General features: G+C 59.9%; 103 protein-coding genes and 1 riboswitch (2 of these 104 cut by a window edge). Of the genes, 51 read left to right on the forward strand and 52 right to left on the reverse strand.

Features of this window, described 5'->3' with window-relative positions; genetic code table 11:
- The 9 genes from H7698_RS07680 to H7698_RS07720 all read right to left on the reverse strand — a co-directional run.
- A protein-coding gene (locus H7698_RS07680; RefSeq protein ID WP_162439361.1) for a DUF3392 domain-containing protein crosses the window boundary here: on the reverse strand, positions 1-275 show its 5' portion. The gene continues 49 nt to the left of window position 1, outside the view; only the first 275 of its 324 coding nucleotides appear in the window; it begins with the start codon at positions 273-275; the stop codon falls past the left edge of the window.
- Between the two features lie 22 nt (positions 276-297).
- Entirely contained in the window at positions 298-1,503 is a 1,206-nt protein-coding gene (gene hemW / locus H7698_RS07685) for a radical SAM family heme chaperone HemW (RefSeq protein ID WP_235992758.1), read from the reverse strand.
- Positions 1,500-2,096, reverse strand: a complete 597-nt coding sequence (gene rdgB / locus H7698_RS07690) for an RdgB/HAM1 family non-canonical purine NTP pyrophosphatase (RefSeq protein WP_162439360.1) — start codon at positions 2,094-2,096, stop codon at positions 1,500-1,502. The genes hemW and rdgB overlap by 4 nt, the downstream gene beginning before the upstream one ends.
- Positions 2,093-2,527, reverse strand: a complete 435-nt coding sequence (locus tag H7698_RS07695) for a DUF4426 domain-containing protein (RefSeq protein ID WP_194691027.1) — start codon at positions 2,525-2,527, stop codon at positions 2,093-2,095. Before H7698_RS07695 ends, rdgB begins: the two co-directional genes overlap by 4 nt.
- A gap of 26 nt (positions 2,528-2,553) precedes the next feature.
- The gene (gene metW, locus H7698_RS07700; protein ID WP_045059822.1) at positions 2,554-3,174 is read right to left on the reverse strand and encodes a methionine biosynthesis protein MetW; all 621 of its coding nucleotides are present in this window, start codon (positions 3,172-3,174) and stop codon (positions 2,554-2,556) included.
- Between the two features lie 7 nt (positions 3,175-3,181).
- Positions 3,182-4,321, reverse strand: a complete 1,140-nt coding sequence (gene metX, locus H7698_RS07705; protein WP_162439358.1) for a homoserine O-succinyltransferase MetX — start codon at positions 4,319-4,321, stop codon at positions 3,182-3,184.
- Between the two features lie 231 nt (positions 4,322-4,552).
- On the reverse strand, positions 4,553-5,143 hold the full coding sequence (locus H7698_RS07710) for a YggT family protein (RefSeq protein ID WP_162439357.1): 591 nt from the start codon (positions 5,141-5,143) through the stop codon (positions 4,553-4,555).
- A gap of 10 nt (positions 5,144-5,153) precedes the next feature.
- The gene (proC, locus tag H7698_RS07715; protein ID WP_194691028.1) at positions 5,154-5,972 is read right to left on the reverse strand and encodes a pyrroline-5-carboxylate reductase; all 819 of its coding nucleotides are present in this window, start codon (positions 5,970-5,972) and stop codon (positions 5,154-5,156) included.
- A 24-nt stretch (positions 5,973-5,996) separates the two neighbouring features.
- The gene (locus H7698_RS07720) at positions 5,997-6,704 is read right to left on the reverse strand and encodes a YggS family pyridoxal phosphate-dependent enzyme (RefSeq protein WP_194691029.1); all 708 of its coding nucleotides are present in this window, start codon (positions 6,702-6,704) and stop codon (positions 5,997-5,999) included.
- A gap of 56 nt (positions 6,705-6,760) precedes the next feature.
- On the opposite strand from H7698_RS07720, the gene H7698_RS07725 reads away from it, so the two are divergent.
- Positions 6,761-7,795: a type IV pilus twitching motility protein PilT gene (locus H7698_RS07725; RefSeq protein ID WP_162439354.1), complete on the forward strand. Its 1,035-nt coding sequence runs from the start codon at positions 6,761-6,763 to the stop codon at positions 7,793-7,795.
- Between the two features lie 65 nt (positions 7,796-7,860).
- On the opposite strand, the gene H7698_RS07730 is transcribed toward H7698_RS07725, so the two are convergent.
- Positions 7,861-8,478 (reverse strand): C40 family peptidase, encoded by a 618-nt coding sequence (locus tag H7698_RS07730; RefSeq protein ID WP_162439353.1) that lies wholly within the window; start codon positions 8,476-8,478, stop codon positions 7,861-7,863.
- Between the two features lie 249 nt (positions 8,479-8,727).
- Here H7698_RS07730 and H7698_RS07735 point away from each other — a divergent pair, with 249 nt between their 5' ends.
- On the forward strand, positions 8,728-9,159 hold the full coding sequence (locus tag H7698_RS07735) for an NINE protein (RefSeq protein WP_150798559.1): 432 nt from the start codon (positions 8,728-8,730) through the stop codon (positions 9,157-9,159).
- Between the two features lie 92 nt (positions 9,160-9,251).
- Here the strand turns inward: H7698_RS07735 and H7698_RS07740 are convergent, their stop codons facing one another.
- The 7 genes from H7698_RS07740 to gshB form a co-directional block, all read right to left on the reverse strand.
- Complete coding sequence (locus tag H7698_RS07740; protein WP_194691030.1) at positions 9,252-10,523, reverse strand: dihydroorotase; 1,272 nt, start codon at positions 10,521-10,523, stop codon at positions 9,252-9,254.
- Positions 10,520-11,539 (reverse strand): aspartate carbamoyltransferase catalytic subunit, encoded by a 1,020-nt coding sequence (locus H7698_RS07745; RefSeq protein WP_162439351.1) that lies wholly within the window; start codon positions 11,537-11,539, stop codon positions 10,520-10,522. Before H7698_RS07745 ends, H7698_RS07740 begins: the two co-directional genes overlap by 4 nt.
- 26 nt (positions 11,540-11,565) lie before the next feature.
- Positions 11,566-12,072 (reverse strand): bifunctional pyr operon transcriptional regulator/uracil phosphoribosyltransferase PyrR, encoded by a 507-nt coding sequence (gene pyrR / locus H7698_RS07750; protein WP_194691031.1) that lies wholly within the window; start codon positions 12,070-12,072, stop codon positions 11,566-11,568.
- Between the two features lie 98 nt (positions 12,073-12,170).
- A complete protein-coding gene (ruvX, locus tag H7698_RS07755; protein WP_090178626.1) occupies positions 12,171-12,608 on the reverse strand; it encodes a Holliday junction resolvase RuvX in 438 nt (145 codons plus the stop codon).
- Positions 12,608-13,180, reverse strand: coding sequence for a YqgE/AlgH family protein (locus H7698_RS07760; RefSeq protein ID WP_162439349.1), 573 nt, complete (start codon positions 13,178-13,180; stop codon positions 12,608-12,610). The genes ruvX and H7698_RS07760 overlap by 1 nt, the downstream gene beginning before the upstream one ends.
- 269 nt (positions 13,181-13,449) lie before the next feature.
- Complete coding sequence (locus H7698_RS07765) at positions 13,450-14,349, reverse strand: energy transducer TonB (RefSeq protein WP_162439348.1); 900 nt, start codon at positions 14,347-14,349, stop codon at positions 13,450-13,452.
- Between the two features lie 77 nt (positions 14,350-14,426).
- Positions 14,427-15,380 (reverse strand): glutathione synthase, encoded by a 954-nt coding sequence (gshB, locus tag H7698_RS07770; protein WP_162439347.1) that lies wholly within the window; start codon positions 15,378-15,380, stop codon positions 14,427-14,429.
- A 235-nt stretch (positions 15,381-15,615) separates the two neighbouring features.
- Between gshB and pilG the strand changes: the two genes are divergently transcribed.
- From pilG to madM, 17 genes are all read left to right on the forward strand, one after another.
- Positions 15,616-16,020 (forward strand): twitching motility response regulator PilG, encoded by a 405-nt coding sequence (gene pilG, locus H7698_RS07775; protein WP_027926573.1) that lies wholly within the window; start codon positions 15,616-15,618, stop codon positions 16,018-16,020.
- A gap of 57 nt (positions 16,021-16,077) precedes the next feature.
- Positions 16,078-16,443: a twitching motility response regulator PilH gene (gene pilH, locus H7698_RS07780; RefSeq protein WP_162439346.1), complete on the forward strand. Its 366-nt coding sequence runs from the start codon at positions 16,078-16,080 to the stop codon at positions 16,441-16,443.
- Between the two features lie 10 nt (positions 16,444-16,453).
- Positions 16,454-16,987, forward strand: coding sequence for a chemotaxis protein CheW (locus H7698_RS07785; protein ID WP_194691032.1), 534 nt, complete (start codon positions 16,454-16,456; stop codon positions 16,985-16,987).
- Positions 16,988-17,195: 208 nt separating this feature from the next.
- Complete coding sequence (locus H7698_RS07790; protein WP_162439344.1) at positions 17,196-19,256, forward strand: methyl-accepting chemotaxis protein; 2,061 nt, start codon at positions 17,196-17,198, stop codon at positions 19,254-19,256.
- Between the two features lie 52 nt (positions 19,257-19,308).
- Positions 19,309-25,206, forward strand: a complete 5,898-nt coding sequence (locus tag H7698_RS07795) for an Hpt domain-containing protein (RefSeq protein ID WP_194691033.1) — start codon at positions 19,309-19,311, stop codon at positions 25,204-25,206.
- Positions 25,199-25,654 (forward strand): chemotaxis protein CheW, encoded by a 456-nt coding sequence (locus H7698_RS07800; protein ID WP_194691034.1) that lies wholly within the window; start codon positions 25,199-25,201, stop codon positions 25,652-25,654. Before H7698_RS07795 ends, H7698_RS07800 begins: the two co-directional genes overlap by 8 nt.
- A gap of 61 nt (positions 25,655-25,715) precedes the next feature.
- Positions 25,716-26,345, forward strand: a complete 630-nt coding sequence (locus tag H7698_RS07805; RefSeq protein ID WP_194691119.1) for a nucleotidyltransferase domain-containing protein — start codon at positions 25,716-25,718, stop codon at positions 26,343-26,345.
- Positions 26,308-26,733 (forward strand): hypothetical protein, encoded by a 426-nt coding sequence (locus H7698_RS07810; RefSeq protein WP_194691035.1) that lies wholly within the window; start codon positions 26,308-26,310, stop codon positions 26,731-26,733. Before H7698_RS07805 ends, H7698_RS07810 begins: the two co-directional genes overlap by 38 nt.
- A gap of 284 nt (positions 26,734-27,017) precedes the next feature.
- Positions 27,018-28,688, forward strand: a complete 1,671-nt coding sequence (gene mdcA / locus H7698_RS07815) for a malonate decarboxylase subunit alpha (protein ID WP_194691036.1) — start codon at positions 27,018-27,020, stop codon at positions 28,686-28,688.
- Positions 28,688-29,563 carry a triphosphoribosyl-dephospho-CoA synthase gene (locus H7698_RS07820; RefSeq protein WP_194691037.1) on the forward strand — a complete coding sequence of 292 codons (876 nt, stop codon included), beginning with the start codon at positions 28,688-28,690 and terminating at the stop codon, positions 29,561-29,563. Before mdcA ends, H7698_RS07820 begins: the two co-directional genes overlap by 1 nt.
- Entirely contained in the window at positions 29,563-29,862 is a 300-nt protein-coding gene (locus H7698_RS07825) for a malonate decarboxylase subunit delta (protein WP_162440890.1), read from the forward strand. The genes H7698_RS07820 and H7698_RS07825 overlap by 1 nt, the downstream gene beginning before the upstream one ends.
- Positions 29,855-30,706, forward strand: coding sequence for a biotin-independent malonate decarboxylase subunit beta (locus H7698_RS07830; RefSeq protein ID WP_194691038.1), 852 nt, complete (start codon positions 29,855-29,857; stop codon positions 30,704-30,706). Before H7698_RS07825 ends, H7698_RS07830 begins: the two co-directional genes overlap by 8 nt.
- The gene (gene mdcE, locus H7698_RS07835) at positions 30,703-31,506 is read left to right on the forward strand and encodes a biotin-independent malonate decarboxylase subunit gamma (protein ID WP_194691039.1); all 804 of its coding nucleotides are present in this window, start codon (positions 30,703-30,705) and stop codon (positions 31,504-31,506) included. Before H7698_RS07830 ends, mdcE begins: the two co-directional genes overlap by 4 nt.
- Positions 31,500-32,120, forward strand: coding sequence for a malonate decarboxylase holo-ACP synthase (locus H7698_RS07840; protein WP_194691040.1), 621 nt, complete (start codon positions 31,500-31,502; stop codon positions 32,118-32,120). The genes mdcE and H7698_RS07840 overlap by 7 nt, the downstream gene beginning before the upstream one ends.
- The gene (gene mdcH, locus H7698_RS07845; protein WP_194691041.1) at positions 32,117-33,028 is read left to right on the forward strand and encodes a malonate decarboxylase subunit epsilon; all 912 of its coding nucleotides are present in this window, start codon (positions 32,117-32,119) and stop codon (positions 33,026-33,028) included. Before H7698_RS07840 ends, mdcH begins: the two co-directional genes overlap by 4 nt.
- Positions 33,029-33,092: 64 nt before the next feature.
- Positions 33,093-33,485: a malonate transporter subunit MadL gene (gene madL / locus H7698_RS07850; protein ID WP_194691042.1), complete on the forward strand. Its 393-nt coding sequence runs from the start codon at positions 33,093-33,095 to the stop codon at positions 33,483-33,485.
- A gap of 5 nt (positions 33,486-33,490) precedes the next feature.
- Positions 33,491-34,255, forward strand: coding sequence for a malonate transporter subunit MadM (madM, locus tag H7698_RS07855; protein ID WP_194691043.1), 765 nt, complete (start codon positions 33,491-33,493; stop codon positions 34,253-34,255).
- A gap of 112 nt (positions 34,256-34,367) precedes the next feature.
- Here the strand turns inward: madM and H7698_RS07860 are convergent, their stop codons facing one another.
- Complete coding sequence (locus tag H7698_RS07860; RefSeq protein ID WP_194691044.1) at positions 34,368-35,282, reverse strand: LysR family transcriptional regulator; 915 nt, start codon at positions 35,280-35,282, stop codon at positions 34,368-34,370.
- Between the two features lie 130 nt (positions 35,283-35,412).
- On the opposite strand from H7698_RS07860, the gene trhA reads away from it, so the two are divergent.
- A complete protein-coding gene (trhA, locus tag H7698_RS07865) occupies positions 35,413-36,030 on the forward strand; it encodes a PAQR family membrane homeostasis protein TrhA (RefSeq protein ID WP_194691045.1) in 618 nt (205 codons plus the stop codon).
- A gap of 85 nt (positions 36,031-36,115) precedes the next feature.
- Here the strand turns inward: trhA and H7698_RS07870 are convergent, their stop codons facing one another.
- Together H7698_RS07870 and H7698_RS07875 are read right to left on the reverse strand one after the other, a co-directional pair.
- Positions 36,116-36,835 carry a 16S rRNA (uracil(1498)-N(3))-methyltransferase gene (locus H7698_RS07870; protein WP_194691046.1) on the reverse strand — a complete coding sequence of 240 codons (720 nt, stop codon included), beginning with the start codon at positions 36,833-36,835 and terminating at the stop codon, positions 36,116-36,118.
- 207 nt (positions 36,836-37,042) lie between these two features.
- Positions 37,043-38,449 (reverse strand): adenosylmethionine--8-amino-7-oxononanoate transaminase, encoded by a 1,407-nt coding sequence (locus H7698_RS07875; protein WP_194691047.1) that lies wholly within the window; start codon positions 38,447-38,449, stop codon positions 37,043-37,045.
- A 220-nt stretch (positions 38,450-38,669) separates the two neighbouring features.
- Between H7698_RS07875 and H7698_RS07880 the strand changes: the two genes are divergently transcribed.
- From H7698_RS07880 to H7698_RS07890, 3 genes are all read left to right on the forward strand, one after another.
- Positions 38,670-40,427 carry a flavin monoamine oxidase family protein gene (locus H7698_RS07880; protein WP_194691048.1) on the forward strand — a complete coding sequence of 586 codons (1,758 nt, stop codon included), beginning with the start codon at positions 38,670-38,672 and terminating at the stop codon, positions 40,425-40,427.
- A gap of 299 nt (positions 40,428-40,726) precedes the next feature.
- The gene (locus tag H7698_RS07885) at positions 40,727-41,278 is read left to right on the forward strand and encodes a cytochrome b (RefSeq protein WP_194691049.1); all 552 of its coding nucleotides are present in this window, start codon (positions 40,727-40,729) and stop codon (positions 41,276-41,278) included.
- A gap of 32 nt (positions 41,279-41,310) precedes the next feature.
- Positions 41,311-41,895: a YceI family protein gene (locus tag H7698_RS07890; RefSeq protein ID WP_162440877.1), complete on the forward strand. Its 585-nt coding sequence runs from the start codon at positions 41,311-41,313 to the stop codon at positions 41,893-41,895.
- 146 nt (positions 41,896-42,041) lie between these two features.
- Here the strand turns inward: H7698_RS07890 and H7698_RS07895 are convergent, their stop codons facing one another.
- From H7698_RS07895 to ahcY, 4 genes are all read right to left on the reverse strand, one after another.
- Positions 42,042-43,919, reverse strand: a complete 1,878-nt coding sequence (locus H7698_RS07895) for a DEAD/DEAH box helicase (RefSeq protein ID WP_194691050.1) — start codon at positions 43,917-43,919, stop codon at positions 42,042-42,044.
- 223 nt (positions 43,920-44,142) lie between these two features.
- Positions 44,143-44,958 (reverse strand): substrate-binding periplasmic protein, encoded by an 816-nt coding sequence (locus H7698_RS07900; RefSeq protein WP_162441069.1) that lies wholly within the window; start codon positions 44,956-44,958, stop codon positions 44,143-44,145.
- Positions 44,959-45,148: 190 nt separating this feature from the next.
- Complete coding sequence (metF, locus tag H7698_RS07905) at positions 45,149-45,994, reverse strand: methylenetetrahydrofolate reductase [NAD(P)H] (protein ID WP_162441070.1); 846 nt, start codon at positions 45,992-45,994, stop codon at positions 45,149-45,151.
- Positions 45,995-46,203: 209 nt separating this feature from the next.
- Entirely contained in the window at positions 46,204-47,613 is a 1,410-nt protein-coding gene (gene ahcY, locus H7698_RS07910; RefSeq protein ID WP_162441071.1) for an adenosylhomocysteinase, read from the reverse strand.
- A gap of 23 nt (positions 47,614-47,636) precedes the next feature.
- Positions 47,637-47,739: riboswitch (S-adenosyl-L-homocysteine riboswitch) on the reverse strand.
- 198 nt (positions 47,740-47,937) lie between these two features.
- Between ahcY and H7698_RS07915 the strand changes: the two genes are divergently transcribed.
- The 6 genes from H7698_RS07915 (at position 47,938) to H7698_RS07940 (ending at position 54,944) form a co-directional block, all read left to right on the forward strand.
- Positions 47,938-48,342 (forward strand): acyl-CoA thioesterase, encoded by a 405-nt coding sequence (locus tag H7698_RS07915; RefSeq protein ID WP_162441072.1) that lies wholly within the window; start codon positions 47,938-47,940, stop codon positions 48,340-48,342.
- A 153-nt stretch (positions 48,343-48,495) separates the two neighbouring features.
- Positions 48,496-49,377 (forward strand): formate/nitrite transporter family protein, encoded by an 882-nt coding sequence (locus tag H7698_RS07920; RefSeq protein WP_162441073.1) that lies wholly within the window; start codon positions 48,496-48,498, stop codon positions 49,375-49,377.
- A 330-nt stretch (positions 49,378-49,707) separates the two neighbouring features.
- Positions 49,708-51,249, forward strand: coding sequence for a multicopper oxidase family protein (locus tag H7698_RS07925; RefSeq protein WP_194691051.1), 1,542 nt, complete (start codon positions 49,708-49,710; stop codon positions 51,247-51,249).
- 12 nt (positions 51,250-51,261) lie between these two features.
- Positions 51,262-52,404 (forward strand): hypothetical protein, encoded by a 1,143-nt coding sequence (locus tag H7698_RS07930; protein WP_194691052.1) that lies wholly within the window; start codon positions 51,262-51,264, stop codon positions 52,402-52,404.
- Between the two features lie 3 nt (positions 52,405-52,407).
- Entirely contained in the window at positions 52,408-52,983 is a 576-nt protein-coding gene (locus tag H7698_RS07935; RefSeq protein WP_194691053.1) for an SCO family protein, read from the forward strand.
- Positions 52,984-53,081: 98 nt separating this feature from the next.
- Positions 53,082-54,944: a DUF3857 domain-containing transglutaminase family protein gene (locus tag H7698_RS07940; RefSeq protein WP_328803721.1), complete on the forward strand. Its 1,863-nt coding sequence runs from the start codon at positions 53,082-53,084 to the stop codon at positions 54,942-54,944.
- 89 nt (positions 54,945-55,033) lie between these two features.
- Here H7698_RS07940 and H7698_RS07945 read toward each other — a convergent pair whose 3' ends face one another.
- The gene (locus H7698_RS07945) at positions 55,034-56,200 is read right to left on the reverse strand and encodes an MFS transporter (protein ID WP_194691054.1); all 1,167 of its coding nucleotides are present in this window, start codon (positions 56,198-56,200) and stop codon (positions 55,034-55,036) included.
- Between the two features lie 376 nt (positions 56,201-56,576).
- Here H7698_RS07945 and H7698_RS07950 point away from each other — a divergent pair, with 376 nt between their 5' ends.
- Positions 56,577-56,960 (forward strand): MAPEG family protein, encoded by a 384-nt coding sequence (locus H7698_RS07950; protein WP_162436146.1) that lies wholly within the window; start codon positions 56,577-56,579, stop codon positions 56,958-56,960.
- A 101-nt stretch (positions 56,961-57,061) separates the two neighbouring features.
- Here the strand turns inward: H7698_RS07950 and mltA are convergent, their stop codons facing one another.
- Complete coding sequence (gene mltA, locus H7698_RS07955; protein WP_194691055.1) at positions 57,062-58,234, reverse strand: murein transglycosylase A; 1,173 nt, start codon at positions 58,232-58,234, stop codon at positions 57,062-57,064.
- A 127-nt stretch (positions 58,235-58,361) separates the two neighbouring features.
- On the opposite strand from mltA, the gene H7698_RS07960 reads away from it, so the two are divergent.
- The gene (locus H7698_RS07960; RefSeq protein WP_194691056.1) at positions 58,362-58,811 is read left to right on the forward strand and encodes a c-type cytochrome; all 450 of its coding nucleotides are present in this window, start codon (positions 58,362-58,364) and stop codon (positions 58,809-58,811) included.
- Positions 58,812-59,048: 237 nt separating this feature from the next.
- On the opposite strand, the gene H7698_RS07965 is transcribed toward H7698_RS07960, so the two are convergent.
- The 4 genes from H7698_RS07965 to H7698_RS07980 form a co-directional block, all read right to left on the reverse strand.
- Positions 59,049-59,444 carry a DUF1090 domain-containing protein gene (locus H7698_RS07965; protein WP_194691057.1) on the reverse strand — a complete coding sequence of 132 codons (396 nt, stop codon included), beginning with the start codon at positions 59,442-59,444 and terminating at the stop codon, positions 59,049-59,051.
- 99 nt (positions 59,445-59,543) lie between these two features.
- On the reverse strand, positions 59,544-61,211 hold the full coding sequence (ligB, locus tag H7698_RS07970; protein WP_194691058.1) for an NAD-dependent DNA ligase LigB: 1,668 nt from the start codon (positions 61,209-61,211) through the stop codon (positions 59,544-59,546).
- Positions 61,212-61,450: 239 nt separating this feature from the next.
- Positions 61,451-62,641 (reverse strand): methionine adenosyltransferase, encoded by a 1,191-nt coding sequence (gene metK, locus H7698_RS07975; RefSeq protein WP_194691059.1) that lies wholly within the window; start codon positions 62,639-62,641, stop codon positions 61,451-61,453.
- 18 nt (positions 62,642-62,659) lie between these two features.
- Positions 62,660-63,655 carry an ArsR/SmtB family transcription factor gene (locus H7698_RS07980; protein ID WP_194691060.1) on the reverse strand — a complete coding sequence of 332 codons (996 nt, stop codon included), beginning with the start codon at positions 63,653-63,655 and terminating at the stop codon, positions 62,660-62,662.
- Positions 63,656-63,915: 260 nt separating this feature from the next.
- On the opposite strand from H7698_RS07980, the gene tkt reads away from it, so the two are divergent.
- The 6 genes from tkt (at position 63,916) to fba (ending at position 70,397) form a co-directional block, all read left to right on the forward strand.
- Positions 63,916-65,913 (forward strand): transketolase, encoded by a 1,998-nt coding sequence (gene tkt / locus H7698_RS07985; RefSeq protein WP_162436153.1) that lies wholly within the window; start codon positions 63,916-63,918, stop codon positions 65,911-65,913.
- A gap of 168 nt (positions 65,914-66,081) precedes the next feature.
- Positions 66,082-67,146, forward strand: a complete 1,065-nt coding sequence (epd, locus tag H7698_RS07990; protein WP_162436154.1) for an erythrose-4-phosphate dehydrogenase — start codon at positions 66,082-66,084, stop codon at positions 67,144-67,146.
- Positions 67,147-67,163: 17 nt separating this feature from the next.
- Positions 67,164-68,327 (forward strand): phosphoglycerate kinase, encoded by a 1,164-nt coding sequence (locus tag H7698_RS07995; RefSeq protein WP_194691061.1) that lies wholly within the window; start codon positions 67,164-67,166, stop codon positions 68,325-68,327.
- A 34-nt stretch (positions 68,328-68,361) separates the two neighbouring features.
- On the forward strand, positions 68,362-68,583 hold the full coding sequence (locus H7698_RS08000) for a hypothetical protein (RefSeq protein ID WP_162436156.1): 222 nt from the start codon (positions 68,362-68,364) through the stop codon (positions 68,581-68,583).
- Positions 68,584-68,639: 56 nt separating this feature from the next.
- On the forward strand, positions 68,640-68,972 hold the full coding sequence (locus H7698_RS08005) for an MliC family protein (RefSeq protein WP_194691062.1): 333 nt from the start codon (positions 68,640-68,642) through the stop codon (positions 68,970-68,972).
- 360 nt (positions 68,973-69,332) lie between these two features.
- Positions 69,333-70,397, forward strand: coding sequence for a class II fructose-bisphosphate aldolase (fba, locus tag H7698_RS08010; protein ID WP_046045276.1), 1,065 nt, complete (start codon positions 69,333-69,335; stop codon positions 70,395-70,397).
- A 181-nt stretch (positions 70,398-70,578) separates the two neighbouring features.
- On the opposite strand, the gene H7698_RS08015 is transcribed toward fba, so the two are convergent.
- Positions 70,579-71,247 (reverse strand): polysaccharide lyase family 7 protein, encoded by a 669-nt coding sequence (locus H7698_RS08015; protein ID WP_162436159.1) that lies wholly within the window; start codon positions 71,245-71,247, stop codon positions 70,579-70,581.
- 322 nt (positions 71,248-71,569) lie between these two features.
- On the opposite strand from H7698_RS08015, the gene H7698_RS08020 reads away from it, so the two are divergent.
- The 3 genes from H7698_RS08020 to H7698_RS08030 are packed head-to-tail and all read left to right on the forward strand — an operon-like array spanning position 71,570 to position 74,596.
- Positions 71,570-73,693, forward strand: coding sequence for a putative bifunctional diguanylate cyclase/phosphodiesterase (locus H7698_RS08020; protein ID WP_194691063.1), 2,124 nt, complete (start codon positions 71,570-71,572; stop codon positions 73,691-73,693).
- Between the two features lie 46 nt (positions 73,694-73,739).
- The gene (locus H7698_RS08025; RefSeq protein WP_194691121.1) at positions 73,740-74,246 is read left to right on the forward strand and encodes a M48 metallopeptidase family protein; all 507 of its coding nucleotides are present in this window, start codon (positions 73,740-73,742) and stop codon (positions 74,244-74,246) included.
- A 53-nt stretch (positions 74,247-74,299) separates the two neighbouring features.
- Positions 74,300-74,596 (forward strand): winged helix-turn-helix domain-containing protein, encoded by a 297-nt coding sequence (locus H7698_RS08030; protein ID WP_194691064.1) that lies wholly within the window; start codon positions 74,300-74,302, stop codon positions 74,594-74,596.
- A 133-nt stretch (positions 74,597-74,729) separates the two neighbouring features.
- Here H7698_RS08030 and H7698_RS08035 read toward each other — a convergent pair whose 3' ends face one another.
- A complete protein-coding gene (locus tag H7698_RS08035; protein WP_194691065.1) occupies positions 74,730-75,182 on the reverse strand; it encodes a GNAT family N-acetyltransferase in 453 nt (150 codons plus the stop codon).
- 167 nt (positions 75,183-75,349) lie between these two features.
- On the opposite strand from H7698_RS08035, the gene H7698_RS08040 reads away from it, so the two are divergent.
- Entirely contained in the window at positions 75,350-76,087 is a 738-nt protein-coding gene (locus tag H7698_RS08040; RefSeq protein WP_162436163.1) for a substrate-binding periplasmic protein, read from the forward strand.
- 307 nt (positions 76,088-76,394) lie between these two features.
- Here the strand turns inward: H7698_RS08040 and yccS are convergent, their stop codons facing one another.
- The 9 genes from yccS to betI all read right to left on the reverse strand — a co-directional run bounded on the left by yccS (position 76,395) and on the right by betI (position 90,793).
- Positions 76,395-78,578 carry a YccS family putative transporter gene (gene yccS, locus H7698_RS08045; RefSeq protein ID WP_162436164.1) on the reverse strand — a complete coding sequence of 728 codons (2,184 nt, stop codon included), beginning with the start codon at positions 78,576-78,578 and terminating at the stop codon, positions 76,395-76,397.
- A gap of 282 nt (positions 78,579-78,860) precedes the next feature.
- Positions 78,861-80,039: an NAD(P)/FAD-dependent oxidoreductase gene (locus H7698_RS08050; RefSeq protein ID WP_194691066.1), complete on the reverse strand. Its 1,179-nt coding sequence runs from the start codon at positions 80,037-80,039 to the stop codon at positions 78,861-78,863.
- Between the two features lie 147 nt (positions 80,040-80,186).
- On the reverse strand, positions 80,187-81,524 hold the full coding sequence (gene dbpA, locus H7698_RS08055) for an ATP-dependent RNA helicase DbpA (RefSeq protein WP_235992769.1): 1,338 nt from the start codon (positions 81,522-81,524) through the stop codon (positions 80,187-80,189).
- 520 nt (positions 81,525-82,044) lie between these two features.
- Positions 82,045-83,472: a multidrug transporter subunit MdtD gene (mdtD, locus tag H7698_RS08060; RefSeq protein WP_194691067.1), complete on the reverse strand. Its 1,428-nt coding sequence runs from the start codon at positions 83,470-83,472 to the stop codon at positions 82,045-82,047.
- Between the two features lie 224 nt (positions 83,473-83,696).
- Entirely contained in the window at positions 83,697-85,034 is a 1,338-nt protein-coding gene (locus H7698_RS08065; protein WP_194691068.1) for a TldD/PmbA family protein, read from the reverse strand.
- Positions 85,034-86,476: a TldD/PmbA family protein gene (locus tag H7698_RS08070; RefSeq protein WP_194691069.1), complete on the reverse strand. Its 1,443-nt coding sequence runs from the start codon at positions 86,474-86,476 to the stop codon at positions 85,034-85,036. Before H7698_RS08070 ends, H7698_RS08065 begins: the two co-directional genes overlap by 1 nt.
- 282 nt (positions 86,477-86,758) lie before the next feature.
- Positions 86,759-88,462 carry a choline dehydrogenase gene (gene betA, locus H7698_RS08075; RefSeq protein ID WP_162436172.1) on the reverse strand — a complete coding sequence of 568 codons (1,704 nt, stop codon included), beginning with the start codon at positions 88,460-88,462 and terminating at the stop codon, positions 86,759-86,761.
- A gap of 154 nt (positions 88,463-88,616) precedes the next feature.
- The gene (gene betB, locus H7698_RS08080) at positions 88,617-90,089 is read right to left on the reverse strand and encodes a betaine-aldehyde dehydrogenase (protein ID WP_162436173.1); all 1,473 of its coding nucleotides are present in this window, start codon (positions 90,087-90,089) and stop codon (positions 88,617-88,619) included.
- A 110-nt stretch (positions 90,090-90,199) separates the two neighbouring features.
- Complete coding sequence (gene betI, locus H7698_RS08085) at positions 90,200-90,793, reverse strand: transcriptional regulator BetI (RefSeq protein WP_162436174.1); 594 nt, start codon at positions 90,791-90,793, stop codon at positions 90,200-90,202.
- 379 nt (positions 90,794-91,172) lie between these two features.
- Between betI and H7698_RS08090 the strand changes: the two genes are divergently transcribed.
- On the forward strand, positions 91,173-93,113 hold the full coding sequence (locus H7698_RS08090) for a BCCT family transporter (protein ID WP_328803722.1): 1,941 nt from the start codon (positions 91,173-91,175) through the stop codon (positions 93,111-93,113).
- A gap of 235 nt (positions 93,114-93,348) precedes the next feature.
- Here H7698_RS08090 and choV read toward each other — a convergent pair whose 3' ends face one another.
- From choV to H7698_RS08105, 3 genes are all read right to left on the reverse strand, one after another.
- Positions 93,349-94,527 carry a choline ABC transporter ATP-binding protein gene (gene choV / locus H7698_RS08095; protein WP_162436176.1) on the reverse strand — a complete coding sequence of 393 codons (1,179 nt, stop codon included), beginning with the start codon at positions 94,525-94,527 and terminating at the stop codon, positions 93,349-93,351.
- The gene (choW, locus tag H7698_RS08100; RefSeq protein ID WP_109635476.1) at positions 94,524-95,369 is read right to left on the reverse strand and encodes a choline ABC transporter permease subunit; all 846 of its coding nucleotides are present in this window, start codon (positions 95,367-95,369) and stop codon (positions 94,524-94,526) included. The genes choV and choW overlap by 4 nt, the downstream gene beginning before the upstream one ends.
- Before the next feature lie 67 nt (positions 95,370-95,436).
- Positions 95,437-96,384 (reverse strand): choline ABC transporter substrate-binding protein, encoded by a 948-nt coding sequence (locus tag H7698_RS08105; RefSeq protein ID WP_162436177.1) that lies wholly within the window; start codon positions 96,382-96,384, stop codon positions 95,437-95,439.
- A 437-nt stretch (positions 96,385-96,821) separates the two neighbouring features.
- Here H7698_RS08105 and H7698_RS08110 point away from each other — a divergent pair, with 437 nt between their 5' ends.
- Positions 96,822-98,198: an L-serine ammonia-lyase gene (locus tag H7698_RS08110; RefSeq protein ID WP_194691071.1), complete on the forward strand. Its 1,377-nt coding sequence runs from the start codon at positions 96,822-96,824 to the stop codon at positions 98,196-98,198.
- Between the two features lie 674 nt (positions 98,199-98,872).
- Positions 98,873-99,976 (forward strand): GlxA family transcriptional regulator, encoded by a 1,104-nt coding sequence (locus H7698_RS08115; RefSeq protein ID WP_162436179.1) that lies wholly within the window; start codon positions 98,873-98,875, stop codon positions 99,974-99,976.
- Positions 99,977-100,091: 115 nt separating this feature from the next.
- Here the strand turns inward: H7698_RS08115 and H7698_RS08120 are convergent, their stop codons facing one another.
- From H7698_RS08120 to choX, 6 genes are all read right to left on the reverse strand, one after another.
- Positions 100,092-100,355 carry a hypothetical protein gene (locus tag H7698_RS08120; RefSeq protein WP_194691072.1) on the reverse strand — a complete coding sequence of 88 codons (264 nt, stop codon included), beginning with the start codon at positions 100,353-100,355 and terminating at the stop codon, positions 100,092-100,094.
- Positions 100,356-100,757: 402 nt separating this feature from the next.
- The gene (locus tag H7698_RS08125) at positions 100,758-101,921 is read right to left on the reverse strand and encodes a gamma-butyrobetaine dioxygenase (protein WP_194691073.1); all 1,164 of its coding nucleotides are present in this window, start codon (positions 101,919-101,921) and stop codon (positions 100,758-100,760) included.
- A gap of 13 nt (positions 101,922-101,934) precedes the next feature.
- On the reverse strand, positions 101,935-102,411 hold the full coding sequence (locus tag H7698_RS08130) for a thioesterase family protein (protein WP_194691074.1): 477 nt from the start codon (positions 102,409-102,411) through the stop codon (positions 101,935-101,937).
- 124 nt (positions 102,412-102,535) lie between these two features.
- Complete coding sequence (locus tag H7698_RS08135; RefSeq protein ID WP_194691075.1) at positions 102,536-103,501, reverse strand: L-carnitine dehydrogenase; 966 nt, start codon at positions 103,499-103,501, stop codon at positions 102,536-102,538.
- 320 nt (positions 103,502-103,821) lie between these two features.
- Entirely contained in the window at positions 103,822-104,709 is an 888-nt protein-coding gene (locus H7698_RS08140; protein ID WP_194691076.1) for a 3-keto-5-aminohexanoate cleavage protein, read from the reverse strand.
- Positions 104,710-104,784: 75 nt separating this feature from the next.
- Positions 104,785-105,729: a choline ABC transporter substrate-binding protein gene (gene choX / locus H7698_RS08145; RefSeq protein WP_194691077.1), complete on the reverse strand. Its 945-nt coding sequence runs from the start codon at positions 105,727-105,729 to the stop codon at positions 104,785-104,787.
- A gap of 205 nt (positions 105,730-105,934) precedes the next feature.
- Between choX and H7698_RS08150 the strand changes: the two genes are divergently transcribed.
- Positions 105,935-106,879: a GlxA family transcriptional regulator gene (locus tag H7698_RS08150; protein ID WP_162436185.1), complete on the forward strand. Its 945-nt coding sequence runs from the start codon at positions 105,935-105,937 to the stop codon at positions 106,877-106,879.
- A 133-nt stretch (positions 106,880-107,012) separates the two neighbouring features.
- Here H7698_RS08150 and H7698_RS08155 read toward each other — a convergent pair whose 3' ends face one another.
- A complete protein-coding gene (locus H7698_RS08155; protein ID WP_194691078.1) occupies positions 107,013-107,429 on the reverse strand; it encodes a DUF3010 family protein in 417 nt (138 codons plus the stop codon).
- Between the two features lie 124 nt (positions 107,430-107,553).
- On the reverse strand, positions 107,554-107,958 hold the full coding sequence (locus H7698_RS08160; RefSeq protein WP_162436189.1) for a lysozyme inhibitor LprI family protein: 405 nt from the start codon (positions 107,956-107,958) through the stop codon (positions 107,554-107,556).
- A 261-nt stretch (positions 107,959-108,219) separates the two neighbouring features.
- Here H7698_RS08160 and H7698_RS08165 point away from each other — a divergent pair, with 261 nt between their 5' ends.
- The 6 genes from H7698_RS08165 to etfB all read left to right on the forward strand — a co-directional run.
- Positions 108,220-109,197 carry a dipeptidase gene (locus H7698_RS08165; protein ID WP_008033250.1) on the forward strand — a complete coding sequence of 326 codons (978 nt, stop codon included), beginning with the start codon at positions 108,220-108,222 and terminating at the stop codon, positions 109,195-109,197.
- A gap of 171 nt (positions 109,198-109,368) precedes the next feature.
- The gene (locus tag H7698_RS08170; protein WP_010565965.1) at positions 109,369-109,899 is read left to right on the forward strand and encodes a DUF5943 domain-containing protein; all 531 of its coding nucleotides are present in this window, start codon (positions 109,369-109,371) and stop codon (positions 109,897-109,899) included.
- Between the two features lie 15 nt (positions 109,900-109,914).
- A complete protein-coding gene (gene dgcA, locus H7698_RS08175) occupies positions 109,915-111,975 on the forward strand; it encodes a dimethylglycine demethylation protein DgcA (protein ID WP_194691079.1) in 2,061 nt (686 codons plus the stop codon).
- A gap of 163 nt (positions 111,976-112,138) precedes the next feature.
- The gene (gene dgcB / locus H7698_RS08180) at positions 112,139-114,091 is read left to right on the forward strand and encodes a dimethylglycine demethylation protein DgcB (RefSeq protein WP_194691080.1); all 1,953 of its coding nucleotides are present in this window, start codon (positions 112,139-112,141) and stop codon (positions 114,089-114,091) included.
- Positions 114,091-115,311 (forward strand): electron transfer flavoprotein subunit alpha, encoded by a 1,221-nt coding sequence (etfA, locus tag H7698_RS08185; RefSeq protein WP_194691081.1) that lies wholly within the window; start codon positions 114,091-114,093, stop codon positions 115,309-115,311. The genes dgcB and etfA overlap by 1 nt, the downstream gene beginning before the upstream one ends.
- A 15-nt stretch (positions 115,312-115,326) precedes the next feature.
- Positions 115,327-115,343: the 5' portion of an electron transfer flavoprotein subunit beta gene (etfB, locus tag H7698_RS08190; RefSeq protein ID WP_194691082.1), read on the forward strand. The gene runs 754 nt beyond the window's last position; 17 of the gene's 771 nt are visible here — the first part of the coding sequence; the start codon lies at positions 115,327-115,329; its stop codon lies off the right edge, out of view.

Raw genomic sequence — 115,343 nt, forward strand, 5'->3', positions numbered from 1 at the left:
ACCGGTGCCAGGCTGTAGTTGTTGAACTGGCTCAGGCCTTTGACGATCCACGGCGTGGCGTAGATCAATGCCGCGCCGCTGCCGACCATGCACAGCAACGCCATCATCGGCACGCGCAGGGCGCCGGCGACGCTGCCCAGGCGTTGTTCAACCCAGCCTTTGAAATCCGCACCGAACAACACCAGCAAACAGCCCACCAGCGCCAGGGCGATTTCCGAGAGGTTGCTACGGCTCCAGCGAGACACCGTGGCAAGCAGGTCGAGTATCAAATCCATTCGTTGTCCCTTAAGTCTGAAATCAGCTCAGAAATTTCTGCAGCAGGTCATTGAGAAATAGCTGGCCGCGCTCGGTGGCCGCCAGGCGTGACGGTTCGACCTGTAACAAGCCACTTTGTTCTGCCTCGAGCCGGCCTTCGGCAAGGCTTTCCACGGACAAACCCGTACGTTCCGGATACAGCCGCGATTCCACGCCCTCGGTCAGGCGCAAGGCATTCATCAGGAACTCGAATGGCAGCTCGTCATTGGTCAGCGCTTTTTCCCCTGCCTTGAAGCTTTTGGCCGGGTTGAGGTAGTCCTTCGGCAAGCGGGTCTTCCAGGTACGAACGATGCGACCGTCCGGATGGCTGAGCTTGCCATGGGCGCCGGCACCGATGCCGATGAAGTCGCCAAAACTCCAGTAATTGAGGTTATGCCGCGCTGCACGGCCGGGTTGCGCATAGGCCGAGACTTCGTATTGCGCGTAACCGTGCTCGGCCAACAGTGCCTGACCGGCTTCCTGGATGTCCCACAACGTGTCGTCTTCCGGCAGCGTCGGCGGCTGGTTCCAGAACACCGTATTGGGTTCCAGGGTCAGCTGATACCAGGACAGGTGAGTGGGTTTCAAGGCAATGGCGGTACGCAGGTCGGCCAGCGCATCGTCCAGGGACTGATCGGGGAGCCCGTGCATCAAGTCCAGGTTGAAGTTGTCGAACCCGGCCTGACGCGCCATGCCAGCGGCTCGTACCGCTTCATCACCGTTGTGAATCCGCCCCAGAGCCTTGAGTTTTTCTTCCTGAAAACTTTGGATGCCGATCGACAGGCGATTGATACCGAGAGCCCGATACGCCACGAATTTGTCCTGCTCGAACGTGCCCGGGTTGGCTTCCAGGGTTATTTCGATGTCGCTGGCAAACGGAATCCGTTGCTCGACACCTTCAAGCAAACGGCCCAACGCCTCGGCGCTGAACAGGCTCGGCGTGCCGCCACCGAAGAAGATCGAACTCAGTTCACGGCCATAGACGGCGTGCAGGTCCTGATCGAGGTCGGCCAGCAGTGCGTCGACGTATTCCTGTTCCGGCAGCACAGGGCTCGCCGTGTGGGAGTTGAAGTCGCAGTAAGGGCATTTGCGCACACACCACGGGATGTGGATGTACAGCGCCAAGGGCGGCAGCACGGGGAGTGCGGCCCGAGGCGATTGCGCGGCGCCGCCGAAGATCAGCGGCGACGCGGATGATTCATGAGTCATATCAGGCCTAGACGCTGGCGCAGCAGATCCATTGCACGGGCGCGGTGGCTGATGAGGTTCTTTTCGCTCGGGCTCAGCTCGGCGCTGGAGCAATCACGCGATGGCACCCAGAACAGCGGGTCATAGCCAAACCCGTGCGCACCGCTGGCGGCGCGCAGGATACGGCCATGCCACAGGCCTTCGCAGAGGATCGGCAGCGGATCATCCGCATGACGCACCAACGCCAGCACGCAGACGAATTGCGCACCGCGTTCGGCGTCAGGCACGTCTTTCATGGCGTCGAGCAGCTTGGCGTTGTTCGCCGCATCGCCCTGTCCGTCAGCGTAACGCGCCGAATAGATACCTGGCGCACCGCCAAGGAAATCTACCGCCAGGCCCGAATCATCGGCCAGCGACGGCAGACCGGAAATGCGCGCGGCATTGCGGGCCTTGAGAATGGCGTTCTCGACGAACGACAGCCCGGTTTCATCAGGCTCGACAGTGCTGAACTCGCCAATCGAGCGCAATTGCACCGACTCGCCGAGCATGGCCTGGAGTTCCTTGAGTTTGCCGGCGTTGTGGCTGGCCAATACGAGTTGCGTGAAGTTCATCATTCGCCGGGGAAAAGCTCTTGGTTGAAATTGATGGTGTGGATTTTATCGCCGTTCTGCACCTTGATTTCGAAAGTGCGAATTTCCTGCTGATCCACCGGGTATTGCGCGATGTAGTAGACCGCACCCTGCTCGGTAATCTGCTTGAATTTCAGCGGAACGCTTTGGCTGGTGAGGTCTTTGACCGTCCCGTTGACCTGGGCGATGAGCGGCTTGCCGTCCTTGATCACCGACACGTTGATCACACCCTGGTTCTTGCTGCGCACCAGCTCGGCCGCTTTGGCGATGTCCGGCGTCAGGAAGGTGGAGTTGAAGGTGTTGTAGTGCACCGTCACGTCGCCAAAGGTTTCCTGACGGTCGCCCTTGATGACGTCGGCGGCCATGGCAGTCACGCTCAGGCAGGCAGTAAGTAAAAACAGCGCTAGACGACCCATGTTCGTTCTCCTGGAAATGTCGTGTTTCAGACCGCGATCTTGTGGTCTTGCAGCCCCGGGCTGCTGACGCGGTAGATACCGATTTCACCTAATAGATTAGGCCATAGCTTACTGGCCCACCCGTGGCGATGCTGTTGATCCACGGCAAGTCGATCAATGACCTTGGCTTCACGTTCGCGACACAGCTCTTCAAAGTCACCGAAGGTGCAGAAGTGGATGTTCGGCGTGTTGTACCAGGTGTACGGCAGGAAATCGGAAACCGGCATCCGGCCCTTGCTGGCCAGGTACCAGCGGCAGCGCCAGTGGCCAAAGTTCGGGAAGGTGATGATGCACTGGCGACCCACGCGCAGCATTTCGTCGAGGATTCGGTCCGGGTAATGCACCGCTTGCAGCGCCTGCGTCATGACCACGATATCGAAGCTGTTGCTGGCAAAGTTGCCCAGGCCCTTGTCCAGGTCCTGCTCGATGACATTGATGCCCTTGGCCACGCACTCGGCAATGTTGTCCGGGTCGTTTTCCAGGCCATAGCCGGTGACTTGCTTGTTGTCGCGCAGCCAGGTCAGCAATTCGCCATCACCGCAGCCGAGGTCGAGCACGCGGCTGCCGGCGGGAATCCATTCCTGGATGATTTCCAGATCGGCTCTCATGGCTTTCTCACAATTTGATTCGATTCATGTAGTTGCTGAACGCCTGCAAATAACGCGGGATCGGAATCAGGAAGGCGTCATGGCCTTGCGGAGCGTCGATCTCGAGGTAGCACACGTCTTTTTTGGCCGCCATCAGGGCGTCCACCAGTTCCCGCGAGCGGGCAGGGGAGAAGCGCCAGTCGGTGGTGAATGACATCACGCAGAACTTGGCCTGTGCGTTGGCGAAGGTTTTTGCCAGGTCGTCGTCAAAGTTTGCGGCCGGATCGAAGTAGTCCAGGGCCTTGGTCATCAGCAGGTAGGTGTTGGCGTCGAAACGCCCTGAGAACTCTTCACCCTGATAACGCAGGTAGCTTTCGACCTGGAACTCGACGCTGTGGAAGTCGTAGTTGAGCTTTTCGCTCTTCAGGCCCCGGCCGAATTTCTCGCCCATGGAGTCATCGGACAGGTAGGTGATGTGTCCGACCATGCGCGCCAGCATCAAGCCACGCTTGGGGATGACACCCGCTTCCTGGAACGAACCGCCGTGGAACTCGGGGTCGGTGAGGATCGCCTGGCGGGCGACCTCGTTGAAGGCAATGTTCTGCGCTGACAACTTTGGAGCCGAGGCGATGGCCAGGCAATGACGAATGCGTTCGGGGTAGGTGATGCTCCATTGCATCGCCTGCATGCCGCCCAGGCTGCCACCGATCACGGCCGCCCATTGGCCGATGCCGAGCCGGTCCGCCAGGCGTGCCTGGCTGTGCACCCAGTCTTCCACGGTCAGTACCGGGAAATCGGCGCCGAACGGTTTGCCGGTGTCCGGGTTGATGCTGCTCGGGCCGGTAGAGCCATTGCAACCGCCAAGGTTATTGAGGCTGACCACGAAGAACTTATTGGTGTCGATCGGTTTTCCGGGGCCGATGCAGCTGTCCCACCAACCGGGTTTGCGGTCGTCAGGGCTGTGGAAGCCGGCGGCGTGATGGTGGCCAGACAAGGCGTGACAGATCAGCACGGCGTTGCTCGCCGTGGCGTTCAGCGTGCCGTAGGTTTCGTAGATCAGGTCATAAGCCGGGAGCGAACGACCACAGGCCAGGGCCAGAGCTTCGCTGAAGTGCGCCACTTGCGGCGTCACCAGACCAACAGAATCGGGGGGAAAGGCAGTTGGCATCGACCCTGCTCTCGTTGAAATGAGGCGTAAGTCTAAAGACCGGTGGGGTTAGCGGCAAGCAAAGGGCGGGCCTGATTTCATTCAGTCAGACCGAGGCGCAGCCATCGCGAGCAGGCTCACTCCCACATTGGAATGTATTCCCCTGTGGAAGCAGCCTGACTCCACTTTGGAATGCTTTCCAATGTGGGAGTGAGCCTGCTCGCGATGAATATGCCTCGGTGAGCCTGCGTGTTACATCAGCAGGCGCAGGATTTCCGGCATCATCGTCATGGCAGCGAGGTTGTTGATCACCAGCATGTCGATCAACTTGAGCACCATGAAGGCCAGGATCGGCGAGATATCCAGGCCACCCAGGTTCGGCAGGATCTTGCGGAACGGCGCCAGGGCCGGCTCGCAGATCTGATTGACCAGTTCGGCGCCAGGGTTATGGCTGCCAGGTGCGACCCAGGACAGGATCACGCTGATGATCAGGGCGAAGAAGAAAATCTTCAGGAACAGCGCGGTGACGCCGATCAGCGACCAGATCACCAGTTGCAGCGGGTTGCCGGTGGTGCCGTAGGTCAGCAGCAGCGTCAGGGCCATCAGTGCCAGTTGCACCAGGATCGCCAACACCAGCGAAGACATGTCCAGCCCGAACATGCTCGGGATGATCCGGCGCAGCGGCTTGAGCAGCGGCTGGGTGGCTTTCACTGTGAATTGGCAGAGCGGGTTGTAGAAGTTCGCACGCACCAGTTGCAGCACGAAGCGCAGCAGCACGATCAGCAGGTACAGACTGCCGAGGGTTTGCAGCACGTAGACCGCTGCAGTGTTCAATCCAATCATGTAAGGCTCCTTATTGACCCAGTTGTTCGGCCATTTCGGCCGAGCGGTGCGCAGCGGCGCCAAGTGCTTTTTCTACCAGGGCTTCGAAACCGCCGGCCTGGAACGATTTGATGGCGGCTTCGGTAGTGCCCGCAGGCGACGTGACGCGACGACGCAATTCAGCAGCATCGACATCGCTGGCGACAGCCATGTGAGCAGCGCCCAGCGCGGTCTGCAGGGTCAATTGCGCGGCGATTTCAGCTGGCAGGCCGAGTTTCACGCCTGCGGCGGTCATGGCTTCTATCAGCAGGAAGAAGTAAGCCGGGCCCGAACCGGACACCGCGGTTACCGCGTCCAGCTGCTGCTCTTCGTTCAGCCACAGGGCAATGCCGACGGCAGAGAGCAGTTCTTGCGCTTGCTCGCGTTGCTCGGCCGTGACGTGTTCGGTGGCGAACAAACCACTCACGCCCTGACGCAACAGCGCCGGGGTGTTGGGCATGCAACGCACGATTGGTTGGTCGCCAAGCCAGTTGTTCATGCTGGAGCAGGTGATGCCGGCAGCAATCGAGACCACCAGTTGATTGGGCTTGAGGCTCGGACGAATAGCCTCGCACACGGCCTTCATCGCCTGGGGCTTGACCGCCAGTACGACGACGTCCGCGCCTTGAATGGCTTCTGCGTTGTCCGCGAATACTTCAATGCCGTGCTCGGCGTTCACACGAGCGCGGGTTTCGGCGCCCGGATCGCTGGCGCGGATCTGCGTGGCATCCAGACCTTTGGCACGCAGGCCGCCGATCAGGCTGGCGGCCATGTTTCCGGCACCGATAAAGGCAATACGAGTCTTGCTCATGTCAGGTCCTTATATAGAGGGGAATCAACCACGTTGTGGTTGGCTATAGTCGCGAGCGCCAAACAGGGCTGTACCGATGCGAACCCAGGTGGCGCCCATGGTAACGGCGGACTCGAGGTCATGGCTCATGCCCATGGACAGCGTGTCGAGCGGCAAGCCCAGGCTGTCTTGCAGGCTTTTGTTCAGGTCCCGCACGGCCGCAAAAGCTGCGTCCTGGGCGGTGCGGTCTTCAGTCGGTTCGGGAATCGCCATCAACCCGCGCAACGTGATCCGTGGCAGCTCGCTGATGGCTTTGGCCAGGGCCGGAAGGTCTTCCGGTGTGCAGCCAGACTTGCTGGCCTCACCGCTGACGTTGACCTGAATGCAGATGTTGAGTGGAGGCAAATCGGCAGGACGTTGTTCGGACAAGCGTTGAGCGATTTTCAAACGATCCACAGAGTGCACCCAGGCGAAGTGCTCGGCGATAGCGCGAGTCTTGTTCGATTGAATGGGGCCAATGAAGTGCCAGATCAAGGGCAGGTCGGCCAAATCGAGCTGTTTGCCCAAGGCTTCCTGCAAGTAGTTCTCGCCAAAGTCGCGGAGCCCGGCGGCATACGCTTCGCGCAAGGCTTCGGCGGGCTTGGTTTTGCTCACGGCCAGCAGCTGAACGCTGTGCTCATCGCGTTGCGCGGCCTGTGCAGCAGCGTGGATGCGTGAACTAACCTGAGCGATGTTGTCTGCTATCGTGGACATTCAAGAGGCGCCAGGGTCTGTGGTTTGGCGGCATTCTACTGGAATTGAGGAGCGCTATGGATATCACTGAGCTGCTGGCCTTCAGCGCGAAACAGGGCGCGTCCGACTTGCACCTGTCTGCCGGGTTGCCACCGATGATTCGCGTCGACGGCGATGTGCGGCGCATCAATTTGCCTGCACTGGACCACAAGCAGGTGCAGGAGCTGATCTACGCGATCATGAACGACACCCAGCGCGTGGACTTCGAGAAGCATCTGGAAACCGACTTTTCCTTCGAAGCACCCGGCGTAGCACGCTTCCGGGTCAATGCTTTCAACCAGAATCGCGGTGCAGGCGCCGTGTTCCGGACCATTCCTTCCAAGGTGTTGAGCATGGAAGACCTGGGCATGGGCGAGGTGTTTCGCAAGATTACCGAGGCGCCTCGTGGCCTGGTGCTGGTGACCGGCCCGACAGGCTCGGGCAAGTCCACGACCCTGGCGGCAATGATCGATCACCTGAACAATCATCGCCACCACCACATCCTCACCATCGAAGACCCTATCGAGTTCGTCCACGAATCACGCAAATGCCTGATCAATCAGCGTGAAGTCCACCGTGATACCCGCAGTTTCGCCACCGCCCTGCGTTCGGCACTGCGCGAAGACCCGGATGTGATTCTGGTGGGCGAAATGCGCGACCTGGAAACCATTCGCCTGGCGCTGACCGCCGCCGAGACCGGTCACCTGGTCTTTGGCACGTTGCACACGACGTCGGCGGCGAAAACCATCGACCGCGTGGTGGACGTGTTTCCGGGGGATGAGAAGTCGATGGTGCGGTCCATGCTGTCTGAGTCATTGCTGGCGGTGGTGTCGCAGACACTGGTCAAGAAGATGGGCGGGGGGCGGATCGCGGCGCATGAAATCATGCTGGGGACATCGGCGATCCGTAACCTGATCCGCGAAGACAAGGTGGCGCAGATGTACTCGTCAATTCAGACCGGCGGGAATCTGGGGATGCAGACGCTGGATATGTGCTTGAAGGAGCTGGTGACCAAGGGCTTGATCAGTCGCGAGCATGCGCGGGAGAAAGCGCGGTCGCCGGATAATTTTTGATCGATTGAGTGGTTTAACCTGTGGCGAGGGGATAAATCCCCTCGCCACAAATACCCGCTTTCAGATCAGCGCTGAACCACCTGAAGACCACTCTTCTCTTTCGGCAGAACCCGCTTGGCAACCACATAGTGCTTTTCCCAATACGGCTTGTTCAGCGTATCGATGCTCACCGACTTGCCACGACGAGGTGCGTGGATGAAGCGGTCGTTGCCCAGGTAGATGGCAACATGATTGACCCGACGACTCTTGATGTTGAAGAAAATCAGGTCGCCCGGCTTCAGATCCTTGCGATCGACTTTCTCGCCATGACCACTGGCCATGGCGTTTGAAGTACGTGGCAGGTCAAAAGTGGCATCGTTAAATGCGTATTTCACCAGACCGCTGCAATCGAACCCTTTACTTGGGCTGCTGCCGCCCCAACGATAAGGTGTACCGAGGACGTTGACGGCACGGCTCAGCACATTGCTGCTTTCCTTGCTCGCCATCGGCGGAACCAGGCTGCTTTTGCTGGTCAGTTGCGGTGCGCGGTTGGCGGTTTTCTTGTTTTTGCTCGAAGGAGCAGAAACATGGGATTTTGGGGTGTAACCATTAACGTTTGGAAGACGTTGCTCACGATTGGTGGCGTGGGCGGCCAGTGGCATTAACAGGCAAATGGTTAGCCATGTCTTGAAAAATGGACGCATTAGGCAAGGCTCATATAGGTGAACGCGCAACTTTATAACAGCTTTTTTGTCCTTTTTTGGCCCGTTGGTCGATTCAACCTGGGGGCAACGGAACCAAATAAGCGGCAAATTGACGCGATTGTCGGACAGAAGTCTGGTGTTATAAGGCTTTGGCGGGAGTGAATGTATCACTTGCCATACGTCGGCCACCTGTAAAAAAGTCACAAAGATTTAAAGAATATTTATCTATCGTGTGATTCGAGGTCATTCATGAACACCTATCAACACCCCGTTCCACATCAAGACACCCATAGCAAAGTGATCGGATACCTGCTGTGGATTTTGGGTTTCACCGGGGCTCACCGCTTCTATTACGGCAAGCCGGTGACCGGGACGATCTGGTTTTTTACTTTCGGTTTGCTGGGTATCGGCTGGCTGATCGATTTGTTCCTGATTCCAGCCATGGACCGTGAGGCAGACCTGCGTTTCACCGCTGGGCCAATCGAATACAACGTGGCGTGGATTCTGCTGACGTTCCTGGGTGTGTTCGGTGTGCACCGGATGTATCAGGGGAAGTGGATCAGCGGGTTGCTGTACCTGGTGACGGGCGGGTTGTTCTTCCTGGGGGTTTTGTATGACTTCTGGACGCTGAATGATCAGGTGTCGATTCGCAATGCGCAGAACAGAGGCGCCTTCCAGTAAGCCATCGCCAGCAGGCTGGCTCCCACAGGGATTTGTGTTGCTCACAGATCCTGTGTGGGCGCTAGCCTGCTAGCGATTGGGGCAACCCGGTATCAAGCCTGGTGGCTGATTCGCCCATCCACCAGGGTGTAACGCACCACACTCGGCAAGCTGTGCCCAATGAACGGGCAGTTATCGCCCTTTGACAGCCAGGTCTCGCCCGCAACGGTCGAGGCCGCCGGGTCGAACAGCACAATGTCTGCTGCCCCGCCCACCACCAACTTGCCCGCAGGCAAACGCAATGCCTCGGCCGGTCCGGCGCTCAAGCGTGCCAGCAACGTTGGCAGATCCAGCAAACCATCTTCTACCAGCGTCATCGCCAGCGGCAGCAGCAGTTCAACACTGCTGATACCCGGCTCGGTGGCGCCGAACGGTGCCAGTTTGGCGTCTCGCTCGTGGGGCTGGTGATGGCTGGAAATCGCCGAAATCACCCCCGACTTCACCGCGTCACGCAGGCCATCACGGTCGGCGCGTGTGCGCAGCGGTGGCTGGACGTGATAGAGGCTACTGAAATCGATCAGCGCTTCATCGGTCAGGATCAACTGGTACAAGGCGACATCGGCGGTCACCGGCAGTCCGCGAGCCTGGGCTTGAGCGATCAGGGCCACGCCGCGAGCGCTGGTGAGCTGGCTGAAGTGCGCGCGCACGCCGCTTTGCTCGACCAGCAGAAGATCCCGGGCCAGGGCCACGGTCTCTGCTGTTTCCGGAATACCCGGCAAGCCGAGGAAGCTGGCGGTCGGGCCTTCATGGGCCAGGCCGCCTTCAGCCAGGTCATGGTCCTGAGAGTTGAAGATCACCGTCAGGTCGAACGTTGCCGCGTATTCCAGCGCCCGGCACAGGGTGCGGGTGTTGCGGAAGCTGTCCAGGCCGTTGCCGAAGGCGACGCAACCGGCATCGCGCAGTGCCACGAGCTCCGCAAGCTGTTCGCCCTCCAGGCCTTTGCTCAGAGCGCCGATTGGAAAGACTTTGGCGTTGCCAGCCTCACGAGCGCGGTCGAGGATCAGTTCGGCGACTGCCGAGGTGTCCAGCACCGGCTTGGTTTTCGGAGGGCAGCACAGGCTGGTCACGCCGCCAGCTGCAGCGGCGCGGGTTTCGCTGACAATCGAACCTTTGCGGCTATAGCCCGGTTCGCGCAGGGCGACGTTCAGGTCGACGAGACCCGGGGCGGCCACCAGGCCTTGTGCGTCGATGGTGTCGACCGCGACAAAACCGGCAGGCGCAGCGCCAATGGCGACGATTTTGCAGGCTTCAATGTGGATATCAGTCACTTGATCCAGGCCACTGACTGGATCGATTACGCGTGCGCCGAGAATGCTGAGCTTCACTGGGCGTTCTCCTGCTCGAATTGGCCTTGTTCGAATTGACGTTGCGCTGTCTGTCCGCTCATAGCCATCGACAACACGGCCATACGAATGGCGATCCCGTAGGTCACCTGATTGAGAATCACCGAGTGCGGACCATCGGCCACCGCTGACTCGATTTCCACCCCGCGGTTGATCGGCCCCGGGTGCATGACGATGCAATCCGGCTTGGCCCCGGCCAGGCGTGCGGTGGTCAGGCCGAACAAGCGGTAGAACTCGCCTTCGCTTGGCAGCAGGCCGCCGGTCATGCGTTCGCGTTGCAGGCGCAGCATGATCACCACATCGACGTCCTTGAGCCCTTCGGTCATGTCGGTGTAGACCTTCACGCCGTATTGCTCGACGCCAATCGGCAGCAGGGTTTTCGGCGCGATCACGCGGATGTCCGGGCAACCCAGGGTTTTCAGCGCCAGCATGTTCGAGCGCGCAACCCGCGAGTGCAGGATGTCGCCGACGATAGCTACCGAGAGATTTTCGAAACCGCCCTTGTGTCGGCGGATCGTCAGCATGTCGAGCATGCCCTGGGTCGGGTGGGCGTGACGGCCGTCGCCGCCGTTGATGATTGCCACTTGCGGGCAGACATGCTCGGCGATGAAGTGCGCCGCGCCGGAATCACCGTGACGCACGACAAACATGTCGGCGGCCATGGCCTCCAGGTTGCGCAAGGTATCCAGCAGGGTTTCGCCCTTGCTCGCCGACGATGTGGACACGTTCAGGGTGATCACGTCCGCCGACAGCCGCTGAGCGGCCAGTTCGAAGGTGGTGCGGGTGCGGGTAGAGTTCTCGAAGAACACGTTGCAGACGGTCTTGCCGCGCAGCAACGGGACTTTCTTCACCGCCCGGGCGCCGACTTCAAGGAACGAGTCGGCGGTGTCGAGGATTTCCGTCAGAAGCTCGCGACGCAAACCGTCGAGCGAGAGGAAGTGGCGCAGCTGGCCCTGATCATTGAGCTGCAGCGGGCGCTTGGTGTCTAGAGGCGTCATCGCGAGGGGACTCTCAATAGGGCGAATTAAAGGGCGAGGTCTTGCAGTTCAAGCACAAGCGGCGACGGGCCGGACAGCTTCACCCGTTCGTGGGCGGCCAGTGACAACGTCGCGCCAACCACATTCGGGCGGATCGGCAGCTCGCCGGCGTCCAGGTCCAGCAGGCAAACCAGGGTCACGCTGGCTGGACGGCCGTAGTCGAACAGTTCGTTCATCGCGGCGCGGATGGTGCGGCCACTCATCAGTACGTCGTCGATCAGCACCAGGTCCTGACCTTCGATCTCGAAGGGCAGCGCGGACGGCCGTACTTGTGGGTGCAGGCCGTTCTGGCTGAAGTCATCGCGGTAGAAGGAAACATCCAGGGTGCCGAGGGGCGAATCGCTGCCCAGCTCTTCAAGCAGCGCCTGAGCGACCCAGATGCCGCCCGTGCGAATGCCGATGTAACGGGGTTCGCTGATGCCGCGGTGTTCCAGGTGCGCCTTCAGACGGATCGCCATCTGGCTGATCAGTTCGGCGGGATTGGGCAGGCTCATGGTTGCTCCTTCTTGGGCCCGAGCCGGGTGTGCGTCATGTCATGGCTCGGGTTGTAGCTAAGAGAGACGGGCTAACGGCTCTTCAGGATTGGGTGCGATCAGGATTCGAACAGGGCGCTGTTTTCGTCGAGCCAGCCTTGCAGCAGCAGGGCGGCGGCGATGGCGTCGACCGGGTTGTCGCGGTAACTGCCTTTTTGGCCGCCGCGATCACGCCGTTCGCCCTTGGCTTCGAACGTCGTCAGGCGTTCATCGTGGGTATAAAAGGGCAGGTTGTAGCGGCCGTTCAGGCGGCGGGCGAATTTTTCCGCTCGCAAGCACATGTCGCTTGGCGTGCCGTCCATGTTCAATGGCAGGCCGACCACCACAGCGTCAGGCTTCCATTCCTTGATCAAGGCTTCGACCTGATTCCAGTCGGGAATACCGTTTTGCGCCTTGAGGGTACACAGCTCGCGCGCCTGGCCGGTAATCACCTGGCCGACCGCAACGCCGATTTGTTTGGTGCCGTAATCGAAACCCAGAATCAACCGCAGGGCCATCAGGCGTGCCCCGCCTGGCTGGTCAGCAAACTCAGATTGATGCCCAGGTGCCTGGCCGCTGCTTCAAGGCGCAGTTCACTGCTGGTGTTGAACAGAATGTCGGCATTGAACGGGCAGGTCAGCCAGGCGTTGTCGGCCAGTTCGGCCTCAAGCTGCCCGGCTTCCCAGCCGGCGTAACCCAGGGCAATCACGCTTTTCGCAGGCCCAACACCGTCGGCGATGGCGAAGAGCACGTCCTGGGAGGTCGACAGGGACAGCTCGCCTTCCAGATCAACGGTCGCCTGGTAGCTCTGTCCTGATGGATGCAGGACAAATCCGCGATCGGTTTGCACCGGGCCGCCAATGAAGATCGGTACGTGGCGGCAGAGCGCTGGCGGTTCGATGTCTGGGCGCAATTGCTCGAGAATCTCCGCCAGGTTCAGGTCTTGCGGACGGTTGACCACCAGCCCCATGGCACCACTGGCCGTGTGCTCGACGATGTAGGTCAAGGTATGGGCAAAGTTCGGGTCGGCCATGTGCGGCATGGCGATCAGGAAGTGATGCTTGAGGTAGCTGGGGCTGACGTTTTTCATGAGCGCTAGTGTGGCGTTGGAGGGGCGAACTGACAAGCTGGGGATGCCGCAATTTGGCAGCCAACACCTCTTGAATGTGGGAGTGGGCGTTTGTGGCGAGGGGATTTATCCCCGTTGGGTCGCGCAGCCACCCCAAGCTTGCAACTCCGTTGGATCTGACGAAACGCATGCAATAGCTTGATGACTGCTGCGCAGCCGAACGGGGCGGTGCGACGTTTCGCTAAATCCCCTCGCCACACAAGCCCGCTGCCACAAGGGATTTGTGGGTGTCAATTACTGGACAACCTATCCCCGCGCGCAAACTTCCACGTCCGAATGATCTCCAGCCGGTCGATGTCCGACAAATCCCCGCTGAACGGTGAAAACGGCGCTGCCAGCCGCACGATGCGCTGGGCTGCCTGATCCAGCAACGGTTGCCCGGAGGATTCCAGCACCAGCACTTCATACAGCGAGCCATCGCGGTTGATCGAGACCATCAGGCGCAAATTGCCGTAGATCTGCTTGCGGCGTGCTTCGTCCGGGTAATTGAGGTTGCCGATACGCTCGACCTTCTTGCGCCATTCGTCCTTATACCAGGCACCTTTGTCGCGCATGGTCGAGGCGGCGCTCAAGCGATGGATGCGTGGCCGCTTGGCGTACAGCTGTTGTTCGTTGGCCAGTTCCGCTTCCAGGCTGGCAATGTCGCTGGACAGCTGCTCAGTGTCGAACGTCGGCGCAGCCACCTTGGGTTTGGTGTCTGTCTTGGGGGCTTCGGTTTTGGTCGGGGCTTTTTTCGGCTTCGGTGCGACGGTTGTCACGGCAGCCTTGGGCGGCGCTTCCTGGGCTTCAGGCTGGGCGGCCGGCGGAGGCGTGACTTTCTGCACTTTATTGTCCTGGAATGGCGCGACCTCAGTGGTCTTGGGGATGGCCTTCTTGTCCAGGGTGCCGCTGCCTTGCTGATTGTCCTGCGCGAGGAAATCGGCTTTCTCAGGCTTCTTTTCGCTTTTGAAGGTGGCGAGGGTGATTTCCAGGGTTTTGCTGATCTGCTTGGGTTCGACCATGGTGAACCCGACGCCCAACAGCAAGGCCAGGTGAATCAGCGCCGCGAGAAACAGGGTAAATCCGAGGCGATCGGCCGGGCGCACACCACGGTGGGCGAGTTCGGCGGGCAGATCGGACGGAAGAGTCATAACTAGAAAACCAACATCGCGTTTTTCACAGGCCGCGCATGATAACGCAATGTTGGTGATTTCCTGGCTGTTCTATATCAACGAGCCTTGAGCTTCTGATCGATGGCATCCATCAGCAGGCCGCCGATATCGGTGCCGAATGCATTGTCGATCTCGCGAATGCAGGTCGGGCTGGTGACGTTGATTTCGGTGAGGTGTTCGCCGATCACGTCGAGGCCGACGAACAGCAGGCCTTTTTCCCGCAGGGTCGGGCCGACTTGCGCAGCGATCCAGCGGTCTTTTTCACTCAGCGGGCGGGCTTCGCCACGACCACCGGCGGCCAGGTTGCCACGGGTTTCGCCGGCGGCCGGGATGCGCGCCAGGCAATAATCAACCGGCTCGCCGTCGATCATCAGGATGCGCTTGTCGCCATCCTTGATTGCCGGCAGGTAAGCCTGGCCCATGATCTGCTGGGTACCCAGTGCCGTCAGGGTTTCCAGGATCACCGAGAGGTTTGGATCACCGGCGCGGTGACGGAAGATCGAGGTGCCGCCCATGCCGTCCAGCGGCTTGAGGATCACATCGCCGTGCTTGGCGGCGAATTCACGCAACACATCGGCGCGACGGCTGACGACGGTCGGCGGTGTGCACTGCGGGAACAGCGTGGCGAACAGTTTTTCGTTGCAGTCACGCAGGCTCTGCGGCTTGTTGACCACCAGCACGCCTGCGCGCTCGGCTTGTTCGAGCAAGTACGTGGAGTACACGAACTCCATGTCGAACGGCGGATCCTTGCGCATCAGGATCACATCCAGATCGCTCAGCAACGCGTCAGTCTCGGCTTCCAGCTCGAACCACTTTTCAGGGTTGGCGAAGACTTTCAGAGGCCGCATCCGCGCCCGCGCTTCGCCTTCTGCCTGATACAAATCGCGCTGTTCCATATAGAACAGTTCCCAGCCGCGCTTCTGTGCGGCCAGCAGCATGGCCAGCGAGCTATCCTTCTTATAGGAAATGCCGGCAATAGGATCCATGACAATCCCGACGCGAACGCTCATGGGTTTTTCCTCGAAATTTGGGGGGCCAAAGGACCGTATAAAAGTGGCGTCAGAGTGGCGCTGAGTGTGTTCCCGGTCAAGGAAAAACCACTGCGCAGGCTGGCCGATAGATTGGTATTGGAGACTGTGTTAAAAAGACTGCCAAGCAGTACTGGCCCTTGAGTATCAAGGGTTTCGAGCCTCCGGTGGACCGGAAACGGACAATTTGATTCGCAAAGGCGACGGTAGAGCAACTATGGATCAGCATTCCAGCGCCTTGAAGGTCATGGTGATCGACGATTCGAAGACGATTCGCCGCACCGCCGAAACGTTGCTGAAAAACGTGGGCTGCGAGGTCATCACGGCCATCGACGGTTTCGATGCGCTCGCCAAGATTGCCGACAACCATCCTGGCATCATCTTCGTCGACATCATGATGCCGCGTCTGGATGGTTATCAGACCTGCGCTTTAATCAAGAACAACAGTGCATTCAAGTCCACGCCAGTGATTATGCTGTCGTCGAAGGATGGCCTGTTTGACAAGGCAAAGGGGCGCATCGTCGGCTCCGACCAGTTTCTGACCAAGCCTTTCAGCAAGGAAGAACTGCTGAACGCGATCCAGGCCCATGTACCGGGTTTCGCCGCCGTTTTGCCGCAGTAGGACACGCACAGTGACGCTCGGCCAACGGGCCTGGCGTCGACAAGAATGGGGAAAACCATGGCACGTATTCTGATCGTCGATGATTCGCCGACCGAAATGTACAAACTGACCGGCATGCTGGAAAAGCACGGTCATGAAGTGTTGAAAGCCGAGAACGGCGCCGACGGCGTAGCCCTCGCTCGTCAGGAAAAACCCGACGCCGTGCTGATGGACATCGTCATGCCCGGCCTCAACGGTTTCCAGGCAACCCGTCAGCTGACCAAGGATCCGGAAACCGGGCACATCCCGGTCATCATCATCACCACCAAGGATCAGGAAACCGACAAAGTCTGGGGCACACGCCAGGGCGCCAAGGACTACCTGACCAAACCGGTCGACGAAGACACCCTGATCAAGACCCTGAACAGCGTGCTGGCCGGTTGATCTGACCGCCATGACCGAATCACTGACTGCCTTCGAATTGCTGCTGCAGATCGATCAGCGTTGTCGGCTGCTGGTAGCGGACTTGCCGTCCCAGCCAACCCGGCAGGACAGCTGGAGCGGTATCGGCTTCCGCCTGGGCGAGCACTGGTATGTCGCGCCCATGAGGGAAGTCAGCGAAGTTCTGCCCGAGCCGCGGCTCACTCAGTTGCCAGGGGTGAAACCGTGGGTGAAGGGTGTCGCTAACCTGCGCGGCCGACTGCTGCCTGTCATGGATGTGTGCGGCTTCTTCGGTGATGAATTGTCGGCGGTGCGCAAGCAACGACGCGTGTTGGTGATCGAGCACAGCGATGTGTTTGCGGGGTTGATGGTTGATGAGGTTTTCGGCTTGCAGCACTTTGCCCAGGAAAGCCTGGAACCGACAGGTTTCATCAACGGACCGATCGCACCGTTCATCAAAGGCAGGTTTCAGCGCGAGCAGAACTGGCAAGTATTCAGCCCGTTTGCGCTGGTGCAGTCGCAAGGTTTCATGAACGTAGCGCTGTAAACACGACCACCTTATGTAGCAGCTGCCGAAGGCTGCGTTCGAGGGCAAGCCCTCGCAAAATCGGGCAGCGCGGTTTTCAGATACACCGTGACGCGAAAGTTTACGACCGCTGCGCGGTCGGACGCAGGCTTCGCCAGCTGCTACAAGGGGCCGCGTAGGTGTTGAGGATCGGCGGCGATAGAGAATTCAGCTGTTCAGGCGAGGACCGATGACAAAAGCAAAAACAGGCAAGTCAATGGAAGGGTCGCGCAGCCGCTCGCAGATCATCGTGCTGTTCATCGCGCTGATCATCTTCATCATGCTGCTCTTCGCCAACTTTGCTTACCTCAACACCCAAGCCACGTACGACAAACAGTACATCGGCCACGCCGGTGAACTGCGCGTGCTATCCCAGCGCATTGCCAAAAACGCCACCGAAGCCGCCGCCGGCAAGTCCGCCGCATTCAAGCTGCTCAGCGATGCACGCAATGACTTTGCCCAGCGCTGGAGTTACCTGAAAAAAGGCGACCCCTCCACCGGACTGCCGCCGGCGCCGTCCACCGTGCGCCCGGAAATGCGCGCCGTGCAGCTGGATTGGGAGCGCCTGCTGAAAAACACCGACACCATTCTCTCCAGCGAGCAGACCGTATTGTCGCTGCATCAAGTCGCGGCGACGTTGGCCGAAACCGTGCCGCAATTGCAGGTCGAGTACGAAAAAGTCGTCGAGATTCTTCTACAGCGCGGTGCACCGGCCGCCCAGGTCGCGATGGCTCAACGTCAATCGCTGCTGGCCGAGCGTATTTTGGGCGCGGTGAATACCGTACTGGCCGGCGATGAAAGTTCGCAGCAAGCCGCCGACATCTTCGGACGTGACGCAGCGCGATTCGGCCAAGTGCTCAACGGCATGCTTCAGGGCAATCCGGCGCTGAAAGTCAGCCAGGTCGAAGACCGCGATGCGCGAGCGCGTCTGATCGAGATTTCCGAGCTGTTTGAGTTTGTCTCGGGCTCTGTCGATGAAATCCTCGAAACCTCACCGGAGCTGTTCAAGGTCCGTGAGTCCGCCACCAACATTTTCAGCCTGTCGCAAACCCTGCTCGACGAAGCTTCACACCTGGCCACCGGTTTTGAAAACCTGGCCGGCGGGCGCACCACCGACACCATTGGCGGCTATGTGCTGGGGCTGCTGGCACTGGCGTCGATCATCCTCATTGGCATGGTGATGGTGCGTGAAACCAATCGTCAGCTGCGGGAAACGGCTGAGAAGAACGAGCGCAACCAGACCGCGATCATGCGCCTGCTCGACGAAATCGAAGACCTGGCTGACGGTGACCTGACGGTGACGGCCTCGGTGACGGAAGACTTCACCGGCTCCATCGCCGACTCGATCAACTATTCCGTGGACCAGCTGCGGGACCTGGTCGCCACCATCAACCTGACGGCCGGCCAGGTCGCGGCTGCCGTGCAGGAAACCCAGGCCACCGCCATGCATCTGGCGCAGGCGTCGGAGCATCAGGCCCAGCAGATTTCCGAAGCGTCCACGGCCATCAATGACATGGCGCAATCCATCGATCAGGTATCAGCCAACGCCGCGGAATCTTCGGCGGTGGCCGAGCGTTCGGTGGAAATCGCCAACAAGGGCAACGAGGTGGTGCACAACACCATCCACGGCATGGACAACATCCGTGAGCAAATTCAGGACACCGCCAAACGCATCAAGCGCCTGGGCGAGTCCTCTCAGGAAATCGGCGATATCGTCAGCCTGATCGATGACATTGCCGACCAGACCAACATCCTCGCCCTGAACGCAGCCATCCAGGCCTCGATGGCCGGTGACGCCGGGCGCGGTTTTGCGGTGGTCGCCGATGAAGTGCAGCGTCTCGCCGAGCGTTCCTCCGCCGCGACACGGCAGATCGAAACCCTGGTGCGGGCGATTCAGACCGACACCAACGAAGCGGTTATTTCCATGGAGCAGACCACCACCGAAGTGGTGCGCGGAGCACGCCTGGCGCACGATGCCGGCGTGGCCCTGGAAGAAATCGAAGGCGTTTCGAAAACCCTCGCTGCGCTGATTCAGAGTATTTCCAACGCCGCCCAGCAGCAGACGTCTTCGGCCGGACAGATTTCCCTGACGATGAACGTGATTCAGCAAATCACCTCGCAGACCTCGTCAGGTTCCACCGCTACCGCCGAGAGCATCGGTAACCTGGCGAAAATGGCCAGTCAGCTGCGGCGTTCGGTGTCCGGTTTCACCTTGCCGGCGGCCAAGTCGCAAGCAGCGGATAAAGTGTGAAGCGCCAGAGAGCGTATGCTTTTTTTTAAGAGGGGCAGTGAGCGGAGTGGTTATGGGTGATCGGCACGACTATGTGGCCCTCGAGTGGGTCAAGGGTGAGATTGCCGAAACGCTGAGGCAGGCGGCTCTTCACCTGGAAAGCATGGCCATCGACGAGGAGCAGACAACGCCTGCGCTCGGTGAATGCCTGGCGTGCATCCATCAGGTCCATGGCGTACTGCAGATGGTCGAATTCTACGGCGCGGCGTTGCTCGCCGAAGAGATGGAACAGCTGACCCTGGCCCTGTTGCAGAACCGCGTCAGTCATCGTGATGAAGCGATCCACCTGCTGTTGCAAGCCCTCGGGCAGTTGCCGATCTACCTCGATCGGGTACAGGGCGCACGGAGGGACCTGCCGCTGGTAGTGCTGCCGCTGATCAATGATTTGCGTAGCGCGCGTGGCGAGAGCCTGCTGTCAGAGACCAGTCTGTTCAGCCCGCAACTGCCGGACTTGCCCGCGCTGGATGAAGAAGAACTCGCGCTTCTGGAGCCGGCGGAATTACCCAACGTATTACGCAAGTTGCGGCAGATGCTGCAGATGGCGCTGGTCGGTTTGCTGCGCGAGCAGGAGGACGATACTCACCTTGGCTACCTGGCCAAGGTCTTTGCGCGCCTGGAAGGCATCTGTGGCGATGCGCCGCTGAGCCCTTTGTGGCAAGTGGCTTCGGCGTTGGTCGAAGGCATGCGCGGCGGTGCCATTGCTAACAGTCCGGCATTGCGCAGCCTGTTCAAGGACGCGGACAAAGAACTCAAGCGCCTGCTCGAACAGGGCATGCGCGGCATCAACCAACCAGCGCCTCCAGAGTTGCTCAAGAGTTTGCTGTTCTACATTGCCAAAGCCGACCACCCCACCGGGCAGATGCTGACCATGAAAGATCGCTACTCACTGGACGACGCATTGCCTGACAGCGCAATGGTCGACGAAGAACGCGCCCGGTTGGCCGGCCCCGACCGCGATGCCATGCGCTCGGTGCTGGCGGCGCTCTGCGAAGAACTGGTGCGGGTGAAAGAGCGCCTGGACCTGTTCGTTCGCAGCGACCGCCAGCACACCTCGGACCTCGAAAGCCTGCTGTCGCCCCTGCGACAAATCGCCGACACCCTGGCGGTGCTGGGATTTGGCCAGCCGCGCAAGGTCATCATCGATCAACTGGCGGTAGTACTGAGCCTCGTTCAAGGCCAGCGCGAACCCAGCGATGCCGTTCTCATGGACGTCGCCGGTGCCTTGCTCTACGTCGAAGCCAACCTGTCCGGCATGGTCGGCACGGTTGAGCCGGAAAGCCAGGAAGACAGCCGCCTGCCGACCACCGACCTGACCCAGATCCACCAGATCGTCATCAGGGAGGCGCGCATCTGCCTGCAACAGGCCAAGGACATGATCGTCGACTACATCGACGCCGACTGGGACCGCCAGCACTTGCAGCCATTGCCGGCCTTGCTGACACAGGTGCGTGGGGCGCTGGCGATGATTCCATTGAGCCGCGCAGCCAGCCTGATCGAATCCTGCAATCACTTCATTCGCGAGCACTTGCTGCTGGACCCGGACCAGCCCGGCTGGCAGGAGCTCGACAGCCTCGCCGACGTGATCACCAGCATTGAATATTACCTGGAGCGTCTCAGTGATGACCCGGAGGCTCCGGGGGAGCACCTGCTCGACGTGGCGCAAAAAGGCCTGGCTGCCCTGGGTTTCTTCCCCAACGAGCGGCATGTGCCGGTGCTGGAAGATGTGCTGAGCCCCAGCGAAGCGCAGGTGATGCAGGAACAGCAGGCTCTGGAAGATCCAGACGTGGTCCAGACCTTGGCCGATGTATTGGCCAGTCCCGTTTCCACCGTGAATCCCCCCGCCCTGAACACGCCTGGCAGTCTGCTCCCGCCACCCGCGGACGAAGAGCCGGTAGACGATGAATTGCGTGAAGTGTTCCTCGAAGAAGCTGAAGAAGTTCTGGATACCCTTCGCGAATATTTGCCGCGCTGGACCGTAACACCCGAGAACACATCGGCCCTGAGTGAGTTACGCCGGGCCTTTCACACCTTGAAAGGCAGCGGCCGGATGGTCCGGGCATTGGTGTTGGGCGAGCTGGCCTGGGCGGTGGAGAACCTGCTCAATCGCGTGCTCGAACACAGCGTCAAACCCGGGCCTGCGGTGAATCAGCTGCTGGATGATGTGATGCAATTGCTGCCGGAACTGGTGGCTGAATTTGCGAGCAACACCCAGCGCCAACGTAATGATGTCGACCAATTGGCCGCCCGAGCGCATGCCCTGGCCAAAGGCGTTGAACCGCTGCTGGACGAGGACGTGCAAGACGTCGCCGCGCTCGATCCCCTGCTGCTGGAGATCTTCCGCAACGAAGCCGAAACCCATCTGGCCAGCCTCAACCGATTCCTCGAACAAGCCGCCGAGCATGTGCCGTTGCAGGCCAGCGACGACTTGCAGCGCGCCTTGCATACCCTCAAGGGCAGCGCCTCGATGGCCGGCGTTTTGCCGATTGCCGAACTGGCGGCGCCGCTGGATCAACTGGCTCGCGAGTACAAGGCGCATCTGTTAGCGCTGGACCTGGACGAAGTCGAGTTGTTGCTGGAGGCCGAAGGCTTGTTCCGGCTCGGATTGCGCCAGCTGAAAATCGATCCACTGGCTGACATTCCCGGTGCGCGTACCTTGATCGAAAGAACCCAGGCACTGCTGGCCGAGCGTCTGGAAACCCTTTTGAACGCACCGCATACCCGGATGCGTATCAAGCGTGATCCGCAACTGATCAACAACTTCCTCGCCCAAGGCATGGACATCCTGCTGGACGCTGAAAGCCTGTTGCAACGCTGGCAGCAACATCCGGGCGAGCGCCAGGAACTCAGTGCACTACTGGATGAATTGACCACCCTTGGCGAAGGCGCGCACCTGGCTGATCTGCATCCGGTGGATGAACTCTGCGAAGCCTTGCTCGACCTGTATGGCGCGGTGGAAGAAAGCAGTCTGGCAGTCAGCGACCGGTTTTTTCACGAAGCGCAAAGTGCCCATGAAGCGTTGATCAACATGCTCGACGAACTGGCGGCGGGTCAGGAAGTCAGCCCTCAACCGGAGCGGGTGCGAGCGTTGCGCGGCTTGCTCGATGAGAGTCTTGATCCCTCGGCGATGGGCCTGATTCGCAGCGACGGCAGCCGCACCTTGAGCATCCGTGAACTGGGCAGTGCCACCGCCGAACTGGCGAAGACCGAATCTCCTGCCGAGCGCGACGATGCAATCGTGTCGATCTTCCTTGAGGAAGCGGTCGATATTCTCGAGAGCGCCGGGCAGGCCTTGCAACGCTGGTTGAGTGATCCGGACAACGCCGCGCCGCTGCTGTCTCTGCAGCGTGATCTGCACACCCTCGAAGGCGGTGCGCGGATGGCTGGAATCGAGCCGGTGGGCGATCTGGCCCATGAGCTGGAAGGCCTTTACCAAGGGTTGGCAGACCGCCGTTACAGCCACAACGACGTGTTGGCGCAGCTGCTTGAGCACAGCCATGACCGCCTCGCACAGCTGCTTGAGCAGTTGCACAGTCACACGCCATTGGACAATCCGGATGAGCTGATCGAGGCCATCCGTGAGTACCGCCAGCACAATGTCACCAGTGCGGAAGTCGCGCAAACAACACCCGTCAGCGATTCGCCGGGCCATGATCCCGAGTTGCTCGATATCTTCCTGGAAGAAGGTTTCGACATCATCGAAAACTCCGGCGCCGCGTTGGTGCGCTGGCAGGCGGAACCGTCGAACCGCCAGGAAGTGGAAACCTTGCTGCGGGATTTGCACACCCTCAAGGGCGGGGCACGGATGGTGGAAATCGCACCCATCGGCGACCTGGCCCATGAGCTGGAAACCCTTTACGAAGGCTTGTCCGCGGGTGTGTTGCAACCGACCGGGGCGTTGTTCGCCCTGTTGCAAAGCAGCCATGACCGACTGGCCCAAATGCTCGACGCGGCCCGCGCTGGCCAACCCTTGCCGCCGGCCGACCGGCTGATTGATGCGATCAGGAATTTCAGTCATCCGGCAGTGCCTGACGTCGCGGTGGTCGCACCCGCCGCGCTCAAGCCCGAACCGCCGATCCTGCAGCCCGATATCGGCGCGGACATGGTCAAGGTCTCGGCGGAACTGCTCGACGATCTGGTCAACCTGGCGGGTGAAACGTCGATATTCCGTGGCCGCATCGAGCAACAGGTCAACGATGCCCGCGTGGCCCTGAGCGAGATGGAAACCACCATCGAGCGGATGCGCGATCAGCTGCGTCGGCTCGATACGGAAACCCAGGGACGCATCCTCAGCCGGCAGCAGGTCGAAGCCGAACGCCTGGGTTACGAGGAATTCGATCCGCTGGAAATGGACCGCCATTCGCAACTGCAGCAACTCTCACGCGCGTTGTTCGAATCCGCCTCCGACTTGCTCGATCTCAAGGAAACACTCGACCGGCGCAATCAGGACGCGCAGAACCTGCTGCAACAGCAGGGCCGCATCAATACCGAGTTGCAGGAAGGCCTGATGCGTACGCGCATGGTGCCGTTCGAACGAATGTTGCCGCGGTTGAAACGCATCGTCCGCCAGGTCTCCAGTGAGTTGGGCAAAGACGTGGAATTCATCGTCGGCAACGCTGAAGGCGAGATGGACCGCAATGTGCTCGAACGCATGGCGGCACCCTTGGAACACATGCTGCGCAACGCGGTGGACCATGGGCTGGAATCCACCGAAGCACGCATTGCGGCGGGTAAGCCGGCTCAAGGCATGATCACCCTGGACCTGTCGCGAGAGGGTGGCGACATCATTTTCGACATCCGCGACGACGGCGCCGGCGTGCCGCTGGACGCCGTGCGCCGCAAAGCGATCAAGCGGGGTTTGCTGGCGCCCGACAGCGATATCAGTGACCGCGACGTGCTGCAATTCATCCTGCAACCGGGGTTCTCGACAGCGGAAAAAATCACCCAGATTTCCGGGCGTGGCGTCGGCATGGACGTGGTCCATGAAGAGGTGCGGCAACTGGGCGGCAGCATGAGCATCGACTCCCGGCCGGGGCAGGGCGTGCATTTTCGGATTCGCCTGCCCTTCACGGTGTCGGTCAACCGGGCATTGATGGTGCAATGCGGTGAGGATCAATACGCGATCCCGCTGAACACTATCGACGGCATTGTTCGCGTGCTGCCCAACGAACTCGAAGGGCATTACCGGCTGGATCCGCCGACTTATAAATACGCCGGACAGCACTATGAATTGTGCTACCTGGGTGAACTGCTCAAAACCAGCTCTCGCCCGAAACTGTTGGGCCAGAGCCTGCCATTACCGGTGTTGCTGGTGCAGTGCAACGAGCGTCACATCGCTGTGCAGGTCGATGCCATGGCCGGGACTCGTGAGATCGTGGTCAAAAGCCTCGGTCCGCAATTTGCGGCCGTGAAAGGCTTGTCGGGGGCGACCATTCTGGGTGATGGCCGGGTGGTGCTGATTCTTGATCTGCTGGCGCCGCTGCGCGCCATGCAGGCCCGTGTCCCGCAGGCCAATGACGATGCGGAAGTCGAACCGCACAAGCCATTGCTGGTGCTGGTGGTCGACGACTCGGTCACGGTGCGCAAGGTGACGAGTCGCCTGCTCGAACGCCACGGCATGAACGTACTGACGGCCAAGGACGGTGTCGACGCCATGCTCCTGCTCGAAGAACACCTGCCTGACCTGATGCTGCTGGATATCGAAATGCCGCGCATGGACGGTTTCGAGGTGGCCGCACAGGTTCGTGCCGACGAACGTTTGCAGCACCTGCCCATCATCATGATCACCTCCCGCACCGGCCAGAAACACCGCGACCGTGCCATGGCCATCGGCGTCAATGACTACCTGGGCAAGCCGTATCAGGAATCGGTGTTGCTCGACAGCATCGCCTTGTGGAGCAAACCCCATGCTTGAACACCGCACCAGCAACCTCACCGGACTGCTGCTGCCCCTGGCAGATCGCAACCTGATCCTGCCCAACGTCGCGGTCGCCGAGCTGATCGACTATCAGCCCGGTGCTTTCGATCTGGATACACCGCCGTGGTACCTGGGGCGAGTGACGTGGCGGGATCGGCACATTCCATTGCTCAGTTTCGAAGCGGCGTGTGGCAGCAAAATCGTTATCGGGGACCGTGCGCGGATCGTCATCCTCAACGCACTGGGCGGGCGGCCGGAGCTGCGGTTCATCGCGCTGCTGGTACAAGGGATCCCCAGGTCCTACAAGCTGGACAGTCAGCTGAGCTATGTGGATGTGCCGTTGTGCGCGCTGGAAATGGCGGCGGTGCAGGTGGGGGATCAGGTGGCGAAGGTGCCGGATCTGTTGGCGCTGGAAGTGTCGCTAGTGGCTGCAGCGCTGGTTTAAGACTGGAGGATTCCCAATAAGGGACCTATAGTTCCTTTTTTGGGACTTATCAGGCATGACCTTGGAAAATCTTTCGCTCAGCGATGCCTTATTCACTTCGACTCAACAAAAGGTATTGGGATTGCTGTATGGCAAACCCGATCGTAGTTACTACGCCAACGAGATTGCCCGGTGGGCACAAGTCGGTAAAGGCAGCCTGATGCGTGAGCTCGACCGTTTGCAACGAGCGGGGGTACTCACCATGACGCGAATTGGCAACCAGACTCATTACCAGGCCAACGTTGACTGCCCGATATTTGTCGAATTGTTGGGCATCTGCCGTAAAACCTTCGGTATTGCCGAACCATTGCGCCAAGCGCTCCAGCCATTCACTGACCATATTGTCTGGGCGTTCGTGTATGGATCCATTGCCAAGGGACAGGCAAACGTATCCAGTGACATAGATCTCATGCTGATTGGAGAGGGCCTGCACTACAGTGAAGTGATGGAGCGGCTCATGCCGATGGAAGAGCAGCTGGGCCGCACCATTAACCCGACGCTCTACACCACCGACGACTGGATCGCCAAACAGGAGGCCCAAAACAATTTCGTCGTGCGTGTAGCGCAGCAGGACAAGATCAATCTAATGGGCAACAACCCTGCGGAGGCCAAGGATGGGCAGCAACGAGAATCTGGAGAATTTGCTACGTAGCGGCGGATTGAAACTTGAGCCTCCGGATCGCAAGGAATGTGAAGGTCTGATGCGTTCAGCATCTGACCGGCTGATGGACGCGAAAACCGCATCACTTTCTTTCGCGAGCCGATTCGACCTGGCTTACAACGCTGCTCATGCCATCGCGCTGACCAATTTACGATTACAGGGTTATCGTTCAGACAAGCGGTATCTGGTTTTTCAGTGCCTGGTGCACACCTCCGATGTCAGCAAGGTGCATGTTCGCTTGTTTGCGTTGTGCCATGAACGACGCAACCTGGCTGAGTACGAAGGGTACTTGGACGAAGACGAGGCATTGTTGGCGCAGCTTCTGGACAGTACTGGCCGACTTTTGATAGCCGTTCAACAGCAGATGGGCGAGCTTTGAAATAAGTCATCGCCTTCCATGGCCCATTCTGATCTCTAAGCACCTGTTGGCAATTTCGGCCCCATCTCGGGCAAGCCTTGCTCCTACAGAGGGTGTGCGTGATCGAGAACTTCGAGGTAGACGCATTTACTGTGGGAGCCGGGCTTGCCCGCGATGGCGGTGGCACTGACGACTAGGCTTTCGAATCATTACTCTGACCGTAACTATCCGCCACTGCGCTTGATTGATGCTCCACTCCAACGCTCCTAAGGTGACCCCCACGATAGCGAACCCGTGGAGTGGTCATGACAACAACAATATCCCCCGACTCGCGATGGACGCGGCGGCGCAGCGAGAAGCAGCGGCGTCTGGAGTTGGTCAAGGATCTGGCCGACGGTGTGGTCCTTCCCACCGACAAGATCGTTGCCGCGCTTGAAGCGTTGATCCTGCCGGGCGACCGTGTGGTGCTCGAGGGCAACAACCAGAAGCAGGCGGATTTCCTTTCCCGTTCCCTGGCCAAGGCTGATCCCGCGAAGCTGCATGACTTGCACATGATCATGCCCAGCGTCGGTCGTTCCGAGCATCTGGACCTGTTCGAACGCGGCATTGCCCGCAAGCTCGACTTTTCGTTTGCCGGCACCCAAAGCCTGCGCATCAGCCAGTTGCTGGAAGACGGACTGCTGGAAATCGGCGCCATCCACACCTACATCGAACTCTATGCACGGCTGGTGGTGGACCTGATTCCCAACGTCGTGCTCTCGGCCGGCTTCATGGCCGACCGCGCCGGCAACATCTACACCGGCCCTAGCACCGAAGACACCCCGGCGCTGATCGAGCCGGCCGCGTTCAGCGACGGCATCGTGATCGTCCAGGTCAATCAGCTGGTGGACGATGTCAGCGAACTGCCCCGTGTCGACATCCCCGCGTCCTGGGTGGATTTCGTGGTGGTGGCGGACAAGCCTTTCTACATCGAACCCCTGTTCACCCGCGACCCGCGGCACATCAAGCCTGTGCATGTGCTGATGGCGATGATGGCAATCCGCGGGATCTACGAAAAACACAATGTCCAGTCGCTCAACCACGGCATCGGATTCAACACCGCCGCCATCGAATTGATCCTGCCGACCTACGGCGAGTCCCTTGGCCTGAAGGGCAAGATCTGCCGCAACTGGACCCTCAATCCCCATCCCACACTGATACCGGCGATTGAAAGCGGCTGGGTCGAAAGCGTGCATTGCTTCGGCACCGAACTGGGCATGGAAAACTACATTGCCGCCCGGCCAGACGTGTTCTTCACCGGGCGCGACGGTTCCCTGCGCTCCAACCGGATGTTCTGCCAACTGGCCGGGCAATACGCCGTGGACCTGTTCATCGGTGCGACCTTGCAAGTGGATGGCGACGGGCATTCATCCACCGTGACGCGTGGACGACTGGCTGGCTTCGGTGGCGCACCGAACATGGGCCACGACCCGCGCGGTCGTCGCCATGGCACACCGGCGTGGCTCGACATGCGCCACGACGACGCGCCTGAAGCGCTGCTCGAGCGCGGTAAAAAACTCGTGGTGCAAATGGTCGAGACCTTCCAGGAGGGCGGAAAACCGACCTTTGTCGAAACCCTGGACGCTGTGGAAGTCGCGCGCAAAAGTGGCATGCCGTTGGCGCCGATCATGATCTACGGTGACGACGTCACGCACCTGCTGACCGAAGAAGGCATCGCTTATTTGTACAAGGCGCGCTCGCTCGAAGAGCGTCAGGCGATGATCGCCGCCGTCGCCGGAGTCACCACCATCGGGCTGCGCCACAACCCCAAAGACACCGCCCGCATGCGCCGTGAAGGCTTGATCGCCTTGCCCGAGGATCTCGGTATCCGCCGCACTGACGCCACTCGCCAATTGCTGGCGGCGAAAAGCGTGGCAGACCTGGTGGAATGGTCCGGTGGCCTCTACAACCCGCCCGCCAAGTTCAGGAGTTGGTAATGCACGCATTCAATCTGCAACCCAAACCTTTAACCCTGGCCGAACGGCTGGCGGACCTTGCGGTGGACGCACTGATCGATGAAGCGGATCTGTCGCCGAAACCGGCGCTGGTCGACCGTCGCGGCAATGGCGCTCACACCGATTTGCACCTCGGACTGATGCACGCCTCGGCGCTGTCGTTGTGGCCGGCGTTCAAGGAAATGGCTGAAGCGGCCATCGAGCTCGGCGAAGTGAATGTGCAACTGCGCGAAGCCGTCGGGCGTATCGGCCGGGAAGGGGAGCACGCCATGCTCACCACCACGGCCGGTGTGAATACCCATCGTGGCGCTATTTGGGCCTTGGGTCTTTTGGTCACAGCCGCCGCTTTGGCGCCTCAAGCCAATGCCCCGCATAGCGTGGCCCTGCGAGCGGCGCGATTAGCCCTGCTTGATGACCGTTACGCGCCGCGCCCCCGGAGTCATGGCGCCCAGGTCGCCCAACGATACGGCGCACGCGGTGCCCGTGAAGAAGCGCAGCTGGGTTTCCCGGCCGTGATTCACCGCGCGTTGCCACAACTCAAACGCAGTCGTGCCGCTGGAGACGGCGAGCAGAATGCCCGCCTCGATGCGTTGCTGGCGATCATGACTCAACTGTCCGATACCTGCGTGCTGTACCGCGCCGGTGAGCAGGGTTTGCACGCCATGCAGGCTGGCGCCCAAGCGGTGCTCGACAAAGGTGGCAGCGCCAGCCTCGCCGGTCGCCGTCATCTGCATGAACTCGACCAACAACTTATCGCATTGAATGCCTCGCCCGGCGGTGCCGCAGATCTGCTCGCCGCCTGCCTGTTCCTCGACCGCATCGAGTCCGGCGCCGGCATTATCCAGGGAGCGTCCTGATGGAAACCTTATCTTTTGAATTCCCCGCCGGTCAGCCACCCCGTGGCCGCACGCTGGTGGGCTGTGTCGGCTCGGGCGATCTGGAAGTGCTGATCGAGCCCGGTCAGGCGGGCAAGTTGAAGATCCAGGTTCAGACCTCGGTCAACGGTAGCGAGCAGCGCTGGCAGCATCTGTTTGCGCGCATGTTCGAAGGCCAGACACCCCCGGCGATGGACATCGATATCCACGATTTCGGCGCGACCCCGGGCGTGGTGCGCCTTCGTCTGGAGCAAGGCTTTGAGGAGATCGGCCATGACTGACAACGCAGCGCTTGCCCACAAACACAGCTTCGTCGAACTCGGCGCGCGACAACGGGCGAAAGCCTTGCTCGATGCCGGCACTTTTCGCGAACTGCTCGACCCCTTCCAACGCGTCATGTCGCCGTGGTTATCGCGCCAGGGCGTGGTGCCACAAGCCGATGACGGTGTGGTTATCGCCAAGGGCAGCCTCGGCGGATTACCCGTGGTCATCGCCGCTATCGAAGGCGCATTCCAGGGCGGCAGCCTGGGGGAAGTCGGCGGGGCCAAGATTGCCGGCGCACTGGAACTGGCGGCCGAAGACAACCGCAAGGGCACGCCGACCCGTGCTGTATTGCTGCTGGAAACCGGGGGCGTGCGGTTACAGGAAGCCAACCTCGGTCTGGCCGCGATTGCCGATATTCACGCGGCCATTGTCGATCTTCAGCAGTACCAGCCTGTCGTCGGCGTCGTGGCGGGCAGCGTCGGATGCTTTGGCGGGATGTCGATTGCCGCCGGGCTCTGCAGCTATCTGGTGGTGACGCGCGAAGCACGGCTTGGCTTGAACGGTCCGCAAGTGATCGAACAGGAAGCGGGACTTGAGGAATACGACTCACGTGATCGTCCTTTCATCTGGAGCCTGACCGGCGGCGAGCAACGTTTCGCCAGCGGTCTGGTAGACCGTTACGTCGCCGACGACGTCGAGCAGATCCAGCAACACGTCAGTCAATTGCTCAAGCAAGGGTTGCCGGCACAACCGCGCAGCCATCAGGCCGAACGGTTTCTGCAACGCCTGGCCCGTCTGGACGCCGTACCGCAAATCGAGCCGGCGACGGTTCGCGATCTGTATCAAGGAGAGCGCTCATGAGTTCCTATTCAGTGCGAGGCTTGAACTGGTTCGAGGCCTTGAGTGCCGGCGCAAAATTGGTTGAAGGTTTGCCGCCCTCGCTAAAGGTCGCCGATGGCGTAATGGGTGATCAAACCGTTCGGTTCATTGCCGTTGTGGCCGATCCCGACAACCGTTTTGTGCGCGCCCGCAATGGCGAAGTCGGCCTGCTGGAAGGGTGGGGGCTGGCCAAGGCTGTGGATGAAGTCATCGCGGCCGATCAGGACACACCGCACAAACGCGCGGTGATCGCTATTGTCGATGTGCCCAGTCAGGCCTACGGCCGACGCGAAGAAGCGCTCGGCATTCACCAGGCGTTGGCGGGTGCGGCAGACAGTTACGCCCGCGCTCGATTGGCTGGTCACGCGGTGATCGGGTTGTTGGTGGGCAAGGCGATGTCGGGTGCGTTTCTGGCCCATGGTTACCAGGCCAACCGGCTGATCGCGCTGCGGGATCCGGGGGTGATGGTGCATGCCATGGGCAAGGCATCGGCCGCGCGCGTGACGTTGCGCAGCGTCGAAGAACTTGAAGCCCTGGCCGCCAGTGTGCCGCCGATGGCCTATGACATCGACAGCTATGCCAGCCTTGGATTGCTCTGGGAAACCTTGTCGGTGGAGCGCATCGAACAACCCACCGCTGCTGATCTGAGCCGCGTGACTGAATGCCTGAGCCAGGCGATTGCTGATGTCGCTGTCAGCGGTCGCGACCTGAGCAGCCGTTTGGGCGCGAGCAATCGTGCCGCCTCGAGCCAGGTTCGCCAACTGTTGAGAGCACAGTGGTGAACGCGATACTGGCCCATGACCTGATCTGGGGAATGCCCCCGGAGCAGTTGCCGGCGGACGCGCCTGCGTGGGTGATCGATTCGATCGACGCAGGGCAGCCAGTGGTGGTTCGACGGGCGTTGTGCGCGGCGGGCGACATTGCAGTCGGGGTGCGTGGGCGCTTGCGTGAACAGCGCTTCGCAACGGTCATGCGGGTCGACGGGATTCAGCGACGCGTCAAGCCGGAAGCGCTGTGTCACGTCTTGATCGAACGGGATCTGCCGGCAGTACGCGCCCTCGATCAACTGCGACCGATGCTTGACGACTGCGGTTGGGTCTGGGGTGTCAGTGGCAGTGCCGGGTTCGAGCTGGCCAGCGGTATTGAGGCATTGCACCCGCAGAGTGACCTCGACTTGATCCTGCGTACGCCGCAACCAGTGTGTCGGTCGCAAGCCCGGGAACTGGTGAACCTGCTGGATGCTGCGTTATGCCCGGTGGACATGCAGTTGCAGACGCCTTTCGGCGCCGTCGCATTGCGCGAGTGGGCCGGTTCTACGCGAAAAGTCCTGCTCAAAAGTGCTATCGGTGCCTGCCTGGTCGACGATCCCTGGAACCCACAGGAGCAGGCAGCGTGAGCAGTTTGCTGGTGTTCCCGGGACAAGGCGCGCAGCAGCCGGGCATGCTCCATCGTTTACCCCACGAGACGGTTCGCGAGGCGAGTGAAGCGCTGGGTGAAGATGTTTTGCTGCTGGATGACGCCGACGCTTTGAAGTCGACGAGGTCTGTGCAGCTGTGCCTGCTGATCGCCGGCGTGGCTGCGTCGCGCCAGTTAGCAGTGACGGCGGATTACGTGGCCGGCTTATCCATCGGTGCTTATCCAGCCGCCGTGGTGGCCGGTGCCTTGAGCTTCAGTGATGCGCTGCATCTGGTCAGCCTGCGCGGTGAGCTGATGCAGCAGGCTTATCCACGGGGCTACGGGATGACTGCGATCATCGGCCTTGATCTGGCCACGGTAGAAGGTTTGCTGGCGCAGGTTCACGGTGTCGACGCACCGGTCTACCTGGCCAACATCAACGCCGATAACCAGGTGGTCATTGCCGGCAGCGATGATGCGATGCAAGCGGTTGCGGCGCTGGCGAAGCGTCACGGTGCGGGCCTGGCCAAACGCCTCGCGGTCAGCGTTCCGTCGCACTGCCCGTTGCTGGAAGGCCCGGCCAAAACCCTGGCGCAAGCGTTCGCCAAGGTGCCGATGAAAACGCCGGTGTTGGGCTACCTGAGCGGTAGTCGCGCCCGGCCAATCATCAACACCGATGCCTTGCGCGACGACCTGGCGTTCAACATGTGCCGCGTCGTCGATTGGCGCGGCACCGTGCAAAGCGCCTACGAACGTGGGGTTCGTCTGCAGATCGAACTGCCGCCTGGCGCGGTGCTGACGGGACTGGCGCGCCGGGTATTCGAGCAAGGCACCGTCATCGCTTTCGATGGCGCGCGGCTCGATACCCTGCAAGCGCTTTTGCGTGAGGAGGGAAGCCGCCAACACTAGATCTGCGACTCAGGCTTCGAACAACAAAAACAATATTCGACGATGCACTTTGAGGACTACAACAATGATTATCTACGGTGTGGCGTTTCTCGCCTTTTGTACCCTGGTGGGAATTTTCATCGGTGAACTGCTCGGCAAGCTAATCGGCATTCCGGCCAATGTGGGGGGTGTCGGGATTGCGATGCTGCTGTTGATCGGCCTGGGCAGCTACCTCAACAAAAGCGGATGGTTCAAAGGCAAGACCGAACAGGGCGTGGAGTTCTGGAGCGCAATCTACATCCCGATTGTCGTGGCCATGGCGGCGCAGCAGAACGTGTACGGCGCACTAAAGGGTGGCCCGATGGCGATTCTCGCAGGGACGGTGGCGGTGTTCATTGCCTTTGCGATGGTGCCGGTGCTGGTGCGTATCGGCAATAAAGAGCCGGCTACGGTCACTCCTCCGAAGACAGTAGGGTGATCACCATGTACGAATCGTTGATGAAGGTGATTACCGGTTACGGCATGATCAGTGGCTTTTTGATTGTTGGCGTGACTATGTGGGTGTCCTACTGGATTTCCAATACGTTCACCAAGGGACGCCTGCACGGCTCAGCCATCGCCATTCTTCTTGGCCTGTTGCTGTCGTATGTAGGCGGTGCGTTGACCGGCGGACAAAAAGGTGTGGTGGACATTCCGTTGTTGTCCGGGATCGGTCTGCTCGGTGGCGCGATGTTGCGTGACTTCGCCATTGTCGCCACGGCATTTGGCGTGAGTGTCGATGAGCTCAAGCGTGCCGGGTTTGTTGGAGTGCTGGCGCTGTTTGTCGGGGTCGCTACCTCGTTCATTGCCGGTGTCGGGGTGGCCATGGCGTTCGGTTACACCGATGCTGTGAGCCTGACCACTATCGGTGCTGGCGCGGTGACCTATATCGTCGGCCCGGTGACCGGTGCGGCTATCGGCGCGAGTTCCGAGGTGATGGCGCTGTCGATTGCGGCCGGTTTGATCAAGGCGATTCTAGTGATGGTCATGACGCCGTTCGTGGCGCCGATGATTGGCCTGAACAATCCGCGCAGCGCGGTGATCTTCGGTGGCCTGATGGGCACGTCCAGCGGGGTGGCCGGTGGGTTGGCGGCGACTGATCCGAAACTGGTGCCCTATGGCTGCCTGACGGCGGCGTTCTATACCGCGCTGGGGTGTTTGCTCGGGCCTTCGGTACTGTTTCTGATCATGCGCGGGTTGATGGGGTAGGTCATCGGCTCATCGTTGAATGTGCTGACGCCATCGCGGGCAAGCCACGCTCCCACAGGGATATGCGTACTCTGTGGGAGCGTGGCTTGCCCGCGATGCAGGCGACACGGTTTCAGGCTTGCCGATTGGCATACATCCGACACTCCGCCAGCAACGCCAGCAAATTCGGATCGCGCTCCTTGGCCTTCAGGAACACCACGCCAATGTGCTGCTGCAGCCGGTACTTTTCCTGCAGTGGAATCAGCTTCACCCGGTTCTCGTACACCGCCGCAATTCGCCCTGGCAGCAACGCATAACCCACCCCGGAGCTGACCATGCTCAGCAGGGTAAAGATGTCGTTGACCTGCATCGCCACCTTCGGCTCGAACCCCGCCTGCTCGAAAACCCGCTTGCCGTCCTGATGGGTGGCGAAGCCTTGGGTCAGGGTGATGAAGGTTTCATCCCGCACCTCGGCGAGGTCGACTTCAGCCCTGTTGGCAAACTTCGAATCGGCCGGCGTGGCCAGGAAGATATCGTCGGAAAACAGCGGAATGTGCTCGCAGTCCGGATCGTTGATGCTGTCGTCCAGGGACACCAGAATCGCGTCGACTTCCATGTTCTTGAGCTTGTACAGCAAGTCGAAATTGGAGCCCAGAATCAGATCGATGTTGAGTTCGCTGCGGCGAATTTTCAGGCCCATGATCAGCTGGGGCACGGTCTTCACCGTCAGCGAATACAGTGAGCCCAGCTTGAAACGCTCGGCAGAGAAACCGGCGGCCTCGCGGGTGAGGCGCACGCTTTCCACGACGTCCTGAATGAGTTTCTGCGCCCGCTCTTCCAGCACATAAGCGCTCTCAAGTGGCGTGAGATTGCGGCCTTCGTGCTTGAACAACGGGCAACGCAGGGCGCTTTCAAGGGAATGGATGGCGCGGTGCACGCTGACGTTACTGGTCTGCAGTTCGGCAGCGGCTCTCGCCAGGTTGCCGGTACGCATGAAGGCCAGGAACACCTCGAGTTTTTTCAGGGTCAACTCTTCGTCGATCAGCATGATGTGGACTCTTATTCGAATGGCTCGATTGTGCACGCATACGAGGGATTTGTTTTTTGAAACATTGCGCTTTTAGCCTCAAGGCCTGAGCCTTGCTCAATGCTGTGACGAATTCAGAGGTGTGCAATACATGTATCACGGGGAAAAATTGAACGCCTGGACGCATCTGGTCGGGGCGGTTGCGGCGTTTGTCGGTGTGGTGTGGATGCTGGTCATTGCCAGCCTGGACGGCAGTCCGTGGAAGATTGTCAGTGTGGCGATCTACGGGTTTACGTTGCTGGTGCTGTACAGCGCCTCGACGGTTTACCACAGCGTGCGCGGGCGCAAGAAAGCGATCATGCAGAAGGTCGATCACTTTTCGATCTATCTGTTGATTGCCGGCAGCTACACGCCGTTCTGCCTGGTGACCCTGCGCGGGCCATGGGGCTGGACGTTGTTCGGGATTGTCTGGGGGCTGGCGCTGATCGGCATCCTGCAAGAGATCAAGCCGCGATCCGAAGCGCGCATTCTGTCGATCGTGATTTACGCGGTGATGGGCTGGATTGTGCTGGTGGCGGTCAAGCCGCTGATGGCGGCGCTGGGTGGCGTCGGGTTTGCCTGGTTAGCAGCGGGGGGGATTCTGTACACCGTGGGCATTGTCTTTTTTGCCCTCGATCATCGCCTGCGCCATGCCCACGGGATCTGGCATCTGTTCGTGATCGCCGGGAGTTTGCTGCATTTTGTGGCGATATTCTTTTATGTCTTGTAGACCGTGTCGCGGCTGATCGCGAGCAGGCTCACTCCTACAGGTACGGCGGTGCACTTGTAGGAGCGAGCCTGCTCGCGATAAGGCCTTAGAAGTCGCCCCACAGCTGCTGCGCCACCGCCAGCGCCACCACCGGCGCGGTCTCCGTGCGCAACACCCGCGGACCAAGACGCGCAGCATGGAAGCCTGCATCTTTGGCCTGATCAACCTCAGCATCCGACAACCCACCCTCGGGCCCGATCAGAAACGCGAGGGTAGCCGGTTTCGCATGACTGACCAGCGGCTCGGCCACCGGGTGCAGCACCAGTTTCAGCTCGGCTTGCGTCTGCTTCAACCAATCGGCCAGCAGTAGCGGGGGATGAATCACCGGCACACGCGAACGCCCACATTGCTCGCACGCGCTGATCGCTACCTGGCGCCAGTGCATCAGGCGTTTGTCGGCGCGTTCATCTTTTAATCGGACTTCACAGCGGTCGCTGAAGATCGGGGTGATTTCGGTCACGCCCAGTTCGGTGGCTTTCTGAATCGCCCAGTCCATCCGCTCGCCACGGGACAGACCCTGGCCGAGATGGATCTGCAGCGGCGACTCGACCTGACCAGGAAAGCTTTCATCGATCTGCACCACGACGCGCTTCTTGCCGACGTCGACCAGCCGAGCGCGAAACTCATCGCCCGAGCCGTCGAACAGCTGCAACGCATCGCCTTCGGTCATGCGCAGCACACGGCTGATGTAGTGCGCCTGGGCCTCGGGCAATTCGTGCTCGCCGATGCTCAGGGGGGCGTCGATAAAGAAGCGGGACAGTCTCATGCGGGTTCTCTAAAAATGGATCGTAGTCGCTTTTGTGCTGCTGACTCTTTGTGGTGAGGGGATTTAGCGAAACGTCGCACCGCCCCGTTGGGCTGCGAAGCGGCCCCAAAAATGGGACTGCTGCGCAGTCCAACGGGGCGGTGCGACGTTTCGCTAAATCCCCTCGCCACAGATAAACCCCTAACAACAGGGGAACTGCGTCAAGCTTTAGCCCGGATCACGGAAACCCGGATGAAAGTCTTTCGGCACCGACACGCTGACGCTGTCACGCGTTGCGATATCGATGCCTTCACTGGCCACTTCAGCCAGGAAGTCGATCTGCTCTGGCGTAATGACATACGGCGGCAGGAAATACACCACGCTGCCCAACGGACGCAACAGGGCGCCACGCTCCAGTGCATGCTGGAACACCTTCAAGCCGCGACGTTCCTGCCATGGATAGGCTTCCTTGGTGGCCTTGTCCTTGACCATCTCGATGGCCAGCACCATGCCGGTCTGGCGCACTTCCGAAACATTCGGGTGATCGACCAGGTGCGCGGTGGAGGAGGCCATGCGCTGCGCCAGCGCCTTGTTGTTTTCGATGACGTTGTCTTCTTCGAAAATATCCAGCGTCGCCAATGCCGCGGCGCACGCCAGGGGATTGCCGGTGTAGCTGTGGGAGTGCAGGAACGCGCGCAGGGTCGGGTAGTCGTCGTAGAACGCGCTATAGACGTCTTCGGTGGTCACGCACGCGGCCAGTGGCAGGTAGCCGCCGGTCAGGGCTTTGGACAGGCACAGGAAATCCGGACGGATGCCGGCCTGTTCACACGCGAACATGGTGCCGGTGCGGCCAAAGCCGACGGCGATTTCGTCGTGGATCAGGTGCACGCCATAACGATCGCAGGCTTCCCGCAGCAGCTTGAGGTACACCGGGTGGTACATGCGCATGCCGCCAGCACCCTGGATCAACGGCTCGACGATCACGGCAGCGACGGTATCGTGGTTGTCCGCGAGGGTCTGTTCCATGGCGGCGAACATGTTGCGCGAATGCTCTTCCCAGCTCATGCCTTCCGGGCGCATGTAGCAATCGGGGCTTGGCACCTTGATGGTGTCGAGCAACAACGCCTTGTAGGTTTCCGTGAACAGCGGCACGTCGCCCACCGACATCGCCGCCATGGTTTCGCCGTGGTAACTGTTGGTCAGGGTGACGAAGCGCTTTTTGTTCGGCTGGCCGCGATTGAGCCAGTAGTGAAAGCTCATCTTCAGCGCAACTTCGATGCAGGACGAACCGTTATCGGCGTAGAAGCATCGGGTCAGGCCTTCCGGCGTCATCTTCACCAGGCGCTCGGACAACTCGATCACTGGCTGGTGGCTGAAACCGGCGAGGATCACGTGCTCCAGCTGATCGACCTGATCCTTGATGCGTTGATTGATCCGTGGGTTGGCATGGCCGAACACATTGACCCACCAGGAACTGACGGCGTCGAGGTAGCGTTTACCTTCGAAGTCTTCAAGCCACACGCCTTCACCGCGCTTGATCGGGATCAGCGGCAGTTGTTCGTGGTCTTTCATCTGGGTGCAGGGATGCCACAACACGGCGAGATCGCGCTGCATCCACTGATTATTCAGGCCCATGTTCAGTCTCCTCGAGGCTTCCTGCGACATGCGCGGAAATACAATCGCGCAAGCCTATGCAATGCGCGGCATCGGAACAACCCATTGTGTCAATTGAGCTACTTTGTATGGGGCGATAGACGTCGCTGGCGGCCATTTGATGGCTGACGTATTCTTCGCCGTTCCTTGAGTCGTCTGACTCGAAAAAACTGTTTCCTTGTGTATTTCCGGAGTTCTCTGAATGTCTGCTGGTTGGCTGCGCGCCTGTGCGCTGGTGATGTTGGGGCTGTTCAGCGTGTCTGCGCTGGCCAAGGATAAAACGGCGATCGTGATCGGCGGGGGCCTGTCGGGCCTGACGGCTGCTTACGAACTGCAAAACAAGGGTTGGCAAGTGACCCTTCTGGAAGCCAAACCGAGCCTGGGCGGGCGTTCCGGCATGGCCACCAGCGAGTGGATCGGTAACGACAAGACCCAGCCGGTGTTGAACAAGTACGTGTCGAACTTCAAGCTGAGCACCACGCCAGCGCCGGAATTCGTGCGTACGCCGAGCTATCTGATCGACGGCGTGTATTACTCCGCCGCTGATCTGGCAACCAAGGATCCGACCACTGCCCAAGCGCTCAAGCGCTACGAAAAAACCGTGGATGATCTGGCGCGCTCGATCGAAGATCCACAGAACCCTGCTGCGAACAACACGCTGCACGCGCTGGATCAGATCAACGTATCCAACTGGCTCGACCGTCTGACGCTGCCTGCCACGGCCCGTCAGCTGATCAACCAGCAAATTCGCACCCGTTATGACGAACCTTCGCGTCTATCGCTGCTGTACTTCGCACAGCAGAGCCGCGTTTACCTGGGGGTGTCTGACCGTGACCTGCGTGCGTCGCGCCTGCTCGGCGGTAGCCCGGTGCTGGCTCAGGCGTTCGTCAAACAGCTGAAAACGATCAAGACCAGTTCCCCGGTCTCGTCCATTACCCAGGACAAGGACGGCGTGACCGTCAAGGTCGGCAGCGTTGGCTATCAGGCAGACTACGTGATCGTGGCGGTGCCCTTGCGCGCACTGGCCAAGATTTCGATGATCCCGTCGCTGGATGCCCAGCACATGGGCGCGATCAAGGGCACCAACTACGGCTGGCGCGACCAGATCATGCTGAAATTCAAGACGCCGGTGTGGGAACCCAAGGCGCGCATGTCCGGCGAGATCTACAGCAATACCGGTCTGGGCATGCTGTGGATTGAGCCAGCGCTGAAGGGTGGCGCCAATGTGGTGATCAACCTGTCCGGCGATAACGCCCGCGTGATGCAGGCTTTCGGCGACAAGCAGATGGTCGATCAGGTGCTGATCCGTCTGCACGCGTTTTATCCACAGGCCCGTGGTTCGTTCACCGGTTATGAAATCCGCCGCTACAGCACCGACCCGTCGATGGGCGGTGCTTACCTGGCCTTCGGCCCAGGGCAGATCAGCAAGTACTGGCGCCTGTGGGAGCGTCCGTTGCAGCGCGTAGCGTTCGCTGGCGAACACACCGACACCTTGTACCCGGGCACGCTGGAAGGCGCATTGCGCACCGGTCAGCGCGCGGCGAGTCAGGTTGAAGACCTGGCCGCTGGCAAATCGTTTGAACCGGCGAAGGTTGTCCCGGCAGCGGCCGCTGTAGCGGCAGGTGCAGTGGCAGCGAAGAAGGGTAACTTCTTCACCAACCTGTTTGGCGGCTCGGATGATGACAAGAAGCCGGAGCCGGCCAAGGCTCCAGCGCCGGTCGCTCCAGTGGCTCCAACGCCTGCGCCGACCCCGGCACCTGCGCCGGTCGAAGCACCGAAGCCTGCGGCACCGGTAAAAGCCGAGCCTGTTAAAAAGGCGCCTGCGAAGGCACCGGTGAAGAAGCCGGTGGCAAAAACCGAGGCTAAAAAGGCTCCGGTGAAGAAGGCTGAACCGGCGAAGAAGCCAGCAGCCAAACCCGCTGCGACGACTCCGGCAGCGACAGATACCAAAGCGCAGTAAGGTTTTGGAGTGAAAAAAAGCGCGGCTTAAGGGCCGCGCTTTTTTTTGCCTGATAGATGGCTATCGCGAGCAGGCTCACTCCTACAGGGGACGTTTGCCATTGGTATCCGGCCCTGCTGTCGACATACATTTCCCTGCTCGCCACCAAACATCCCGCCACACTTTGGCCTTTAATCTTTCCTTAACTAAGCTATTTCAGACTCTTCATCGTATTTCTCGATATTTCAAAGCGAAATTTTCCGCTTTAATTCGATAGATAACTCGATAGTCTTGGTCGCAGTTCTCACGGGATTTGGGCAATGCAACTACGTAATTCTTCCTCGCGCTACGGTTGGGTCAGCGTCTTCATGCACTGGGGTGTGGCGCTGGCAGTCTTTGGATTGTTCGCGTTGGGCTTGTGGATGGTCGGTCTCGACTACTACAGCACCTGGCGCAAAGACGCGCCGGACCTGCACAAAAGCATTGGCCTGGTGTTGTTTGCCGTGATGCTGGTGCGGGTGGTGTGGCGTTTTATCAGCCCGCCGCCACCGACATTGGAAAGCTATAGCCGAACGACGCGCCTTGGCGCCAAGCTCGGGCATTCGTTCCTCTACCTTGCCTTGTTCGCTGTGATGATTGCCGGTTACCTGATTTCCACCGCAGACGGTGTCGGTATTCCGGTGTTTGGCTTGTTCGAAGTGCCTGCACTGATTTCCGGGCTACCGGACCAGGCGGATACCGCCGGTGTCATTCACTTCTACCTGGCATGGGCGCTGGTAATTTTTTCCGGCCTCCATGCGTTGGCAGCATTGAAACACCACTTTATCGACCGTGATGCGACCCTGACGCGAATGCTGGGCCGCAAAGCTTGAAGTTCAACCTCGACTCCAAAGGAATAGAAAGCATGTTGAAAAAGACTCTCGCCGCTCTGGCAATTGGTTCTGCTCTGCTGTCCGCTAACGTGATGGCGGCTGACTACACTGTCGACAAAGAAGGCCAGCACGCCTTCGTTGACTTCAAGATCAGCCACCTGGGTTACAGCTACATCACCGGTACCTTCAAGGATATCGATGGCAAGTTCAGCTTCGATGCTGCCAAGCCTGAAGACAGCAAGATCGAATTCAATGTGAATACCGCCAGCGTATTCACCAACCATGCCGAGCGCGACAAGCACATCGCCAGCAAAGACTTCCTGGACGGGTCTAAAGCCAAGTTTGTTTCTACCAGCGTCAAATCCACCGGCAAAAACGCCGCTGGCAAAGACACTGCCGACGTGACCGGCGACCTGACCCTTCTTGGCGTCACCAAGCCGATCGTGGTCAAGGCCACTTTCCTGGGTGAAGGCAAGGATCCATGGGGCGGCTACCGTGCCGGCTTCGAAGGCACCACCAGCATCAAGCGTTCGGACTTCGGCAAGCAGAAAGACCTCGGCGCAGCGTCCGATGCAGTCGAGCTGTACATCTCGTTTGAAGGCGTGAAAGCGAAGTAATGCTGAGACTGTAGGAGCTGCCGCAGGCTGCGATCTTTTAAGATCAAGAGATCGCAGGCTTCGCCAGCTCCTACAAAAGCTTTTCCCAGCATCAAAAAAATGCCCCGGATCTCACGATCCGGGGCATTTTTTATTGCAGCGTCAAATCAGCGGTTGCGGGTCAGCAACGCTGGTTTCTCGCCGCGAGGACGGCCTGGCAATTGATCAAGCTGTTCAGGTGTCGGGAAACGATCGGTTTTCGACTCCTTGTGAATGATCTTCGGCGCTGGACCGCGCGGGTTCTGCACCGCTGGTTCAGAGCGCGGTTGGTCGTCACGAGCGGGACGACGGTTGCGGCCTTCTTCGCGACGGGCCTGACCGTCACGTGGAGCACCGCTGCGTGGGCCGCTGCGCTTGGCTGGCGGGGTGCCGGTGGTGGCGCCATCGCTGCTGCGCGGACCGCTTTGGCGACCTTGCGGCTTGCCACCGGTGCGCGGAGCACCTGCGCCTGCTGTCGTGCCCTGTGCCGGAGCACCTGGACGACGGCCGCGACCCTGGGCTGGCTTGGCCTGTGGAACGTAGTCGACACGATTACCGAAGTTATCGATGTCGTCGTCCAGGAACTCGTCCGGTGCGCGATCAGCAGAGGCCGCGCGTGGAGCCGGGCGTTGTTGCTCGCGAGCCGGGGTGCCTTCACGTGGTTTGTGTTCACGTGCCGGACGATCGCCGCGGCCAGTGGCGGCAGGTTTTTCCTTGCCGCCCTTGTCCTTGCCTTTGTCCTTGCGACCGCCACCACCGCCACCGCCGTTTGGACCGTCGCCGCGCGGGCCACGTGGGTTGCGCGGGTTACGCACATCCGGTCGCTCGCGAACTTCAGGTTTTTCAGCTTCCACAGCGCTGGAATCAAAGCCCATCAGGTCGCCGTCGGCGATTTTCTGCTTGGTCATGCGCTCGATGCTTTTCAGCAGTTTTTCTTCGTCCGGGGCAACCAGAGAGATCGCCTCGCCCGAACGACCGGCACGGCCAGTACGGCCGATGCGGTGAACGTAATCTTCGTCGACGTTCGGCAGCTCGAAGTTGACCACGTGTGGCAACTGGTCGATGTCGAGGCCGCGAGCGGCGATGTCGGTGGCAACCAGGATGCGCACTTCACCGGCCTTGAAATCGGCGAGTGCTTTGGTACGGGCATTCTGGCTCTTGTTGCCGTGGATCGCGACGGCGGAAAGACCGTGCTTGTCCAGGTACTCGGCCAGACGGTTGGCGCCGTGCTTGGTGCGGGTGAACACCAGGACCTGTTCCCAGGCGCCAGCGGTGATCAGGTGAGCCAGCAACGAACGCTTGTGGTTAGCAGGCAAACGGAACACGCGCTGCTCGATACGCTCGACCGTGGTGTTCGGCGGCGTGACTTCGATGCGTTCCGGGTTATGCAGCAGCTTGCCGGCAAGGTCGGTGATGTCCTTGGAGAACGTCGCCGAGAACAGCAGGTTCTGACGTTTGCTCGGCAGACGAGCCAGGACCTTCTTCACGTCATGGACGAAGCCCATGTCGAGCATGCGGTCCGCTTCGTCCAGCACGAGGATTTCCACGTGGGACAAATCGACGCTGCCTTGGCCGGCGAGGTCGAGCAGGCGGCCCGGGCAGGCGACGAGCACGTCTACACCGCGGGACATGGCCTGAACCTGTGGGTTCATGCCGACGCCACCGAAGATGCAGGCGCTGACGAACTTCAGGTCACGGGCATAGATCTTGAAGCTTTCGTGTACTTGAGCGGCGAGTTCACGGGTAGGGGTCAGGACCAGTACGCGCGGTTGGCGCGGGCCATGACGCTGGGACTTGTCCGGATGACCATTAGGGAACAACCGCTCCAGGATCGGAAGGGCGAAGCCACCGGTTTTACCAGTACCTGTCTGAGCCGCAACCATCAGGTCGCGACCTTGCAACACGGCGGGAATAGCCCGCTGTTGCACCGGAGTAGGCTCGGTATAGCCCGCTGCCTCGATGGCGCGGACTAAAGCCTCGGAGAGACCGAGGGAAGCAAAGGACATGAGTAATCCTGTTTTAGTTAGGGCTTGGCCCAATGGGAGTCTTGCCTGGCGCGAATCGCGTTTAAGAAGAACGCAACCCCGTCCGGTCCTGCTGGGCCTTGAAAGCTCGTCTGGAGCGCTCGCGCGGGCTGAAAAGCTGCGCTGTAGCGGGGTCGAGATGCCTTGAACAAGTCCGAGCGTCCGGGCGTGAGCCTGGCGGGAAGGCCGGAGTATAACAGAGCAATCACTGCGCGCTGCTTTCCTGCTGCTCAACGGTTTTTCCGCTGGCACGGGTGACGCTGGCGGCGTTGGCATTGGCGGCAGGTCCGGCACCGTATCTGGCACTCAGTTCCGCGTAGGCGGGCTCCCGCTTGAAGCGTTTGAGCTCGGCGCCGAAGCGTTGCACCAGTAAGTCCATCCCAGCGTTGCGTCGTACCGCCAGATACTGGCTTTGCTCGCTGATGATCAGCGGGTTTTCGGTGATCTCGTCCCGGAGGTTCAACTCGTCGATCAGGTGCTGACCGACTCGGCGATCGGTGATCAGCAGGTCGATTCGTCCTCGTACCAGTTTGCCGAAGTTGGCTTCGTGGCTCGGCGCGGGCTCCCGTGTGAACAACGTCGACTCGCTGAAATCCGTGCTGTAGAGATAGCCCGGCGAGGTCCCGACGCTTAGTCCGCGTAAACCATCCAGGGTACTGAACGGGTGAGGGCGGGCGTTGGCGTAGAACATCACGAATTGCACTTGCGAGAGGGGTTCGCTGGGGTAGAGCAGGGTCGCATCGCGCTCGACGCTGTGGAAAATATCCAGCGCTCCGTCGGCCTGACCCTGCTCGAGCATCGACAGGCAGCGCTTCCATGGCAGGAACTGCCACTCCACTTCAATGCCCAGGCGCTTGAAGACAATGGCGGTGGTTTCGTAGTCCAGCCCCAGCTTTTTGCCGTTCTCCTCGTACACGTAAGGCGCCCAGGGTTCAGTGACAATGCGCAGTTTCTCGGCCCGAGCGGTAAAGCTCAGGCACGTGAATAAAATCACTGTCAGCAACTGTGAGATCAAAGGCATGGCTTGAGATTACGACGAGAAACCGGAAAGAGCCAGAAACTGGCCGCAGAAGCTCTAACTCCGTGTATTGGCGCACAAAAACAGGGCGTTAAAAGCAAAAAATCACAGCCTTTGACAGGTCCTGCAGAGTTAAACAAACCGTGCAGGAGCTGCCGAAGGCTGCGATCTTTTGATCTTGCTTTGCTGTGTATTAACGCGGCAACTTCAGGTTGTTCCACACCGCCAGGCTCGGTTCAGCCTGGTTCAAGGTGTAGAAGTGCAACCCTGGCGCGCCACCTTGCAGCAGGCGTTCGCACATTTCGGTGATCACTTGCTCACCGAAACCTTGAATGCTCTTGGTGTCATCGCCGTAGGCTTCCAGCTGCTTGCGGATCCAGCGCGGAATTTCCGCACCGCAGGCATCGGAGAAGCGCGCGAGCTTGCTGTAGTTGGTGATCGGCATGATGCCCGGCACGATCGGAATATTCACGCCCAGTGCCCGTACACGCTCGACGAAATAGAAGTAGCTGTCGGCGTTGAAGAAGTACTGGGTGATCGCGCTGTCGGCGCCGGCATTTGCTTTGCGAACGAAGTTGGCGAGATCGTCTTCGAAGTTGCGCGCTTGCGGGTGCATTTCCGGGTAAGCGGCGACTTCGATATGGAAATGATCGCCGGTTTCTTCACGAATGAATTCCACCAGGTCATTGGCGTGGCGCAGTTCACCGCTGGCCATGCCCATGCCTGATGGCAAATCACCGCGCAGGGCGACGATACGCGTGATGCCGGCAGCCTTGTACTGAGTCAGCAGGCTGCGCAGATCATCCTTGCTGTCGCCTACGCAAGACAGATGCGGTGCGGCAGGGACTTTGACTTCGCTTTCCAGCTGCAACACGGTGTTGATGGTGCGATCACGGGTCGAACCGCCAGCGCCATAGGTGCAGGAGAAGAAATCGGGGTTGTACGTGGCCAACTGACGGGCAGTGGCGAGCAGCTTTTCATGCCCAGCGTCGGTCTTCGTAGGGAAGAACTCGAAGCTGTAGCGACGGTCTTGGGACATGGTCGTATCCTTGGAAACTCATGAGCCTGGAAGGCTTGCACGGTACCTGTGGAAGCGGGCTTTTGTGGTGAGGGGATTTATCCCTGTTGGGTCGCGCAGCGACCCCATAGCTTTGCGACTGCTTCGCAGCCGAACGGGGCGGTGCGACGTTTCGCTAAACCTTCACCACAAAAGCCCGCTCCCACAGGGGGAGCAGGCAGCAGGACCGATCAGTAACGGTAAGCGTGCGGCTTGAACGGACCTTCGACGGTCACGCCGATGTAGTCGGCCTGGGTCTTGGTCAGTTGAGTCACGACGCCGCCAAAGCCGCGGACCATTTCCAGGGCCACTTCTTCGTCGAGTTTCTTCGGCAGTACTTCAACCGTCAGGCGCTCGGCTTTCTGGGCTGGCGACAGGTCGGCGTATTTCTGGCCGAACAGGAAGATCTGCGCCAGAACCTGGTTGGCGAACGAACCGTCCATGATGCGGCTTGGGTGACCGGTGGCGTTGCCCAGGTTAACCAGACGGCCTTCGGCCAGCAGGATCAGGTAGTCGTCGTTCTGAGCGTCGAATGCGCCAGGACCGGTACGGTGGATCTTGTGTACCTGTGGCTTCACTTCTTCCCATGCCCAGTTCTTGCGCATGAAAGCCGTGTCGATTTCGTTGTCGAAGTGACCGATGTTGCAGACAACGGCGCGCTTCTTCAGGGCTTTGAGCATGTTCGAGTCGCAAACATTGACGTTGCCGGTGGTGGTCACGATCAGGTCGATCTTGCCCAGCAGTGCTTTGTCGATGCTTTCTTCAGTACCGTTGTTGATACCGTCGATGAACGGCGAAACCAGTTCGAAACCGTCCATGCAGGCTTGCATGGCGCAGATCGGATCGACTTCGGACACTTTAACGATCATGCCTTCCTGACGCAGGGACTGGGCCGAGCCCTTGCCCACGTCACCGTAACCGATGACCAGCGCTTGCTTGCCGGACAGCAGGTGGTCGGTGCCGCGCTTGATCGCGTCGTTCAGGCTGTGACGGCAGCCGTACTTGTTGTCGTTCTTGCTCTTGGTCACCGAGTCGTTGACGTTGATGGCCGGGATTTTCAGCTCGCCCTTGGCCAGCATGTCCAGCAGGCGGTGAACGCCAGTGGTGGTTTCTTCGGTAACGCCGTGGACGCGGTCCAGGATCGCCGGGTATTTCTTGTGCAGCAGCTCGGTCAGGTCGCCGCCGTCGTCGAGGATCATGTTGGCATCCCAAGGCGCGCCATCTTTAAGGATGGTTTGCTCCAGGCACCACTCGTACTCTTCTTCGGTCTCGCCTTTCCAGGCGTAGACAGCGATGCCGGCAGCGGCGATAGCGGCAGCGGCCTGATCCTGAGTCGAGAAAATGTTGCAGGACGACCAGCGCACTTCGGCACCCAGGGCAACCAGGGTTTCGATCAGCACGGCAGTCTGAATGGTCATGTGGATGCAGCCGAGGATCTTCGCGCCTTTGAGCGGCTGCTCACCGGCGTACTTGCGGCGCAGACCCATCAGGGCAGGCATTTCGGATTCGGCGATGATGGTTTCGCGACGACCCCAGGCAGCCAGGGACATGTCGGCGACTTTGTAATCGTTAAAATCTGCAGGCGTGATGACAGCGCTCATGATGAGCCTCCATTCGTAATGTATGCGAATGGGCGCCGTTGTGCGTTTAGTGTCCGGTCGATGATGACCGGGCAACGCCCCATCCGAGCCTGACAGGTCGAACCTGCTGCAGCGCCCCTCGGACAGGTGGCGGGAAAACGGTACCAATCGATGATGACCGTTTTGAAACGGTGGCGATTATAGCGGGCTAAGCTGATCTTCCAAAGTCTTTCTGCAGGTCAATGCCTGAACGGTAATCGCGACCATAGTCGAAGCTTAATAGAGCTCTAGCCCGGGCTCTGCCATGATGTGCGGCATCAATCGGCAAGACGGTCAGGAGTGAATATGAATTTCCACACCCGCAAATGGGTAAAACCAGAAGACCTCAACCCCAACGGCACGCTGTTCGGCGGCAGCCTGTTGCGCTGGATCGACGAAGAAGCGGCGATCTACGCCATCGTCCAGCTGGGCAACCAGCGCGTGGTCACCAAGTACATTTCCGAAATCAACTTCGTCAGCGCCTCGCGCCAGGGCGACATCATCGAACTGGGCATCACCGCCACCGAATTCGGTCGTACCTCGATCACCCTGACCTGCGAAGTGCGCAACAAGATCACCCGCAAAAGCATTCTGACGGTCGAGAAGATGGTGTTCGTGAACCTTGGCGAAGACGGCTTGCCCGCGCCCCACGGTCGCACCGAGATCCTGTACGTCAAAGACCAGTTCAAGGATGAAGGCTTAAGCGAGTAATGCGAGCCCTGTAGGAGCTGCCGGAGGCTGCGAGCTTTTGATCTTGTTTAAAAAAATAAAGGCCAAAAGAAGCAGCGTTTACCGGCGCCTACAGAACGGAATCCGAGCCGCGCATGTCGTACGTACATCACACGCCACCGGTTTCGGAGCTCTATGGACACTCAACAAGACGGCAAGACCCCGAACCTCTCGGCGCAAGAGAAGCACGACGTCGACAAAAACCAGCCCCCGCGCGCGGCGGTGCTGCACGAAATCATCCGCACCCAGGGTGATCAGGAGCTCGAGCGTAGCGTCGCCGCGCTCTGGTGGTCGGCCCTGGCGGCCGGTTTGACCATGGGCCTGTCGCTGATGGCCATGGGGCTGCTCAACTCCCGCCTGCCGGACGGCGAAGCCTTCAAGGTGATCGCCAGTTTCGGGTACTGCGCCGGTTTCCTCGCGGTGATCCTCGCCCGCCAGCAACTCTTTACCGAAAACACCCTCACGGCCGTGCTGCCGGTCATGACCAAGCCCACGCTGAACAATTTCGGTCGGCTGATCCGGCTGTGGAGCGTGGTGCTGGTGGGCAACCTGTGCGGCACCTTGCTGGTCGCCTACGTGATGCTGCATCTGCCGATTTTCGATACCAAGACCGACATGGCGTTCCTCGACATCGGCCGCAAGGTCATGGAGAACGACGCCAGTAAGATGTTCGCCAAAGGCATCGTCTCCGGCTGGATGATCGCCACCATGGTCTGGATGATCCCGTCCATGGAAAGCGCCAAGATGTGGATCATCATCCTCATCACTTATTTGATGGCGTTGGGAGACTTCACTCACATCGTCGTCGGTTCCGCCGAAGTGTCGTATCTGGTGTTTGCGGGTGAGTTGTCGTGGGGAGATTTCTGGATGGTGTTCGCCGGTCCGACGCTGGCAGGCAACATCATCGGTGGCAGCTTCATCTTTGCACTGTTAAGCCATGCGCAAATTCGCAGCGAGAGCGGGCCGCCGAAGCAGAATTCGGATCAGCAGGATAATGGGCAAAAGCACGAAAAATAATCAGTGATGCCCGGCCTGTGCCACTGGCACAGGCCCTTCACGAATCACGTTCCAGCCCCGCTCCCCTGATGTTTACCCGCCCCCAAAACACCGGTTTAAAGATAAAAGTGATCGAAACAAGACCGATTATCGCCTGCATGCAGGGCGTTGGATCCGATGGCTTGCGCCGGTCTGGGCCTGTTCTACACTGCAAAAGTTGCACGAAAAATGACGTAGAGCCCCGGAAGACGTGCCTTGAGCCTTTCGTGGTGACGACTTGTCACCTTCGGCAACGCGCAGGCGGATTGAATTAGAGATGTCATTCCAACGACGCCACCGAAGGTCACCATCATGGCCAGAGCCTTAAGCGTTTGCCGATTTACGCTTTACGCATGCCTGGTAGCCCTGGCACTGAACGGCTGCACAACTCAACAGGCCACCGAGCCCGCATCCCAGCCATTGCGCAAGAATCCCGAGTTTTCCTACGACGCCAGCGGCGTCACGCATGCCACGCTGACGGCGGCCGAGCAGCAGGTCAATGTGGGTAACGAGCGTTACGTCTCGTTGGTGTTCAACGGCGATTACGATTCGCCGCTGATCCGCACGCGACCGGGTGGAACCATGGCGATCCGCCTGGATAACCGCATGGACGAGATCACCAACCTGCATTTCCACGGCATGCAGGTGTCGCCGCTGGACGAGGGCGATAACATTTTCCGCATGACCCAGCCGCATCAGGTGGGCGAATACAACGTCAAGCTGCCCCCGGAGCACAGCCCCGGCGCCTACTGGTATCACAGTCATTTCCACGGTGGCTCCCAGCGCCAGGTGTCTGCCGGGATTGCCGGGCCGATCCTGGTCGACGGCATGCTCGATCCATTCCCTGAGCTCAAGGGCATCAAGGAACAAGTGCTGGTCCTGCGTAACTTCCAGAAAACCCTGACCGGCAAAGTGGCGAGCGAAATCATCACCAGCGCCCCGTCGATTCGCACGGTCAACGGCCAGGAAGTGCCCACCATCGATATCAAACCCGGCGAAACCCAGCTCTGGCATTTCATCAACATTGCCGCCAACCAGTATTTCCGGATTCGCATCAACGGCCAGAAGATGCAGATCCTGTCTCGGGACGGCAACACCGTCACGCGCCGGGTCGATGATGACCAGGTGCTGATTGGCCCGTCGGCGCGGTTCAGCGTGTTGGTGGTGGGCCCACCGGCGGGCTCCTACGATGTCGAGTTGGGAGAGGCCGATACCGGGCCGGCGGGGGACAGTTATCCGGCGACCAAACTGGCGATCCTGCGCTCCAGTGGTGAACGGGTTGCGACCCGGCAGATCACCAGCCCTTATCCACCGGCCGAAGACTTCAGCAAACAGGCGGTGAACAAGACGCGCCAGTTTGTCTTCCAGGATTCCGACACCGACCCCAATGCGTTCCTGATCAATGGCACCCGCTTCGAACTGGACAAGGTCAACACCACGGTCAAGCTCGGTGATGTGGAAGAGTGGCGCCTGTTGAACCCGTCTCAGGAATTGCACCAGTTCCACATTCACCAGGTGGATTTTCAGGTCACCGAAATCAACGGCAAACCCGTGGAGTTCAGTGGCTACCGGGACAATGTGTTTATCCCCGCCACCGGCTCGATCACCGTGCGCATTCCGTTTCGCGATCCGGTGATCCTGGGCAAATTCGTCTATCACTGCCACATCCTCGAACACGAGGACGGCGGCATGATGCAGGCGATCCAGGTGGTCAAACCCGAAGACTACGAGCAAGCGGTCAAGCTCGAACCCTTGGGCGGCCTGTACGGCGAAAACAATCAGTTGTGCGCCTTCCTGCGCAACACCGGACAGGACCCGAAAACGTCCAGCCCGTCGATCCCGCTCGTCAAATAAGGGGGGAGCGCCATGAGTCACTATCGCTTGGCTGTGTTGCTGTTGGGATCAGTATGGGGCGTTGACCTGGTGTTGGCCGATGACGGGCAATACCCCAACGTGGGCATGGATTACGACGCGACGTTTCAGTACGACCATGTGCATGGCGACACCCCTCAAGGCGGTAACCGCAACAGCACCGATGCGTACCCGGATATCAACAGCACCTTCTATTTCCGTTTTACCCACGATCAGCAGATTCAGCTGTCGACCGAGATCAATCCTGTGCAAGGGCCCGAGCCTGGGCAAAAGCGGTTTTTTGAAGACGTGGGGCTGGTGATCAACGACCTCAACTATTACCAGAACAACGCCAATTCAGCCTTTATGGTCGGCAAATACCACGTGCCCTTCGGTCGTGCGCAGGATCAGGCGCCGGGGCTCTACACCGAGGATTTCGTCAGCACCTACGACCTGGACGGCATGCTCGGTGGCACGGTGGCGTATCGGTTTTTCGATCAGCAACTGGGCATGATCGAGCCCAACGTCAGCCTCTACACCGCCGACAACTCGATCCTCGGCCGGCCGTATTTCCGCCATGGCGAAAAGCTCGAGCGCTCCGATGGCGGTCCGTCCAACACCGGCAAACTCGACTCCTACGCCGTGTCGGTGAATTGGCTGGCGATCCCGGCCATCCCCTTTCTCGAAATGCAGGTGGGGTACATGGAGAACAAAAAAGGGGATGACGTAGTGCAGTCCGGTCCGCCGTTCGGGGAGGCGGCAGATGAGAAAATCAAGATCGCCTCGGCTCGCTACATCTGGGCCTATGCGCCAAGTACGGAACTGGAGCCGACACTGGACGGACGATATTTCGATATCGTGCCCTTCATCGAATTCGCCGATGTCGAAAACGAAGACGCGATTCAAGGCAATGACACGCGCTACCTGACCACGTCCCTGACCTTCGACTTCGGTGATTGGGCACTGGGTGCGACTCGCACCGACAAGCATCGTGAGTCATCGGGCGGCGCGGATCGGCAGGATTACCTCAACGAACTCAGCCTGACGTACAACATCACCGGCCAGGTCAAACTCGGGCTCTCGGCGGGTACGCAGAAAGAGGATGGCGAGATGTCGGAACTGGTGGGTCTGGCGCTGACGTATTCGGGAGGGTTCTGACCGATGAAGCTGTTACTGGCAGCCGGCGTGATGCTCTTGATGGGGTTGGCGGCCGATGCGGTGGCCGCGACGCGCACCGACATCGGCGGGCCGTTTCAACTGACCAATCAGAATGGCCAGCGCGTCACTGAACGCAGCTTTGGCGAGCCGGCGCTGCTCTATTTCGGCTTTCTCACCTGCCCGGATATCTGCCCCACGGATCTGGCGAAAATGGCCCGCATCAGTCGCCAGCTACAACAGCAGCAGGGCATCAAGGTGCGTCCGGTGTTCGTCACTGTCGACCCGGAGCGTGACACGCCGGACAAGCTCAAGGTGTACGTGAAGTACTTCGCCAGCGACTTTGTGGGGTTAACGGGTTCGGCCCAGGAGATCGCCCGCATAACCGATGCTTATCACGTGTATTACAAGAAAGCCCCCTACGGTGATCAACCGGGGCAATACATGATGGATCACTCGACGATTCTGTTTTTGCTCGACAGTCAGGGACGCTACCTCAAACACTTCGGTCGCGGACTCGATGAGAAGGAAATCGAGAAGCAGGTAGTGACCGCATTGGCGGATCAAGAGGCGGGTAGATAAGCGCCTGAAATCAAAGATAAATTTTTAACCTGGCGGAATGATGGGGCAGCGTTTGTTGTATATTGCGAACGCTTCCCATTCATTGAAGACGGATCTTTATGCAATTTTCAGTTTCCCCTCCGGCGCGCCTTCTTGGCGCGTTTGTGCTGATGGTCATGACGTTCGGCACAGCTCAGGCCAAGGACGATGGCACCGACCTTTCGGTAACGATCGAGAAAGAAATCCAGGCGAATGTCATCAATGCCGATGGCAGTTTTGTCGTTACCAGTGACACGGTTTACCTGATCAATGAAGAGCGGGCCATCAAGGATCATGCGCAACGCTCACTGAACTACAACCGCACCCTCGAAACCCTGGATGTAGTTGAGGCCTATACGCAAAAGCCCGATGGCCGCAAAGTCGTGGTCAAGCCCGAGCAGATCAAGGAGCAACAGGAACAGGCCTCTACCCAGGCGCCGATGTTTCAGGATACGCGGGTCAAAATGGTGATCTTTCCGGAGGTTGCCGTGGGTGATCGCCTGGTGCTCCAGTACAAGAAGAATCGCGTGACGGCGTTGTTTCCCAATCAGTTTGAAGACCTGACCGCTCCGATGTTCTACCCCACCCGGCAACTCACGCTGATCTATGACCTGCCGGAGAACATGCACCTGAACGCGGACGCAAAAGGATTCAGTGCGTCAACGGAGATCGCGGCGCCCGGCCGCAGGATTTATCGTTGGGACTATGTGCCTGCCGACAAGGCCCGGATAGAGCAGGGGGCGGTGTCGTATCTGGATTACGGTCAATACCTGGCGGTCTCCACCTTCACTGATTTTGCCGAGTTCGCCAAAGCCTACGATTCCCGGGCCCACGTCAATGTCACGCCGCAGGTCCGCGAACTGGCTAAAACCATCACCTCTAAACTCGACAACTCTCGGGCCAAAGCCATCGCCCTGAATGAATGGGTGCGCAGGAACATTCGCTACGTGGCTGTTTATGTCGGCGCAGGCGGTGTGGTGCCGCATTCGGTGGAGACGATTCTGGCCAATCGCTATGGCGACTGTAAGGACCACGTGGCATTGCTCGAAGCGTTGCTGATCGCAGCAGGGATAGAAAGCACGCCTGCATTGGTCAGCTTGGGCAATGCGTATGAACTACCGAAGGTGCCGACCCTGGGCGTGCTGAACCACGCGATCACTTATGTGCCGAGCCTGAACCTGTACCTGGATTCGACCGCCGAGGGCGTTGCTGGCGGCTACCTGCCGGTGCTGGTACTGGATAAACCGGTGGTGCTGGCCAAGTCGGGCGAGCTGGGGCGCACGCCGGCCGCGCAGGATGGCCTGGTGAAAAACGACACGCTGTACAAGGTCTCGAAAACGGGCGCGGCAGACTTCACTCACACGTCCCGCGTGGTTGGCTGGGCGGCGGAAATGAACCGCTATGGCATGAAGTCCATGACACCGACCAATCGCGATCAGATGATCCAGCAAGTCCTCGCTTCGTATGGACTCAATGGCACGGGCAAATTCGACGCCGGGGAACTTGAAGGCACAGGTGACGATTATGAAATTAAGCTGGCGGGGCGCGTGGACAACCTGGTCAACCTGCCCGGTCCTATCGGTGTGTTGACCATGAGCAGCCTGTCCGGCGGCATCGCGCAAAACGTATTTGGCTTTCTCATGGAGCAGGACCGGACTCAGGCATTCACCTGTATATCCGGCGTGACTGAAGAGCAGGCGCGTTTCGAGTTTCCGAAAGACGTGAGCATTCTCGCCGCCCCCAAAGCGATTTCGTTGAGCGGCGAACGCTTCGACTACAGCGCCACGTACACCCGTGAGGCTAACGCGGTGGTGGTCAAACGGCGTTTCGCGTTCAAGCATCCGAGTGCGGTGTGCACGCCTGAAGACTTTCAGGCGATGAGGGCGACGGCTGAAGTGATGATCAATGATCTGAAAAGCCAGATTATCGTGCAGGCGTTGTAAGGCTTTCGGGCCTGGAAGATCTCCTGTAGCAGCCGGACGCAGGCTTCGCCAGCTGCTACAGGTTGTCGTGCGCAGGCGCAGTTGGTTTTTTACGCCAAATTGGCCAGCTGCGCTTCGCGCCGTTGCCGATAGATAAAGTACAGCGCGGCGAACACGGTCAAACCGCTGACCAGCGCACCGGTCCATGGCAAGTCAGCCAGGTCGGCGCCGCTGGCCACGACCAGCCCGCCGATCCAGGCGCCCGCCGCATTGCCGAGGTTGAACGCACTCTGGTTCAGCGTCGAACCCAGGTTCGGTGCCTCATGGGCCTGATCGATGATCAGCAGTTGCAGGATCGGGCACAGGGCGAAGGCAAAAATCCCCCACAACACCAGCGTGATTGCGGCCGGGATCACCGAGTGGCTGGTCTGCGTGAATGCGGCCAGCACCACGACTGTCGCCAGCGCCATGCCCACCAGCGATGGCAGCAAGCGACTGTCTGCCAGTCGTCCGCCGAGCATGCTGCCCGCCGTCAAACCTACGCCGAACAACAGCAACATAATGGTCACGCCATGCGGGCTGACGCCGGTAATGTCCTGCAGGATCGGCGCGATGTAGGTGAACACGCTGAACAGGCTGGTCGATGCCAGCACGCTCATGCCCAGCGCCATCAACACATTGGCCTTGCCCAGCACTTTGAACTCGCTGGCCAGGTTGGCTTTGTCCATGGCGATGTCCTTTGGCAACCAGACCCACTGCGCGATAGCGGCAATTACACCAATCACCGACACCGCCCAGAACGTCGAGCGCCATCCGGCGTATTGTCCGAGCGCAGTGCCCAATGGCACGCCAAGTACATTGGCCAAGGTCAGGCCGGTGAACATCATGGCAATCGCCTGGGCGCGTTTGTTCGGTGCCACGAGGCCGGCAGCCACCACTGAGCCGATGCCGAAAAAAGCGCCGTGACACAGCGCCGTGACCACACGCGCGGCCATCAACGTGGCGTAGTTGGGCGCCAGTGCGCAAAGAATGTTGCCGAGAATGAACATCAGGGTCATGCCCAGCAGCGTGGCTTTGCGCGGCATGTTGGCGGTGCCGACCGCAAGGATTGGCGCCCCGAACACCACGCCCAGGGCGTAACCGGTAATCAGCAGGCCGGCGTGGGGAATGCTCACAGCGAGGTCGCGAGCGACATCGGGCAGCAGGCCCATGATGACGAATTCAGTGGTGCCGATGCCGAATGCGGCAACAGCAAGGGCAAGCAAAGCGAGTGGCATGCGCAAGGTCTCTGTCGGTAGTCTTGACGCTGTGATCAGGCATACGCATGCCGACGTCCGATCTGGATCAGAACGGGCGCGGGCAAAAATTATTGGAATTAGTCTGTGTGCAACTGAGTGCGGCGTGGTCGCTTGCAGTATAAACAGCTGCTGACATATCGCGAATCAATTCTCCGCGCCAACATCGCCTACAACGAACGTTGGGGATTTAAAAGGAGTCAGCATTAGCGTGAATGTGGTGGTGTAGTTTGCGTTACCTGAAAGAACCTTTCGGTCGACCACGGCTCTTAGCCTGTGGGCGGGTATTGATCGGCTTGTTGACGATGAAATTTTTGACGACTGATAAAAATTCAAATACTGAAAAAGGGACTGATTTATGACGGTTGCTCTGTGGTGCGTATTGATCGCGTTTTGCCTGCCTTACCTTTGCACGGGTGTTGCCAAGATCAGCGGCCGGTTCACGCTGAAAGACAACCATGACCCCCGGGACTTTCTCGATTCACTGAACGGTTTGGGCAGGCGCGCCTATGCCGCGCAACTGAACAGCTTCGAAGTGACCCCGTTTTTTGCTGCGGCGGTGATCGTGGCTCACCTGGTGGGCACCGCCCAGTTGGTGACGGTCAATGTGCTGGCCGTGTTGTTTGTTACCAGCCGGCTGCTGTTCATTATTTGCTACCTGGCCGACTGGGCGATCTTGCGCTCGTTGGTGTGGTTTGTGGGGATGGGGTTGATTGTGAGTTTCTTTGTGGTGTCGGCCTAAAAACAAGATCAAAAGATCGCAGCCTCGTTTCACTCGACAGCTCCTGCCAGGGATAGGTGTGCAACCCTGAAGGAGCTGGCGAAGCCCGCGATCTTTTGATTTTAAAGCTTGTCAGCCACCTGAGGGACCTGCGGCAGCGCCGCGCCCTTCGGCCACAACATCCAGATCTGTCCCTGCTGTTTCATGTCTCCTGCCAACTGCCCGGCCGCTTCGCCGGTGCCCCAGAACAGATCCGCACGTACTTCACCGGCAATCGCCCCGCCGGTGTCCTGAGCCGCTACCGGGCGAACCAGTGCCGTGCCATCCGGTCGCGTTGTCGATAGCCACAGCAGACTGCCCAGCGGAATCACCTTGCGATCCACCGCCGCGCTGTAGCCGGCTGTCAACGGTACGTTCAACGAGCCGCGAGGGCCTTCGTTGCTGTCCGGATTTCGGGTGAAGAACACATAGCTTGGGTTACTGCCGAGCAGTTCCGGGATGCGCATCGGATTGGCCTTGGCCCAATCGCTGATGGCGCCCATGGTCACGTCTTCTTTCTTCAGCTCCCCTTGCTCCACCAGCCAGCGGCCGATCGGTCGATACGGGTGACCGTTCTGGTCGGCGTACGCAATGCGCAACTGGCGTCCGTCATCGAGCTGAATACGACCCGAACCTTGTATCTGCAGGAATTGCAGGTTCATCGGATCAGTCAGCCAGGCCACGACAGGTGCTTTGACCCCTTTGGTTTCAATGGTGGCTGCATCGTCGTATGGCTTGAGCACGCGACCTTCAAGGCGTCCCCGCAGGCGCTTGCCCTTGAGCTCGGGATAAATGCTGTCCAGAGAGACGATGATCATGTCTTCGGGCACGCCGTATACAGGAATGTTCGCCGCCGCGGTTTGCGTCAGGCTGCCGGGGTAGACCGGCTCGTAGTAGCCGGTGATCAACCCGTTAGGGTTGTCATTGGCGGCGCGCAGCCCGTAGACATCCAGGTGTTGTTTCAGGAACCCGCGAATCTCGTTGGCGGTTTGCGGCACGTTGGCAGAAGCCGCGCAGGTCGAGCCCCAGACCGGGTCGGCCTTGAGCCGGTTGCAGGCGCTGCGCCATGAACCGAAACCGGCGATCAGGTCGTTGTCGGAGACGGCCGGCAGTGCGTCCCAGGTAGCGCTGGAATAGGTCGCCAGTGCATGGGTTTTGGGGGTGTTGTTTTCGCCACCGGTGCAGCCCGCGAGCACGGCTACCATCGGAAGGGTCCAGGCCAGGCTGTGACGCCATGCCTTGATACGGCTAATCATGGAGTGATTCCTTTGACGGTCGCTCGAGTGCTCCATGCGCTCGAACAACCCATATTGATAATAGGGCTATTGGTCTTTATCGATGACGCGAGGATACTGGCCGCCGTTCCCGTGACCTGAAGCCACCATGATTCTTAAAAGATTTTCAGTTGTATTGCTGGCCTGCCTGACGTTGTCTGCCTGCGGCGGTGTCGACCCGAATTCCCCACTGGGCCAGCGCAAGGCGATCTTCAAACAAATGCTCAAGACCGGCGAAGACCTGGGTGGCATGTTGCGCGGTCGCATTCCGTTCGACGGTCCGAAGTTCGCCGAGGGTGCCGTGAAGCTTGATGCGTTGTCCCATGAACCATGGAAACATTTTCCGCAGGTGCGCGAAGAAGATCACACCAGCGCCAAGGATGATGTCTGGCAGAAACAGACACGCTTCCAGGAAATGGCCCGCCACCTTGAAGCTGCCACCGGTGAACTGGTGATCGCCAGCCAGGTTCAACCTTACAAGGTGAGCAACCTTGGGCCGGCGGTACAAAAAGTCGAAGACGCCTGCAGTGCTTGCCATAAAGAGTTTCGGGATCATTGATCATTACTGATTTACATGTGGCGAGGGGATTTAGCGAAACGTCGCACCGCCCCGTCGGGCTGCGAAGCGGCCCCAAAAACCTGCAATCGAGACGTATCAGGTACGCCGCGTTTGATGGTTTCACGACCGCTGCGCAGCCGAACGGGGCGGTGCGACGTTTCGATAAATCCCCTCGCCACAGTACTGCGCTCACCTGAAGATCTCCTTAAGTGAACAGCATTACGGTTCAGTGGGTTCTTACTTATCCAGCTCGTCCAGCGCTTCCTGCAATTCCTTGCGGGACTCGGCGAGTTTGTCTTTGCGCTTGTTGATCTTTTCCGGGTCGCCTTTTTTCATGGCCTTATCAAGATCCGCCTGACGCTTGCTGACTTCATGCTTGGCGTCGAGGACCTTGTTTTCCCGTTCCTTTTGCAGCGAGGCGTCGGTGCAATGAGCGGTGACTTCGCTGAGGGCTTTTTCCAGTCCGGCCTGCTGATCGGCGTTGCCGTGAGACTTGGCCAGTTCGATCTGGTTGATGATGCCTTGTTTCTTGGCCGCGCAACCGGTCAGGCCCGGGGCCTCTTCGGCGGCCATAAGTGGAGCAGCCATCGCACTGCAAAGGGTCAGCAGGGCGAGCGAAGAAAGAAATTTCATAAAAGCTCCAAGTGCAGAGGCAAACGGGTCGAGTGGCGTCGGGCTGTTTGAGCCCTTGTCGACACTTTGGGTTCCCGGGTGGTTGGACAACGCCGGCTGCTAGAAACCGTCGATGCCCGCCATACGTAATGTTTCGCTCAAGGCCAGGACCTGCGGGTCGCGGAAAAAGGCGCTCAATTGCGCCGCGCGTCCCGGGCCGATACCGGCTTCAGCCTGCCATTGTTCGGTGTTTCGTTGCGCCAGCTCCTGCCATGAATCCGCAAGTACTGCCTGTCCCGTCGGCGGTAAACCCAGCGCTTTGAGCCAGTGCGCGAAGGGACGTTCCCGGGCACTGTTGAAACTGTTTAACAGACGAGCCGTGCTGCGCTCGCCGAAGCCGTTAATGTTAGCAAGCTCTTGAGCATCGAGGGTCAACCAATCCAACAGGTTGTTTAGACGGCCTGTTTCGAGAAGTTTCTCCCAGATGCCGGGGCCGACATGGGGCATGGCCAGTCCCTGCTTGCCGCTAAGCCAGGCCAGGCGCGCAAGAAACTGACCCTCGCATCCCGGCGTGGGTTGCCAGCAACTGAGCTGATGAAAGTCCGCTGCCAGCGGCACGGTCAACTCAACACGCTCGGTGCTGCGCAGCACAACGCTGTCCAGTCTGGGAATGGTCAGTCCCGCCAGACTGATGGACACCTGATCGCCGGGACGAATATCGAGCTCCTCCCAGCGCCGCAGGGAGCTGACACTGACGCGCTTGATCTGCCGGTCATCGAGCCACACCGGTGCCAGGTCCAGCACCGGTGTAATCCTGCCGGTCCGGCCAATCTTGAACTGAACCTTGCGCACCTCGGCCAGCGCCTCGGCGAATGGGTACTTCCAGGCAACGATCCAGTAAGGCGCTTTGGCTTGCCAGCGATCCGCCGGGGGACGTTGCTCCTGGCGCAAGACGATACCGTCGCTGGTGAAGGGCAGTGGAGAGCGATACCAGTGTTCACGCCAGCGCTCGGCGTCGGCAAAAGCCTGGATCGGGTGGCTGAAAAGCGCTGTGCTGGGGAAACCCAGTTCATCCAGTGCCGCCAGGCGTGCGGGCAAATTGGCCGGGCCCTGTGGCCAATCCCAGACAAACAAACCGATACCTGCGGCAAGTTCAGCGCTCAGTGCCTTGCGGGCCATCAATCCGGCTACCGTGCCCCGTGCGTTGAGGCTGCCCGCCGTGGCCTGGACGTGATCGGTCAGGCGCCAGTAAAGCTCGCCTTGCAGCACCAGGTCCAGTGGCTGCTGCAGTTGCTGGGGGATGTCTTTGATCTGGCGAGCGGACGCCGTCCAGTCCTGGCCTTTGACCCCGTCACCACGGCTGATCGCCTGAGTCAGCTGACCGTTTCGGTAGACGAGCGTGACCGCCACGCCGTCGACCTTTGGCTGCACCCAGACATCGTTGCGATCCTTCAACCAGGCGTTGACGGCGCGTGCATCACTGAGCTTTTCCAGACCGGTGTGCACGATGGGGTGAGCAACGGGGCCGCCAGCGGTGCGCAACGGTTTCGCGGGAGCGCTGAGGTTGAAACATTTACGCCACGTTGTCAGTTGCGCGAGGGACTGGTCATAGAGTTCGTCGGCAACAAGTGAGCGGCCCTGGCGATGATAGTTATCGTCCCAAAGGTCGATTTGTTTTTGCCGGCTGGTGATTTCAGCTTGGGCGCGGGGAGTGGGCCAGTCGGGGCATTCGGTGGCGTTGACGGCGATGCAGGAGAAGGTCAGGAGGAAAGCGATCAATAAGCGCATCGTGAGCGTCCTTGCTCAATGGGATGCTCAAAGGCTAGTCAGTTTTAGCCTTTTGGGATCAGGGTATGCATTCAGTATGTTTCGTGGGCGAGGATCAAAAGATCGCAGCCTTCGGCAGCTCCTACAGAGTCTCGCTTGCAACTGTAGGAGCTGCCGAAGGCTGCGATCTTTTGATTTTCATACAATAAAAAACCCCACACGGCGAACCGTGCAGGGCTTTGGGTACCGCCGGAGAAGTTTTACAGACCGGCAGCAGCGCGCAGATACTCGGCGCGATCGGTTTTTTCCCAGGTGAACGTGGTGAACGTATCGTCGCCCACGGTCTTGGTTTGCGGCGTGCGACCGAAGTGGCCGTAGGCAGCAGTTTCCTGATACATCGGGTGCAGCAGGTCGAGCATGGTGGTGATTGCGTAAGGACGCAGGTCGAACACTTCACGGACCAGGTTGATGATTTTTTCATCGCTGATCTTGCCGGTGCCGAAGGTGTTCAACGAGATCGACGTCGGCTGGGCAACACCGATCGCGTAGGAAACCTGAATCTCGCAACGCTCGGCCAGGCCGGCTGCGACGATGTTCTTGGCCACGTAACGACCGGCGTAGGCTGCCGAACGGTCAACCTTCGATGGATCTTTACCGGAGAACGCCCCGCCACCGTGACGGGCCATGCCGCCGTAGGTGTCGACGATGATCTTGCGACCGGTCAGGCCGCAGTCGCCCACCGGGCCACCGATGATGAACTGACCTGTCGGGTTGATGTGGAACTGGGTGTCCTTGTGCAGCAGTTCGGCAGGCAGTACGTGCTTGACGATCAGCTCCATCACGCCTTCGCGCAGGTCTTTGTAAGACACTTCCGGGTTGTGCTGGGTCGACAGAACAACGGCGTCGATACCGACAACCTTGCCGTTTTCGTAACGGCAGGTGACCTGGGACTTGGCGTCCGGACGCAGCCAAGGCAGCAGTCCGGATTTGCGCGCATCGGCCTGACGCTGCACCAACTGGTGAGAGAAGGTGATCGGCGCTGGCATCAGCACGTCGGTTTCGTTGCTGGCGTAGCCGAACATCAAACCCTGGTCGCCGGCGCCCTGATCTTCTGGCTTGGCACGGTCGACACCCTGGTTGATGTCAGGGGACTGCTTGCCGATGATGTTCATCACGCCGCAGGTGGCACCGTCGAAGCCAACATCGGAGCTGGTGTAGCCGATGTCAGTGATCACGTCACGGACGATCTGCTCCAGGTCAACCCAGGCCGAAGTGGTGACTTCGCCGGCGATGATCGCCACACCCGTTTTCACCAGAGTCTCGCACGCCACACGGGCGAACTTGTCTTCAGCAATGATTGCGTCCAGCACCGCGTCAGAAATCTGATCGGCGATTTTGTCCGGATGCCCTTCAGACACGGACTCGGAGGTGAAGAGGGAGTATTCGCTCATCTCGATGTTTTCCTGAATTTACCGATGGTGAGTGTCGCCAGGCGGTCGCTGAAAATGGCGGACCTGAATCTGGAAACCATTACGTAAGCCTACATAGAGGCTTTCCCCGGGAACGAGTCCCGCAGCGGTGGCCCAACGGGCCAGATCGTCCTGTTCAAACCCCAGCCAGAGATCACCGCAGGCCTCCTTGGCCCAACTCTGGTTGTGGCTACATAACTCTGTCACTAGCAGGCTTCCGCCCGGTTTCAGCAAGCCGGCCATGTGCTTGAGCGCATCAGCCGGCGCGGCAAAATGGTGCAGCACCATGTTCAGTACAACGCAGTCCGCCTCGAGGCTGACGCCGTTCAATGCATCGGCCAGCTGCAGGCTGACGTTAGCCAACGACTCGCGCTCGCACACCTGGCGCGCCAGTTCGAGCATTGCCGGGCTGTTGTCCAGCGCTGTGACCTGCGTAAAACGGCGCGCCAGCTCCGGCAGAAAAGCACCGTCACCGGGGCCGACCTCAATAGCCGTGGCGCCGTCGTTGAAACTCAACTTGTCGAGCAGGGCCACCACGCTTTCGCGGTACTGCGGCAGTCCGGCAATCAAGTCTTGCTGGGCGCGAAACTTCTCCGCAACCCGTGAAAAAAAGTCCTGGCTGGCCGCCGCTCGTTGGCCATGGACCTGGGCAATTCGCGAGCGAACGTCAGCAGGCAGGGTCAGGTTGTCGACCTCTTCGAGCAAGGCGGTGTGCAGCTTGCCGCCCGGCAGGTCGGTGTGGGGCAGGGCGCGACGGTAGAAGATCGCATTGCCTTCACGGCGAGTCGCCACCAGCCCGGCCTGGGACAACACCTTGAGGTGATGGCTCATGCCGGATTGGCCCATACCGAAGATCTGCGCCAGTTCCAGTACGCCAAACGAATCGTTGGCCAGCGCACGCAATACATTCAGGCGCAGAGGATCACCGGCGGCCTTGCAGAGGGCCGACAGATCGTCGCAATCGTCATGTCGAATGGAAGGCGCGCGTAAATTCATAAGGCCGGCAGTCTAGTCACGGGTCGAAAACACCGCAAGGGCAATATCAAAAAGTTTTGATATTGCTCGATAGATGGCACTTCTGCGTGCCTGGTCCACTCTACAAACGAGCAGCGGAAAGGTTTCACCAACCGAAACCACCGCTATCCATGGGAAAAACGTCCCCGGATGACTATCTGTCATTGCCCCGAGGCCGGTCGGTGAGGGAAAATGCTCGCCTTTTTTCCGATTCGTTTTAATCAATCCCCAGGAGAACAGCGATGCCCAGCCGTCGTGAGCGTGCCAACGCCATTCGTGCCCTCAGCATGGATGCCGTGCAAAAAGCCAACAGCGGCCATCCCGGTGCCCCTATGGGTATGGCGGATATCGCCGAAGTACTTTGGCGTGACTTCCTGAAGCACAACCCGAGCAATCCATCGTTCGCCGACCGTGACCGCTTCGTGCTGTCCAACGGTCACGGCTCGATGTTGATCTACTCGCTGCTGCACCTGACCGGCTATGACCTGTCGATCGATGACCTGAAAAACTTCCGCCAGCTGCACAGCCGTACGCCGGGCCACCCGGAATTCGGCTACACCCCGGGCGTTGAAACCACCACCGGTCCACTGGGCCAAGGCCTGGCTAACGCCGTTGGTTTCGCCTTGGCAGAAAAAGTGCTGGCGGCGCAGTTCAACCGTCCTGGCCACAACGTCGTTGACCACCACACCTACGTGTTCCTGGGTGATGGCTGTATGATGGAAGGCATTTCCCACGAAGTGGGTTCCCTGGCCGGTACCCTGGGCCTGGGCAAGCTGATCGCTTTTTACGACGACAACGGCATCTCCATCGACGGCGAAGTCGAGGGCTGGTTCACCGACGACACGCCGAAGCGTTTCGAAGCCTACAACTGGCAGGTGATTCGCAACGTCGACGGTCACGACCCTGAAGAAATCAAGACCGCCATCGAGACTGCACGCAAAAGCGAGCAACCGACGCTGATCTGCTGCAAGACCACCATCGGTTTCGGTTCGCCGAACAAGCAGGGCAAAGAAGATTGCCACGGCGCCCCGCTGGGTGACGCGGAAATCGCGCTGACCCGCACAGCGCTGAACTGGAACCACGGTCCGTTCGAAATCCCGGCTGACATCTATGCCGAGTGGGACGCCAAGGAAGCAGGCCTCGCGGCTGAAGCCGAGTGGGATCAGCGTTTCGCGGCCTACTCCGCTGCTTTCCCTGAGCTGGCCAACGAACTGGTCCGTCGTCTGAGCGGCGAACTGCCGGCTGACTTCGCTGAAAAAGCATCGGCCTACATCGCTGAAGTCGCGGCCAAGGGCGAGACCATCGCCAGCCGTAAAGCCAGCCAGAACGCACTGAATGCCTATGGCCCGCTGTTGCCTGAACTGCTGGGCGGCTCCGCTGACCTGGCCGGTTCCAACCTGACCCTGTGGAAAGGTTGCAAGGGCGTTTCGGCTGAAGACGCCAGCGGCAACTACATGTACTACGGCGTTCGCGAATTCGGCATGAGCGCGATCATGAACGGCGTGTCCCTGCACGGCGGTCTGGTGCCTTACGGCGCGACTTTCCTGATGTTCATGGAATACGCACGCAACGCAGTTCGCATGGCGTCGCTGATGAAGAAACGCGTGGTGTTCGTCTACACCCACGACTCCATCGGTCTGGGCGAAGACGGCCCGACTCACCAACCGGTCGAGCAATTGACCAGCCTGCGCAGCACGCCGAACCTCGACACCTGGCGTCCAGCCGATGCCGTTGAATCGGCCGTTTGCTGGAAACTGGCTCTGGAGCGCAAGGACGGCCCTTCGGCGCTGATCTTCTCGCGTCAGAACCTGCAGCACCAGGAGCGTGACGCCGGCCAGATCGCCGACATCGCCCGTGGCGGTTACGTGTTGAAGGACTGCGAGGGCGAGCCTGAGCTGATCCTGATCTCCACCGGTTCCGAGGTCGGCCTGACCGTTCAGGCTTACGACAAACTGACCGAACAAGGTCGTAAGGTTCGTGTTGTTTCGATGCCTTGCACCACCGTGTTCGATGCTCAGGACGCCGGTTACAAGCAAGCGGTTCTGCCGTTGCAGGTCAGCGCCCGTATCGCCATCGAGGCCGCCCACGCGGACTACTGGTACAAGTACGTGGGCCTGGAAGGTCGCGTCATCGGCATGACCACCTACGGCGAGTCGGCGCCTGCGCCTGCCTTGTTCGAAGAGTTCGGCTTCACCCTGGAAAACATCCTGGGTCAGGCTGAAGAGCTGCTGGAAGACTAAGTCCAGGTGATGTCTTGCCTGTTCTGACGCCATCGCGGGCAAGTCGAATCGTCGCACCGCCGCTCCCACAGGGATTTACACTGCCCATGTGGGAGCGGGCTTGCCCGCGATTAGCGGTCGATCAGGCGACGCTGGATTGAAAGATTCACCACGGTAATCGAGAACCCCATGCCCCAACCGCGTCCCTACAAAGTTGCACTCAACGGCTACGGCCGGATTGGTCGTTGCGTCTTGCGTGCGTTGTTCGAGCGTGGCGAAAAGGCCGGGTTTGAAATTGTTGCGATCAACGATCTGGCCGACATGGCCAGCATCGAATACCTGACACGCTTCGACTCCACTCACGGGCGTTTCCCCGGTGAAGTGAAGGTCGACGGCGATTGTCTGCATATTAATGGCGTCTGCGTGAAGGTCCTGCGCAGCGCCACCCCCGAAGGCATCGATTGGGCGTCGCTGGACGTCGATCTGGTGCTGGAATGCTCCGGCGCTTACCACACCCGTGAAGACGGCCAGCGTTTCCTCAACGCCGGCGCGCCAAGGGTGCTGTTTTCCCAGCCGATGGCCAGCGAGGCCGATGTCGACGCCACCATCGTCTACGGCGTGAACCAGGATTGCCTGACCGGCGACGAGCTGCTCGTGTCCAACGCGTCCTGCACTACTAATTGCGGTGTGCCGCTGCTGCGCTTGCTGGATAAGGCCATTGGCCTGGATTACGTATCGATCACCACCATCCACTCGGCAATGAACGACCAGCCTGTGATCGACGCCTATCACCACGAGGACCTGCGCCGCACCCGTTCGGCGTTCCAGTCGGTGATTCCGGTGTCCACTGGTCTGGCACGTGGCATCGAACGCCTGTTACCGGAACTTGCCGGGAGAATTCAGGCCAAAGCCGTGCGGGTGCCGACGGTGAATGTGTCCTGCCTCGACATTACGATGCAGACCGCCACCGCGACGGACGCCACCGAGATCAACCGGATTTTGCGCGAGGCTGCCACCAGCGGCCCGCTCAAAGGCTTGCTGGCCTATACCGAGTTGCCGCACGCCAGCTGTGATTTCAACCATGACCCTCATTCGGCGATCGTCGATGCCAGTCAGACCCGGGTTTCCGGGCCCAAGCTTGTGAATATCCTGGCCTGGTTCGACAACGAATGGGGTTTTGCCAACCGAATGCTGGACGTTGCAGAGCACTATCTGCAAACAGCTTCTCCACTCTCTGCTTCTCAAAAGCCGTAACTCAGGAAATGCGACCCATGACCGTGTTGAAGATGACCGACCTCGATCTGCAAGGTAAACGCGTACTGATTCGCGAAGACCTCAACGTCCCAGTCAAGGACGGTGTTGTCACCAGCGATGCGCGAATCCTGGCCTCGCTGCCGACCATCAAGCTGGCCCTGGAAAAAGGCGCGGCCGTGATGGTCTGCTCGCACCTTGGCCGTCCGACTGAAGGCGAGTTCTCGGCCGAGAACAGCCTCAAGCCAGTGGCTGACTACCTGAGCAAGGCCTTGGGCCGCGAAGTGCCACTGGTGGCTGATTACCTGGGTGGCGTCGACGTGAAAGCCGGCGACATCGTGCTGTTCGAAAACGTGCGCTTCAACAAAGGCGAGAAAAAGAACGCTGACGACCTGGCCCAGCAATACGCTGCCCTGTGCGACGTGTTCGTGATGGACGCCTTCGGCACTGCTCACCGCGCCGAGGGTTCGACCCATGGCGTGGCCAAGTTCGCCAAAGTCGCTGCGGCGGGTCCGCTGCTGGCTGCAGAGCTGGACGCATTGGGTAAAGCCCTCGGCGCTCCGGCCCAGCCTATGGCCGCCATCGTTGCCGGCTCCAAGGTGTCGACCAAGCTCGACGTACTGAACAGCCTGAGCCAGATCTGCAATCAGCTGATTGTCGGTGGCGGCATCGCCAACACCTTCCTCGCTGCTGCCGGTCACCCGGTCGGCAAGTCGTTGTACGAGCCGGACCTGCTGGACACCGCGCGCGAAATCGCCGCCAAGGTCAGCGTGCCATTGCCGGTCGACGTTGTTGTTGCCAAGGAATTCGCTGAAAGCGCGACCGCGACCGTCAAGCTGATCGCTGATGTGGCCGCAGATGACATGATCCTGGACATCGGTCCGCAGACCGCGGCGAATTTCGCCGAGCTGTTGAAGTCGTCCAAGACCATCCTGTGGAACGGCCCGGTAGGCGTGTTCGAATTCGACCAGTTCGGTAACGGCACCAAAGTGCTGGCCCAGGCCATCGCAGAAAGCTCGGCGTTCTCCATCGCTGGCGGCGGCGACACCCTGGCAGCCATCGATAAATATGGCGTTGCCGACCAGATCTCCTACATTTCTACCGGTGGCGGCGCATTCCTCGAATTCGTCGAAGGCAAAGTGCTGCCGGCCGTTGAAGTCCTGGAAAGTCGGGCCAAGGCCTGAGGCGGTTCATTTGACCAGGAAAGGGAGTGTTCACATGGTCAAGACGTTAGCGCTGTTGATCGTCGCGGGTTCACTGGCGGCTTGCGGGAGTAACCCGAAAGCCACCCCGGAACCTGCTCCGTCCGAGGTGGAGAAAGGCTGCTACCAGGCTGACTGGCAGGCGGAAACCAACCCGGTGATCAACAAGCGTTCCGGGCCTGATGGCCTGGACAAATACGAGACACAGACCCCCGCCAAGGAACGTGGTTGCCCTTGACGGGTCTGACTCATTACTCAAGGCCGGCGGCGTGCGCCGTTGGTCGAGGAACATGGATGAAAGGTTTTATCGCCGTCATGGCGCTGGCTCTGCTGGCAGGTTGCTCGAATTTCAACCTGTTCAACAGTTCAGCCCCAGCGGACAACTGGACCACCTGGACCTGCGACAGCCAGGCCAAAGTGGTATGGCGCTATGCTGATGCTGCACGCGAGGAAGTCGATGTGCGGCTTGGCGGCGCCGACCAGGTCTATCGTCTCAAGCAGGAACCCGGCGCGTCGGGTTCGCTGTACAGCAACGACATGCTGGCGTTTCACATCAAAGGTGAGGAAGGCCTGGTTTACTGGGTCGCTACCAATGATTTGATTGGGCGCGGGTGTAAAGCGCAATAACTGACACACCACGGACTCAATGTGGAAGCAGATCCAAATGTGGGAGCGGGCTTGTGTGGCGAGGGGATTTAGCGAAACGTCGCACCGCCCCGTTGGGTTGCGAAGCGACCCTGAAACCTGCAATTCCGGCATGTCGGATATACCGCTTGCATTCGATTTACGACTGCTTCGCAGCCGAACGGGGATAAATCCCCTCGCCACACAAGCCTGCTCCCACAGTGGCTCTGTGCAGGTACAACAGATTTGGCAACACCGAATTCGCAGCCCGGGCCAACCCCCGATCTGCAATAACTTGAATAGCCGCCGCCGCTACGGCAGGCTGGCACGATTAACGACCCTAAACCGGGAGAGACACACACAATGGCACTTATCAGCATGCGCCAGATGTTGGACCACGCAGCCGAGTTCGGCTACGGCGTTCCAGCCTTCAACGTCAACAACCTTGAGCAGATGCGCGCCATCATGGAAGCCGCTGACAAGACTGACTCCCCGGTGATCGTCCAGGCTTCGGCTGGTGCCCGCAAATACGCTGGCGCGCCGTTCCTGCGTCACCTGATCCTGGCGGCCATCGAAGAATTCCCGCACATCCCGGTGTGCATGCACCAGGACCACGGCACCAGCCCTGACGTCTGCCAGCGCTCCATCCAGCTGGGCTTCAGCTCGGTCATGATGGACGGTTCCCTGGGCGAAGACGGCAAGACGCCGACCGACTACGACTACAACATCCGCGTGACTCAACAAACCGTAGCCCTGGCTCACGCCTGCGGTGTTTCGGTAGAAGGCGAGCTGGGCTGCCTGGGTTCGCTGGAAACCGGTATGGCCGGTGAAGAAGACGGCATCGGTGCAGAAGGCGTGCTTGATCACAGCCAGATGCTGACCGACCCGGAAGAAGCCGCTGACTTCGTCAAGCGCACTCAAGTCGATGCCCTGGCCATCGCCATCGGCACCAGCCACGGCGCCTACAAGTTCACCAAGCCGCCTACCGGCGACGTGCTGGCGATCGACCGCATCAAGGAAATCCACAAGCGCATTCCGAACACTCACCTGGTCATGCACGGTTCGTCTTCGGTGCCTCAGGACTGGCTGGCGATCATCAACCAGTACGGCGGCGACATCAAAGAAACCTACGGCGTACCGGTTGAAGAAATCGTCGAAGGCATCAAGCACGGCGTGCGCAAGGTCAACATCGACACCGACCTGCGCCTGGCGTCCACCGGTGCGATGCGTCGCCTGATGGCCACCAATCCGAGCGAGTTCGACCCACGTAAATTCTTTGGCGCTACCGTCACTGCAATGCGTGATGTATGTATCGCTCGTTACGAAGCTTTCGGTACCGCAGGCAACGCTTCGAAGATCAAGCCGATCTCCCTGGAAGCGATGTATCAGCGTTACCTCAAAGGTGAGTTGAACGCCAAGGTCAACTAAGCCTCAGCGTCAATCAGCACCCACAAAAAACCCGCAGCGATGCGGGTTTTTTGTGGGCTGACATTTGCCCCCTGTAGCCGCTGCCGAGCCCGCGAGGCTGCGTTCGAGGACGAAGTCCTCGCCAGATAGTTAAGCCAGCGTTACCCCAAAGAATGCGGTATGGATCGGGACGATTTGGAATTTACTTGTCGTGATCAATATCCAGCTTGCTGAACGTCACCTTCCCGCCTTCGCTGGTGTATCCGGTGTGATCCTGAACATACACCCCGGCCTTGAAATACAGCGGCTTGTCTCGCCAGGTCTTGCTGATATCGGTGTCCCATTGATAGCCCGCAGCACTAATGCCTAACGAACCGCCGGGACTCAGGTGAATCAGGTAGGAGAATTGCTGATCCAGCTTCACCCCGGTAGCGATGGTGATGACTCGACCTTCACCGTCGTCGGGGCGCATGCGCACCTTGGCGACGATGTTGCCTGACTGCGTGCTGGTCTTGTACTGATACTCGACCTTCACCATCGGCTTCTGGCTTTGATAGGCATGAATCTGACCGATAACGATCTTGCCCGAGCTCGGCACCTGATTCACCGCCAACGTGGCACGCAGGGAGTTGTCGGCGTCCGGGTAAAGCCAGTTGCGCAGGGTGCCGTTGCTGTAGGTTTCGCGAAGCTCAGTGCGAGGATATTTCGCGTTTTCAGTTTTGGAACCAGTCACCGGTGACCAGAAAAACAAGGTGCCGGTATCGGAATGGAAGTATTGATCCTTGAACCCCTTCACCAGTTTTGCAGTTTCAACGGTGTAGGGCGGGTTGCCGACGGGAACGCTGAGGTTCCAGGTTGCGAGATCGATCATAGACAAAGCTTCCACAAATTTTGCTGCACGCACGTGCCAGAAGCTCTAGCACGCGCCTTAGAGGGCGGTCTTTATAAGCGTAGAAGGCAACATTGTTAACGTCGAACTGACAGATGGATGACGTCAAAATCCTGTTAAAAGGCCATCTTCCCCGGTTTTAGCGGCCTGTAGGCGCGACCGTTAGTCGGCGAATTAACGCTTTCGTAGAATGATGGCGCTCTGACAGCTACTGCTTTCCTGGATCCAGGTCTAGAGTGATGGCTTGGTAATTGTCCGGTTTTTACCCAAAACCGGCCTGACTCCCCGAACAAAGAGAAGCAGCATGGAATGCGGGCAACTTACGCCAGGTGAAGGCAACCCTATCCTGTTAATCGTTGACGATTACCCTGAGAACCTCGTCAGCATGCGTGCTTTGCTGGAGCGCCAGGACTGGCAAGTAATGACCGCGCTTTCGGGTTTCGAAGCCCTCAGCCTATTGCTCGAACACGATGTGGACCTGGTGCTGCTGGACGTGCAGATGCCCGGCATGGACGGTTTTGAAGTCGCACGACTGATGCGCGGCAGCCAACGTACTCGCCTGACGCCGATTATTTTCCTTACCGCCAACGAACAGTCCCAGGAAGCCGTGATCAAGGGTTACGCCAGCGGCGCGGTGGATTACCTGTTCAAGCCGTTCGACCCGCAAATCCTCAAGCCCAAAGTGCAGGCGCTGCTGGAACACCAGCGTAATCGTCGCGATTTGCAACGCCTCAGCCACGATCTGGAAGTAGCGCGCGCTTTCAACGCCTCGGTACTGGAAAACGCCGCCGAAGGCATTCTGGTGGTTGGCGAGGATGGCCTGATCCAGTTTGCCAATCCGGCCATGTCACGGATGCTCAGCGCCACGGTGCAAGAGCTGCAAGGCAAGGAATTTCTGGATTTCCTGCAAAAACCGCACATCCCGATCTGGGCCGATTCCGAGTGGCTGGCGGGTTACAAGCGCGGTGAGACTTTGCGCCTGCACGACGCACTGCTGCGTACCGCACCCAATCAGCAGGTCCCTGTCGCGCTGTCCTGCGCGCCGTTGCCGGCCGAGCAGCATGCCATGGTCGTGACGGTGCTGGACATGTCGGTGGTGCGTCATCTTCATAAGCAACTGGAGTTCCAGGCTGTCACCGACCCGTTGACCGGACTGCTCAACCGGCGCGGGTTTTATCAAACAGTGGAAAACCTGTTGTTGCGCGGCGAACGAACCGACGGGGCCTGGGTGCTGTTGTACCTGGATCTGGACGGCTTCAAGCGGGTCAACGACTCACTCGGGCATGATGCTGGCGACCGGGTGCTGCGCTGGGTCTCCGAGCAATTGAAAGGCTCGCTGCGTCCCCTGGATGTACTTGCGCGTATGGGGGGCGACGAGTTTACGGCGTTGCTCGACCTGGATTTTCCCGAGCAGGCGGCGAAGATTGCCGAAAAACTAATCGATCGAGTCTCGGCCTGTCAGCAAATCGAAGGCCTGGACATCGCGCTGGGCGCCAGCATCGGCATCGCCACCTTCCCGGACTGCGGTTCCAATCTGGATGGTTTGCTGCGAGCGGCGGACATCGCCATGTACGAAGCCAAACGTGCCGGGCGTCAGCAGTATCGTTTCTACGACCATGACATGAATGGCCGCGCCCGCTCGCGATTGATGCTGGAAGAGAGCGTTCGCGACGCCATCGAGAATCGTGATTTCAATCTGGTGTACCAGCCGCAGGTGTCCATCGCCGACGGGCACCTTCGCGGCTTCGAGGCCCTGCTGCGCTGGCAGCATCCGAGCGTCGGCGATGTCCCGCCCGGGTTGTTTCTGCCCTTGCTGGAAGAAGCGCAGCTGATCAGCCGTCTCGGCAGCTGGATTTATCAGCACGGAGCAGGGCAGCGCAAGGCGTGGGAAACCGTATTTGCCTCGGATCTGGTGTTGGGCGTCAGTTTGAGCAGCACTCAGTTCGGCATGCCCCATCTGGTCACCGAATTACGCCAGGTGCTGGAGCGCCATGGTTTGCAGCCGCGCTATCTGGAAGTCGAGGTGACCGAAGAGGCGTTGGCGCAAAACCCTGAGGAAACCCGCAAGCAACTGCGGTTGCTGCGCAATCTCGGAGTGCGGGTGGCGTTGGATGATTTTGGGTCTGGCGCATGCTCGCTGTCTTACTTGCGCGACCTGGAACTGGATACGCTGAAAATCGATCGGCACTTGATTGCGCGGTTGCCGCACTCCTCGCGGGATGCGGCGCTGGTGCGAAACGTCATCGACCTGTGCAAGCAATATGGGTTGCTGATCGTTGCCGAGGGCGTCGAGACCGTTGCGCAATATGAATGGCTGCAAGCCCATGGTTGCGAGTACGTGCAAGGATTTCTGGTGGCACGGCCGATGATCGCCGAGGAAGTCACCGACTTCGTGCAGCCGTTTGACTGGAACGCGCTGAGCCTCTGAATTCGCTACACTGACGACCTTTTCGTGATTGACGTTGCCCGCCCCGATGACCGCGTTGAAATACCTCCAGGCCTATCCCGCAGCATTGCAGGACCAAGTACGCCAACTGATCAGCGAAGGTCGGCTGGGCGATTACCTGAGCCAGCGTTACCCCGAGAAGCACGGGGTACAGAGCGACAAGGCGCTGTACACCTACGCGCTGGACCTCAAGCAGGAATACCTGCGTAACGCGCCGGCCATCGATAAAGTGCTGTTCGATAATCGCCTGGACTTGACCCACCGCGCCCTCGGCCTGCACACCACCATTTCCCGGGTGCAAGGTGGCAAGCTCAAGGCCAAGAAAGAAATTCGCGTGGCCTCGCTGTTCAAGGAGGCACCCTCCGAGTTTCTGAAAATGATCGTGGTGCATGAACTGGCGCATTTCAAAGAGTCGGATCACAACAAGGCGTTCTACAAGCTGTGCGAACACATGTTGCCGGGGTATCACCAGGTGGAGTTCGATCTGCGGGTGTACCTGACGTGGCGGGATATGCCAGCGCCCACGGGCGCGTAGGAGCTGCCGCAGGCTGCGATCTTTTGATCTTCCAATGAATGCGGGGTAAATGGATGGACGTTAGCAAGACAAAAACCAGTTTCTACCGCCGGCTATACGTGGCTTACCTGATCGACAGCGGGCTGGCCAGCAGCGTTCCCGCATTGACCGAGGTCACCGGCATGCCCCGGCGCACGGCGCAGGACACGATTGCTGCGCTGGCGGATCTGGACATCGTGTGCGAATTCGAACAGGAAGAGGGCGCGCGCAATCATGCCGGGCGCTATCGGATACGCGCGTGGGGAGCGATTGATCGCGGCTGGATCGAGCGTAATTTGCGGCAGGTGAAAGCCGTGCTCGAATACCCCTGAATTTGCAGTGTCAGGTCTGACGCCATCGCGAGCAGGCTCACTCCCACATTGGAATGCATTACCCTTTGAGACAGTTTCAGCAGCACATTTCAAATGCATCCCTGCAGGAGTGAGCCTGTTCGCGATAGGGCCCTCAGGGGCGACGCATCCCGATATGCGCAATTCCGTCTTCCATGTATTCCTCGCCCGCGACGACAAACCCGTACCGCCCGTAATACCCCTGCAAATGCGACTGGGCTGACAAATAGATCGGCACATCCGGCCAGCGCTTTGCAGCCTGTTTGAGCGCCTGGGCCATCAACTCATGCCCGAGCCCGGTTCCGCGTGCCTGAGGGGCAATGATCACCCGGCCGATCACCACGTCACCGCCCTGAAGCTCCGGGTCGAGCAAGCGCAGGTACGCCACCAGACGATCCTCCTCCCAAGCCATCAAATGGCAGGTGTCGCCTTCCAGGTCCTGGCCATCGATGTCCTGATACACACACTTCTGTTCAACGACGAAGACCTCCGCCCGCAGTTGCAGAATGGCGTACAGCTGCTCTTTGCCCAAATCGCTGTGGTGTTTGCACACCCAATCAATAGTCATGTCCACATTCCTTGATCAACGTCGCCCGATACTAAGCTCCCTGATGAAAGATGTCTTTATGGCGGTCGAATCTGTGACAAAGGCCAAAATGCCATCATTCATTTCGCGCGGGATTGTTTTCTTTGTGTAATCTTCGATGACAGTCCGCCCGCCAAGGATTTTCCAGCATGCCGCGAGTGCATCGAGCCTTTGCTTTGATTGGATTGCTGTTGCTGACTCAGAGCGCGGTGGCGGAAAAGTTGCGACTGGTCGCCGATGCCTGGCCCCCCTTTACCGACGCCACGTTGATTAACGGCGGTCTGGCCACGGACATCGTCAGCACCGCATTGGCCCGAGCCGGTTATGCCAGCGATTTCGAGCAAGTGCCTTGGGCGCGAGCCTTGCTCGGCATCGGCGAGGGGCGTTACGACGTGCTGGTGAATGCCTGGTACAACCAGGAGCGCACCAAGATCGGTCAGTTTTCCGGCGAATACCTGCTTAACCGGGTGCGCTTTCTCAAACGCAAAGACGTGGCCATCGAGTACAACAATCTGCAGCAACTGCACACCTACCCGATTGCGGTTGTGCGCGGTTATGCCTATTCGGCGGCATTCGATGAGGATGCGTCGCTGCAGAAAGTCCCGGTTCACAACTTCGCCATGGCAGTGCGCATGGTCGCGGCCGACCGGGTCAAGTTGACCTTGGAGGACGAATTCGTCGCGCGCTATTACTTGTCCAGGGAATCTTCAAAAGTGCGCAACTCGGTGGAATTCCTGCCCAAACCACTGAGCGAGAACAGCCTGCACATACTGGTCAGCCTGAAGAATCCCAGGCATGAACAGATCGTCGCGGGATTTGATCGCGAGATCGCGGCGATGAAAGCCGACGGAAGTTATGAGCGGTTGATGAAGCAGCATGGCATGTGAAATCGCGTACAGAAGTACCTGTAGCAGCTGCCGAAGGCTGCGTCCGCTCCGGGGTCGCGCTCGACCGAAGCGGTCGCTGTCCAGACGCTGTGATGCCCGCTTGAAAATCAGGGCCGCTTCGCGCCCCAACGCAGGCTTCGCCAGCTGCTACAGGTGGCGGGGTTTGCACGGGCTCTGTGTAGCAGCTGCCGAAGGCTGCGTCCGACTGCGAAGCGGTCGCTCTCCAGGCGCTGTGATGTCGGCTTGAAAATCAGGGCCGCTTCGCGCCCCAACGCAGGCTTCGCCAGCTGCTACAGGAAGCTATCCATCACTGCGCGCTGGTGTCCTTGATCAGGTGCGCCGCCAACGTCCGCAATGGCCCAAGCTGCCGGCAGATCAACGCCAGCTGGGTCTGCACCAACCGCTGCCCTTCATCGATTTCATCCGGCATCTGCTCAAGCTCGTTAGCCAGTGCCTCTTCCTCATCGCTCTGAATCGCGATCGGCGTTTTGCTCGCCAGGCCTTGGGCGATCTCATCAATGCTGGCGGCCAGTTTCACCCCGGCCCCCTCAATCAGATGCTCTCGAACATCCGCTGGCAGCTGCGTCTCACGGTGTGCACCCAGCCCTGACAAATAACTGAGCAAGGTGTGCGACAGCACTAGGAAACGAAAGCCCACGTCCGCCTCCTTACGGAAATGGCCCGGCTCCATGAGCATGTTGGCCAGCGTGGTCGACAAAGCGGCGTCGGCATTGTGGGCGTTGCGTCGGGCCAGGCGATAGGCGAGGTCGTCGCTTTTGCCGGCGGCGTATTGCTGCATGATCTGGCGCAAGTAAATGCTGTTACACGTCAGGGTGTTCGCCAGCACTTTGTTCAAGCGCCGTCCCTGCCAGTCCGGCAGGAACAGGAACACCGCCAGGCCGGCAATCAGGCTGCCGAGCAAGGTATCGAACAACCTTGGCAGAAACAGCCCGTAGCCGTCGCCCACCTGATTGAAGCAGAACAGCACCATCAGGGTGATCGCGGCGGTTGCCAGGGTGTAGCGGGTGGTGCGGTTGATAAAGAACACCACCCCGGCGGCAATGGCGAAGCACGACTGAACCAGGGGGTTCGGGAACAGATCGAACAGCGCCCAGGCCACCGTCAGGCCGATGGCGGTGCCGATGATCCGCTGGCCGAGTTTGCGTCGCGTGGCGCCGTAGTTCGGTTGGCAGACAAACAGTGTGGTGAGGATGATCCAGTAGCCCTGGGACGGGTGAATCAAATGCACCATGCCGTAGCCGATGCTCAGCGCGAGGGGCAATCGCAGGGCGTGGCGGAACAGCAAAGAGGTCGGTGTCAGCTGCGTGCGCAGGCGAATCCACACATCCTTGAGGCTGCGGGGCGAGCGGTCGAGCAAGCTGCTGTCGGTGGCGTCCGCCAGGGCATCCGGGTTGCTGGCATCGCTGAGCAGGCGGTCGAGGGTGCCCAGGTTCGCCGCCAATGCCCGCAACGAACGCAACAGGCCACGCCAGGCCGGATTGCTCTGGCCGCGCAAGTGTTCCAGGGAGGCGTCCAGGTCGCTCAGCGCTTCGGCGAAGCTGGCGTCGTAGATAAACGGCTGGCGCATCTGGATCGATTCGGCCAGTGCTCGACAGGCTTTGCCCTGTTGGCGCAGCAGGCGCTGACAGCGGAACAGCACGTCACTGTGGAAGAAGGCCTCGGCCAGCGCGTTGTAAGGATAGTGCGAGGAGCTGGCGCGTTCGTGGATGTCCTGAGCGAGGAAGTACAGCTTCAGGTAGCGACTGACTTTCGAACCCGGTCGACCATTGCCGACCCGGTGCAAAATGATTTCCTTGGCGGCGTTCAGTGCGGCGACCACGCGCCCATTCTGTTGGGCCAGTTCCAGGCGGCGCGCTTCAACGTCCATCTGACGGATTGGCTCGAACAGCGATGATTTCAGCTTCAGGTAAAACCCCAACTCCCGAAACAACCGCGCCAGGCTCTGTTGCACTGGCTGGTTGGAAAACATCGCCTGCCACAACACCGACAGCAAGCCGTACCAGGCGGCACCGGCGACCAGCAGCAGCGGCTCGTGCCAAAAGTCAGTGACCGCACCACCGCGCTGGTCCACGCCGATCATCGTGTAGACCGACAGGATCAGTGTCGCCGAGGCTATCGCACCGTAGCGCTCGCCCAGGGCGCCGAGCATGGTCAGGCCGAAGCTCGCCAGTGCCAGGGCGATGACGAAGACGATGGGGTAGGGGAACAGCAATTCGACGGAGAGCGCGGCGACGCTGAAGCACACCAGCGTCACGGCCAACGCGTTGAGGCGGCCTTGCCAACTGTCGTCGGTCTCGGCCAGGGCGCTGGCGATGATGCCCAGGAACAGCGGGATCAGCAGCCCCATTTCATCCTGATACCAACACAGCGCCATGCTGCCGGTCAGGGCGATGAACACCCGCACGCTGTAGCTGAATTTATCCAGCGCCCAGAGGCGACGCAGAGACTGATGAAGTGGGGTCGATGACATGAAGTGCGAAGGCCTTCCGAGGCAATGCCGCTAAATTGAGCCAGTAATGACGTCGACGCAATGGCGTCGATCACATCTGGCAGCAAAATTTGTTCCTTGATCAGATCCAGAGAACGCATTGATCCCTGTGGCGAGGGGATTTATCCCCGTTCGGCTGCGAAGCAGTCGTAAATCTGCGAGCGGGGTCTGCCTGACATAACGCGTTTGCCGATTGGGGCCGCTTCGCAGCCCGACGGGGATAAATCCCCTCGCCACAAAAGCCCTATCTCATATTGATGCGTATCAGACGTACTGCGCAGCCGCGTAACCCGAGGCCCAGGCCCATTGGAAATTGAAGCCGCCCAGGTGCCCGGTCACGTCGAGCACTTCACCAATGAAGTACAGGCCAGGGCTTTTCAGCGATTCCATGGTCTTGGATGACACTTCATGGGTATCAACGCCCCCCAGTGTCACTTCGGCGGTGCGGTAGCCTTCGGTGCCTGCGGGTACGACTTTCCAGCTCGCCAGTTTTTCGGCGATGTCAGCGATTTCCGCATGGGTGTACTGCTTCATCGGTTTCGAGACGAACCAGTTGTCCGCCAGCAGGTTGGCCATTTTCTTGGTGAAGATCTCACCCAGCAGGGTTTTCAACTCGCTGTTCGGGCGCTCGGCCTGTTGCTGTTGCAGCCAGCCAGGCACGTCGTGATCGGGCATCAGATTGATTTCTACGGTGTCACCCGATTCCCAGAACGAAGAGATCTGCAAAATCGCCGGTCCACTCAGGCCGCGATGGGTGAACAGGATGTTCTCGCGGAAACTCTGCTCGTTGCAGCTCACCAGGCAATCCACCGACGTACCGGACAGCTCGGTACACAGCTCTTTGAGTTGATCGGTGATAGTGAATGGCACCAGGCCTGCGCGGGTCGGCAACAGATCGTGGCCGAACTGCTTCGCCACTTGGTAACCAAAACCGGTAGCGCCCAAGGTCGGAATCGACAGGCCGCCCGTGGCGATCACCAGGGACTCACAGCTGATCTGGCCCAGCGTGGTGTCCAGCAGGTAACCGTTTTCGAGCTTCTCGATCGTCTGGATCGAGGTGTCCAGGTGCAGGCTGACGCCGACCTGATTGCACTCATCGAGCAGCATCTCGAGGATGTCACTGGATTTGTTATCGCAGAACAGTTGGCCGAGCTTTTTCTCGTGATAAGGCACGCCGTGTTTGGCGACCATCCCGATGAAATCCCATTGGGTGTATCGGGCCAGTGCTGATTTGCAGAAGTGTTCGTTCTGCGAGAGAAAATTGCCCGGTTCGGTGTACATGTTGGTGAAATTGCAGCGTCCACCGCCGGACATCAGGATTTTCTTGCCGGCCTTGTTCGCATGGTCGAGCAACATCACCTTGCGCCCGCGCCCGGCGGCGGTCAGCGCACACATCAACCCTGCGGCGCCAGCGCCAATGATCACGACTTCGGTAGAGCGCAAAACGGTGTCCTCACACAATGGCTGAGCTGGAATGCAATCAAATGTGGGAGCTGGCTTGCCTGCGATGGCATCGACTCGGTCTGTCAGTTAGACCGAGTCGATGCCATCGCGGGCAAGCCCGGCTCCCACAAGGGCAAGCGACGTTCTTTAGAGAATACGAACGCGCAGCGAACGGCCTTTGATCTTGCCGTCGTTCAGGCGTTGCAAGGCTTGCTTGGCGATGCCACGTTCAACCGCCACATACGCCTGGAAGTCGAAAATCGCGATCTTGCCAACCTGAGCGCCCGGAATACCGGCATCGCCTGTCAGTGCGCCGAGGATATCGCCCGGACGAACCTTGTCTTTACGGCCTGCGCCAATCACCAGCGTGCTCATCACCGGCAGCAGCGGTGCGCCGCCCTGAGATTTGAGGTTGTCCAACTGGTCCCAGCTCAACGGCGACTTCTGCAGTTGCTCGATGGCCTGGGCGCGATGCGCTTCGGAGGGAGCAACCAGACTGATCGCAATACCTTTCTCACCGGCGCGGCCCGTACGGCCAACACGGTGAATGTGGATTTCCGAGTCACGGGCCAGTTCGACGTTGATCACCATGTCCAGCGCATCGATGTCCAGACCGCGCGCGGCAACGTCAGTGGCCACCAGTACCGAGGTACTGCGGTTGGCGAACATCGCCAACACCTGGTCGCGGTCACGCTGCTCCAGATCGCCGTGCAGGCCGACGGCAGAGATGCCTTTGGAGGTCAGGTGATCAACCGTTTCCTGTACCTGCTGCTTGGTGAAGCAGAACGCAACGCAGGTGGCCGGACGATGGTGCGCGAGGACTTTGACCACGGCGTCCATGCGCTCTTCCGGGGAGATTTCGTAGAAGCGCTGCTCAATCTGCGTGTCGTCGTGGAACGCCTCGGCCTTCACGATTTGCGGGTTGCGCATGAACTTCGACGCCAGTTGCTTGATGCCCACCGGGTAAGTGGCGGAGAACAGCAGGGTCTGGCGGCGCTCGGGGCACTGGGCAATGATTTCTTCGATGGAATCGTAGAAACCCATGTCGAGCATGCGGTCGGCTTCGTCGAGGATCAGTGTGTTCAGGCCGTGAAGAATCAGCGAACCCTTGCGCAGGTGCTGCTGGATACGACCCGGGGTGCCGACGATGATGTGCGCGCCGTGCTCCAGCGAACCGATCTGCGGTCCGAATGCAACGCCGCCGCACAGGGTCAGTACCTTGATGTTGTCTTCGGCACGGGCCAGACGACGGATTTCCTTGGCGACCTGGTCGGCGAGCTCACGAGTCGGGCAAATGACCAGTGCCTGGCAACCGAAGAAGCGCGGATTGATCGGATTCAGCAGGCCGACACCGAAGGCGGCGGTCTTGCCGCTACCGGTCTTGGCCTGAGCGATCAGGTCCATTCCCTTGAGGATCACCGGCAAGCTTTGCGCCTGGATCGGCGTCATCTGGGCATAACCGAGGGAGTCGAGGTTAGCCAGCATGGCGGCGGACAGCGGCAAAGTATTAAAAGCGGTGGCAATGGTGGTCACGGGACTGGCCTGCAAAACAAAATGTCGCGCAGTGTATCAGCCTACGACCACTTACCTCGAATGTTCTGGACGAACGCAAACCCTGTGGTGAGGGGCCTGACCTGTGGCCAGGGGATTTAACTGTTACCAGGGGCTTTATCTGTGGCCAAGGGATTTAACTGTTGCCAGGGGATTTATCTGTGGCCAAGGGATTTAACTGTTGCCGGGGGCTTTATCTGTGGCCAGGGGATTTAACTGTTGCCAGGGGCTTTATCTGTGGCGAGGGGATTTATCCCCGTTGGGGCGCGAAGCGCCCCTTGGATCTGCCACTTTGGTGGTTCAGATTGATCGCATTCATCTTTTAAGGGCCGCTTCGCGCCCCAACGGGGATAAATCCCCTCGCCACAGATAAAGCCCCTCGCCACAGATGAATCCCCATCACCACAGATGAATCCCATCACCAGGGATGAATCCTTTATCCCAATTGCGCTGTTCAGGGTTCGATGTGCTCTTCCGGACGTTTGACTCGCCGTCCGTCTTCCTTTGAAAGCTGCGAGAAGATCGTCGCAGCCAGCATCGCCATGATCCCGACCGTCACAAAGGTCAGCTGGAATGCGCCCAGTACAGTGTCCACCCCGTCATTACCCACCTCTGCCGTAAACCCACCGAGCAGGGCGCCTGCACAGGCAACACCCAGGCTCAGGGACAACTGCGCGACCACCGACAGCAAGCTGTTGCCGCTGCTGGCGCTGGCGTCATCGAGGTCGATCAGGGTCACGGTGTTCATTGCAGTGAACTGCAACGAGTTGATCGCCCCGAGAACCGCCAGCATCCCCAGCAGCAGCCAGTACGGCGTCTGCTCGCTGACCAGGCCCATGCTCGCCAGCATCGCGCCCAGTGCCAGCGTGTTGCCGGTCAGTACGATGCGATAGCCCAACCGTTCAATCAACGGTCGTGCCACCGACTTGGCAACCATCGCCGCAGCGGCCAGCGGTAGCATGCTCATCCCCGCTTGAGACGGCGAGTAACCCAGTGCCACTTGCAGCAGCAATGGCACGAGAAACGGCAGTGCGCCGCTGCCCAGTCGGGCGAACAGGTTGCCGAGGATGCCCACGGCGAAGGTCCGTGTCTTGAACAGCGACGGCGCGAACAGCGGGTTGTCGATACGTCCGGCCCGTAACCAATACGCGGCGAGGCAGGCCATGCCGCCGAACAGCAACAGCATCACGCGCAAGTGCGGCAAGTGCAGTTCGCCCAGGCCTTCCATGGCGATGGTGATCAGTACCATCGCAGCCCCAAACAGCAGGAAGCCGAGGCTATCGAAACGGGTGCGTTCAGTGCCGCGCAGGTCGGGGATGAATTTCCACACGGCGTAGCAACCGACGGCGCCCACGGGCAGGTTGATCAGAAAGATCCAGTGCCAGGTCAGGTATTCCACCATCCAGCCGCCCATCGTCGGGCCGATCAATGGACCGAGCAATCCGGGAATGGTGATGAAGCCCATGATCCGCACCAGCTCGGAACGCGGGTAGGCCCGCAGCACCACGAGGCGCCCGACCGGCAACATCAACGCACCGCCCAGGCCCTGAATCACCCGAGCGCCGATCAGCATGCTCAGGCTGCTCGACAGGGCGCAGAGCAACGAGCCAAAGCTGAACAGGAGGATGGCGCCGAAGAATATCTTCTTGGTACCGAAGCGGTCAGCGATCCAGCCCGAGGCAGGGATGAGCAAGGCGACGGTGAGCATGTAGGCGATGATCACGCCCTGCATGCGCAAGGGATCTTCCGCCAGATCGCGAGCCATGGCCGGCAGGGCCGTGTTGAGGATGGTCCCGTCGAGGGACTGCATGAAGAACGCGATGGCGACAACCCACGGCAACCAGCGGGCGGTGACGGCGTCGAGAGGTGGGCGGTTGGGCATGGGACCTCTTGTGGGTTGGAGTGGCTGCAAGGTCATGGCTGACGCTGTGGCAAGGGGATCCTGTGGCGAGGGGATTTATCCCCGTTGGGCTGCGCAGCGGCCCCCAAAATCGGAAAACGCGGCACAGCAGATAAACCGTGTTGGCCGGCTTTACGACTGCTTCGCAGCCGAACGGGGATGAATCCCCTCGCCACAGGGTCTCCCATGGCGTTGGGATGCTGTGTTCACAGCGTTAGAGTAAGTCGGCTGATCAGCGCCCCCGGCAGCAGCGCAGAATCCGTCGCCCGCTGACTGTAGGTGCTGGCCGACAGCAGGAGTTCCCTTTCCTGAGTCAACGCTTCCAGCTGCGATCCCAGCAAGCTGTACGCACTGTCATCAAAACGCATGGTGCTGACCGGCGCCTGGATTTCGCCGTTCTCGACCCAGAATGTCGCGAACCGGGTCATGCCCGTCATGCGCGCACCCGGCTGGTCCGAGTAGTTCAGGTACCACAAGTTACTGATGTACAGACCGGTGCCCAGTTGCTTGAGAATGTCCGCATTCGGCAAGGTTCCGGCCGCCATGTTCAGTGCGCCGGGCGATTCACCGCCGCCGGCGCCATTGGCGGTCAGGCCATATTCGGCGGCGCTGCGAGAACTCACCAATTGATCGCCGGCCCGACCTTCAGTAATCAACTTCAGGTCACTGCGTGGGTAGCCTTCACCCGAAAACGCCGGGCTTAACGAACCACTGACTTTCTCGTCCAGCGACACCAGCGGGCTGAAGGCCTGATCTCCAGCGTAGAGCTTCTGCAACGGGCTGCTCTTGCTGGCGATCGACTGCGCCGAGAACCCGCCCCAGCTCAGCATGCCCATGATTTCTTCCAGTGCGGCCGGGGCCAGATACGCGCGGTACTGACCGGGCGCCAACGTGCGCAATGGGCGACCGAGAAATTCCAACTGCTCGCGGGCCTGCTGGAAACGCTTGGCGAACCCGTCGCTGCTCCAGTCGTGCCCGGCGTAGCTGGCTTTCACTGCCTGGCCGTTTTCGTGGAACAGGCTGAAATCGAAGTTGAAACTGTTGGCCTGATGCCACCCGAACGCGCCCGCAGAACTGGCAAACCCGCGACTGATCGGGCCTGCGGCGTAGAACCCAACCAGGTCCAGCCCTTCGGCGGCCCGGGTGATTTCAGCGACGACCTGCTCGGTGTCCGGCAACGGATGATCCTGCACGTTCTTGCTCTGCCAGCCGTTGAAGTTGAGCAGCAAGTAGGGATCTTTCGGCAGCAACGGCAACGTCTCGCGCAACTGTTGCAGCCCTTCGGCGAGACGCTGCAGGTCAACCTGCGCATCACCCGACAGCGTGATGTCGAGGTCCGCATGGCGACCTTCGTTGATCAACTTGAAGCCGATACTCGCCTGCTGCACCTGGCCGGCCTGGCGCACTTTGGCGTGGTTGAAACGCACAAAGGCAGAAGACTCGGCGGCGTAGCTGAGAGTGAATTGTTCCGGCTCGCGAATGGCATCGCGCAACCAGTTGACCAAGGCTTTGAACGACTCGGCCTGGTTTTTGGACAGGCTCATCAGGCGTCTCCTCCAAACACATCCACATGGCTGAACACACACGCGGGCGAAGCATGACCGACGCGGATGACCTGATTCGGCTCGCCCTTGCCGCAGTTCGGTGTGCCCAGGACCTTGAAGGTGCTGGCATCGCCGACGGCGCTCAGGCTTTTCCAGAAGTGCGCGGAAATGGCCCGATAGTTCGGATTTTTCACCACGCCTTTGAGCTCGCCATTCTCGATCAACTGACCCCATTCACAGCCGAACTGGAACTTGTTGCGCGCATCGTCAATGGACCACGAACGGTTGGTGCTCATCAGGATGCCGTGCTCGATGTTGCCGATCAGCTGCGCCAGCGGTTGATCACCGGGCTCGATATTGAGGTTGGCCATGCGGTCGATCGGTGGGCGGTTCCAGCCACAGGCACGGCTGTTGGCAACGCCGTCCATGTCGGCACGGAACTGCGAAAGGGCGCCGCCCAACGGACGCAGGAGCAGGCCTTCCTTGATCAGAAACTGCTTGCTTGCCGCCGTGCCATCGTCGTCATGACCGTAGCTGGCGAGCTGTTCGGGAATGTCCGGGTCGAACGTCACGTTGAGCAGCTTCGAGCCGTATTGCAGGTGGCCGAAGTCTTGCGCCTTGACGAAGCTGGTGCCGGCGTAATTGCGCTCATCGCCGAGGATGCGGTCCAGTTCCAGCGGGTGGCCGATGGATTCATGGATCTGCAGCATCATCTGGTCGGGCATCAACAGCAGGTCGCGCGGGCCTTGCGGGGTGTTCGGCGCGAGGAGCAACTGCAGTGCCTGATCGGCGACTTGCGGGCCGGCGCCCACCAGTCCACAGCGGCTGATCACATCGGCGCTACCTTGCTGGCCAAAGTTTTCGCGGCCGAGGCTGCGTGTCTGGCTGTCATTGCCGTCGTAGGCGGTCACGTCCAGACCTGGATAGACAAAGCGCTGGGCCTGGCGCAATTCGGCGCCTGCGCTGTTGAGGTAGATCTGCTCGACGTGCGTAATGCCCAGGCTCACCTGCCAGTTCACCAGACGCTTGTCCTTGAGCACGGCCGCGGATTCGGCGCCGAGCAACTGGTAGCAGTCGCTCAGGGACGGGAAAGGCTGATCGAGGTTCGGCGAAAAATAATCGGCGCGGTCGCTGGAAACGGCATGTTCACGAAGGTCCAGCAGCGCGTGAGGCTTGAGGTGCCGTGCCTGTCCCTCGGCTCTTTCGAGCGCGGCTTGCAGGCCTTGTTGTGACAGGTCATTGGTCGCGGCATAGGCTTCGACGCCATTGACCCGGACCGTCAGCATCGCACCTTCATCACGGCTCAGGCTCGGAGGTTCGGCGACGTTCTTGCGCACCGACAGGTACTGGCCGGACTCGCGCACATAACGCAGCGAAAAGAATTCAGCGCCCGTGCGCAAGGCAGCAAAGCGCTGCTTGAGCTGGGGGTGGAAATCGAACATTCGGAAACCTCCTTGGTATGGAGTGGCGGTGCAGCGGTGTTGCGAAGGGGGGTGAAACGTTTGCGTGGCGCTAGATTAGGCCTGCGGGGAGGGAGGATCAAGGGTGCAAAGCTGTGGGGAGAGAATACCGGGGCGTGTCAGAGGAAGAGGTATTGGCTAGTAGGGCCTCATCGCGAGCAGGCTCACTCCTACAGGGGGCTCCGGCGAACAAAAATGTGTGTTCACTGGAGTCCCTTGTAGGCGTGAGCCTGCTCGCGATGGCAGCACCTCGGTGTAACGGTCTTACTGCGCAGTAAGGCTCACATCCCGCATCGGCTTGCCACGCACCGGTGCATCACCGGCCACATAGTAATCAGCCGTGCTGCGCGGCAGAGGCTGGCGGCCGCGGATCTTGTCGGCGATTTTCTCGGCGATCATGATCGTCGGCGCATTCAGGTTGCCGGTGGTGATGATCGGCATGATCGAAGCATCGACCACACGCAGGGCTTGCATGCCATGCACGCGACCTTCGCCATCGACCACGGCCATTTCGTCGGTGCCCATCTTGCACGAGCAGGACGGGTGGAACGCGGTTTCGGCGTGTTCGCGGATGAACTTGTCCAGCTGCTCATCGGATTGCACGTCGATGCCCGGGCTGATTTCCCGGCCACGGAAAGCATCCAGCGCCGGCTGCTGCATGATTTCGCGGGTCAGGCGGATGCCGTCACGGAATTCCTGCCAGTCCTGTTCGGTGGCCATGTAGTTGAACAGGATGCTCGGGTACTCGCGCGGATCCTTGGACTTGGCCTGGATACGACCACGGCTCGGCGAACGCATGGAGCCCATGTGCGCCTGGAAACCGTGCTCCTTCACGCCGTTGCTGCCGTTGTAGTTAATGGCAACCGGTAGGAAGTGGTACTGGATGTTCGGCCAATCGAAATCTTCGCGAGTACGGATGAAACCGCCCGCTTCGAACTGGTTGCTGGCGCCGATGCCGGTGCCGTTGAACAGCCACTCGGCACCAATGGCTGGCTGGTTGTACCAGAGCAGCGACGGGTACAGCGAGACCGGTTGGGTGCACGCGTATTGCAGGTACAGCTCGAGGTGATCCTGCAGGTTTTCGCCGACGCCTGGCAGGTCGTGGACCACCGGGATGTCGAGCTTGTTCAGCAGTTCGGCCGGGCCGACGCCGGAGCGTTGCAGAATCTGCGGCGAGGCGATGGCGCCGGAGCACAGCAGCACTTCCTTGCGAGCGCGGGCTTCAATGCGCTCTTCAGCCGCGCCGATCAGGTAACGCACACCCACTGCACGTTTGCCTTCAAACAGGATCTTGTCGGTCAGGGCGTGGGTGACGATGGTCAGGGTCGAGCGCTTCTTGGCCGTGTCCAGGTAACCGCGAGCGGTGCTGGCGCGACGGCCGTTCGGCGTCACGGTACGGTCCATCGGGCCGAAACCTTCCTGCTGATAACCGTTGAGGTCTTCGGTGCGCGGGTAACCGGCTTGCACGCCGGCTTCAACCATCGCGTGGAACAGCGGGTTGTTGCCGGCTTTCGGCGTGGTCACGCTGACCGGACCGTCGCCACCGTGGTAGTCGTTCGGGCCGATATCGCGGGTTTCAGCCTTGCGGAAATACGGCAGGCAGTTCAGGTAGTCCCAGTCTTCGAGACCTGGCAGCTTGGCCCAGTTGTCGTAGTCCATCGCGTTGCCACGGATGTAGCACATGCCGTTGATCAGCGAAGAACCACCCAGGCCCTTGCCGCGACCGCATTCCATCCGGCGGCCGTCCATGTGCGGCTCTGGATCGGTTTCGTAGGCCCAGTTGTAGCGACGGCCTTGCAGCGGAAACGCCAAAGCGGCGGGCATTTGCGTGCGGAAGTCCAGACGGTAATCCGGGCCGCCTGCTTCGAGCAGCAGGACGGTGACGCCTTCGTCTTCAGTCAGACGGGTCGCCAGGGTATTACCGGCCGAGCCGGCACCGATGATGATGTAATCGAATTCTTGGGACATTGAATGCACCCTCTTTGAAGTTGGTCAGGTCACCTGTAGCAGCTGCCGAGGTACGAGGCTGCGTCGGGTTGCGCAGCGACCCCCGGGGGCGGTCCTGCGGACGCGCAACGCAGCCTCGTGCCTCGGCAGCTGCTACAGGTTGTGCGGTCGTTCCTTAGAACACCGAGGCGTAATCGCCCAGTTCGACCTGTACCGATTTGATGCGTGTGAAGTTGTTCAGCGAGCTGATACCGTTTTCACGGCCCACGCCCGACTGCTTGTAGCCACCGACCGGCATCTTGGCGTCGGACTCGCCCCAGGCGTTGATCCAGCAGATACCGGCTTCCAGTTGATGAATCACGCGGTGGGCGCGGTTCAGGTCCTTGGTGACGATACCGGCAGCCAGGCCGAAATCAGTGTCGTTGGCACGACGGATCACTTCGTCTTCGGTGTCGTAGGTCAGGATCGCCATGACCGGGCCAAAGATTTCTTCGCGAACGATGGTCATTTCGTCGGTGCAGTCGGTGAACACGGTCGGTGCCACAAATGCGCCTTTGGCCAGGTCGCCTTCGGTCAGACGGCTGCCGCCGCACAGGACGCGAGCGCCTTCTTCCTTACCTTTGGCGATGTAACCCAACACGCTTTCCATGTGGGCAAAGCTGACCAGCGGGCCGAAGTTGGTGTTCTCGTCTTCCGGGTTGCCGATGCGGATGCGCGCTACGCGCTCAGCGATCTTGGCTTCGAAGGCCGCTTTCAGGTGAGTCGGTACGAACACGCGAGTGCCGTTGGTGCAGACCTGACCGGAGCTGTAGAAGTTGGCCATCATGGCCGTGTCGGCGGCGCGATCAAGGTCGGCGTCGTCGAAAATGATCAGCGGGGATTTGCCGCCCAGTTCCATGGTCACGTCTTTCAACGACGAGCTGGAAGCGCTGGCCATGACCTTTTTGCCGGTGTCGGTGCCGCCGGTGAAGGAGATCTTTTCGATGCGTGGGTGTTCGGTCAGCCAGGTGCCGACTTCACGGCCGCTGCCGGTCAGTACGTTGAACACGCCCGCCGGAACGCCGGCTTCGGTGTAGATCTCGGCCAGTTTCAGCGTGGTCAGGGAAGTGACTTCACTTGGCTTGAAGATCATTGCGTTACCGGCTGCCAGGGCTGGCGCGGATTTCCACAAGGCGATCTGGATCGGGTAGTTCCACGCGCCAATACCGGCCACGACGCCCAGCGGCTCGCGACGGGTATAAACGAAGGAAGTGGTGCGCAGCGGAATCTGCTCGCCTTCGATGGCCGGAACCAGGCCCGCGTAGTACTCCAGCACGTCAGCGCCGGTGACGATGTCGACGTACTTGGTTTCGGAGAACGACTTGCCGGTGTCCAGGGTTTCCAGGGCGGCCAGTTCATCGTTGCGCTCGCGCAGGATGTCCACGGCACGACGCAGGATGCGCGAACGCTCCATGGCGGTCATCGCGGCCCAGATTTTCTGGCCCTTTTCGGCGCTGACCACGGCGCGTTCAACGTCTTCCTTGGTCGCACGCTGGACGTTTGCGAGGACTTCACCGTTAGCCGGGTTGATGGCTTCGAATGTAGCGTCGCTGCTGGCGTCACTGTAGCCGCCATCAATGTAAAGTTTTTGCAGTTCGAAACGGGCCATAAAGTCCTCGCAAGAGCATCAGTAGGTTGGCGGTAACCACCGCGGTGATGCCATATGGTTGTGGCAACACCGATCGGTAGCAGTTCAGGGGTTGAGCGTTTATGTGTGCTCTAACTCACCTGCTTGGCCAATTGGATATCCATGTATTCGTAAGCGATCTGTTGCGCCTGCTCAGTGTCGAAAGCATCTCCCGACAGTGCGCCGCGCAACCACAAGCCATCAATGAGGGCTGCCAGGCCCCGAGCTGCACTGCGCGCGTCGTTGAGCGGCAATACACGGCGGAACTGGCAGCACAGGTTGGAATACAGGCGGTGATCGTTAATCCGCTGCAACCTGTGCAAAGACGGCTGGTGCATGCTGGTGGCCCAAAAGGCCAGCCAGGTTTTCATTGCCGGGCCATTGACCTGGCTGGCGTCGAAGTTGCCTTCGATGATCACCTGCAGATGCGCCCGCGGGCTTTCATCTGTCAGCGCCAGGCGGCGCGCGGTGACGTTCTCGCTAAGGACACTCATCAGATACCGCATCGTGGCGGCGATCAGGCCATTCTTGTCCTGAAAATAGTGACTGATGATGCCGTTCGAGACACCGGCCAAACGGGCGATCAGCGCAATGCTGGCGTCCCCCATTCCAACCTGATCGACGGCCAGCAATGTGGCTTCGATCAACTGCTGACGGCGGATGGGTTGCATACCGACCTTGGGCATCTTGCACATCTCCTTAGGCCTTCCGGCAGACGTCGAACGTCTATCGGATTGAGGGCCAGTCTATTTTGTTTTGATTGAACGTTCAATCAACAAAGAATAAGCTCTGCGACAAATCGTCGCTATTTACAGATTTTTCCTACGTGTGAATGGCGATAAACCGACATCCAAAATCGCTCGAAACCTATACGCCCCGGTGCTTCTGGGCTTTCGGGCATTTGCGGGGTGTCTTTATATCACCCGCCGGTCGGCTGCCAACTAACCGATTGGTCGGGTATCGCGTTGCCTTGTGTCCTTCTCTCGCACTGCCCGGAGCTTCTGTGCCATGAGTTCTGCCTCTCTAATAAAGATCCCACCCGAGAAGGTGACGGTCAACGGTTGGGTGTTCTACACCTCTACCGCGCTGGTTCTGCTGTTGACCGCCATTCTGATCATCGCCCCGCAAGAGGCGGGCAGGGTGCTCGGTATTGCTCAAGCCTGGTTGTCCCGCAGCTTCGGCTGGTACTACATGGTGGTGATTGCGGCCTATCTGGTATTTGTCGTCGGCCTGGCGTTTTCGTCTTATGGAAAACTCAAGCTGGGCAGCAAGGACGACACGCCGGACTTCAGCTACGGCGCCTGGGCGGGGATGCTGTTCTCGTCGGGTATCGGCATTTCGCTGCTGTACTTCGGCGCTTCCGAGCCGCTGGACCACTACTTCAACCCGCCGGAAGGCGTGGCCGCCAGCAACATGGCCGCTCGTCAGGCCGTTCAGCTGACATTCCTGCACTGGGGCCTGCATGGCTGGGCAATCTATGCGCTGGTCGGTCTGGCCGTTGCTTACTTTGCCTACCGTCACAACCAGCCGCTGGCGTTGCGTTCGGCGCTGTATCCGCTGGTGGGCGAGCGTTGGGTCAAAGGCGCGGCCGGTCATGCGGTGGACGGCTTTGGCATGTTTGTGACCCTGTTGGGCCTGGTGACGAACCTGGGGATTGGTTCGCTGCAAGTGTCCTCCGGGCTGGAAAACCTGTTCGGCATGGAACACAGCAACACCAACCTGCTGATCGTGATCATCGTGATGAGCACCGTGGCGACCATCGCCGCCGTGTCCGGTGTGGAAAACGGCATTCGCCGTCTGTCCAACTTGAACATCGTGCTGTTCAGCGGCCTGTTGATCTTCGTCCTGCTGTTCGGCCCGACCCTGCACCTGCTCAACGGCTTTGTGCAGAACGTTGGTGATTACCTCAACGGTATCGTGCTGAAAACCTTCGACCTGTATGTGTATGAAGGCAGTGCCGAGAAAACCGAACGCTGGATGGGCCTGTGGACCCTGTTCTACTGGGCCTGGTGGATTTCCTGGGCGCCATTTGTAGGCATGTTCATCGCGCGTATTTCCCGTGGTCGTACGGTGCGCGAACTGGTGGCCGGCGTGCTGCTGATTCCACTGGGCTTCACCCTGGCGTGGCTGTCGATCTTCGGTAACTCGGCGCTGGACCTGCTGATGAACCATGGGGCGGTGGAGCTCGGGAAGACGGCGCTGGAACAGCCGTCCATGGCGATTTACCAGTTGCTTGAGCACTACCCGGCATCGAAAGTGGTGATCGGCGTGTCGATCTTCGTGGGTTTCGTCTTGTTCCTGACCCCGGCGGATTCCGGCGCGGTGATGATGGCGAACCTTTCGTGCAAGGGCGGCAATGTCGATGAAGATGCGCCGCACTGGCTGCGGATTTTCTGGTCGGCGGTGATCACCCTGGTGACCATCGGCCTGCTGTTCGCCGGTAACTTCGAAGCCATGCAAACCATGGTAGTGCTGGCCGGTCTGCCGTTCTCGGTGGTGCTGGTGTTCTTCATGTTCGGCTTGCACAAGGCCATGCGCCAGGACGTGCAGATCGAACAGGAGCAGGCGGAGCTTGCCGCGCGTGGTCGACGTGGGTTCAGCGAGCGTCTGACGCAGCTGGATTTGCAGCCGAACCAGTCGATCGTGCAGCGTTTCATGGACAAACAAGTCACCCCGGCGCTGGAAGAGGCCGCTGCGCAGATGCGCGCGCAAGGTCTGGAAGTTCAGACGCTGGTGGGCAAGTCCAAACGCTGCATGGGCCTGCGGATCGAGATGGAAGAGGGCAACCCTTTTGTCTACGAAGTGAGCCTGGATGGTTACCTGGCGACGCCGACCGAATCGGCTCAGTCCGATGAGACCCGCCAGCGTTACTACCGCGCCGAGGTGTACCTGCACAACGGCAGCCAGGACTATGACTTGATGGGCTTCACCCACGAACAGATCACCCGTGACGTGCTCGATCAGTTTGAAAGCCATCGGCAGCTCCTTGGCCGTGTTTATAGCTGAGTAGTGAGTGCACCGCAGATCCTTTGTGGCGAGGGGATCTATCCCCGTTGGGTCGCGAAGCGGCCCCAAAACCAGACACAGCGGTATTTCGGGAGTTCGCGTCGGCAGGTTTTACGGCTGCTGCGCAGCCGAACGGGGATAAATCCCCTCGCCACAGTAGTCCGCGTTTAAAACTGAATATCTGCACTAACAAAAACGCCGCGATCCTCTCGCGGCGTTTTTGTGTCCGGGGTCCTTACCCCAGGTTCTTGCCGAGCAGCGCGTGATAAAGCTCGCTGTCCCCAAGAATGCCCACCACATGATGGTTGTCGTGCAGCACCAGCTTGTTCCCGGTCTGATAGCGAATCTGCAGCGCATCACGCATGCCGATGTTCGAGTCCACCAGCGTTGGCCGGCGACCCAGACCATCGACCGCTTGCCCCGGCACCCAGTTCTGCAGGTCAAGGCTCTCACCGTTCTGGCGGGCGCCCTTGATCGTGTTGCCCTCAGCCAGGTCCAGCCACGAATCGCCACCCGGATCGAGACAGACCGAGCCGTTGATGCGTTTGCAGTTATCCAGCGTGCGCATCAGGCTGCGACCGCACAGCACGTTCAACGGGTTGGTGTGGGCGACAAAGGTCCGCACGTAGTCGTCCGCCGGGTTGAGAACGATTTCTTCCGGCTTGCTGTACTGCACGATCCGACCGTCCTTCATGATGGCGATACGGCTGCCCAGCTTCAGCGCTTCATCAAGGTCGTGGCTCACGAACACGATGGTTTTGTTGAGCTTGCTTTGCAGTTCCAGCAGTTCGTCTTGCAGGCCTTGGCGGATGAGCGGGTCGAGTGCAGAGAACGGTTCGTCCATCAGCAGAATGTCGGCGTCCATCGCCAGTGCGCGGGCGAGACCCACACGTTGCTGCATGCCGCCGGACAGCTCGTCAGGCTTCTTGTTACGCCATTGGGTCAGGCCCACCAGTTCGAGTTTTTCATCGACCAGTTTCTTGCGTTCTTTCTCCGGCCGGCCCTGCATCTCCAGGCCGAAGCTGATGTTCTCGCGCACCGTCAGCCACGGCATCAGGGCGAACTTCTGGAACACCATCGCGATGCGCTTGGTGCGCATCATTTTCAGCTCTGCCGGAGTACAGGACGCGATATCGATCTGCTTGCCTTCGTGCTCCACAAACAACTTGCCACGGCTGACCGTGTTCAGGCCGTTGATGCAGCGCAGCAGGCTGGACTTGCCGGAACCGGACAAGCCCATCAAGACGCAGATTTCGCCCTTTTCGACATCCAGGCTGGCTTTTTCAACGCCAACGATTTGTCCGGTTTTTTTCAGGATCTGGTCGCGCGTCATGCCCTGGTCGAGAAGCTTGAGTGCTTCTCGCGGGTCTTTGGAGAAAATTACGTCGACGTCTTCGAAGCGAATAATGCTCATGCGTCACCCCCTACTTTAGCGTCGGGTTGTTTGCAGATACGGTCGAGCATGATCGCCAGCAGTACGATCGCCAGGCCCGCTTCGAAGCCCAGGGCGATATCAGCAGTGTTCAGTGCGTTGACCACGGGTTTGCCCAGGCCGTCGGCGCCCACCAGTGCCGCGATCACGACCATCGACAACGACAGCATGATGCACTGGGTGATGCCGGCCGCGATGCTCGGCATGGCGTAGGGCAGTTCTATGCGCGCAAGCAGTTGACGGCGCGAGCAGCCAAAGGCTTTACCGGCGTCCATCAGTTCTGCGGGAACATCACGAATACCCAGGTAGGTCAGGCGGATAGGCGCGGCAATCGCGAACACCACCGTGGAAATCAGGCCTGGAACCACGCCCAGCCCGAAGAGGGTCAGGGTAGGAATGAGGTACACGAAGGTCGGTACGGTCTGCATCAGATCGAGCACCGGACGCATCAGTGTGTAGAACATCGGTTTGTGCGCGGCGACAATGCCCAACGGCACGCCGATGACCACGCAGACCAGGGTGGCGAACAACACCTGGGCAAGGGTTTCCATGGTTTCCTGCCAGTACCCCAGATTGAGGATCAGCAGGAAGGAGGCGATGACGAAAACCGTCAGTCCCCATTTGCGTTGAATGAAATGCGCGAGGAGTGCGATAAGGCCGATCAATGCCAGCGGGTTGAACCAGGTCAGCGCAAAAGTCACGCCGTGGATCATCGTTTCCAGTGACACGGCGATGGCGTCGAAGGTGTTGGCGCCGTGTTGCGTCAACCATTCAACGAAGCCTGCGATGTACTGGCCTAAAGGGATTTTCTGATCAATCAGCATGGTAGTGAACGTCCGCATGCAAGGAAAAAACAGCCCGGACGACCGAGGTCGCCCGGCGTAAGCGATTTTACTGAGCGAGCTTGGCTTTCACGGCTTCCAGGCCAGGTTTACCGTCAATGGTGGTCACGCCAGCGAGCCAGGTATCGAGCACCTGTGGATTCTTTTTCAGCCAGGCCCTGGCGGCCGCGTCAGGCTTCATCTTGTCGTCCAGGACGTTGCCCATCAGCGTGCTTTCCATGTTCAGGGTGAACTGCAGGTTTTTCAGCAGTTGACCGACGTTGCTGCATTCCTGTGCATAGCCCTTGCGGGTGTTGGTGTAGATGGTTGCCTGACCAAAATTCGGGCCGAAATAGTCGTCGCCGCCGGTCAGGTATTTCATCTTGAATCGAGTGTTCATCGGGTGTGGTTCCCAGCCCAGGAACACCACGGCGGTGTTGCGCCGCTGTGCACGATCGACTTGCGAGAGCATGCCTGCCTCGCTGGACTCGACCACCTTGAAGCCGGCGTCTTTGAGGCCGAAGGCGTTCTTGTCGATCATGCTCTGGATCAGACGGTTGCCGTCGTTGCCAGGCTCGATGCCGTAGATCTTGCCGTCGAGTTCTTTCTTGAACTTGGCGATGTCGGCGAAATCTTTCAGACCTTTGTTATACAACTCTTCCGGGACGGCGAGTGTGTATTTTGCGTTTTCCAGGTTGGCGCGCAGGGTGTCCACGGTACCGGCATCGCGATAAGCCTTGATGTCGTTTTCCATGGTCGGCATCCAGTTACCCAGGAACACGTCCATGTTCTTGCCGTCGGCCAGGGACTTGTAGGTCACCGGTACGGAAATCATTGTGGTTTTGGTCTTGTAGCCCAGTGCGTCGAGGACGACGCTGGTGGTCGCGGTGGTGACGGTGATGTCGGTCCAGCCGACATCGGAGAAGTTTACGGTGCTGCATTGGGCCGGTTCTGCAGCTTGCGCCAGAACCGGCAGACTAAGCATGGCGGCCAACAACAACGACGGGGAACCTTTCATTGACTGACTCCTTGGTGTTTTTTTTGGCAGTGTTCCGACTGGACCACCGCACTTATAGGTTGCGGTTGGATGGCGTTTTTGGGGACAGCTCTACCGCGGCGCCTTGCAATCGAGTCGATACGATCATGTACCAGTGAAAATCAGACGCCTACAGGGTGCGTCGTATCCAGTACAGGGAGGGTCGCATCCAGTGTCGGTGACGTCGTTTACAGCTTTTTTTAGCCCTCTTTGTTCCTCTGCACCGTAAAAAAACGGCGAAAACGCAGCGTGGACGACCTGCGGCGTTCGTGGACAAGAGTGCGTCGGTTAGAGACGCCGAACGACAGGGTAAAAGCCTGATGATGCAGCCATATCGGCGGATTGCAGCTTGAGCGTAGCAGCTCCGTCACTGGGCGCTTTTGCGTCTGGAGTTGGGCATATCCAGGAGTTCTGCAGTAATGGCTATCAGCGTTTTCGACCTGTTCAAAATCGGCATTGGCCCTTCCAGTTCGCACACTGTGGGGCCGATGCGCGCCGCAGCCCTGTTCGTGCAAGGTTTGCGCGAACAGGGTCTTTTGGAGCAAGTGCGGCGCGTCGAAGTTCAGCTGTATGGCTCGCTGTCGGCCACAGGCATCGGACATGGCAGCGACAACGCCGTGATCATGGGGTTGATGGGCGAGTGGCCGGACGCGATCGATCCGTCGCAAATCGGCATCCGCATCGCCACCCTGCGTGAAACCAATGAGTTGCTGCTGGATGGTCGTTTACCGGTGCCGTTCATGTGGGCGCGGGACATGCGCCTGATCGACGAGAACCTGCCGTTTCATCCCAACGCCATGACGCTGATTGTCGAAGGCGACGCCGGCGAGCTGCACCGTGACACCTACTATTCCGTCGGCGGCGGTTTTGTCGTGGATGAGGCGCAAGCCAGAAGCGGCGTGGTGGACATGGATAGCACCGTATTGCCATACGACTTTTCCAGTGCGGCCGAATTGCTCAGCCTCTGCCAGACACACAACCTGCGCGTGGCCGAACTGATGTTGGCCAACGAGAAGGTCTGGCGCAGCGAAGACGAAATCCGCAGCGGTTTGATGAAGCTGTGGCGGGCCATGCAGGATTGCGTCGAACAGGGCCTCAAGCACGAAGGCATCCTGCCGGGCGGCCTGAACGTTCGCCGTCGTGCCGCCAGGTTGCATCGCAGCCTGCAGGAACTGGGCAAGCCCAATGTCATCGGCTCAACCCTGAGCGCCATGGAGTGGGTGAATCTGTTCGCCCTGGCGGTCAACGAAGAAAACGCTGCCGGCGGGCGCATGGTCACGGCGCCGACCAACGGCGCGGCGGGCATCATCCCGGCAGTCCTGCATTACTTCATGAAGTTCAGCGAAGCGGTGACCGACGCCAATGTCGTCGACTATTTCCTCGGCGCTGCGGCGGTCGGGATCCTGTGCAAGAAGAACGCGTCAATCTCCGGTGCCGAAGTCGGCTGCCAGGGGGAAGTCGGATCCGCCTGCGCAATGGCCGCGGCCGGCCTGGCGGAGATTCTCGGCGCGACACCAGAACAACTGTGCAACGCGGCGGAAATCGGCCTGGAGCACAACCTCGGTCTGACCTGCGACCCGGTGGGTGGGCTGGTGCAGGTGCCGTGCATCGAGCGCAATGCGATTGCGGCGGTGAAAGCGATCAATGCGGCGCAAATGGCGTTGCGTGGGGATGGTCAGCACTTTATCTCGCTGGACCGGGTAATCCGCACCATGCGTGATACGGGGGCGGACATGCATGACAAATATAAAGAGACATCGCGGGGCGGGTTGGCGGTGAGTGCGGTTGAGTGTTGAGCCTGTAAACCTGTAAACCTGTAAACCTGTAAACCTGTAAACCTGTAAACCTGTAAACCTGTAAACCTGTAAATCGGTAAATCGGTAAATCGGTAAATCGGTAAATCGGTAAACCTGTGGCGAGGGGATTTATCCCCGTTGGGTCGCGAAGCGACCCCAAAATCTTTACAACTGCTGCGCAGCCGAACGGGGCGGTGCGACGTTTCGCTAAATCCCCTCACCACAAACGCCTCACCTGACACCGCTCCACCAGTCAAAACTGCGCGCTAACTGAACACCCGATCCAAAACTCGCCACCTTTTGGCGCGTCGCTTACAGATAAGCGCCTTGCCTGAGATCCGGGATCCAGGTTGACCATTACCGCCTGTCACCTGTGCTTGTGGTGACACTCTTTCAGAACGCGCCGTAGCCCTGTTCCCACAAGTGCTACCGATTTGCTCACACGCATCGGGGCAGCGCACTTGCCTCGCCTGATGGCACTTTTAAACCCTACTCCCCGCGCGTCATATCCAGACACATCCCGACGTCGTTTTCAGGAGTTATTGAACGCGCATTCAATTTTAGGCATGGCAATTGCTCTGTCATTACAAAGCCCGTCTCCCACGCGAGAACGATGGCAATAACAAGAGCCTCCGCCTGAGGCCATCACCCGCTTTGTGTGAGGAGATACCGCGATGACGACGTCCAACTCCGGGGCCCAACCCCAGAACCGTGCGCCTCAATCCATCGGCTTTTTGCTGCTGGACAATTTCACGCTGATTTCTCTGGCCTCCGCAGTGGAACCCCTGCGCATGGCCAACCAATTGTCCGGTCGCGAGCTGTATCGCTGGACCACACTTACCGTGGATGGCGGTCAGGTCTGGGCCAGTGACGGTCTGCAGATCACCCCCGATTGCTCCATGCACAAAGCCCCGGCGCTCGACACCATCATTGTCTGCGGCGGCATCGGCATTCAGCGCACTGTCACCCGTGAGCACGTGTCGTGGTTGCAAAGCCAGGCGCGTCAGTCCCGTCGTCTCGGTGCGGTGTGCACTGGCAGCTGGGCCCTGGCGTGCGCCGGCCTGCTGGACGGTTTTGATTGCAGCGTGCACTGGGAATGCCTGGCCTCGATGCAGGAAGCGTTTCCGCGTGTGGCCATGAGCACTCGACTGTTCACCCTCGACCGTAACCGCTTCACCAGCTCAGGCGGCACTGCGCCGCTGGACATGATGCTGCACCTGATCAGCCGCGATCACGGGCGTGAACTGTCGGCCGCGATCTCGGAAATGTTCGTCTACGAACGCATCCGCAACGAGCAGGATCACCAGCGCGTGCCGCTCAAGCACATGCTTGGTACCAATCAGCCGAAACTGCAGGAAATCGTCGCGCTGATGGAGGCCAATCTGGAAGAACCGATCGACCTCGACGAACTGGCGGTGTATGTCGCGGTGTCGCGTCGTCAGCTCGAACGGTTGTTCCAGAAATACCTGCACTGCTCGCCGTCGCGTTACTACCTGAAACTGCGCTTGATCCGCGCCCGGCAGCTGCTCAAGCAAACGCCGATGTCGATCATCGAAGTGGCGTCGGTGTGCGGTTTTGTGTCTACGCCGCACTTCTCCAAGTGCTACCGCGAATACTTCGGCATCCCGCCGCGTGACGAGCGCGTAGGTTCCAATACCACGCAGCAAGTGGCGATGATGCCGCTGCCGCAAGCCTTGGTGCTGTCGCCGTTGTCGGGACCGTTGTCGGCGTTGAGTCAGGCGCGGAACGAGTCGACGTTTGCGAGTGTAAGGCTCTAAACCGAGGGGCCATCATCGCGGGCAAGCCCGCTCCCACAGGGATTTGATGTGTGAATACAAACTATGTCACACGGCAGATCCTTGACGGAGCGGGCTTGCCCGCGAAGGCGTACTGTCAGGCGCTGCGGCTCTGCTGAAACTCCGCCAACGCCGGCAGCAATTGCCTGTCGATGGCCTGGCGCACGGCCGGCAGGATCGTCGCGCTGCTGGTGTACATCTGCTTGACCATTGTGCGCAGCACGATGGCCCGTTCGTTGTTCAACCCCCGCACTGCACACTCGCAAGCCTGTTCGGCGGTGGCGCCGCTGGGTACTTGAAAACCCAACGATTTCAGCTGGCCCAACAGGTCTTCCTGGTCAATCAAATCGGCGTACATCATGACGCAATCCTTCTTCAGGGAACGGTGTCGTGGCTCGATTCTCGTAGGGGTGAGAGGTGGCGGCAAGGACGATTTGTCGCAATGGCCGGTATACCTATGAACAGGTCGTTTTCGGCTAACTGATCGAGTAGGGGAGTGGGCACACTGGACTCAGCTCGCTTCACGAAGGTTTGGTCACCCTCGCGCAACGGCTCCTCAACAGTACCCTCCTCAGCTCCGATCCTGTCACGGCTTGATCGGGGTTTTTTTTGCCTGTGAATCAGGATGGGATGTGCAGTCCGGACCGACGCCATCGTCGGAATGCCGCCCAGAGCAGGCTCACTCCCACATTGACCGCATTCTTCTGGGAGGAACCCGGTTGAATGTGGGAGTGAGCCTGCTCGCGATGAACGATGACTCGGTCTAGCGTTGCAACACCAGAATCCGCGACAGCAACTCGTCCCGATCCACATAACACCCCTGGAAATGCCGAGCCCCGCTGGCAGGGTCGAACGCATTGCGCGCATGCAGGGTGCGTCGGTTATCGAAGCACCACAGCTCCCCGGGATTGAGTCGTTGCATCAGCCTGAACCGAGGCTCGCGCGTCATCGCGATAAAGCGCCGATACGCGCGATAGAGCCTGGGCATCTCATCCACGGACGCATCGAACGGCCCGCGTAAAAAGTTCGCCATGCGGATCTCCGACACCTGCCCCAACGCATCCAGCGCGATGATCGGCGCCAGGCACCGGTAGTCGCTGTGGCGGTCCTTGTTGCGGAATTCCACGGGGATGTTGCACAGGCTGTGGAACGACTCGGGATCCTCTTGGCGCAAGGCGTGTGCAATGGCAAACCCGTCGACGAAAATACTCTCGCCACCGTCGGCGTCATTCACCAGGCAGTGCAGAAATTGCAGTCCCGGTTGCAGCTCCCGGGTCGGCAAATCGCTGTGCAGCGGCAGGTTGAAGGCGGTGTAGGCATTGCTGTCGGCATCAGCCTTGGATTGCACGTTGAACAGCACACCGAAATTGCTCTCGCGGATGAAGGAAATGCGTTGCGCAATCAGCTTCAAAGATCCGGGTTCCGTGGGAACGCCGCGGACCTGGGTGAGGCCGATATCCCGTACCGCCAGCAGCCACTGCAACAACGCGTCGTTGTCGTTCATCAGCGCCGAATATTCGAACACCGGCAGCTGCACATCGCTGTGCCACAGCGTGGCTTTGGGTTTGCGGGCCCGACGTTCGGCGCGGGATTCATCGTCATACGCATGCGCCCGCAACCAACCCGGATCGAAGCGGCTGAGGTGGCCGTCCTGCCAATCGACACTGAGGCAGCCGTCTGCGTCAATGCGGGTATCGGTCGGTATCAGGTGCTCTGGGACGTCGACGATCTCCAGCACTTGCTCGCGAGTCACCGTGTAGACGCACTGTGGACACGGGCAGTTGTCGCGCAACCACTGATGATGGAACGGGCTGATGCGCCCGTCGGCCCAGGTCACCTGAGCGCGGTCCGCCAGGGTTTGCACGGCGGTCAACGCGCTGATCAACGGGTAGGTACGGAAGTCGGCAAAAGCGGCGGCGGTGTTCATGGCGATCTCCTTGTTATTTTTTTGGGGGTAACGCAATCACTCGGCCAATGTAGTCAGGAACAGGCAGGTCGGTTTGTTCGGCGACGATGGCTTGCAGCTTGTTCAGGGTGTCGTCGCTGAACGGTGCGGAGCGCGGTCCGGCGAGGTCGACGTGGAGCAGCATTTGCTCGTTAGCCGCCAGCGCCTTGTCATCTCCGGCCAGGTGCAGGCTGTGGTAGAGGTGCAGGCGTTTGCTGTCGTGAGCGATGATTTGGGTGTGCACTTCGACGTCGGCGTCGAGCTTTACCTCGTGCAGGTAATTGAGGTGCAGTTCGAGGGTGAACAGCGAGTTGCCGCTGGCTTCGCGGTGGCTGCTGTCCATGCCGAGGCGGTCCATCAATGCGTCGGTGGCATAGCTGAAAATGAGCAGGTAGAAGGCATCGCGCAGGTGGCCGTTGTAGTCGACCCACTCGGGGATGATGCGGGTTTGGTAGGTGGTGAGTGCGGGCATGGTGGCTGATCCAGAACAGATTGTGATTGGAATGCCGTCATCGCCAGCAGGCTGGCTCCCACATTGGAATGCATTCTCCTGTGGGAGCCAGCCTGCTGGCGATGGGGCCAGTCCTGATAGTGGATTACTCGCTGAATGCCATCCCATGCTTTTCTTTGGTGGTTCTCACCGCCTCGAGCACCGCCAGCAAGCAATCATCACGATAGCGCTCCAGCGCCGAAATGCTGTGGGTGCCCAATTGATCGCTGGTCCCATCGACCACGTCATCGATCAACTTGTCGGTCAGTTCCGGTGCCGGCAAGTACGTCCACGGCAACTGCAACGCCGGTCCGAACTGCGCCATGAAGTGCCGCATGCCCGCATCGCCACCCGCCAGGGTGTACGTCAGGAACGTGCCCATGAACGACCAGCGCAGTCCCGCGCCAAAACGAATTGCATCGTCGATCTCGCCGGTGGTCGCCACCCCGTCGTTTACCAGGTGCAGGGCCTCGCGCCATAGCGCTTCGAGCAAGCGGTCGGCGATAAATCCTGGCACTTCCTTGCGCACATGCAGCGGACGCATCCCCAAGGATTCGTAGACTTTCATGGCCGCCTGTACGGCTTCGGGTGCGGTGTTTTTACCACCCACCACTTCCACCAATGGCAACAGGTAAACCGGGTTGAACGGGTGACCGACGACACAACGTTCCGGGTGCGTCGAGCTTTCGTAAAACTCACTCGGCAACAGCCCTGACGTACTGGAGCCGATCAGCGCGTTGGACTTGGCTGCCGCGCTGATTTTGCTGTGCAGTTCCAGTTTCAGATCGAGGCGTTCCGGGGCGCTTTCCTGAATGAAATCCGCATCGCGAACACACTCTTCAATGGTGGCGACAAAGCGCAGGCGATCTTGCGACGCGCCAGGTGCCAGGCCTTGTTTCTCCAGTGCTCCCCACGCATTGGCCACGCGTTTGCGCAATGCGGCTTCGGCACCCGGTGCCGGGTCCCACGCCACTACGTCGAGGCCGTGGGCGAGGGCGCGGGATACCCAGCCGCTGCCGATGACACCGCTGCCCAAGGCTGCGAAGGTTTTGATTTCGGTGATAAAGGTCATGGCGCCGTCCTGAATGAATTCGGTGATCCGCTGTGGGTGTGATCCCCTGTGGGTGTGGTCTCTTGTGGTGAGGGAATGTGTGGTGAGGGGAGGTGTGGTGAGGGGATTTAGCGAAACGTCGCACCGCCCCGTTCGGCTGCGAAGCAGTCGCAAAACCGGTGACTGCGGTCTATCTGAGATACCGCAGTCACAGACCTGGGGCCGCTTTGCGACCCAACGGTGCGGTGCGACGGTTCGCTAAATCCCCTCGCCACATAACCCCTCGCCACATGTCTCCTCACCACCAAGCCCGCTCCCGCAGGGTTATGCATAGGTGTGGGTTAGCCGCGCTTGGTCAGGCCCATTTTTACCCGGCCTTCAGCAGGGGTCAGGACACGGGCGCCGAGGCGACTGAGGATTTCGCTGGCGCGTTCGACCAGTTGGCCGTTGGTGGCCAGTACGCCTTTGTCCAGCCAGATGTTGTCTTCCAGACCGACCCGCACGTTGCCGCCCAGCAGCACCGCTTGAGCCGCCATCGGCATCTGCATGCGACCGATGCCGAAGCCCGCCCAAACCGCATTGGCGGGCAAGTTGTCGACCATCGCCTTCATGGTGGTGGTGTCTGCCGGCGCGCCCCACGGGATGCCCAGGCACAGCTGGAACAGCGGATCGTCGAGCAGGCCTTCCTTGATCAGTTGTTTGGCAAACCACAGGTGACCGGTGTCGAAAATTTCCAGCTCGGCCTTCACGCCCAATTCCTGAATGCGTTTGGCACCCGCACGCAGTTGAGCCGGCGTCGATACATAAATGGTGTCGCCATCGCCGAAGTTCAGGGTGCCGCAATCCAGGGTGCAGATTTCCGGCAGCAGCGCTTCGACATGCGCAAGACGCGTCAGCGGGCCGACCAGGTCGGTGTTCGGGCCAAACTCCATCGGGTTTTCGCCCGCACCGATTTCCAGGTCGCCACCCATGCCGGCGGTGAGGTTGACGATGATGTCGACGTCCGCCTCGCGGATGCGCTCCATCACTTCGCGATACAACGCCACGTCACGGCTGAACTTGCCGGTTTCGGGGTTGCGCACGTGGCAATGAACCACCGTGGCGCCGGCCTTCGCGGCTTCTACTGCAGCGGCGGCGATTTGTTTCGGGGTGACCGGCACGTGTGGGCTTTTGGCGGTCGTGTCGCCAGCACCGGTGAGTGCGCAGGTGATGATGACGTCGTGGTTCATGAGGCGGGTTCCTTGCAGGCGTGATGATTTCGTTCGCAGCCCATACGGGCTGCGATTCGACGGTTCAATCAGGGTTTATTTGGTGGTGAGTTGCAGGTTTTCAGCGGCAGGTTTGCCATCGAAGGTGGTGACGCCCTCGAGCCAGCGCTGTTTGTCTTGCGGGTGATCTTTCAGCCATTGCTTGGCCGATTCGAAAGCGTCTTTGTGATCCAGCAGCGGCTGCATCATCCGGCTCTCGTCTTCGGCGGTGTAGGTCAGGTTGCTCAGCAAGCGGCCGATGTTCGGGCATTGCTCGGCATATTTCGGCGCGGTGACGGTCCAGACGGTCGCCATGCCTTCGTTCGGGCCGAGCGCATCGTCACTGCCCGTGAGGTAGGTCATCTTCACGTTGACGTTCATGGGGTGCGGCGCCCAGCCGAAGAACACCACGGCTTCATTGCGGCGCACGGCACGATCCACCGCCGCGAGCATGCCGGCTTCGCTGGACTCGACCAGCTGGAACTTGCCGAGACCAAACTGGTTCTTGGTGATCATCGCCTTGATCTGGGTGTTGGCGCCCGAACCGGGCTCGATGCCGTAGATCTTGCCGCCCAGTTCTTTCTCGAATTTGGCGATATCAGCGAAGGTTTTCAGACCCTTGTCCGCCAGATAGGTCGGTACGGCGAGGGTGGCGCGGGCGTCTTTCAGGCTGGGTGCTTCAAGCACCTTGACCTGGTTGGCCTGGACGAACGGCGTGATGGTCTGGGTCATCAGCGGGTTCCAGTAACCCAGGAACAGGTCCAGCCGCTGATCACGGATCCCGGCGAAGATGATTTGTTGGGACGCGCTGGTTTGTTTGGTGTTGTAGCCGAGGCCGTCGAGCAGGACCTGGGTCATGGCGCTGGTGGCGATCACGTCGGTCCAGTTCACCACGCCCATGCGCACGTTCTGGCAGGACGCGGGTTCGGCCGCCATGACGCTGGCGCTCAAGAAAGCGGTACCGCTGAGTGCAAGAACACAGCTGCTGATCAGTCGTTTCATGTCGGGTTCCTCGGCAGACGTTATTGTGGGTTCCGGCGTCTGCGCGCCGGTGATGCCAAGTTACGCAGCTATAGGCCCGTGGAAGCGCACTACGGCGACCAGCTCTTGCACTGCAGCGACCTGTGCTCTTGAATGCCGCTCGCAAGTGGCGTATCAACGTCTGCACGCTTCCCGCCCTCTCGCTACCAGCCATTGAGTGCGTTCCATGTCCCAGGATTTCTACTTCTTGCTGATGCCCGGTTTTTCGGCCATCGGTTTTATCTCGGCCATTGAGCCGCTGCGGGTCGCCAATCGCTTTCGCGGCGAGCTGTATCGCTGGCATGTGCTGAGCGCCGACGGCGGTGCGGTGTTAGCCAGCAACGGCATGTCGGTCAACGCCGACGCCGCACTGGAACCGTTGAAAAAAGGTGCGACGCTCTTGGTGGTCGCGGGGTTCGAACCGCTGAAATTTGCCACGCCCGCGCTGGAACACTGGCTGCGCCGCCTGGACATCGATGGCGTGACTCTCGGCGCCATCGACACCGGGAGCTTTGTCCTTGCCGAAGCCGGCTTGCTCGATGGCCATCGCCTGACCCTGCACTGGGAAGCGATCGACGCCTTCAAGGAATCGTATCCGCAGCTCAGCGTCACCCAGGAGCTGTTCGAAATCGACCGCAAGCGCATTACCTCGGCAGGCGGTACAGCCTCCATCGACCTCATGCTCGACCTCATCAGCCAGGCCCACGGCCCGGAATTGGCGATTCAGGTCAGCGAGCAATTCGTACTCGGCCGCATCCGCCCACGCAAAGACCACCAGCGTATGGAAGTGGCCAGCCGTTATGGCATCCGCAACAAGAAGCTGGTTCAGGTGATCGGGGAAATGGAGCAGCACAGCGAACCGCCGCTGACCACGCTGGCGCTGGCGGAGTCGATCAAGGTGACGCGGCGACAGCTCGAGCGTTTGTTTCGACTGCACCTGAATGACACGCCGAGCAACTTTTACCTGCGATTAAGGCTGGAGAAGGCCCAGCAGTTGTTGCGGCAGACGGACATGAGCGTGCTGGAAGTGAGCATCGCGTGCGGGTTTGAATCGCCGTCTTATTTCACCCGAAGTTATCGGGCGAAGTTCGAGCGTTGTCCGCGGGAAGACCGGCGTACCGCAAAAGCATGAACAGCAGCGAAACCTGTGGGAGCCGGGCTTGCCCGCGATGAGGCCGGCACTTTCAACATTGATGTTGACTGACACACCGCAATCGCGGGCAAGCCCGGCTCCCACAGGTTCTCTGTGTTGGTAGAAAATTGAGTTACTTCTTCACCAGCGCCGAACACGCCGCTTTGTACGCCTCATGCTGATACTTGTTCAGCGTCGCGGGTGGCTCAAACCCGTGCTTCTTGGCCTGCGCATTGATCGTCTGCGGCGACAGCAGCGTCACCTCGCAACTTTCCAGCAACTGGAAAATGCCCTCGATCTTGAACGTGGTCGGTCCGCCGGCAAACTCACCTTTCTTGCTGCGCTTCTTGATCGCGATTCGGTCGATGGAGTTCTCACGAACAAAGGACGCCACCTGCGCGGCAAAAACTTTGACGTTGGCCGCTTCGTCGTCGTCTTCCAGGGCGATTTTCTTGGTGGCGAGGGGGACGTGACTCAGCGTCTGACCGTCGAGGGAGGCCACGGCAATGATTGCTTCGCTGCCTTTGATTTCGATGCCGCAGATTTTCATTTCGAATCCCTTTAAAAATGGTTGTGCGCAAGCTACAGCTCAAGCTGATTGGCAGTCATGCCAAACGCCAAGGCTCTCGCGGCGAAAGCCGACAACGGCGCCAGCTTCCGATGGAATTACAGGATCACTCCTGCCCAATCGACTCCAAAAACTCCGACCGCTCATCACTCATCCGCGCCACGCAATCATTCTGCGCAATGGTGAACGCCTTGCTGCCGCTCGTCGCCGGGAACGCTTCGACGGCGCAATCGGCATCCCGCGTCTTTAGCCATTGCTGTTGGGAGGCTTTGATCCTGGAAGTGATGTCGGTCAATTGCGACGGGTTCTTGCCGTAGAGCGTCTGCATGCGCTCCGCCAGGCTTTGATAGTTGTCTTTGAGCAGGTCTTCGGCTGTGGTTCGGCTGTAGGCCGAGCATTCCAGGGTCTGGACGTCGTTTTCGACGGCATCGCAGGGGGTGCTGTCGGACTCTTCCTGGGCCTGTACGCCCGTCGCCGTCAGTAGTGCCAAGACCAGAAAAATCGTTTTCATAGCGCTGCCGTCCCCTTTATTCCATTCAAAGCTTCAGTAACGCGTTATTGAAGCATCCAGTGATGCGGCGAATTCTGGCCCAAGCGGAGGGGCTTGAACAGGCGGGCGATCAGGCCTGTCGACGACCCTTTGTCGCGGATTGACGCTTTCGGCAATTCCCCTGTCGTTTTTGCACCCGGCTGCCGAGGCACCGAGGCATATGCTGGCCCCAAAGCGCCGGCACACGATTCGGCGCACGAATCGCTAATAGGGGACAGCCTGATGAGCCCAGCCGAATTGCACGCCGACAGTATCGTTATCGACGGGCTGATTATTGCCAAGTGGAACCGTGAGCTGTTCGAAGACATGCGCAAGGGCGGTCTGACCGCGGCCAACTGCACCGTGTCGGTGTGGGAAGGCTTCCAGGCGACCGTCAACAACATCGCCGCCAGCCAGAAACTGATTCGCGAGAACAGCGACCTGGTGATTCCGGTGCGCACCACCGCCGACATCCGCAAGGCCAAGGAGCAGGGCAAGACCGGCATCCTTTTCGGCTTCCAGAATGCTCACGCCTTTGAAGACCAGATCGGCTACGTCGAGGTGTTCAAGCAGCTGGGCGTCGGTATCGTGCAGATGTGCTACAACACCCAGAATCTGGTCGGTACCGGCTGCTACGAGCGCGATGGCGGCCTGTCGGGCTTCGGTCGTGAAATCGTCGCCGAGATGAACCGTGTCGGCGTCATGTGCGACCTGTCCCACGTGGGTTCGAAAACCTCCGAAGAAGTCATCCTCGAATCGAAGAAGCCGGTCTGCTATTCCCATTGCCTGCCGTCGGGCCTGAAGATTCATCCGCGCAACAAATCCGATGAAGAACTGAAGTTCATTGCCGACCACGGCGGTTTTGTCGGCGTGACCATGTTTGCGCCGTTCCTGGCCAAGGGCATTGATTCGACCATCGACGATTACGCCGAAGCCATCGAATACACCATGAATATCGTCGGCGAAGACGCCATCGGCATCGGCACCGACTTCACCCAGGGCCATGGCCAGGACTTCTTCGAATACCTGACCCATGACAAAGGCTACGCACGCCGCCTGACCAGCTTCGGCAAGATCATTAACCCGCTGGGCATCCGCACCGTCGGCGAGTTCCCGAACCTGACCGAAACCCTGCTCAAGCGCGGCCATTCCGAGCGCGTGGTGCGCAAGATCATGGGCGAGAACTGGGTGAATGTCCTGAAGGACGTCTGGGGCGAATAAAAACCGGCCTCCCAACAACCCTGTAGCAGCTGCCGAGGCACGAGGCTGCGTTGCGGTCCGCAGGACCGCCCTCGAGGGCCGCTGCGCAGCCCAACGCAGCCTCGCAGGCTCGGCAGCTGCTACAGGGCTACGACACGCAAATACAACGAATTTTTCTGGAGTTAAGTTTCCATGGCCAAGATCGCCCCGCAATTGCCAATCGAAGTCGACAGCGAGACCGGTGTCTGGACCTCTGACGCCCTGCCGATGCTGTACGTACCGCGGCATTTCTTCGTCAACAACCACATGGGTATCGAGGAAGTGCTGGGCGCCGAAGCCTACGCCGAAATCCTCTACAAGGCCGGCTACAAATCCGCCTGGCACTGGTGTGAGAAAGAAGCCGAATGCCACGGCCTTGAAGGCGTCGCAGTGTTCGAGCACTACATGAAGCGCCTGTCGCAACGCGGCTGGGGCCTGTTCAAGATCCAGGACATCGACCTCGACAAAGGCACCGCCAGCGTCAAGCTCGAACACTCGGCGTTCGTGTACGTGTACGGCAAGGTCGGGCGCAAGGTCGACTACATGTTCACCGGCTGGTTTGCCGGTGCCATGGACCAGATTCTGCAAGCCCGCGGCAGCAACATCCGTACCGTTGCCGAACAAGTCTACGGTGGCTCTGAAGAAGGCCACGACGACGGTTTGTTCACCGTCAAGCCGTTGTAAGTCGAGGAACCCGCCATGGCTTTCGAAGCAATGTTCCAGCCGATCCAGATCGGCAAACTGACCATCCGTAACCGCGTGCTCAGCACTGCGCACGCCGAGGTCTACGCGACCGACGGCGGCATGACCACCGATCGGTACGTCAAGTATTACGAAGAGAAAGCCAAGGGCGGGATCGGCCTGGCGATTTGCGGCGGTTCCTCCGTGGTGGCCATCGACAGCCCGCAGGAATGGTGGAGTTCGGTGAACCTGTCCACCGACCGGATCATCCCGCACTTCCAGAACCTCGCCGACGCCATGCACAAGCACGGCGCCAAGATCATGATCCAGATTACCCACATGGGCCGTCGCTCACGTTGGGACGGCTTTAACTGGCCGACCCTGATGTCGCCGTCGGGCGTGCGTGAACCGGTGCACCGTGCCACCTGCAAAACCATCGAGCCGGAAGAAATCTGGCGAGTGATCGGCAACTACGCGCAGGCTGCTCGCCGGGCCAAGGCCGGTGGTCTCGATGGCGTCGAACTGTCCGCTGTGCACCAGCACATGATCGACCAGTTCTGGAGCCCGCGCGTCAACAAGCGTACCGATGAGTGGGGCGGCAGTTTTGAAAACCGCATGCGGTTCGGCCTGGAAGTATTGAAGGCTGTGCGGGCTGAAGTCGGCCCGGATTTCTGCGTCGGCATCCGTCTGTGCGGCGACGAATTCCACCCGGACGGCTTGTCCCACGAGGACATGAAGCAGATCGCCAAGTACTACGACGACACCGGCATGCTGGACTTCATCGGTGTGGTGGGGTCGGGTTGCGACACTCACAACACCCTGGCCAACGTCATTCCGAACATGAGTTATCCACCGGAGCCGTTCCTGCACCTGGCGGCCGGTATCAAGGAAGTGGTCAAGGCTCCAGTGCTGCACGCACAGAACATCAAGGACCCGAACCAGGCGACCCGAATTCTGGAAGGTGGTTATGTGGACATGGTCGGTATGACCCGTGCGCACATCGCCGACCCGCACTTGATCGCCAAGATCAAGATGGGCCAGATCGACCAGATCAAGCAGTGCGTCGGCGCCAACTATTGCATCGACCGGCAGTACCAAGGGCTGGACGTGTTGTGTATCCAGAACGCTGCGACCTCCCGCGAATACATGGGCGTGCCGCACATCATCGAAAAGACCACCGGCGTTAAGCGCAAGGTCGTGGTGGTGGGTGCCGGGCCGGCGGGGATGGAAGCCGCTCGCGTGGCCGCCGAGCGTGGCCACGACGTGACCTTGTTCGAGAAAAAAGAATTCATCGGCGGGCAGATCACCACTGCTTCGAAAGCACCACAGCGCGACCAGATCGCCGGTATCACGCGCTGGTATCAGCTTGAACTCGCAAGGTTGAAAGTCGACCTGCGCCTGGGCGTGGCGGCGGATGCGCCGACCATCATGGACCTGCGCCCCGACGTGGTCGTGCTCGCGGTAGGCGGTCATCCGTTCCTCGAGCAGAACGAGCATTGGGGCGCGGCTGAAGGCCTGGTTGTCAGCAGCTGGGACATTCTCGATGGCAAAGTTGCGCCAGGTAAAAACGTGCTGGTGTACGACACCATTTGCGAGTTCACCGGCATGTCGACCGCTGACTTCCTGGCCGACAAAGGCAGTCAGGTCGAGATCGTTACCGACGACATCAAGCCTGGCGTGGCGATCGGCGGCACCTCGTTCCCGACCTACTACCGCAGCATGTACCCGAAAGAAGTGATCATGACCGGCGACATGATGCTGGAGAAGGTCTACCGCGAAGGCGACAAGCTGGTGGCGGTACTGGAGAACGAATACACCGGCGCCAAAGAGGAGCGGGTGGTGGACCAGGTGGTCGTGGAAAACGGCGTGCGTTCGGACGAAGAAATCTACTACGCGATGAAAGAAGGCTCCCGCAACAAAGGCCAGATCGACGTCGAAGCTTTGTTCGCGATCAAGCCGCAACCTTGCCTGGAACAGACCGGTGACGGTTACCTGCTGTTCCGCATCGGTGACTGTGTGGCTCAGCGCAACGTACACGCGGCGATCTACGACGCGCTGCGGCTCTGCAAGGATTTCTAACGGCTTGCACATAACCCTGTGGGAGCGGGCTTGCCCGCGAATGCAATCGATCAGTCGATATTGATGTCGACTGACCCACCGCTTTCGCGGGCAAGCCCGCTCCCACAGGAACCGAGTAAGGCATCTCGACCTGCAAGACCCCGAGGTCTTTGGGAGCTCCACCATGTTGAACACCCTTCTTCCAATCCTGCTGTTCGCTGCCCTGGGCCTGGCTGTCCTCGGCGCGGTGCGGCGGGTGGCTATGTGGCGCCGGGGACGAGCCTCGAAGGTCGACCTGATCGGTGGCCTCTTCGCCATGCCCAAGCGCTACATGATCGATTTGCACCATGTCGTTGCGCGGGACAAATACATCGCCAACACCCACGTCGCCACGGCCGGTGGTGCGGTGGCGTCCATTGTGCTGGCGATACTGGTTCACGGTTTCGGCCTGCACAGCCGCATTCTCGGCGTTGCCCTGTTGATTGCCTCGGCGGTGATGTTCGTCGGCGCGATTTTCATGTACCTGCGTCGTCGCAACCCTCCGGCTCGCCTGTCCAAAGGGCCATGGATGCGTCTGCCGAAAAGCCTGTTGGCATTCTCGGCGAGCTTCTTCCTGTTGACCCTGCCGGTGGCCGGCATCCTCCCGGAAAACTTCGGCGGCTGGATGCTTGCAGCGATCCTTTTTGTCGGCGTGCTGTGGGGCGTGTCGGAATTGTTCTTCGGCATGACCTGGGGCGGGCCGATGAAACACGCCTTTGCCGGTGCCTTGCACCTGGCGTGGCACCGTCGCGCCGAACGCTTTGGCGGTGGCCGCTCGACTGGTTTGAAACCACTGGACCTCAACGACCCAACCGCACCGTTGGGTGTGGAAAAACCCAAGGATTTCACCTGGAACCAGCTGCTCGGTTTCGACGCCTGCGTGCAGTGCGGCAAGTGCGAAGCGGCGTGCCCGGCGTTCGCCGCCGGTCAGCCGCTGAACCCGAAAAAACTGATCCAGGACATGGTGGTTGGCCTGGCGGGTGGCACCGACGCCAAATTCGCCGGTAGTCCCTATCCTGGCAAAGCCATTGGTGAGCATGCCGGTAATCCGCATCAACCGATCGTCAACGGCCTGGTGGACGCCGACACCCTGTGGTCCTGCACCACCTGCCGTGCCTGTGTCGAGGAATGCCCGATGATGATCGAGCACGTCGACGCCATCGTCGACATGCGTCGCCATCTGACGCTGGAAAAAGGCGCGACCCCGAACAAGGGGGCCGAAGTCCTGGAAAACCTGATTGCCACCGACAACCCTGGCGGCTTCGCACCGGGCGGGCGGATGAACTGGGCCGCGGATCTGAGTTTGAATCTGCTCAGCGAGAAGAAATCGGTCGACGTACTGTTCTGGGTCGGCGACGGCGCTTTCGACATGCGCAACCAGCGCACTTTGCGCGCCTTCGTCAAAGTGCTGAAAGCGGCCAAGGTCGACTTCGCGGTACTGGGCCTGGAAGAGCGCGACAGCGGTGACGTGGCACGGCGCCTGGGCGATGAAGCGACGTTCCAGTTGCTGGCCAAACGCAACATCCAGACCCTGGCCAAATACAGCTTCAACCGCATCGTCACCTGCGATCCGCACAGCTTCCACGTGCTGAAAAACGAGTACGGCGCTTTCGATGGCCACTACCTCGTGCAGCACCACAGCACCTACATGGCGGAAATTATTGGTGCGGGCGCCCTGACTCTCGGTCAGCACAAAGGCAGCAGCGTGACCTATCACGATCCGTGCTACCTCGGTCGCTACAACGGCGAATACGAGGCGCCGCGCGAGGTATTGCGTGCTCTCGGCATCGAAGTGAAAGAGATGCAACGCTCTGGTTTCCGCTCGCGCTGCTGCGGTGGTGGCGGTGGTGCGCCGATCACCGACATTCCGGGCAAACAACGGATTCCGGACATGCGCATGGAAGACATCCGCGAGACCGGCGCCGAGTTGGTGGCCGTGGGTTGTCCACAATGCACGGCGATGCTCGAAGGCGTTGTCGAACCGCGCCCGATGATCAAGGACATCGCCGAACTGGTGGCCGATGCATTGCTCGAAGACGCAGCCCCGAGCAAACCGAATGCGCCGCTGAAACGTGAAGAACCTGCGGAGGCCCACTGATGAGCGACATTATCCGCCGCGACCCCCGCGCCGAATGGATTGCCCGCAACCGCCTGCACCCGCTGCATGCGGCCATGCAACCGGCGCAACACAGCTGGATGGGGCCCAATGGGGTCATTCGCAAGAATCCCCATGGCATGGGTTTCATTGGTCCCAATGGCATCAAACGTATTGACCGCAGCGGCGCACAGCAGGGCGGAGCGACCAAACGCTCGGCCACAGTTGAAGTGCAATTACCACTGCATCAAGTACCGCAGCCAGCGTTTTATATCAGTGTGGTGCCGGACATGGTGGGTGGTCGCTTGAGCAGCCACGATCGCGACTTGCTGGGTCTGGCGCATCAACTGGCCGGTCAGGACGGCGCGGTGTTGGCCGTGATTTTTGGCGAGCACAAGGAAGCGGCCTTCGCTAGCGCCGGCGTGGATCGGTTGCTGGTGCTCGACGGCGAGGAATTCAGCGGTTATGCACCGGAACAGCGGGTCCAGGGTTTGCGAGCTGTGGATAACCAGTTCAGTCCGCGTCACTGGCTGCTGCCCGACAGCCGCAGCGGCGGCGGCGAACTGGGTCGGCGCTTTGCCGCAGCCCTCGGCGAGCGCCCGGCCACACGGGTCTGGCAGGTCAAGGATCAGGAATGTATCGGCCGTGCCGGTGCTGGTTTGCAAGACCTGGCGCGGCCGGTTGCGCGCTTGATTCTGGCCGCCGTCGAGTGTGCCGAACCTGTGAGTGAAACCCGTCACGAAGCCTTGCCCGTGGAGTTATCCACAACCGTGGCGCGCAGTCTTTCCCGTATCGAAGATTTGGGCGCGGTGGCGGTAGACCCGGCGGCGATTCCCATGGCGGAAGCCGAATTCATTTTCTCCGGCGGTAATGGCGTCAAGGATTGGGAGCTTTTCCACAGGACCGCCCAAGCCCTCGGCGCCACCGAAGGCGCGTCCCGGGTGGCGGTGGACGATGGCTTCATGGCGCGTGATCGGCAGGTGGGTGCTTCGGGGACCTGGGTCACTGCGCGGGTCTATGTGGCCGTGGGGATTTCCGGCGCGATCCAGCACCTGCAAGGCATTGGTGCCTGCGACAAGGTGGTGGCGATCAACCTCGACCCGGGTTGCGACATGATCAAACGGGCCGACCTGTCGGTAATCGGTGAAAGCGCCGAGGTTCTTCAAGCCTTGATCGATGCGATAGCGGCCTACCGCAACGACGCCAAGCGCGATGCGGCCTAAGGGAAGGAAAAGGTTATGAGCACGAAAATCAT

It is taken from the genome of Pseudomonas sp. p50(2008), from assembly GCF_015351605.1.
Taxonomy (GTDB): Bacteria; Pseudomonadota; Gammaproteobacteria; order Pseudomonadales; family Pseudomonadaceae; genus Aquipseudomonas.

Excerpts from the sequence above, each read along its gene's own strand:
- ruvX (WP_090178626.1), bottom strand. The coding sequence starts at position 12,608 with ATGGCCCTGCGGTTGATTCTGGGTTTCGATTACGGCACCAAACAAATC.
- proC (WP_194691028.1), bottom strand. The coding sequence starts at position 5,972 with ATGAGCAAGACTCGTATTGCCTTTATCGGTGCCGGAAACATGGCCGCC.
- H7698_RS07930 (WP_194691052.1), top strand. The coding sequence starts at position 51,262 with ATGAGTCACTATCGCTTGGCTGTGTTGCTGTTGGGATCAGTATGGGGC.
- H7698_RS08165 (WP_008033250.1), top strand. The coding sequence starts at position 108,220 with ATGAGCCCAGCCGAATTGCACGCCGACAGTATCGTTATCGACGGGCTG.
- H7698_RS08000 (WP_162436156.1), top strand. The coding sequence starts at position 68,362 with ATGGTCAAGACGTTAGCGCTGTTGATCGTCGCGGGTTCACTGGCGGCT.
- H7698_RS08110 (WP_194691071.1), top strand. The coding sequence starts at position 96,822 with ATGGCTATCAGCGTTTTCGACCTGTTCAAAATCGGCATTGGCCCTTCC.
- metF (WP_162441070.1), bottom strand. The coding sequence starts at position 45,994 with ATGTCCCAAGACCGTCGCTACAGCTTCGAGTTCTTCCCTACGAAGACC.
- rdgB (WP_162439360.1), bottom strand. The coding sequence starts at position 2,096 with ATGATGAACTTCACGCAACTCGTATTGGCCAGCCACAACGCCGGCAAA.
- H7698_RS07885 (WP_194691049.1), top strand. The coding sequence starts at position 40,727 with ATGCAACTACGTAATTCTTCCTCGCGCTACGGTTGGGTCAGCGTCTTC.
- gshB (WP_162439347.1), bottom strand. The coding sequence starts at position 15,380 with ATGAGCGTTCGCGTCGGGATTGTCATGGATCCTATTGCCGGCATTTCC.
- betA (WP_162436172.1), bottom strand. The coding sequence starts at position 88,462 with ATGTCCCAAGAATTCGATTACATCATCATCGGTGCCGGCTCGGCCGGT.
- dgcA (WP_194691079.1), top strand. The coding sequence starts at position 109,915 with ATGGCTTTCGAAGCAATGTTCCAGCCGATCCAGATCGGCAAACTGACC.
- H7698_RS08035 (WP_194691065.1), bottom strand. The coding sequence starts at position 75,182 with ATGACTATTGATTGGGTGTGCAAACACCACAGCGATTTGGGCAAAGAG.
- H7698_RS08120 (WP_194691072.1), bottom strand. The coding sequence starts at position 100,355 with ATGATGTACGCCGATTTGATTGACCAGGAAGACCTGTTGGGCCAGCTG.
- H7698_RS07810 (WP_194691035.1), top strand. The coding sequence starts at position 26,308 with ATGGGCAGCAACGAGAATCTGGAGAATTTGCTACGTAGCGGCGGATTG.
- H7698_RS08130 (WP_194691074.1), bottom strand. The coding sequence starts at position 102,411 with ATGCCCGCACTCACCACCTACCAAACCCGCATCATCCCCGAGTGGGTC.
- H7698_RS08030 (WP_194691064.1), top strand. The coding sequence starts at position 74,300 with ATGGACGTTAGCAAGACAAAAACCAGTTTCTACCGCCGGCTATACGTG.
- choW (WP_109635476.1), bottom strand. The coding sequence starts at position 95,369 with ATGCTGATTGATCAGAAAATCCCTTTAGGCCAGTACATCGCAGGCTTC.
- H7698_RS07875 (WP_194691047.1), bottom strand. The coding sequence starts at position 38,449 with ATGGGCCTGAATAATCAGTGGATGCAGCGCGATCTCGCCGTGTTGTGG.
- H7698_RS07880 (WP_194691048.1), top strand. The coding sequence starts at position 38,670 with ATGTCTGCTGGTTGGCTGCGCGCCTGTGCGCTGGTGATGTTGGGGCTG.
- H7698_RS08170 (WP_010565965.1), top strand. The coding sequence starts at position 109,369 with ATGGCCAAGATCGCCCCGCAATTGCCAATCGAAGTCGACAGCGAGACC.
- H7698_RS08115 (WP_162436179.1), top strand. The coding sequence starts at position 98,873 with ATGACGACGTCCAACTCCGGGGCCCAACCCCAGAACCGTGCGCCTCAA.
- H7698_RS07860 (WP_194691044.1), bottom strand. The coding sequence starts at position 35,282 with ATGCTGATCGACGAAGAGTTGACCCTGAAAAAACTCGAGGTGTTCCTG.
- tkt (WP_162436153.1), top strand. The coding sequence starts at position 63,916 with ATGCCCAGCCGTCGTGAGCGTGCCAACGCCATTCGTGCCCTCAGCATG.
- H7698_RS08020 (WP_194691063.1), top strand. The coding sequence starts at position 71,570 with ATGGAATGCGGGCAACTTACGCCAGGTGAAGGCAACCCTATCCTGTTA.
- H7698_RS07790 (WP_162439344.1), top strand. The coding sequence starts at position 17,196 with ATGACAAAAGCAAAAACAGGCAAGTCAATGGAAGGGTCGCGCAGCCGC.
- H7698_RS07895 (WP_194691050.1), bottom strand. The coding sequence starts at position 43,919 with ATGTCCTTTGCTTCCCTCGGTCTCTCCGAGGCTTTAGTCCGCGCCATC.
- H7698_RS07980 (WP_194691060.1), bottom strand. The coding sequence starts at position 63,655 with ATGAATTTACGCGCGCCTTCCATTCGACATGACGATTGCGACGATCTG.
- H7698_RS08070 (WP_194691069.1), bottom strand. The coding sequence starts at position 86,476 with ATGTTCGATTTCCACCCCCAGCTCAAGCAGCGCTTTGCTGCCTTGCGC.
- H7698_RS08160 (WP_162436189.1), bottom strand. The coding sequence starts at position 107,958 with ATGAAAACGATTTTTCTGGTCTTGGCACTACTGACGGCGACGGGCGTA.
- H7698_RS07695 (WP_194691027.1), bottom strand. The coding sequence starts at position 2,527 with ATGGGTCGTCTAGCGCTGTTTTTACTTACTGCCTGCCTGAGCGTGACT.
- H7698_RS07795 (WP_194691033.1), top strand. The coding sequence starts at position 19,309 with ATGGGTGATCGGCACGACTATGTGGCCCTCGAGTGGGTCAAGGGTGAG.
- H7698_RS07820 (WP_194691037.1), top strand. The coding sequence starts at position 28,688 with ATGCACGCATTCAATCTGCAACCCAAACCTTTAACCCTGGCCGAACGG.
- H7698_RS07760 (WP_162439349.1), bottom strand. The coding sequence starts at position 13,180 with ATGAAAAACGTCAGCCCCAGCTACCTCAAGCATCACTTCCTGATCGCC.
- trhA (WP_194691045.1), top strand. The coding sequence starts at position 35,413 with ATGTATCACGGGGAAAAATTGAACGCCTGGACGCATCTGGTCGGGGCG.
- H7698_RS07965 (WP_194691057.1), bottom strand. The coding sequence starts at position 59,444 with ATGAAATTTCTTTCTTCGCTCGCCCTGCTGACCCTTTGCAGTGCGATG.
- pilG (WP_027926573.1), top strand. The coding sequence starts at position 15,616 with ATGGATCAGCATTCCAGCGCCTTGAAGGTCATGGTGATCGACGATTCG.
- H7698_RS07720 (WP_194691029.1), bottom strand. The coding sequence starts at position 6,704 with ATGTCCACGATAGCAGACAACATCGCTCAGGTTAGTTCACGCATCCAC.
- H7698_RS08125 (WP_194691073.1), bottom strand. The coding sequence starts at position 101,921 with ATGAACACCGCCGCCGCTTTTGCCGACTTCCGTACCTACCCGTTGATC.
- H7698_RS07925 (WP_194691051.1), top strand. The coding sequence starts at position 49,708 with ATGGCCAGAGCCTTAAGCGTTTGCCGATTTACGCTTTACGCATGCCTG.
- H7698_RS07920 (WP_162441073.1), top strand. The coding sequence starts at position 48,496 with ATGGACACTCAACAAGACGGCAAGACCCCGAACCTCTCGGCGCAAGAG.
- epd (WP_162436154.1), top strand. The coding sequence starts at position 66,082 with ATGCCCCAACCGCGTCCCTACAAAGTTGCACTCAACGGCTACGGCCGG.
- fba (WP_046045276.1), top strand. The coding sequence starts at position 69,333 with ATGGCACTTATCAGCATGCGCCAGATGTTGGACCACGCAGCCGAGTTC.
- mltA (WP_194691055.1), bottom strand. The coding sequence starts at position 58,234 with ATGATTAGCCGTATCAAGGCATGGCGTCACAGCCTGGCCTGGACCCTT.
- H7698_RS07950 (WP_162436146.1), top strand. The coding sequence starts at position 56,577 with ATGACGGTTGCTCTGTGGTGCGTATTGATCGCGTTTTGCCTGCCTTAC.
- H7698_RS07710 (WP_162439357.1), bottom strand. The coding sequence starts at position 5,143 with ATGATTGGATTGAACACTGCAGCGGTCTACGTGCTGCAAACCCTCGGC.
- metX (WP_162439358.1), bottom strand. The coding sequence starts at position 4,321 with ATGCCAACTGCCTTTCCCCCCGATTCTGTTGGTCTGGTGACGCCGCAA.
- H7698_RS08105 (WP_162436177.1), bottom strand. The coding sequence starts at position 96,384 with ATGAAAGGTTCCCCGTCGTTGTTGTTGGCCGCCATGCTTAGTCTGCCG.
- H7698_RS07725 (WP_162439354.1), top strand. The coding sequence starts at position 6,761 with ATGGATATCACTGAGCTGCTGGCCTTCAGCGCGAAACAGGGCGCGTCC.
- etfA (WP_194691081.1), top strand. The coding sequence starts at position 114,091 with ATGAGCGACATTATCCGCCGCGACCCCCGCGCCGAATGGATTGCCCGC.
- mdtD (WP_194691067.1), bottom strand. The coding sequence starts at position 83,472 with ATGCCCAACCGCCCACCTCTCGACGCCGTCACCGCCCGCTGGTTGCCG.
- H7698_RS07765 (WP_162439348.1), bottom strand. The coding sequence starts at position 14,349 with ATGACTCTTCCGTCCGATCTGCCCGCCGAACTCGCCCACCGTGGTGTG.
- H7698_RS07830 (WP_194691038.1), top strand. The coding sequence starts at position 29,855 with ATGACTGACAACGCAGCGCTTGCCCACAAACACAGCTTCGTCGAACTC.
- H7698_RS08140 (WP_194691076.1), bottom strand. The coding sequence starts at position 104,709 with ATGAACCACGACGTCATCATCACCTGCGCACTCACCGGTGCTGGCGAC.
- H7698_RS07995 (WP_194691061.1), top strand. The coding sequence starts at position 67,164 with ATGACCGTGTTGAAGATGACCGACCTCGATCTGCAAGGTAAACGCGTA.
- H7698_RS07785 (WP_194691032.1), top strand. The coding sequence starts at position 16,454 with ATGACCGAATCACTGACTGCCTTCGAATTGCTGCTGCAGATCGATCAG.
- H7698_RS08150 (WP_162436185.1), top strand. The coding sequence starts at position 105,935 with ATGTCCCAGGATTTCTACTTCTTGCTGATGCCCGGTTTTTCGGCCATC.
- H7698_RS07870 (WP_194691046.1), bottom strand. The coding sequence starts at position 36,835 with ATGAGACTGTCCCGCTTCTTTATCGACGCCCCCCTGAGCATCGGCGAG.
- H7698_RS07935 (WP_194691053.1), top strand. The coding sequence starts at position 52,408 with ATGAAGCTGTTACTGGCAGCCGGCGTGATGCTCTTGATGGGGTTGGCG.
- pyrR (WP_194691031.1), bottom strand. The coding sequence starts at position 12,072 with ATGAGCCTGCCCAATCCCGCCGAACTGATCAGCCAGATGGCGATCCGT.
- choX (WP_194691077.1), bottom strand. The coding sequence starts at position 105,729 with ATGAAACGACTGATCAGCAGCTGTGTTCTTGCACTCAGCGGTACCGCT.
- choV (WP_162436176.1), bottom strand. The coding sequence starts at position 94,527 with ATGAGCATTATTCGCTTCGAAGACGTCGACGTAATTTTCTCCAAAGAC.
- ahcY (WP_162441071.1), bottom strand. The coding sequence starts at position 47,613 with ATGAGCGCTGTCATCACGCCTGCAGATTTTAACGATTACAAAGTCGCC.
- H7698_RS08005 (WP_194691062.1), top strand. The coding sequence starts at position 68,640 with ATGAAAGGTTTTATCGCCGTCATGGCGCTGGCTCTGCTGGCAGGTTGC.
- metW (WP_045059822.1), bottom strand. The coding sequence starts at position 3,174 with ATGAGAGCCGATCTGGAAATCATCCAGGAATGGATTCCCGCCGGCAGC.
- H7698_RS07945 (WP_194691054.1), bottom strand. The coding sequence starts at position 56,200 with ATGCCACTCGCTTTGCTTGCCCTTGCTGTTGCCGCATTCGGCATCGGC.
- H7698_RS07960 (WP_194691056.1), top strand. The coding sequence starts at position 58,362 with ATGATTCTTAAAAGATTTTCAGTTGTATTGCTGGCCTGCCTGACGTTG.
- H7698_RS08065 (WP_194691068.1), bottom strand. The coding sequence starts at position 85,034 with ATGAGCCTGTCCAAAAACCAGGCCGAGTCGTTCAAAGCCTTGGTCAAC.
- metK (WP_194691059.1), bottom strand. The coding sequence starts at position 62,641 with ATGAGCGAATACTCCCTCTTCACCTCCGAGTCCGTGTCTGAAGGGCAT.
- H7698_RS07915 (WP_162441072.1), top strand. The coding sequence starts at position 47,938 with ATGAATTTCCACACCCGCAAATGGGTAAAACCAGAAGACCTCAACCCC.
- dgcB (WP_194691080.1), top strand. The coding sequence starts at position 112,139 with ATGTTGAACACCCTTCTTCCAATCCTGCTGTTCGCTGCCCTGGGCCTG.
- H7698_RS07940 (WP_328803721.1), top strand. The coding sequence starts at position 53,082 with ATGCAATTTTCAGTTTCCCCTCCGGCGCGCCTTCTTGGCGCGTTTGTG.
- pilH (WP_162439346.1), top strand. The coding sequence starts at position 16,078 with ATGGCACGTATTCTGATCGTCGATGATTCGCCGACCGAAATGTACAAA.
- H7698_RS07900 (WP_162441069.1), bottom strand. The coding sequence starts at position 44,958 with ATGCCTTTGATCTCACAGTTGCTGACAGTGATTTTATTCACGTGCCTG.
- H7698_RS08040 (WP_162436163.1), top strand. The coding sequence starts at position 75,350 with ATGCCGCGAGTGCATCGAGCCTTTGCTTTGATTGGATTGCTGTTGCTG.
- H7698_RS07890 (WP_162440877.1), top strand. The coding sequence starts at position 41,311 with ATGTTGAAAAAGACTCTCGCCGCTCTGGCAATTGGTTCTGCTCTGCTG.
- H7698_RS08155 (WP_194691078.1), bottom strand. The coding sequence starts at position 107,429 with ATGAAAATCTGCGGCATCGAAATCAAAGGCAGCGAAGCAATCATTGCC.
- H7698_RS07745 (WP_162439351.1), bottom strand. The coding sequence starts at position 11,539 with ATGACGCCTCTAGACACCAAGCGCCCGCTGCAGCTCAATGATCAGGGC.
- betI (WP_162436174.1), bottom strand. The coding sequence starts at position 90,793 with ATGCCCAAGGTCGGTATGCAACCCATCCGCCGTCAGCAGTTGATCGAA.
- H7698_RS08015 (WP_162436159.1), bottom strand. The coding sequence starts at position 71,247 with ATGATCGATCTCGCAACCTGGAACCTCAGCGTTCCCGTCGGCAACCCG.
- mdcE (WP_194691039.1), top strand. The coding sequence starts at position 30,703 with ATGAGTTCCTATTCAGTGCGAGGCTTGAACTGGTTCGAGGCCTTGAGT.
- betB (WP_162436173.1), bottom strand. The coding sequence starts at position 90,089 with ATGGCCCGTTTCGAACTGCAAAAACTTTACATTGATGGCGGCTACAGT.
- H7698_RS07800 (WP_194691034.1), top strand. The coding sequence starts at position 25,199 with ATGCTTGAACACCGCACCAGCAACCTCACCGGACTGCTGCTGCCCCTG.
- H7698_RS07730 (WP_162439353.1), bottom strand. The coding sequence starts at position 8,478 with ATGCGTCCATTTTTCAAGACATGGCTAACCATTTGCCTGTTAATGCCA.
- H7698_RS08025 (WP_194691121.1), top strand. The coding sequence starts at position 73,740 with ATGACCGCGTTGAAATACCTCCAGGCCTATCCCGCAGCATTGCAGGAC.
- H7698_RS08135 (WP_194691075.1), bottom strand. The coding sequence starts at position 103,501 with ATGACCTTTATCACCGAAATCAAAACCTTCGCAGCCTTGGGCAGCGGT.
- mdcA (WP_194691036.1), top strand. The coding sequence starts at position 27,018 with ATGACAACAACAATATCCCCCGACTCGCGATGGACGCGGCGGCGCAGC.
- madM (WP_194691043.1), top strand. The coding sequence starts at position 33,491 with ATGTACGAATCGTTGATGAAGGTGATTACCGGTTACGGCATGATCAGT.
- yccS (WP_162436164.1), bottom strand. The coding sequence starts at position 78,578 with ATGTCATCGACCCCACTTCATCAGTCTCTGCGTCGCCTCTGGGCGCTG.
- ligB (WP_194691058.1), bottom strand. The coding sequence starts at position 61,211 with ATGCGCTTATTGATCGCTTTCCTCCTGACCTTCTCCTGCATCGCCGTC.
- dbpA (WP_235992769.1), bottom strand. The coding sequence starts at position 81,524 with ATGCTGGCTAACCTCGACTCCCTCGGTTATGCCCAGATGACGCCGATC.
- hemW (WP_235992758.1), bottom strand. The coding sequence starts at position 1,503 with ATGACTCATGAATCATCCGCGTCGCCGCTGATCTTCGGCGGCGCCGCG.
- madL (WP_194691042.1), top strand. The coding sequence starts at position 33,093 with ATGATTATCTACGGTGTGGCGTTTCTCGCCTTTTGTACCCTGGTGGGA.
- H7698_RS07735 (WP_150798559.1), top strand. The coding sequence starts at position 8,728 with ATGAACACCTATCAACACCCCGTTCCACATCAAGACACCCATAGCAAA.
- H7698_RS07825 (WP_162440890.1), top strand. The coding sequence starts at position 29,563 with ATGGAAACCTTATCTTTTGAATTCCCCGCCGGTCAGCCACCCCGTGGC.